Origin of the sequence: Bradyrhizobium liaoningense, from assembly GCF_018130955.1 — a bacterium.
Classification (GTDB): domain Bacteria; phylum Pseudomonadota; class Alphaproteobacteria; order Rhizobiales; family Xanthobacteraceae; genus Bradyrhizobium; species Bradyrhizobium liaoningense_C.
The window spans coordinates 1-86,859 of record NZ_JAFCJM010000034.1; the positions used below are offsets into that span (position 1 = coordinate 1).

Below are 86,859 nucleotides of genomic sequence, written 5' to 3' on the forward strand. Positions count from 1 at the left end.
CTCCAAGTCATCGACCGGACACCACTCCGGTCAAATCGCGCCAGTCATGGCGCTCCGCGCCATGCCTGGCGCACCACCACAAAAAAGGGCGCCTCGCGGCGCCCTTTTCGTTTCGTCCCGCCCCGCTCACCAATAGCGGTACGGATAGTGCCAGCGATGCCAATGGTGCCAGCGGCAGACGCGGCGCGGGCCGTAATAGGTCCAGATGATCCGGCAGCGGCGGGGATAGTGGTAGTAGGGATAGTAGCCGCCGTAATAGTAGCGTCGGTGAAAGTGGCGATAGCCGTAATGGGGCCGGTGGTAGTAGCCGCCATAGTGCCGGAAGCCACCGTAGCGATAGCCGCCGATGTGACTGCGATAGACCGGCGCGGCGCGAAAGCCGCCGATATGACCGCCACGGAAGCCGCCACCGTGAAAGCCGCCGCCGTGATGACCGCCACCGCGGAAGCCGCCGCCATGACCACCATGACCGCCGCCGCCGTGACGGACCTGCGTGATCGTGTCGTCGGTCGCGGCCTTCGTCGCCGGCGCCGTGGCCGGATTGATCAAGGTCACCGCTTCGGCGCGACGCATCGTGCCGGCCGACAACATCAGCGTCGCCATGGCCGCAAGCCCGAGGCCGCGCAGCAAGCGCGCTCCGGGATCGATAGTTCTCAGCATGAACGTCTCCCTGTCCCTGAACAGCGGAGCTCTCACAGACACGTCTCAGCCTGCGCCAGCCCTTTTCACTTGCGGTTGCTCCCAAGATTAAATTAGAGACAGCGAGGTGAATGCCTCATGAATAAACAAGTGTTACGGCCGATGCGCCGTGACGCGACAGGAGAGGCAAGCATGACCGTCTACGCGATCGCGCAATTGAAGATGACCGACCGCGCAGCCTATGACCGCTATCAGGCAAAATTCTTCGACGTCTTTCGCAAGTTCAACGGACGGCTGCTCGCCGCCGATGAAGGCCCGCTTGTGCTCGAAGGCACCTGGCCCTGCGACAAGCTGGTGATGATGTCGTTTCCCGACGAGGCATCGTTCCGCGCCTTCTCGGATGCGCCGGAATATCTGGAGATCTCAAGGGACCGCAAGGCGGGCGCAGAAGCCACCGTGCTGCTGGTGAAGGGATTTAATCCCGGCGGATAGAGCGTAACGCGCGTCACCACCAAAACGGCCCGAAGCCGAACACGAAGGGTGCCGGCACGCCGTAGGGATAGGGGCGATAATAATAGGGCCGCGCGTAGTAGCGCGGCTCGTAGGGCGGCGCGGCGCGATAGGCGCTTGGCTTGCGGTCATGTCGCCGCGCACCGATGTCAGTCGCCTGAGGCTTCGTTGCAGACTGCGTCGCGGCAATCGACGGCGCACAGGGCGTCAAGCCCACGATGCCGACAGCCACGACCATTCCGATCCATCTCGTCATGACACCCTCCGCAGCATTCAGCATGCGGGCTTCATGACGTCATCCGCAAGTGAAAACAGGTCCGTCATCCGGACCTGTTTCGCAGCGCATCACCAATGACGGTGATGCCAGCGGTGCCAACGCCAGTGGCGATGATGCCAGCGATGCCCGCGCCAATGCACTTCCGTTGCGGGCTGCGCGGCATCCTGCACCATTTGAGCAGCGCCCGGATTGATCAGCGATGCGGCCTGCGCCCGCTCGGCCGGCGCGGCCAGAGCAATCAACGCGCCAACCGCGGCAACGCCGAGCACATTTGCAAGGACCTGGGTAGACGACATCTCGTTTCTCCTCCGATCTAGTTCAAACGTCGAGTGGCGACGTGGGGAGAACGCTAGAGCGCGCGGCCTGAATCGTGTATGAATGCTTCAGCCGCAATGATGAATGCCGGGCAACGGCCGCATGTCTGCGACGTCAGCACAGGCGTTCGCCTGCGCACCACAGCCAGCCTGATCGAACGAACGCAGGAGATGGTCATGGTCCGATCTCGTGGTTTGCGAATATTCCGTTTCACTGTCGTGGCATGCGCGCTCCCTGGTGCGAGCGCAGCAGCAGTTGCCGCCCAAGGACCTGGCGTCGATGCGGGAACGGCTGGTACCTTCACGCAGGCGGTGATGGCGATCCTGGTCTATGGTGCGTCCGCGCTGATCGTCGGCGCCGGCTTGATCGGCGCGCTGCGCGGTCAATAGAGCGCGATACGATCTGACGATCGATATCGCTTGTTTCTGCTTGAGCATGATCTTTCGGAAAACCGGACCCCACTTTTCCGGATCATGCTCTGCGTCAGCCGCGGCGCCAGTAGCAGCTCATGCGCGGCACGATCACCGTGCCGCTCGGCCGATATTCCTGCACATAGGTGGCGTTGCACTCGCGCACCGCGTCGGGGCCGGGATTGTAGCGCGGGTACACCCGGATCTCGTCGTCATAGTAATAGGGGTTTACGCGGAGCCTGGTCGGCGGCCGCTTGCGCGGCGGCGGGCCGTCTGGTGGAACGGCCTGCGCCAGCCGGATCTCGCCGCCGGCCGTCTGGGCTTGGGCATCGGGGCAAAATGGCGAAAACAACCCCATGCAAAGTACCGCCACCGCCGCTATCCGCATCGTCCCGCTCACTGCAACGTCCCCCAGAAGTGCGACGTACGCTCCCCGTTTTCGTGAGCCACGTCAACCACGGCTGCGGTTATAAAGCCGGATGCATCGCCTTGGAACCCGCGCTATGGAGGGAGCATGTGGACGAACCTGAAAGCACCCTCGCTGGCCGAGATGGAGGTGATGGCGCACGACATTTTCGAGCGCCTGCCCAAGCGGTTTCGCAGTCTCTGCGAAGGCGTGATCATCCGGGTCGACGACTTTCCGACCGAGGAGGTGCTCGACGAGATGGAATGCGAGAGCGAGTTCGACCTGCTCGGCCTGTTCCAAGGCATTGGCCTGCCGCACCAGAGTGTCGGCGACATCCCGCGCCTGCCCAACATGGTCTGGCTGTACCGCCGGCCCATCCTCGACTACTGGGCCGAGCATGAGGAGACGATCGGCCATATCGTCCGCCACGTCCTGATCCACGAGATCGGCCACCATTTCGGCCTGTCGGACGCCGATATGGAGGCGATCGAGGCCCAGGCGGAGTAGTTCACCTCTCCCCAGCGGGGAGAGGTGGATTCCCGATGCCGCACCAGTTCGACCTCAGCCCCGGCAAGCAGACCAGAACTGCCGAATTCGGCCTAGGATTCGGCCCCTTTTCGGGATAAATAGCCGTCCCCTGACTTTAACCGGGAAGCCCAACCATGGACAAGTTCACCACGCTGGAAGGCGTCGCGGCGCCGCTGAAGATCATCAATGTCGACACCGACATGATCATTCCGAAGCAGTACCTCAAGACCATCAAGCGCACCGGACTTGGCAAGGGACTTTTCTCCGAGCAGCGCTACAAGGACGACGGCAGCGAGAACCCGGATTTCGTGCTCAACCAGCCGGCCTATCGCAGCGCCAAGGTGCTGGTCGCCGGCGACAATTTCGGCTGCGGCTCGAGCCGCGAGCATGCGCCCTGGGCGCTCCTGGACTTCGGCATCCGCTGCGTGATCTCGACCTCGTTCGGCGACATCTTCTACAACAACTGCTTCAAGAACGGCATTCTGCCGATCCGCGTCAGCCAGGAAGACCTCGACAAGCTCTTTGACGACGCCGAGCGCGGCGCCAATGCGACGCTGACAATCGACTTGCCGAACCAGGAGATCCGCGGTCCCGACGGCGGCAAGGTCAAGTTCGAGATCGATCCGTTCCGCAAGCACTGCCTGATCAACGGCCTCGACGACATCGGCCTGACGATGGAGAAGAAGGCTTCGATCGACACCTATGAGGAGAAGCTCAAGCGCGAGCGCGCCTGGGCCTGAAGTTCGCGTTTTGCTGGAGCCCCGGTGCTGACGGCGCCGGGGCTTTTTCTTTGCCTGCATTGTCCATTATAGCTTGCGCCCATGTTGCCTGACGTCGTCACCTTCTGGCATGGCCCGATGGACGCCCTGCGCCAGACCTGTCTGCGCTCGCAGATTGCGGCCGGCCACCGGGTGACCGTCTACAGTTTCGACACCATCCCCGGCCTGCCCGCAGGCGTCGACAATGCCGATGCCGAAGCGATCCTGCCGCATGCGTTCTCGGAAAGACTGCGGCCGCCGCAGCCGGACGGAAGCTGGCGCGACTGGACCACGCTGCAGTTCAGCGACTTCTTCCGCATGAAGCTGATGGCGAAGCGTGCAGGTCTCTGGCTCGATGCCGATGTGCTGCTGCTCAAGCCGGTCGACATCGATTCGGCAAAGCCCTATTTCGCCTGGGAGCGGCCGCGCCAGCTCGGCAACTCCGTGCTGTACCTGCCGCCCGATCACGGCATCGTCCGCGCGTTTGAAGCGCTGATGGCGCAGGACGAGCTGACGCCGGACTGGCTGTCGCTGCGCCATCGCATCACGTTTGCGATGCGCCGCCTGCGCGGCGGCTCCAACCGCCTCTCCGACATCCGCGTCGCGATCTTTGGCCCGGCCGCGCTGACCGCGCTGGCGCGCCGTTTCGATGCACTCGGCTACGCGCTGCCAAAGCAGTCGTTCTACGCAGTGCACGCCGAACCAAAATTGTTCTTCGAGCCGTCGAGCTACCTCAGCCTCATCAGCGCCCCCCAAATTATCGGCCTGCACATCTCGCCCAAGGGACGTGGTGGCCAGCCACCGATCCCGGGCAGCCTGTACGCCTGGGCGACGGAGCGGTTCGCGTAACGCCTCGCGCGTCCGGACGTGCGCGCCTGCGCAACCCTTGATCTACATCAATCCAATCCTGGTCCCGTCGCAGTCACTTCAATCGGCTTGAGCTGCCTTGAGCGGCGCCATCAACGCCGATGCGGAGTGCTTTGACAGTCACCGCAGACTGAAGGCGTTGGAGCGGGGGAGGCTATCAGCTTGGTGGCTTTGGGATTACAGGCTGAAGGGCCCCACCGAACGTCATACTTTCGCTTGCGAAGCGCGGCGCGTCATCTCTACAGCGGCCACGGCGTCCAGTCGCGTCGCTTCATGTACGCGCTTTTGGTCTTTGATCTGACCTCGCTCCTGTTCATCGTCGCCACGTCGTTCTTGCCGCGCAGCGGCCTGACCCGGGGCCTCGACATTGCGTTCGGGATTGCCTTCCTCATCGAGCTTCTGTTCCGCCTCGCAGCGAGTCGCCGCATCAGGCGCGAGCTGCTGAGGATCACCACATGGACCGATGTTGCCGTGATCATGTCCCTGCTGGTCGCGACGACGAGTGAAGCGGCCGGCTTTCTGCGCGTGCTGCGCACGTTCCGGCTGTTGCGGACCTTTCGGGTGGTTCGATTCCTGCGCGAAGACAGCGCCTTCTTTCGTCGCAATGAAGAGCTCGTGTTTGCCGTCACCAACCTGACCGTCTTCATCTTCATCATGACGGGGGTCGTCTATGAAACGCAGCGCAACGTGAATCCCGGCATCAAGAACTATGCCGATGCGCTCTACTTTACCATCACCGCGCTGACGACCACGGGCTTCGGCGACATCACCCTGCCTGGAACCGCGGGCCGCATGATCACGGTCGTCATCATGATTTTCGGCGTCACGCTGTTCCTGAATTTGGCAAAGGTGCTGTTCAGCCCGACGAAGGTCCGGCACGCCTGCCCGACCTGCGGCCTGCTGCGCCACGACGTCGATGCCGTGCACTGCAAGGCGTGCGGCACCGTGCTGAACATTCCTGACGAAGGTGCGGTCTAGGCAACATCACGGCGTCAGCCGTATGTCGCGGACGGGGGAACGGGCCCCTACCCGCTCCCGGCTTGGCCAGGTCACATTTGGCTCCTGCTTGCTATTTGATCCAGCGCAACGCGCTATTTTGCCGACATGCTCTACTTGGAACCAATCCCGGCAGCCGAATGGAGCTTCGTCATGAGCACCGAGACCAGACCTTATCCCGTGGTTCAGGACCTGATCGACTCGTTTGCCGGTTGGCTCAAGCATCGGCGCGAGCTGAAGGAAATGCGCGAGATGGACCGCTTCAACTTCGACCGCATCGCGAGCGATCTGCGGGTTTCGCCGAGCGAGCTGGAACAACTGGTTCGCCATGGGCCGCATGCTGCCGACGAGCTGCCGAAGATGCTCGAGCAGCTCGGCATCGACCAGGAGCGCCTGGGCCGCACCCAGCCGCTGCTGCTGCGCGACCTGGAGCGCGTCTGCGCGCTCTGTCCCGACAAGGTCAAATGTCACCGCGATCTGGCCGAACACTCGGCCGCGGAGCACTATCAGGAATACTGCCTCAACGCGCCCACCCTGGAGACGCTGGATCACACGGCTGCGACGACCCACTGAGCGGCGCCGTGCGCATCTCACTGGCTCACATTGCGCTGGTGCTCGTCCTCGCCGGCGCCGCGCCGCTCGTCATCCACCTGCACAACGCGGGCGGGATCGGCTGATCCGACACCGCCCTGTTACGGCTTCCCCATCGCTGCGATCGCGTCCGCGATCTCTATCGTGCGCCGCGCCATGTCGGCGTGCAGGCGCTCCACCATCGCGCCATCGAGCCTGATCGCACCGCGCGAGGCATTCTCCGGCAATTCGAACGCCGCGATGATCTTTCGTGCGCGCGCGACCTCGTCGGCGGGCGGCGTGAAGATCACATTGCAGGCGTCGATCTGGGAGGGATGGATCAGCGTCTTGCCGTCAAAGCCGAGATCGCGGCCCTGCGCGCATTCTTCCGCAAAGCCTCCACTGTTGTTGATGTCGCTATAGGGCCCGTCGAGGATTTCGAGGCCATGGGCGCGCGTCGCCAGGATGCAATGGGTGATCATCGGGATCATCGCCGCGCGTCCCGGCAGCATCTTGATCCGCGTCTCGCGCGAGATGTCGTTCGGCCCGAACACGAAACCGGCGAGCCGGGTCCCGGGCTCGCGCGCACAGGCTGCGAGCTCCTCGGCGTGCAGCACCGCACGCGCGGTTTCGATCATGGCCCAGACCTTGACCGACCGCGCCGCACCGCGATCGTCGAGGCAGCGCTCGATCATCTCGATGTCCTTGGGGCTCGAGACCTTTGGCACCAGGATGCCATCGGGCGAGGCCTTGGCAGCCATGCCGATGTCGTCCCCCCACCAGGACGTGTCGAGGCCGTTGGTCCGGATCAGGATCTCGCGCTTGCCAAAACCCTTCGCAGCAATGGCGGCTGCGATCTGATCCCGCGCCATCGCCTTGGCGTCGGGGGCAACCGAATCCTCCAGGTCCAGGATCAGGCCGTCGGCCGGCAGGTTGCGCGCCTTTTCCAGCGCGCGCGGGTTCGAGCCGGGCATGAACAAATGGCTGCGGCGCGGGCGGGTCATGAAATGATTTCCTCTGAGCGGGTTCCCTGAAAGGCTGTTTTGGCCGTTTTTCGATCGTGGCGATAGCACTTCACCTGCCTATTCGAAAGGCTTGTTCGGCCCGGCGGTATATGATTAGGCATGGGGCCATGACGACGTTCCCTCAGCATTTGCTCGACGGCTACAAGGCCTTCTCGACGCAGCGCCTGCCGACCGAGCAGACGCGCTATCGCGAGTTGTCGGTGAAGGGGCAGTCACCCGAGGTAATGGTGATCGGCTGCTGCGATTCCCGCGTCTCGCCGGAGGTGATTTTCGACGTCGGCCCGGGCGAGCTGTTCGTCGTCCGCAACATCGCCAATCTGGTGCCGGTGTATCAGCCCGACGGCAACGCGCACGGCGTCTCGGCGGCGCTGGAATATGCGGTGACGGTGCTGAAGGTGAAGCACATCGTGGTGCTCGGCCATGCGCAATGCGGCGGCATCCGCGCCTTCGTCGACAAGATCGAGCCGCTCACCCCCGGCGATTTCATCGGCAAATGGATGCAGATGTTCATCAAGCCCGGCGAGGTTGTCGAGCAGCGCGGCCACGAGACCATGGCGCAATTCGTCGAGCGCATCGAGAAGGCCGCGGTGTTCCGCAGCCTCGAAAATCTCATGACGTTCCCGTTCGTGCGCAAGGCCGTCGAGAGCGGCCAGATGCAGACCCACGGCGCCTATTTCGGCGTCGCGGAGGGATCGCTGTTCGTGCTGGACAAGGTGGCGAAGGAATTTCGCGGCATCAGGGACGCGGCGTAGGTCGTTCGGCTCGGCGTGAAATCGTCGGGTGGGCAAAGCCATCGAGACGCGCGAACGCGCGCTCCGATGGTGTGCCCACCACGTCTATTGCAATCGTGGAAAGATGGTGGGCACGGCGCGCGAAGAGCGCGCCTTTACCCACCCTACGAGATATCGCCTTACGCCGCCTTCTTCTTCGCAGTGATCAGCTTGCGGTTGATCAGGACTTCGGCGATCTGGATCGCGTTCAGCGCGGCGCCCTTGCGGAGGTTGTCCGACACGCACCACAACGCGAGACCGTTCTCCACCGTCGCATCCTCGCGGATGCGGCTGATATAGGTGGCATCCTCGCCGGCCGCCTCATAGGGCGTGGCGTAGCCGCCGGGCTCCTGCTTGTCGATGACGAGACAGCCGGGGGCTTTCCGCAAGATCTCGCGCGCTTCGTCCGCCGTGATCGGATTCTCGAACTCGATGTTGACGGCCTCGGAGTGACCGACGAACACGGGCACGCGCACGCAGGTCGCGGTGAGCTTGATCTTGGGATCAAGGATCTTCTTGGTCTCCGCCATCATCTTCCACTCTTCCTTGGTGAAGCCGTCCTCCATGAAGACGTCGATGTGGGGGATGACGTTGAAGGCGATACGCTTCGGAAACTTCTTCGCGACCAGCTCGTCATTGGTGTAGACGGCCTTGGTCTGCGAGAACAATTCGTCCATCGCATCCTTGCCGGCGCCCGACACCGATTGATAGGTCGAGACCACGACGCGCTTGATGGTCGCCTTGTCGTGCAGCGGCTTCAGCGCGACGACGAGTTGCGCGGTCGAGCAGTTCGGGTTGGCGATGATGTTCTTCTTGGCAAAGCCCTTGGTCGCGTCCGCGTTCACCTCGGGCACGATCAGCGGCACGTCCGGATCCATGCGCCAGGCCGAGGAATTGTCGATCACGACCGCGCCGGCGGCGCCGATCTTCGGCGACCATTCCTTCGACACCGAGCCCCCCGCCGACATCAGGCAGATGTCGATATCGGAGAAGTCGTAGTGCTCGAGCGCTTTGACCTTCAACGTCCGGTCGCCATAGGAGACCTCGACGCCGACGCTGCGGCGCGACGCCAGGGCCACGACTTCGTCCGCGGGGAATTTGCGCTCATCCAAAATGTTGAGCATTTCCCGTCCGACATTGCCGGTCGCGCCGACGACTGCGACTTTGTAACCCATCGTTCACTCTCCGATGAAAAATGCCTTGCCGTGCGCTGACGCTTACACGGGAAGCGCAGCGCTTCTATGCGAGAACCGGGCGCAAGACAACGTGTGACCGCGTCCCCCGGGCATTCGATGCAGCCGTTCCAGGCCGTTTCGGCCGTACCTCCCACCACGACCAGACTCCATCTGGCGATGGCCAGCTTCGCCGACGAGATCGTCGGCACGTTCGCACGCCTGTTCGCCTATGTGGGCACGCTGGCGCTGTTTGCCATCCTGGGCCTGGCGGCGCTCGGCCAGTTGCCGTCCCTGCGCGGCGACGAGGCCCCGACCCGGCAGGGCTGGAGCGTGGCCGACCGCTCGCATCCGGCCTTTGCCGTCAGCCAGATCGATTCGTCAGATAAAACAGAGTCTTACACCGTCCTGAGGCACCCCGAAGGGGGGCGCAGGGACGTCATTCGCTGGGTCGGCGGCGTGGCCGAGCTCGAAATCTACCGTGCGGGCGGCGAGTTCGACCCCGCGCGGTCGATCATGCCGGACATGGCCGCCCGCATTGGTCTCGGAGAGGTCGTCTCGCTCGAGGAGGCCGGCACGATCGACACCAAGTTTGGACCGATCGCCCTGTTCCGCCCCACCGGCACGGCCAAGCCGGCGCCGTCCTGCCTTGGCTATGTCAAACGGGTCGAGGAGCCGTCGCTGGTAATCTCGGGCTGGTCCTGCCAGGGCGACACGCTGCCCGCCCGGCGTGCGGCGATAGCCTGCACGCTGAACCGGCTGACGCTGCTCACCTCGGGCAATGAGCCCAAGCTGGCGGGACTGTTCGCCCAGGCCGAGCTCAAACGGCGCACCTGCGGCCCGCTCGGCCCCGTCGACTGGGTGACCGGCGCCGCCAACGCGCAATTGCGCGGATCGCTTTGAGACGCATCAAGCCAAGTGGCTGGATTACATGCAACTTTTGGCCGCGGGTCCGATTATTCCGGCTTGGTGTGACCCAATTGACCTAGTTGCGGCCATCGTTGGCGCGCTAGTATGGGGCGAAACTGACTGGCGGCTGGCCCGCCTGAAGGGGACCTGATGAGCTCGAAATTTTCTGCCGCGAACAAAATGGCACTCTGGCTGGCAGCGGGCGCCGTTATTGCCATCGGTTTTGCGGCCTCGGCCGAAGCCAAGACCAAGCGCACTTATGACGAGCGCGGCCGCGTCTATTACGGCCCGAACGGTCCCAACGTGGTCTATCAGCAGGGCCCGCGCACCCGCCTCTACGTGTCCAAGCGCTCCTGGCTCGACGGCGGCACCGAAGTCAATCCGGGCGACCGCAAGTTCATGGACTACGCGTATCCGCCTGCGATCGGATACCCAACGTTCGCACGCGAAAACAACAACCGCCCGATCGATCGCCAGCCGCTCTCGACGCCGGCTGATGTCGGCGGCTATCCGACCGCCTTCCCATTGCCGTTGTATTGAGCTGAACGAGACATCTGCATCGAAATGGCCGGGCTTGTCCCGGCCATTTGCTTTTCTTGGCTGCGTCATTCCGGGGCGATGCGCAGCATCGAACTATGGTGCGCAATTGCGCACCTGAGAATCTCGAGATTCCGGGTTCGGCTCTTCGAGCCGCCCCGGAATGACGGCGTGAGCCTTACGCGTGCAGCTTCTGCAATTCCTTCAGGATCGCTTCGCCCATCTGCGTGGTCGAGGCAGCCTTGGTGCCTTCCGACTTGATGTCGGCGGTGCGCAGGCCGCTGGCGAGCACCGCTGCGATCGCGGCGTCGAGCTTGTCGGCAAGAGCGCCCATGTCGAAGGAATAGCGCAGCGCCATGCCGAACGACGAGATCATTGCGATCGGATTGGCAAGGCCTTTGCCCGCGATGTCGGGCGCCGAGCCGTGCACGGGCTCATACAGCGCCTTGCGCTTCTTGCTCTTGACGTCGACCTCGCCGAGCGAAGCCGAGGGCAGCATGCCGAGCGATCCCGTGAGCATCGCGGCGATATCCGAGAGCATGTCGCCGAACAGGTTGTCGGTGACGATGACGTCGAATTGCTTCGGCCATTTCACCAGCATCATGCCGCCGGAATCGGCGAGCTGGTGCTCGAGCGTGACATCAGGATATTCCCGCTTGTGGACCTGGGTCATGACCTCGTTCCAGAGCACGCCCGACTTCATGACGTTGCGCTTCTCCATCGACGTCACCTTGTTCTTGCGCTTCTTCGCAAGCTCGAAGGCGACGCGGCCGATGCGCTCGATCTCATAGGTGTCGTAGACCTGGGTATCGACGGCGCGCTTCTGGCCGTTGCCGAGATCGGTGATGGTCTTGGGCTCGCCGAAATAGACGCCGCCGGTGAGCTCGCGCACGATGACGATGTCGAGGCCCTCGATCGCCTCGCGCTTCAGGCTGGAAGCGTCCGCCAGCGCCGGATAGCACACGGCGGGGCGGAGGTTGGCGAACAGCGCGAGATCCTTGCGCAGCCGCAGCAGGCCGGCTTCGGGGCGGACGTCATAGGGCACCGCATCCCATTTCGGGCCGCCCACCGCGCCAAAAATCACGGCGTCGGCGTCCTTCGCCTTGGCCATGTCGCCCTCGGAGATCGACACCTTGTGCGCGTCAAAGGCCGCGCCGCCGACGAGCCCGGTGTCGGTCTCGAATTTGGCAATGCCTGCCGCATTCAGCCAGTCGATCAGCCGCTTCACCTCGCCCATCACCTCGGGGCCGATGCCGTCACCGGGGAGCAGCAGCAATTTGTGGGTCGCCATGGTCCGTTCCTCTTTGATCTCACCTCGTCATTCCGGGGCGCGAGCAAAGCGAGCGAACCCGGAATCCATCGGGCCGCGGCACAAGCGGCGAAATGGATTCCGGGCTCGCGCCTAACGGCGCGCCCCGGAATGACGGTCGGCCGGAGTGCTAGTGCGGCATTGCAGGCTTGGCAAGACACCATTGCCGCCATGCGGGTGTGCAGGGAGGGCGGGGCCTGCCACAATCCTGTTGCCGGAGTACCCCTTGCACGCCCAAGACAGCTTTGCTCAAGACCGCCGCCCCCTGCCCAACGCGCATCCCGCGCGCCTGATCCTGACGCTGTCGCTGGGCGCCACCGTCGGGCTCGGCATCGGCCGCTTTGCCTATGCGCTGGTGCTGCCGGACATGCGGGATTCGCTGCACTGGTCCTATTCGGCCGCCGGTTTCATGAACACCATCAACGCGGTCGGCTATCTCGCGGGCGCGCTGCTGGCGTCCCGGCTGATCAAGCGGGTCGGCTGGTCGGCGGCGATCCGGGGCGGAACGCTGGTCTGCCTCGCCTCGCTCGCGCTGTGCGCGCTGACCGGTAACTTCCTCGCATTGAGCTTTGCCCGGCTGATCGCGGGGCTCGGCGCAGCGGCCGCCTTCGTGGCGGGCGGCGCGCTCGCCGCCGTGATCGCCCAGTCGCGGCCGGAGCGGGCCAATTTTCTGCTCAGCCTGTTCTATGCCGGCCCCGGAATCGGCATCCTCGCCTCCGGCCTGATTGCGCCGTTCACCCTGCAATGGTTCGGACCGGGCTCGTGGTGGATCGTGTGGTGGGTGCTGACGCTGCTCTCGGCCGTCATGACGGTGCCGCTGTTCCTAGTCCGCATCGAGAGCACTGCGAATTTTGCGGAAGCCGGCGGCGCCTCGTTCGCGCTTCCGCCGGTGCTGATCTATCTCGCGGCCTATTTCCTGTTCGGCGCGGGCTACATCGCCTACATGACCTTCATGATCGCCTATGTGCGCGATGCCGGCGGCGGCGCGCCGGCGCAGGCGGCATTCTGGGGCCTGATCGGCGTCAGCGCTTTCGTCACGCCCTGGTTCTGGCGCCGTGTGCTGGCGCTCGATCGCGGCGGGCTTGCGACCGCGATCATCCTCGGCACCAACGCGCTCGGCGCGGCGCTTCCTATTCTGGGAACGTCGACCGCCTGGCTTGCGACCTCGGCCGTCGTGTTCGGCGTCGCCTTCTTCGCGGTGGTCGGCTCGACCACTGCGTTCGTGCGCTTCAACTATCCGCCGGCGGCCTGGCCAACCGCGATCGCGGCGATGACGATCTCGTTCGGCGTCGGGCAGACGCTGGGGCCGATCGTGGTGGGCGCGATCACCGATGCGCTGGGGAGCCTGTCGTATGCGTTGAACGTGTCGGCGGCGCTGCTCGCGCTCGGCGCGGTCGCGGCGCTGTGTCAGCAGAAGGTGGGGCCGGTCTAGGCCGTCATTCCGGGGCTTGCGAAGCGCGAACCCGGAATCCATTCATCCACCAACATTGCGGCCCGATCGATTCCGGGCTCTCGCTTCGCAAGCCCCGGAATGACGAAGTCATCAGCTTCCGCTGAACGAATTATAGCCCTGGTCTTCCCAGTAGCCGCCCTTGTAGTCGTTGGTGACTTCCATCGAGATCACGTACTTTGGATTCTTGAAGCCGAGCTTTGTCGGCACGCGGATCTTCATCGGGAAACCATAGGCGACCGGCAGGGTCTCGCCGGCGAACTTGAACGTCATCTGGGTCTGCGGATGCAGCGCGCTGCGCATGTCGAGCGGCGAATTGTAGCCGTCCTTGTCGGCGCACTGGAACCAGACATATTTCGCGCGGGTATCCGCACCGATCAGCTTGAGGAAATCGCGCAGCGGCGTTCCGGTCCAGCTTCCGATCGCGCTCCAGCCCTCGACGCAGATGTGTCGCGTGATCTGCGTGACTTGCGGCAGTTGAGTGAGCTCGTCCAGCGTCCACGACTTCTTGTTGTCGACGAGGCCGCGCACCTCGAGCTTCCAGGCCTTGCCGTCGACCTCGGGCGCCTCGTCGAGACTGTAATAGGCGTTGAACGGGAACGGCTTTGGGATCGCGCTCTCCGGGAAGGTCGGCGCCAGCGCATCCGGATTGAAGATGAAGGCCTGCACGGCGTCGTTGAACTTTGACACCGTCTTCAGCATCTCCTCGGCGGACGAGGAGTCGATCACGTCGCAGCCGGTCAGCATGGTCAGCGCGCCGAAGCTGGCGCCGGCCGTGAGGAAGCGGCGGCGGGTGAGATCAGGCATCACTTTCAGCGAGTCCTTCACGAGGAGACGCTTGTCGACGCCGGGGATAAGGAATGGACGCTTGGCCATAACGGTTTCTCCTAAACTCTTCGTTTGAGCATGATCCGATCGGAAAACCGGTTCCCACTTTTCCGGATCATGCTCAGCGGCCAATAATCATCGCGCGCAGGCTCTTCGGAACGAGCAGCGCAAGCGCAACGTGAATGACGAGGAAGGCGCAGATCGCGGCCATGCAGAAGAAGTGCACGTAGCGCGCGGTCGGGTAGTCGCCGAACAGCGTTACCAGCCAATGCAGTTGCACCGGCTTCCAGATCGACAGGCCCGACAGCACCACGAGCACACCGACCACGATGATCCCGGCATAGAGCACGCGCTGCACGTAGTTGTAGACGGTGAGATCGTCATGGCTGAGCTTGAAGGTCAGCGCGGCCTTGATGTCCTGGATCACGCCCGCCGGCGTGATCGGCAGCAGCTTCTTGGCGAAGCGGCCTGTGGCAAAACCTGTAATGAGGTAGGCGAGGCCGTTGATCATCAAGAGCCACATCGCCGCAAAATGCCAGAGCAGCGCGCCGCCGAGCCAGCCGCCGAGCGTGATGTCGCGCGAAAAACTGAAGTCGAACAGCGGCGAGGCGTTGTAGATCTGCCAGCCCGACATGATCATCAGGATCATGGCGACGGCGTTGATCCAGTGCATGGTCCGCACCCAGGCCGGCTGGACGATTTTGGCCGGCGCAGCGGTCGCGGACGCCTCGGTTGCTGCAATGGTGGACATGACGGTTCCGTCCTCTGAGATCGCGTGACAGCAATTATACGCCGGTAGTGCCGGTTTCGTTACGCCAGCCGGCCTATCGAATCGATGCCGCCGGCGCATGGTAGTCACAAAAAAGCGAGCCGGAGGCACCCCCGGCTCGCGTTTCGCCGCACCCTGTCAGGGGATGAAACAGGGGCGTCTGGTGTTTAGCTCGCCGGCATCAGTACGGTGTCGACCACATGGATGACGCCATTCGATTGGTTGACATTGGAGATCGTCACCATCGAGGTGCCGCCCTTGGCATCGACGATCCAGGTCTTGCCGTCCATCTTCTTGACGGTGAGTTCCTCGCCCTCGGCGGTCTTCAGTTTCTTGCCTTCGGTCAGGTCGGAGGCCTCGAGCTTGCCGGGCACGACATGGTAGGTGAGGATCTTGGTCAGGGTCGCCTTGTTCTCAGGCTTGACCAGGGTGTCGACGGTGCCGGCCGGCAGCTTGCCGAAGGCGGCGTTGGTCGGCGCGAACACCGTGAACGGGCCCTTGCCTTCCAGCGTCTGGACCAGGCCGGCCGCCTTCACCGCCGCGACCAGCGTGGTGTGGTCCTTTGAATTGACGGCGTTCTGGATGATGTTCTTGGAGGGGAACATCGCGGCGCCGCCGACCATCACGGTCTTTTCCTCGGCGGACGCGGGGGCGACGACGATCGCGGTGAGAGCCAGTGCGCTGAAGGCTGCGGCAGCGAGATAGGCGATACGCTTCGACATGGAGAGTCTCCCGATAGTTGGTAGCCGGCGGGGCCGGCCATTGGGTTGAGGCAACAACGGCGCCTGCGTTGCGTCGTCGTTGGCCGAACTACGGGAGGGTTCGCGAGGCGGTTTCGGACAAAAATTCTTTGTGATGCGTGAAACTTTGCGGCGGGCTGGCCGTGGGGTGGGAGGCCGCGCCACTTGCTCAGCGTCGTAGGGGCAAAGGAGCGTAGCGACGTGCCCACCGCTTGTGCTGAGAGAGAGAATTGGTGGGCACGCTTCGCTTTGCCCACCTTACCGCATCGAGCGCTATGTCAATCCCTGTTCAACGGCGCCTGGATAAACCCGCGATTATGCGTCGGGCTGATCAGGACTTCGTTGATGCAGACCCGCGCCGGCATGCTGGCGATGAAGGCGATGGTGCGGCCGAGATCTTCGGACTGCAGCATTTTTGCCTGCTCCGCCTCGCTCGGCACGACCGGGCGCAGCTTCAGGATCGGCGTAGCGACCTCGCCCGGCATCAGGCAGCAGGCGCGCAGGCCGTTGACGCATTCGTCCATGTTGAAGGAATGGGTCAGCGCCAGCACCGCATGCTTGGTCGTGGTGTAGGCCGGGCCCGGCATCTTCGAGACATGGCGGCCGGCCCAGGACGAGACGTTGATGATCGAGCCGTCCTGCTGCTTGCGCATCGTCGGCAGCACCGCGCACATGCAATAGAGCACGCCGTTGAGATTGACCTGGACGAGCTGGTCCCAGCCCTCCAGTTCCATGTCCTTCCAGCTCCGCTTGGGAACGTTGATGCCGGCATTGTTGACCAGCAGGTCGATGCGGCCATGCTTGGCCACGATGGCGCCGGCGGCCTTCTGGGCGGCAGTAGCATTGGACACGTCAAGCGCGATCGCTTCCGCCGAGCCGCCCGCCTTGGTGATCTTCGCAACCACGGAATTGAGCTGCTCCTTGCGCCGGCCCGAGACCACCACCGTCCAGCCGTCGGCCGCGAGCGCCTCTGCGGCGGCCTCCCCGATCCCGCTGCCGCCGCCCGTGACCCAGGCCACGCGTTTCCTGTCGTTTGTCATGCAAACTGTCTCCGTTGCCCGATCGGGGCTGTTTTTGCTAATCCAGCCCTCGCTTTTGGCCGGCCAGTGCCGGTGAGGGACTGTCGCATGAACCAAGCTGCCAACGCCAATTTGTTTTCCCGCCTGTTCGACGGCCTCGACGATCCGACGCGCCTTGCGATCGAGACGCAGGACGGCGGCCATATCAGCTATGGCGATCTGATCGCGCGTGCCGGGCAAATGGCGAATGTGCTGGTCGAGCGTGGGGTGAAGGTGGGCGACCGGGTCGCCGTGCAGGTCGAAAAATCCGTCGCCAACATCGTGCTCTATCTCGCGACCGTGCGCGCCGGCGCGGTCTATCTGCCGCTGAATACCGCCTATACGCTGAACGAGCTCGACTACTTCATCACCGACGCCGAACCGTCGCTGGTGGTGTGCGATCCCTCCAAGGCCGAGGGACTTGCCGCGATCGCGGCCAAAGTGAAGGCCAAGGTCGAGACGCTCGGGCCGGATGGCAAGGGTTCGCTGACGGACGCAGCGGCGACGGCGAAGAGCGATTTCGCAACCGTGCCGCGCGCTGGCGACGATCTCGCTGCGATCCTCTACACGTCGGGCACCACCGGCCGCTCCAAGGGCGCGATGCTCACGCACGACAATCTCGCGTCGAATTCGCGCTCGCTCGTCGGCTACTGGCGCTTCACCGACAAGGACGTGCTGATCCACGCGCTGCCGATCTACCACACGCACGGCCTGTTCGTGGCGACCAACGTGACGCTGTTCTCGCGCGCGTCGATGATCTTCCTGCCAAAACTCGATCCGGACCTGATCATCAAGCTGATGGCGCGCGCGACCGTGCTGATGGGCGTGCCGACATTCTATACCCGCCTGCTCCAGAACCCCGCGCTGTCGCACGAGACGACAAAGCACATGCGTCTCTTCATCTCGGGCTCGGCGCCGCTGCTCGCCGAGACCCATCGCGAATGGTCGGCGCGCACCGGACACGCCGTGCTCGAGCGCTACGGCATGACCGAGACCAACATGAACACGTCGAACCCCTATGACGGCGAGCGCGTACCCGGCGCGGTTGGCTTCCCCCTCCCCGGCGTCTCCGTGCGCGTCACCGACCCCGAGACGGGTAAGGAGCTCGCCCGCGACGAGATCGGCATGATCGAGGTGAAGGGCCCGAACGTCTTCAAGGGCTATTGGCGCATGCCGGAGAAGACCAAGTCCGAATTCCGTCCCGACGGTTTCTTCATCACCGGCGACCTCGGCAAGATCGACGCCAAAGGCTACGTCCACATCCTCGGCCGCGGCAAGGACCTCGTGATCTCGGGCGGATTCAACGTCTACCCGAAGGAAATCGAGAGCGAGATCGACGCCATGCCCGGCGTGATCGAGTCAGCCGTGATCGGCGTTCCGCATGCCGATTTCGGCGAGGGCGTCACGGCGGTTCTCGTTTGCAACAAGGGCGCTGAGGTGAGCGAAGCCTCGGTGCTGAAGGCGCTCGACGGGCGGCTGGCAAAATTCAAGATGCCCAAGCGCGTCTTCGTCGTCGATGAACTCCCGCGCAACACCATGGGCAAGGTGCAAAAGAACGTGCTGCGGGATACGTATAAGGATATTTATTCGAAGAAGTAGGGGCGCGCACCTGAGAGAGCGCACGCCCGCGCGACGTCCTCGGTGTCGTCCCGGCGAAGGCCGGGACCCATAACCACAGGGAGAAGTTGTGGCGCGACGGCGGTAACCACGGGTCTTCGCCAAACTTCTCCCTGTGGTTATGGGTCCCGGATCGGCGCGCGCTTGAGGCGCGCTTGTCCGGGACGACGGCGGAGGTCGTCGATGACGCCGGAGTACCGCGAGTTAAATCGCCAGCCCGTTTTCCTGCGCGAGATGCTTCAGCGACACGAGCGGACGTGCACCGATGTGCTGGATCACTTCGGCTGCCGCCAGCGCACCGAGTTGGCCCGCGGTCTTGTACGGCAAGTCGCGCGCTAGGCCGAACAGGAAGCCGGCGGCGAAGAGATCGCCGGCGCCGGTGGTATCGACGAGCTTTGCGATCGGAGACGCCGCGACCTCGACGGCGTCTTGAGGCGAGATGGCGACGCAGCCCTTCTCGCTGCGGGTGATCACGCCGAGATTGACGTCGTTGCGCAATTGCTTGAGCGCGGTGGCGAAGTCCGAGGTCGTGTAGAGCGAGTGCAACTCGGACTCGTTGGCGAATACGATGTCGACCGTGCCGTTGCGCATCAACGACAGAAATTCGTCGCGATAGCGGTCGACGCAGAAGGAATCCGACAGCGTCAGCGCCACCTTGCGCTTTGCATCATGCGCGATCTTGGCCGCCTTGACGAAGGCTTCCTTGGCGTTCTTGGGGTCCCAGAGATAACCCTCGAGATAGACGATGCGCGCGGCCGCGATCTCGTCCGCGTTGATGTCGGCGGGCGAGAGATCCTGCGCGGCACCGAGATAGGTATTCATGGTGCGCTCGCCGTCCGGCGTCACCAGAATGTAGGAGCAGCCGGTGGCGGGACCATCCTTGGCGGCCGGCGTGTCGAAGGCGACACCGGCGGCACGGATGTCGTGCACATAGAGCTTGCCGATCTGGTCGTCCTTGACCTTGCCGACATAGGCTGCGCGGGCACCCAGGCTCGCGACGCCGACGATGGTGTTGGCGGCCGAGCCGCCAGACACTTCGGTGGCCGGGCCCATATCCTTGTAGATGGCCGCTGCGCGGGCCTCGTCGATCAGGGACATGCTGCCCTTGGTCATGCCATGCTTGGCCAGAAAGGCCTCGTCGGTCGTAACAAGCACGTCGAACAGCGCGTTGCCGATGCCCAGAACGTCATATTTCGCGTCAGCCATTCACCTTGATCCCGTTGCCCGATTGCGGTTGTGCGGAGAATCCGCTTCATCTGCCTCAAAACTACGGCTCGCGGCCTATCACGTCAGCCCCCGCGCGGGCAAGCAACGGTATTGAGCATGATCCGCTCCTTCCTGACGGTCTCGACGGGAACGCTGGCCTCGCGGCTGCTGGGCTTTGCGCGCGATTCCCTGATCGCGACCCTGCTCGGCACGGGCGCGGTGGCGGATGCGTTTTTGGCGGCGTTTCAGCTCGTCAACGTGGTGCGGCGGCTGCTCAGCGAAGGCGCGCTGAATGCAGCGCTGGTTCCGGCCTGGCTGGGCTTGCGCGCGCGCGACGGCGACGAGGCTGCGTCTGCCTTCGCAGGCCGCGTGCTTGGCACGGTCAGCGCCGCACTTATCGCCGCATCGATCGTCATCGCGCTCTTGATGCCGTTCATCATCAAGGTGATTGCGCCCGGCTTCATCGGAAGCGACACGCTCGATCTCGCCGTGACGAATGCGCGGCTGATGCTGCCCTATCTCGCCTTCGCCGGCCCTGTCACCGTGCTGATGGGACTCCTCAACGCGCAAGGCCGCTTTGCGCTGACCGCGTTCTCGCCGCTCCTGTTCAACATCGCGCTGATCGCGACCATCGCTGCATTGTTGCTGTGGCACACGGATGCCACGTCCGCGGCCTGGGCGCTGGCGGCGACCGTCGGCATCGCCGGACTGCTGCAACTGCTGATGCTGGTGTCGCAGCGCAGCGCGCGCCTCGCGACGCCATTGCGCGTGACCTTCGACCGGGAGATGCGCGGCTTCTTCGCCAAGGCGATCCCCGGCATGATCGCAAGCTCGGGGCCGCAATGGCTGATGGTGGCCGGTGCGATCATCGCCTCGGCAACGCCCTCGGCCGTGTCCTGGCTCTATTTCGCCAATCGCCTGATCGAACTGCCGCTCGGCATCGTCGGCGTCGCCATGGGCACCGTGCTGGTGCCCGAGCTGACGCGCGCGAGCGCGGCCGGCGATCGCGATGCGACGGTCCACGCCGAGTCGCGCGCGCTGGAGCTCGCGGCCGGGCTTGCGCTGCCCGCAACGCTCGGCCTGATCGTGCTGGCCGAACCGATCGTGCGGCTGCTGTTCGAGCATGGTGCGTTCTCCGCAAGCGACAGCGCGGCGACCGCGCAGGCGCTGATGTGCCTGGCGCTCGGCCTGCCCGCCCATGTGCTGATCAAGGCTCTGTCGCCGGCCTTTTACGCGCGCAGCGACACGGTGACGCCGCTGTTGGCGACCCTGAAAGGTTTTGTGGTCGCCGTGGCGCTCGCGTTCCTGCTCGGTCATTGGTTTGGCGCGACCGGGATCGCGGCCGGCATCGCCGCCGGCGCCTGGAGCAGCGCGGCTTCCCTGCTGCGCAAGGGCGCCACCGAATTCGGCTTCTCGGTCGACGAAGCCGCGCGGCGACGCCTGCCGCGGATCGTGCTCGCGGCGCTCGCGATGGGCGCCCTGCTCTGGCTGACCTCAGGGCTGGCGCCGGTCGACAGCCACGGCTTCGTCCACCTCCTCGCCCTCGCCATCCAGATTGCGGCCGGGATCGCGGTCTATGGGCTGCTGGTCCAGACCCTGGGCGTCGCCTCCTGGCGCGAGGCGGTGAATGCCCTGAAACGGCCGGCGGGCTAGCCGCGACTCCTCGAGGGGGCTCTTCACCTCTCCCGCAGGGAGAGGTCGATTTGCGCAGCAAATCGGGTGAGGGGACCTGGTCCCTCGATAAAGCCTAACCCCTCACCCGCGCCTTCGGCGCGACCTCTCCCTATGGGAGAGGTGCAAAGACACTTGACGGCGCACCGCTGCTGTTGGAAACGACGGCCCGTCGACCTCAGGAAGGCTTCCAGGAACGCTTGCCATGCCATTCGTTGAACGGGTTTTTTCGGGCGTCCAGCCGACGGGCAATCTGCACCTCGGCAATTATCTCGGCGCCATCGTCAACTTCGTGAAGATGCAGGAAACCCATAACTGCATCTATTGCGTCGTCGACATGCACGCGATCACGCAAAGCCTGGACGTCTGGGGCGGACCGGCCGAGCTCGCGCGCAACACCCGCGAGGTGACCGCGGCGTTCATCGCGGCCGGCATCGACCCGAAGAAGCACATCGTGTTCAACCAGAGCCAGGTCTCCGGCCATGCCGAGCTCGCCTGGGTCTTCAACTGCGTCGCGCGCCTGGGCTGGCTGAACCGCATGACTCAGTTCAAGGAGAAGGCGGGCAAGGATCGTGAGAATGCCTCGGTCGGTCTCTACGACTATCCGGTGCTGATGGCGGCCGATATTCTCTTGTATCGCGCAACGCATGTTCCGGTCGGCGAAGACCAGAAGCAGCACCTCGAACTTTCGCGCGACATCGCGCAAAAGTTCAACAACGACTTTGGCGACTCGATCCGCAGCCACGGCGCCAATGACGGCCTGTTCTTCCCGCTGCCGGAGCCGTTCATCACGGGCCCGGCGACGCGCGTGATGTCTTTGCGTGACGGCACCAAGAAGATGTCGAAGTCGGATGCATCGGACAATTCGCGCATCAATCTGACCGACGACGCCGACACCATCGCGCAGAAGATCCGCAAGGCAAAGACCGATCCGGAACCGCTGCCGACGGAAGAGAAGGGTCTTGAGGCGCGGCCCGAGGCCGACAATCTCGTCGGCATTTTTGCCGCGCTCGCGGATCGCACCAAGGCCGACGTCCTCAAGGATTTTGGCGGCGGCCAGTTCTCCAGCTTCAAGAACGCGCTGGCGGAGCTGTGCGTAACCAAGCTGGCGCCGATCGCGAGCGAGATGAAGCGCCTCGTTGCCGATCCCGGCCATATCGACGCCATCCTGATCGACGGCTCCGACCGGGCGCGCGCGATCGCCGACGAGACAATGAAGCTCTCGAAGGACATCGTCGGCTTCATCCGCAAGAAGTAGTTGCTGCGTTGCGGCCGGCGATATTTCGCCGGCCGTCCCTCTCCCAAAGGATCAGGGAGTATGGCAGCATAAGGCGTGGACACGCCGGGACATGCATGACCAGCAAGCGCCGCTGCTTCGAGCCGGGGCACAAGCCCAAATGCCTTGTCATCGTTGACGACACCGCGGAGTGGGACCGCGCGGTGTATTACGCCAGCCGCTGGGCGATCCGCGCCGGCGGCGGCGTGGTGATGCTGCGCATCATCGAGACCGAGGAGCAGAACCAGCAATGGCTCGGCGTCGCCGAGATCATGCGCGCCGAGGCGCATGAAGCGGCCAATGCCGCGCTCGACCGCGCCGCCGGCCGCGCCAACGGCATCGCCGCGATCACGCCGGAACGCGTGATCCGCGAGGGCGATCCGATGGAACAACTGCTCGACGTGATCGACGCCGACCCCGACATCGCGATGCTGGTGCTGGCCGCCAATCCCGGCGCCGAGGGGCCCGGCCCGCTGGTCGCGCTGCTGGCGAACGCGGTCGGCACCTTCCCGATCCCGCTGACGGTCATTTCAGGCGAGCTGAGCGACCCCGAGGTGGACGCGCTGTCGTAGGATTCTTCACCTCGCCCCGCTTGCGGGGAGAGGTCGGCGCGAAGCGCCGGGTGAGGGGGAGCCTCCACGGGTCTAACTCTCACCGTCCCCGTGGAGACTCCCCCTCACCCCAACCCTCTCCCCGCAAGCGGGGCGAGGGAGAAGACAGCTCCTCTAACCCTCTGATACCGCTACGAAACCACCCTCCCCGCCCTTGACCGTGCGTTTGCCGTCGCCATCTGGTAGTGAGGAGCCACGCGCCGGCCTTGAACCGGCGACGTCCGGAGAAAACCATGTTCATTCAAACCGAAGCCACCCCCAATCCCGCCACGCTCAAATTCATCCCCGGCCGCGTCGTGCTCAACGGCGGCCCGATGGAATTTGCCAACCGCGAATCCGCGGCACGCTCACCGCTCGCCGAAAAGCTGTTCGAGGTGCCGGGCGTGACCAGCGTGTTCTACGGCAGCGATTTCATCACCGTGACCAAAGCAGGCGGTGGTGAATGGCAGCAGCTCAAGCCCGCGATCCTCGGCGCGATCATGGAGCACTACATGTCCGGCGCGCCGATGCTCGCCGACGGCAGCGCGACCGACGACGTCGATACCGATGAGGAGGACGAGTTCTTCGACGAGGCTGATGCCGAGACGGTAGACATGATCAAGGACCTGATCGAGACCCGCGTGCGGCCCGCGGTCGCCAATGACGGCGGCGACATCACCTTCCGCGGCTTCAAGGACGGCATCGTCTATCTCAACATGAAGGGCGCCTGCTCGGGCTGCCCGTCATCGACGGCGACGCTCCAGCACGGCATCCAGAACCTCTTGAAGCACTTTGTGCCCGACGTGGTCGAAGTCCGGCCGATGTAACTTGCGCGATCGGCGATCCGATTGAACTCAGTCATGCCCGGGCAAGAGCACGAAGCGCGTCTTCGCGCCAAGTGTTCCGGGCATTCACGTTTCACGTGGCCTTATTTGCACGGCGGAACGCTCATGACTTTTGCAACCTGATCCGGAGTTGCAACGGCGATGGACTGTTTTTCCTGCCCGATGAACATCACCAATTCCGTGGCCGTTTTTTTGTATGTGAATGTGACGCCGTCGCTTTCATCTTCATTGAGGACTCCGGCACATTTCACCACGTCCCTGAGTGCGGAAATACGTGCCTGCCCTCCAGAGTCTTGAAAGGCTCCCTGCCTTACCTCTCTCAGGCCCTTATGCACCGTGTGCGTTTCAAACGTGCCATTGGGCTTAACTATGGTCAAAGTCTCCGGTTGGAATTGACCCTTCCCAAGATCGAGAAAGGGCACGTAGTACTGCCCGACCAGCTCAGAAGCGAACGCACCGGGCGAAAAAAACAGGGCCATGAGGCAAACGAGTTTCCGCAATTTCATAATCATCTTCCCTTCGCCCGGAAAGTCTGGCGGCCACTGATCGACGGCCCTCCCGCCCGGGACAAAATTGACCCGCTTTGGACCGTCCAAATACTATCCTGGCTGAACGGCATTACAACGCGGAGATCCGCGGGCCCTCGCGATTGCGGCACGACTTCGCTATAAGAGGAGCATGTGGTCTTTTTTGTCGTTTTGACGTCTGTGTTCGCGATGGGGCGCCGAGTTCTTTGCACGCATCCAGCAACTTCTGACGACCCTCAAGGCCCTTGCCAGCGGCCAAGCCCGGCCACGAATGTCAACAATGCCATGAACGTTCCATGCTGATCCTCGCCATCGATACCGCGCTGGACGCCTGCGCCGCGGCCGTGCTCGACACGAACGCCGGCCAACTGATCGCGCAGGAATCGCTGCCGATGAAGCGCGGGCACGCTGAAGCGCTGATGCCGCTGATCGCGCGGGTGATGCAGTCGGCGAACCTCGCCTTCACGTCGCTCGACCGCATCGCGGTCACCACCGGCCCCGGAAGCTTTACCGGATTGCGCGTCGGCATCTCGGCCGCGCGCGGGCTTGCGCTCGCCGCGGACAAGCCGGCCGTGGGACTGACGACGCTGTCGGCCTATGCGGCTGCGGTCGTCAGCCAGAACCGGCAAGCGCCCGTGATCTCCGCGATCGATGCGCGGCATGATCACGTCTACTTCCAGATCGTTGCCGGCGACGGCAGCCAACTCGTGCGGCCGAAGGTCGCCAGCATCGATGACGCGATTGCAGCGTCGCAATTCGGCGCGCCGCATCTGGTCGGCAATGCCGCCAGGATCCTCTCCGACCGCTGGCCCAAGGATGCGCCGCAGCCGATTGCGGTCGATGCGCAGGCCGCACCCGACATCAATTGGGTCGCGTGGCTGGGCGCGGCGGCCGATCCGCAAGGCACGCCGGCACGTCCCTTCTATCTGCGTGCGCCCGATGCCAAGCCGGCGGCACAGCCACCGCTCGCCGTCGCCACCTCATGATGAACTGGCTGTCGGCATGGTGGCGCGGCGGCACGCCCGTCGTCGAGCCCGCGAGCGGGCGCGATACGGCGCGGCTCGCGCAGCTCCACGGCGCGTCTTTCGCGCGCGGCTGGGGTGAGGGCGAATTCGAGAGCATGATGAGCGAGCGCAACACGCTCGTGCATCGCTTCCGATTGGGCCGCAAGACGATCGGCTTTGCGGTGTCGCGGATCGGCGCGGACGAGGCCGAAATCCTCTCCATTGCCATCGATGCGGCCCGGCGCGGCCGCGGGCTCTCCCGCGCGCTGCTCTTGACCCATCTCGGCCACCTCGCCGGCCGCGGCGTTCGCACTATATTTCTGGAGGTCGAGGAGAACAACCAGCCGGCCCGGCGGCTCTATGAACGCGCCGGATTCGTGGTGGTCGGGCGCCGCGAACGCTACTATAAGCAGCCGGACGGGGAACAGTTGAACGCGCTTCTGATGCGACGTGACTTGTCGTAACATTGGTGGCAGAAGGTGCCCCCGCAAGGCAGACCAACCATGACCGTTTTGAAACCGTCCTCCGCGTCCAAGGCAACCACCATCGAGTCCCGCTGTGCCGCGACCGGCATGCGCATGACCGAGCAACGCCGCGTCATCGCCCGCGTGCTCGCGGAGGCGGCAGACCATCCCGACGTCGAGGAACTGTACCGGCGTTGCGTCGCGGTCGATGACAAGATCTCGATCTCGACCGTCTATCGCACGGTCAAGCTGTTCGAGGACGCCGGCATCATCGAGCGTCACGATTTTCGCGAGGGCCGCGCGCGCTACGAGCAGATGCGCGACAGCCATCACGATCACCTGATCAATCTGCGCGACGGCAAGGTGATCGAGTTCACCTCGGAAGAGATCGAGAAGCTGCAGGCCGAGATCGCCCGCAAGCTCGGCTACAAGTTGGTCGATCACCGCCTCGAGCTCTATTGCGTCCCGCTCGACGACGACAAATCCACTTCTTGAGCATGATCTCCGCGCAAACGCGTTCCACGTTTGTCGCGCGGGAAAACCGCTGCGCACTTTTTCGGATCATGCGTTAGTGGCAGTTGACCTCATCATCTTCGATTGCGACGGCGTGCTCGTCGACAGCGAGGTCATCTCCTGTCGCGCGCATGCCGACGTGCTCAGCCGGCACGGCTATCCGATCACGCCGGAGCAGGTGCTCGTCCGTTTCCTCGGCGTATCCGAGAAAGACGCGCGGCTGATGGTCGAGCAGGAAATCGGCCGCAACCTCCCGGACGATCTGGAACATCAGGTCAATGCGGCCACGCTGCAGTTCTATGCCAGCGACCTGCAGGCGATCACGCACGTGGCCGCAGCGATTCGCGCAATCGATTTGCCCAGATGCGTCGCATCGAGCGGCACGCCGGAGAAGATCCGTCACGGTCTGACATGCGCCGGGCTCTACAACCTGCTCGCGCCGCACATCTTCTCCGCGAGCCAGGTGGCGCGCGGCAAGCCGGCACCCGACCTGTTCCTGTTCGCCGCGCAGCAAATGAAGACGGCGCCGGAAAGCTGCCTCGTCATCGAGGACAGCGTCCCCGGTGTCACCGGTGCCCGGGCCGCCGGAATGGCGGTGCTGGGCTTTCACGGCGGCAGCCACTGCCCGCCCGGCCATGGCGAAATCCTGCGCCGAGCCGGCGCCGGCCTGATCTTCGACGACATGCGGCAACTGCCGGACCTGGTCCGCCGGGTCGAAACGGACGCCGTTGCCGGCTGATTCTGCCGAACATCGTCATTCCGGGGCATCGCGGAGCGATGAACCCGGAATCTCGCCCTCCAGATTCCGGGTTCGCGCTATCGCGCGCCCCGGAATGACTGCGACAGGCGCTGCAATCACTGGATTTTCGCCCCCTCAGCCTATATTTGAGGGCCGTTCCACCACAAATCCGGGTTCCATGACGCCGCCGCGCAAGCTGCACATCAAATCATATGGCTGCCAGATGAACGTCTACGATGCCCAGCGCATGGTGGACACGCTGGCGCCCGAGGGATTCGTGGAGACAGCGAGCGCCGAGGACGCCGACCTCGTCATCCTCAACACCTGCCACATCCGCGAAAAGGCCTCCGAGAAAGTCTATTCCGAGCTCGGCCGCCTGCGCACGGCCAAGGACGAGGCGGCGCGCGGCGGACGCACGATGCAGATCGCAGTCGCCGGCTGCGTGGCGCAAGCCGAGGGCGAGGAGATCGTGCGGCGCGCGCCTGTCGACGTCGTGGTCGGCCCGCAGAGCTACCACCATCTGCCCGAGCTTCTGAAGCGCGCGAGCCACGACGGCCGCGCCATCGAGACCGAATTTCCCGCCGCGGACAAATTTGGCTTCCTCGCGCAGCCAAAACCCGAGGCGATCCGCGCCCGCGGCATTTCGGCCTTCGTCACGGTGCAGGAAGGCTGCGACAAGTTTTGTACGTTCTGCGTCGTGCCGTACACGCGTGGCGCCGAGGTGTCGCGGCCGGTGGCAAAAATCCTCGACGACGTGAAGCGGCTTGCCGACAATGGCGTGCGCGAGCTCACGTTGATCGGCCAGAACGTCAACGCCTATCACGGCGAAGGTCCGGACGGGCAAAGCTGGCCCCTCGGCAAACTGCTCGAGCACCTCTCACAGGTCCCCGGTATTGCGCGGCTGCGCTACTCGACCAGCCATCCCCGCGACGTCGATGACAGCCTGATCGCCGCCCATCGCGATCTCGATGCCCTGATGCCCTTCGTGCATCTGCCGGTACAATCGGGCTCGGACCGGATCCTTTCGGCCATGAATCGCAAGCATACCGCCGACGACTACCGCCGCGTCATCGATCGTTTCCGGGCGGCGCGCCAAGACATTGCTTTTTCATCGGATTTTATCGTGGGTTTCCCCGGCGAAACCGAGGAAGATTTTCGTGCCACCCTCGCGCTGGTCACACAAATCGGTTACGCTGCGGCTTACTCGTTCAAATATTCCGCCCGGCCGGGAACGCCGGCCGCGGATCTGCAGGAGACGGTGTCCTTAGCCGAGATGGACCAGCGATTGGAGCGGCTCCAGGGGTTGATCGACAGCCAGCAATCGGCCTTCAACAAGGCCGCGATTGGCACAACCGTCGACGTGCTGTTCGAGCGCGAGGCGCGCAAGGAAGGCCAGATCGTCGGCCGCACCGCCTATCTCCAGCCGGCGCATGTGATGGCCTCGCCGGACATCATCGGAAAAACCCTGCCGGTTCGCATCGACAGCCTCGAACGCTACAGCCTGCTCGGTGAGCTCGCGACGAAGCCGGTCGCGCGCGAAGCTGCCTTATCATCCATGGCTACTGGAGCCTGAACCCTTGCCCAAAAGCGCATCGGATTCGCCTTCACTCGCTCCCAGCCGCAAATTTGACCGCGACATGCAAGTTCCGCCCGAAACCCAGGTCGTCATCGACTTCGACGACAACCGCGCCGCTTCCGCGCTGGTCGGCCCTTATGGCCAGAACCTGGCGCAGATCGAGCGCCGGCTCGGCGTTATTGTCGATTCCAAGGGCAATCACATCACCATCGGCGGCACGCGCGACGGCTGCGACGCCGCGCGGCGCGTGCTGGAGGCGCTCTACGCCCAGGCGCTGAAGGGCCACGATCTGGACCAGGGCGAGGTCGAAGGCGCGATCCGCGCCGTGATCGCCCAGGGCTCGCTGTTCGAGTTCGACGCCAAGTCGGCCAAGACGGCCTTCGACAGCATCAATCTGCGCAAGCGTCCGGTGCGCGCCCGCACCGCGGCACAGGACTCCTATATCCGTGCGCTGAAGCGTCACGAGCTGGTGTTCGGCATCGGCCCCGCCGGCACCGGCAAGACCTGGCTCGCGGTGGCGCATGCCGCGCAATTGTTCGAGCGCAAGGAAGTCGACCGCATCATCCTGTCGCGTCCCGCCGTGGAAGCGGGCGAACGGCTCGGCTTCCTGCCCGGCGATCTCCGCGAAAAGGTCGATCCCTATCTGCGTCCGATCTACGACGCGCTCTACGATCTGATGGATGCGCGCATCGTCGAGCGCGCGCTGCAGAGCGGCGAGATCGAGATCGCGCCACTCGCCTTCATGCGCGGCCGCACGCTGACTAACGCCGTCATCATCCTGGACGAGGCGCAGAACACCACGTCGATGCAGATGAAGATGTTTTTGACGCGCCTCGGCGAGAACAGCCGCATGATCGTGACCGGCGACCCCTCGCAGATCGACCTGCCGAACGGCGCGACGTCGGGGCTTGCGGAGGCGACCCGCCTGCTCGGCGGCGTCGAAGGCATTGCGCAAGTTCATTTCACCGCCGAGGACGTGATCCGCCACGAGCTCGTGGCGCGCATCGTTGCCGCCTATGAGGGCTCGCCGCAGCGGCCGGCCGCCGGCAAGCCATAACGGGAAAACAGCCGGACCACGGGCGCGAGACCAGCGCCTTCCGTTCCGAACAAAACCATGTCGCATCCCAACCTTCCCATGACCGAGGTCCTCGTCGTCGCCGATTGCTGGCAGAGCGAGCCCGATGCCGAGGCCGTGATCCAGCGCGCCATCGCGGCTGCCGCAGGCTCGGTCGAGGACGACGTCACCGATGCCGAAGTGGCCGTGATGCTGACCGATGACACGGGCATCCGCACCCTCAACAGCAATTGGCGCGGCATCGACAAGGCGACCAACGTGCTGTCGTTTCCTGCGCTGCAGCCGGAAGGCGCGCGCAAGCCGGGCGATGCGCCGCGCATGCTCGGCGACATCGCGATCGCCTATGAGACCATGCGGCGCGAAGCGGACGAGGAGCAAAAGCCCTTCGACCATCACCTGAGCCATCTCGCCGTGCACGGCTTTCTGCATCTGATCGGCTACGATCACGAGAACGACGCCGACGCGGAGGAAATGGAAGCGCTGGAACAGGAGATCCTGGCCGAGCTCGGCATTCCCGATCCCTATGCCGACCGGCCACGGATGGATTGAGATGCCGGATTCCGAGCCGACCCACGACAATCCGCGCAACACGCCCAACCTGCCGGCGGTGGTGCAGCCGGGCGAAGTGTTGCGCCCGACGGCCGAGGGCTGGCTGCTGCGCGCCATCCGCACGCTGTTCGGCTGGAAGGCGGGCTCGGTCCGCGACGATCTCCAGGTCGTGCTCGACGCCACGACGCCTGATGATGCCGGCTTCTCCGCCGTCGAGCGCACCATGCTGCGCAACATCCTCAATCTGCACGAGCGCCGCATTGCCGACGTCATGGTGCATCGCGCCGACATCATCGCGGTGAAGCGCGACATTCCGCTCGGCGAATTGATGGACCGGTTCGAGAATGCCGGCCATTCGCGTTTCGTCGTCTACAACGAGACGCTCGACGATCCCGAAGGCATCGTGCACATCCGTGACCTCCTCACCTTCATGACGGCCAAGGCGCGGGTGTCGGAGACGGCAAAGGCCAAGCGCAAGAAGCCGCTGCCCGCGGGTCTCGATTTGCGCGCAGTCGATCTCTCGCTGCCGCTTTCCGAAGCCAATATCATCCGCAAGCTGCTCTACGTGCCGCCCTCGATGCGGGCGATCGACCTCCTGGCGCAGATGCAGGCTTCGCGCATCCATCTCGCGCTCGTGGTCGACGAATATGGCGGCAGCGACGGCCTGGTCTCGCTCGAGGACATCGTCGAGCAGATCGTCGGCGAGATCGACGATGAGCACGACAGCGACGACGCGCCGTCGATCGTGCGCCTGCCCGACAACGCATTCATCGCCGACGCCCGCGCGAGCCTCGACGACGTCCGCACCGTGATCGGCGAGGATTTCGTCACCGGCGAAGCCGGCGAGGAGGTCGAGACGCTCGGCGGCTATCTCGTCAGCTTCGTCGGCCGCCTGCCGGTGCGCGGCGAGGTGATCTCCGGTCCCGGCAATTACGAGGTCGAGGTGCTCGACGCCGACCCGCGCCGCGTCAAGCGCCTGCGGATCGCACCACGAAAGGAACGCCCCGTTCCGCGCACCCAGCGCGAGAGCCGCCGCCGCGAGGCGCCGCCCGACACCGGCCAGCCGCCCTCGGGCGACACGCCTGCTCCGCCGCCCGGCGACGGGGCCGGCCCGCAGTGACGATTCCCGCCAAACTCCGCACCGTCGCGCTCGCCATCATCCTGACCTGGGGATGGAAGCGCGCGCTCGTCGCGATGGGAGCCGGCGCCCTGTCCGTGCTGGCGCTGGCGCCATTCAATGCCTGGCCGGTGCTGTTTTTGACCTTCCCGGTCCTGGTATGGCTGATCGACGGCGCCGGCGGCGGGAAGCTCGGCGGTATCCCGGCAGCGGCACTGACCGGTTACTGCTTCGGGCTCGGCTATTTCGTCCCCGGCCTCTACTGGATCGGTTACGCCTTCTTCGTCGATGCCCAGACCTTTGCCTGGCTGACGCCCTTCGCCGTGCTCGGCCTGCCCGCCTATCTCGCGATATTCCCGGCGATGGGCTTTGCGCTGGCGCGGCTGCTCTGGACCAAGGACGCAACACGCATCCTGGCATTGGCGGCGAGCCTCACCATCAGCGAGTGGTTGCGCGGCCATGCGCTGACCGGCTTTCCGTGGAACGCCTACGGCTACGCGCTGTCTGAACCCTTGCCGCTCGCACAGGCGGCCTCGCTGATCGGGCTGTGGGGCATGACCTTCCTCACCGTTGCGATCTTCGCCAGCCCCGCGGTGCTGATCGATCGCACGTCGGATCGAAAGCTGCCGTGGCGCGTGCCGGCGGCAGCGGTCGCGCTGCTGGTCTTGATGGGAATTTTTGGCGCAATCCGCCTGTCGCTGCATCCGACAGCGATGGTGGCGGGCACAAAACTGCGGCTGATGCAACCGAACCTGCAGCAGGACGCCAAGTTCAACTACTCTGCGAAAGCGGAGGTGATGAAGAAATATCTGGCGCTGTCCGATCGCGCCGCAGGGCCGCAATCGACCGGCGTCAGCGATGCCACCATCCTGATCTGGCCGGAATCCGCGTTTCCGTTCTTCCTGACCCGCGAAGCCGACGCGATGGCGCAAATTGCGGATTTGCTGCCCAAAGGAACGGTGCTGATCACGGGATCGGTGCGTGCGCCCGACCTGCCGCCGGGCAAGCCGATCACGCGCGCCTACAACTCGATCTATGTCATCGATCATGACGGTAGTGTGCTCGCGGTCTACGACAAGCTGCATTTGGTGCCGTTCGGGGAATTCCTGCCCTTCCAGGACCTGATGGAAAAGCTCGGCTTCGAGCAACTCACGCGCGTGCAGGGCGGATTTATTCCGGGAAGCGTGCGCCACGCACTGCCCGTGCCGCGTGCGCCGCGCGCACTCCCGCTGATCTGCTACGAGGCGATCTTTCCCGGCGACGTTGCCGGCCGCGACGAGCGCCCGGGCTGGATCGTCAATCTGACCAATGACGGCTGGTTCGGAATCTCCACCGGCCCCTACCAGCACATGGAGCAGGCGCGGATGCGCGCCATCGAGCTCGGCCTGCCGCTGGTCCGCTCTGCCAACACCGGCATCTCGGCGGTGATCGACCCCGTGGGCCGGACCGTTGCCAGCCTTGGGCTTGGTGTCGAAGGCATTCTGGATGCAAGCCTTCCGGCCGCCATTTCTCCGACCGTCTATGCGCGCGTCGGCGACATTCCGGCGGCCATCATCGTCGCGCTCGCCATCGTCTTCGCGGTGCGACGCCGCGCTGCCAAACGGAAGCCTTGATTGCCGATTTCCGGGACCGGAAGTCTTTGACAACCGTAATCCCACGGTTGACAGAACGACGGCGCGCTCCACATTCTGAGCCCGGCTGCAAAAGATAACCGTGCATTGCTAAATTTCTCCGCAATGTTTGCCATAAATCGCAGATGAGGTTTGGACGTCGTGGTCGCCTTAGGCATCCGCTCTGTTGCCCCTAAGGTGGTGTGAGGAGGGCTGAGGAGATGTCGAAAGCGCCCAACCCTGTTGACAAATATGTCGGCAGCCGCGTGCGTATGCGCCGCATCATGTTGGGCATGAGCCAGGAGAAGCTCGGCGAAGCGCTTGGCCTGACCTTCCAGCAAATCCAGAAATACGAAAAGGGCACCAATCGCGTGGGCGCGAGTCGCATCCAGCAGATTGCCGAAATCTTGCAGGTGCCGGTGTCGTTCCTGTTCGAGGGCGGACCGAGCGGCACGCCGGGGCCGGATGGTTTTGCCGAAGGCGCCTCGCCCGCTTACGTCTCCGATTTCCTTGCGACCTCCGAAGGCCTCGCGCTGACCAGGGCGTTCACCCGAATCACCGACTCCAAATTGCGCCGCTCGATCGTCGATCTCGTCGAGCAGATCGCGGCCCGCGAAGGTCCCGACAAACGGTGATGTACCAAATCTGGCCTATGCCGACATCGCGAGCGCGCGTATAAGGCGCGCTTCCCGATGATCGACCTAACTTCCGAGGCGTAGGCGCCGCATGCCGACCAACAAGAATCCGTTCGACACCGCGACCATGCTCGAAGGTATCCGCCGCTGGGTGGAGATCGAGACGCCGACCGACACACCGGACCAGGTCAACAAGCTGGCCTCGCTAGTTGCGAATCACTACCGCGACCTGCCGGTGACGCTCGAACGCGTCGCCGGCGTCAATGGCTGCGGCGATCATCTCGTGGCGCGCTCGGCTTGGGGCCAGGACAAGCCCGGCATCCTCGTGCTCAGCCATCTCGACACCGTGCATCCGATGGGCTTCATCGAGCGCCTGCCGTTCCGGATCGACGGGGACAGCGCGTTCGGTCCCGGCATCTACGACATGAAGGGCGGCGCCTACATCGCCCATCACGCCTTCCGTCGTCTGTGCGAAACCGCCGAGCGCTCGCCGCTCGGCATCACCCATATGTTCACCTCCGACGAGGAGATCGGCAGCCCCACCTCGCGCGAACTGATCGAGGCCGAGGGACGCAAAGCAAAGTATGTGCTGGTGACGGAGCCCGCGCGCGACGGCGGCAAGATCGTCACGGGCCGCAAGGGCGTCGGCCGCTTCGAAGTCTTCATCAAGGGCGTGCCCGCGCATGCCGGCACGCGGCCCGAGGATGGACGCAGCGCGATCCGCGAGCTTGCCAACGTCATCCACGCGCTGGAGGCGATGAACGACCTGAAGCGCGGCGTCTCCGTCAATGTCGGCGTCGTGCGCGGCGGCACGCGGCCCAACGTCACGCCGGAAGAAGCCTATGCCGAAGTCGATCTGCGCGTGCCGAGCATTGCCGATTCCGACGAGTTCGTCGCAAAGATTCTCGGACTGACGTCGAAGACCGAGGGCGTGACGGTCAAAGTCACCGGCGAGCTCAATCGTCCGCCCTACGAGAAGAGCAATTCCGGCGCCTCGCTCTATGAGCACGCAAAAGGCCTTGCGGCAGAGCTCGGCTTCGAGCTGATCGATACCCACACCGGCGGCGGCTCCGACGGCAATTTCACCGCCGCCCACACCGGCACGCTCGACGGCCTCGGCGTCGACGGCAAGGGCGCGCACACCCACACCGAGCAGCTCTACATTTCCTCGCTGGAGCCGCGCGCGCGGCTGCTCTACCGGCTCTACCAGACGCTGCGATGAGCGAACGCAAATCAGATCCGCAGCGCGCCGACGACGAGCGCGCCTTCTTCGGCCGCCGCAAGGGGCACAAGCTCAGGCAGCACCAGGCCGACCTGGTCGAAAATCTCCTGCCGCATCTTGCGCTCGACATCTCCGGCGAGGCGCCGGCTGACGTACGCGAGATCTTCGATCCCGCGGCGGACGAGCTGCGGCTCGAGATCGGTTTTGGCGGCGGCGAGCATCTCGCAGCCGAGGCGCAGCACTTTCCCAACACCGGCTTCATCGGCTGCGAGCCCTATATCAACGGCATGGCAAAGGTCCTCGCGCAGATCGAGGCGAACAACATCGGCAACATCCGCCTGTTCGCAGGCGATGCCGCCGAGCTGCTGGCCTGGCTGCCGAAGGATTCGCTGTCGCGACTTGATTTGATCCATCCCGATCCCTGGCCGAAGCGACGCCACTGGAAGCGGCGCTTTGTCCAGGACAAAACTATCGCCGCGATGTCGCGCGTGATCAAACGCGGCGGCGAGTTCCGCTTCGTCTGCGACATCGACGACTACTGCGCCTGGACGCTGTCGCACATGACGCGTTCGCCGGATTTCGTCTGGCTCGCGGAGCGCGCCGACGATTTTCGTCTGCCCTGGGATGGCTACACCATGACGCGCTACGGCAGGAAAGCCGCGCGCGAGGGCCGCAAGGCGGCTTACTTGCGGTTTCGCAGGGTGTAGGCCGGGACTGGCGCTCAAGCGGCTCGGCCCAGGGGCGGTTGCGACCGTCCGACAAAAATGTCGAAAACAACCCCATGCAAAGTATCGGCGCGGGCAAGCGCGCCGCACTGCGGATTTTACGAAATCAACTTGACGCGTCGGGCAAATCGATGGCATAATGCCATCATTGGACGATCAAGCCGAAGCTGATCCCATCACGCTCTCGCGCCTTCTTCCCGCCGGTCGCTTCCCACACCACGCGCTTGCTGTTGCCGCGCCATTGAACGGGAGGATAGCGTGCGGAGAAGCGTCTTGGAAAGCAGGTCAGATGGTCTGGCGGGTGCGCCAGAAATTCACGACGCGCTCGGCCGTCGCCGGCATCAGCTTCGTGAAGTTCACGCGGGCGGCCTCGATATCGGCATCAGCCGGCGTGCGTTGCGGTCCGTACCACAGGAGGATCAGGGCGCGCACCGTCGGCCAACCCAGATTCTTCACGCGGCCCAGGATCAGGATCGGATCGTAGCGGTCGCCAGCGATCAGCCGATCGAGCACCGACAGCTTGACGCCTGATATCGCTGACAGCGCCGCGATGGCTTCCTCGTATTTGTGCGCCTTGGCGAAACCGAGCAGCGCGCTTTCGCCGAGATGCCCCTCACGATGCAGGTTGAGCACCGTGCGCTGGGCGTCCGCATAATCGCGCCGCGGCCCCGGCGGCAGCGAGGCTTCCTCGATCTCGGTCATGGCGCGCCGGATTTCCATCTGGCGTGCCGGCTTGACGACTTCGGTCAGGCGGCGCCGGATGACGTCGAGCGTACCGCCCAGGAGATCCCTGAGCTGATCGTCGGAGAGATCGTCGCGCTGGCCGATCTTGAGCGTCAGCACACCATCCTTGGAGGCGCGCCTGATCAGCTCGGAATAGCCGCCGGCTGAGAATTTCGCGCCGGCATTGCCGGCGGCGCGCCGCACCACGTCGCGATCGCCGCGCTCGACCAGCACGTCCGTGAGATTTGCCGACAGCACGGGACGCTCGGTCATCGCCAGCAGATGGCCCTGCCCCTTGAAGCGTGCGATCTCGAGCAGGGCTGCTTCATCGAGCACGGGCGAGCGGCGCAGCACGGGGGCGGCGACCTGGATTTCATTCTCGCGGGCGAGCTGGCCGACGAGATGGCGGGGCGCGTTGCTGATCTTGGAAAAGCGTTCGGCGAGGTCGATGCGCGCGGCAAGCTCGGCATGCGGCACGAGGTCGACCAGGAGATTGTCGAAGAGATCGACAAGGTCGGGACGAAGTCGCGCGGAGTCGGCGAAAAACAGGTCGGCGATGGCGCATGCGACATCGCTGCGCTTGCGCAGATCGCCACGCCTGACGATCTCGTCCAGTCCGGGAATGAGCGACGTGGCAGCAGTCATGGAACGCAAACTCGAAATCGGGCACGCCGCGGGTACACAAGCAGGCTAAGGTGCCCCGCCAACAGGCAATTTAGGCCTGCTTGATGAAAGAAGGGTTAGGCCGGGACCGGCATAAAAAGGCGCCCTTCGCTCCGGCCGGGCCTTGTCGGCGAGAGCGAAAAGCGCTATATCCGCGCCAACTTATCTTCTCATACGATCGGTATGGAGAGTGGGCCCGGAAGGACCCGCTCTTTTTTATTACCTGCGTCCAGACGCGCTCGGGCGGCCACGGGAACCGATCCGTGAGTTCCGAAGCCGAGCCGTCAACCAAGCGTTAACCATCGAGCGTCTTTGACCCTGGATATGACCGAACCGAACCCTGGTTCCACCGATGCCGATCTGCTGGCCGAGCCCCGGCTCGTGGTCGAGCCCGGCGTCGCGGCGCGGGTGTCCGCGATCGCGGCCCCCGTGCTCCAGGGCATGGGCTACCGGCTGGTGCGGATCCGCGTCTCCGGGGAAGCCGGCTGCACGGTCCAGATCATGGCGGAGCGCCCGGACGGCTCGATGCAGCTCGAGGACTGCGAGGCCATCTCGCGGGCGCTGTCGCCGGTCCTCGACGTCGCCGACCCCATCGACCGTGCCTATCGGCTGGAAATATCCTCACCCGGAATCGACAGGCCGCTGGTACGCCGTTCCGATTTCGAGCGTCATCAGGGCCATCTCGTGAAGGTCGAAATGGCGGTCGCCCATGAAGGGCGGAAGCGCTTTCGTGGTACGATCGGCAGGGTCGAAGGCGACCGCGTGCGGATCGCGCGCGACGACGTCAAGGCCGGCGACGCGGCCGACGTTCTCTTGACGATGGAAGACATCGCCGAGGCCCGGCTGGTGCTGACCGATGAGTTGATCGCGGCCTCCATGCGTCGCGGCAAGGCCGAGGCGCGCGAGCTGCGCAGGGATCTCGGACTGGAGCCTCCGGCTCCGCCGCATGCCAAGATCAGCGAGAAGACGACCAAGAACACCAAGCCGAAAAAGAAGCCGGCACCGACCAATACAAAGAAACATCGCCTTGCCGCCGAACGCGCGCGGCGCGGCGAGATCGAGCCTGACGAAGGAGACTAGCCATGGCAGTCAGCGCCAATCGACTTGAACTGCTGCAGATCGCCGACGCCGTCGCACGCGAGAAATCGATCGACCGCGGCATCGTCATCGCCGCGATGGAGGACGCGATCGCCAAGGCGGCGCGGGCCCGTTACGGCAGCGAGACTGACGTTCATGCCGAGATCGACCCGAAGAAGGGCGAGCTGCGGCTGTCGCGCCACATGCTCGTCGTCGAGAAGGTCGAAAATCATTCCAACCAGATTTCGCTGGTCGATGCGCAGCGCGCCAATCCCGGCGCCCAGGTCGGCGACACCATCGCCGACACGCTGCCGCCGCTGGAATATGGCCGCATCGCCGCGCAGTCGGCCAAGCAGGTGATCGTGCAGAAGGTGCGCGAGGCCGAGCGTGACAGGCAGTACCAGGAATTCAAGGATCGCATCGGCGATATCGTCAACGGCGTCGTCAAGCGCGTCGAATATGGCAGCGTGATCGTCGATCTCGGCCGCGGCGAAGCCATCATCCGCCGCGACGAGATGCTGCCGCGCGAGGTGTTCCGCAACGGCGACCGCGTCCGCGCCTACATCTTCGACGTCCGCCGCGAGACCCGCGGTCCGCAGATCTTCCTGTCGCGCACCCATCCGCAATTCATGGCTAAGCTGTTCGCGCAGGAAGTGCCGGAGATCTATGACGGCATCGTCGAGATCAAGGCCGTCGCCCGCGATCCCGGCTCGCGCGCGAAAATCGGCGTGATTTCCCGCGATTCCTCGGTGGATCCGGTCGGCGCCTGCGTCGGTATGCGCGGCTCGCGCGTGCAGGCCGTGGTGAACGAATTGCAGGGCGAGAAGATCGACATCATTCCCTGGTCGCCCGATATCGCGACCTTCGTGGTCAACGCGCTGGCGCCCGCCGAAGTCTCCAAGGTCGTCATCGACGAGGACCGCGAGCGTATCGAGGTCGTGGTGCCCGATACCAACAACCAGCTCTCGCTGGCGATCGGCCGCCGCGGCCAGAACGTCCGCCTCGCCTCGCAGCTCACCGGCTGGGACATCGACATCCTGACCGAGCAGGAGGAATCGGAGCGCCGCCAGGCCGGCTTCGAGAACGCCACCCGCGTGTTCATGGAATCGCTCAATGTCGACGAAGTGGTCGGCCAGTTGCTGGCGTCCGAAGGCTTCACCATGGTCGAGGAGCTCGCGATGGTGGATGCGAAGGAGCTCGCCGGCATCGAGGGGTTTGACGAGGAGACGGCGCAGGAGCTGCAGAATCGCGCCCGCGAATATCTGGAGCAGCAGGAGGCCGAGCTCGAGGCCCGCCGCAAGGAGCTGGGCGTCGAGGACGCGCTCAAGGACGTGCCGGGCGTGACCTCGAAGATGCTGGTCAAGTTCGGCGAGAACGACATCAAGTCGGTCGACGACCTCGCCGGCTGCGCCACCGACGACCTGGTCGGCTGGACCGAGCGCAAGGAAGGCGGCGAGGCCACCAAATTCGCGGGTGCGCTCGACGGTATCGACATCACCCGTGACGATGCCGAAGCGATGATCATGCAGGCCCGCGTCAAGGCCGGCTGGATCACCGAGGCCGACCTCGCCAAGCCCGGCGAAGAGGCAGAGGCTGACGAACAGCAGCCGGCTTAAGGGCTGCAGGAGATGTCGCCCGGATGCTCGCCAGCGCTGACAGCGAACTCGACCATGGACCGCGGACCGGAAAGTCCGCGACCATGCGCATGTGCGCCGTCAGCCGCGAGGTGCGCCCGGTCGACGAGCTGATCCGCTTCGTCGTTTCGCCGGCAGGCGACATTGTTCCCGACCTGAAACGCAAGCTGCCCGGCCGGGGAATGTGGATATCCGCCTCGCGGAAAGTGGTTGCGGAAGCCGTGCGCCGTCACCACTTCAGCAAGGCCTTCAAGCGCGACCTTCGCACCCCGCCCACGCTCCCCTCTGATATCGAAGCGCTCCTGGTCCGGAGCGTGACTGAGGCGCTCGCCATTGCCGCCAAGGCCGGCCAGGTCGTGGCCGGTTTTGGCAAGGTCGAAGGCGCCCTGAAGGACGGAACGGCCGAGGTCCTGATCCACGCCAGTGACGGGGCCGAAGACGGAATCCGTAAATTGGACGCAACTGCGCGGCAAAATGACGGGAATCGCGGCCGCAAGGCGCAAATTCCCGTCGTTACCGCATTGAAATCGGCAGAATTGGATTTGGCACTCACCCGGTCAAATGTGATACATGCTGCGCTGCTCGCGGGCCCGGCGAGCAGGACATTCCTGTCACGTAGCCAGATGCTGGTCCGATACCGGCTGGCGGACGATGACAAGACTGCCGAAACACACGGCCAGGATTTCTGAAGACCAGCTCTTCTTGAGAGCGACGACCGACATGACGGTGCGGCAACGCACCCCACTAACGAGATCAGGATTAGGACTGCTGAATGGTTGATACCAAGACCCCTGGCGACAAGAAGCTGAGCGTCCCGAGCAAGACGCTGACGCTCAAGCCGCGCGTCGAAACGGGCACCGTGCGCCAGAGCTTCAGCCATGGCCGCAGCAAGCAGGTCGTGGTCGAGAAGCGCGGCAAGCGCCGGATCGAGGGCGGCGGACCCGAGCCGCAGGCGCCGGAAGTCGCCAAGGCTCCCGCCAGGCCGGCGCCGCCGCCGGCTGCTGCTCCGCGTCCCGCGGCGCCGCCCCGCAATACCAATACCGGCGTCGTGCTGCGCACGCTGACCGAGGATGAACGCTCGGCACGCGCCAGCGCGCTGGCCGATGAACGGGTGCGCGAGGTCGAAGAGCGCCGGCAGGCCGAAGAGGAAGCTCAGCGCCGCGCCGTCCGCGAAGCCGCCGAGCGCGCCGAGCGCGAGGCGGCCGAGGCCCGCCGCAAGGCCGAGGATGAGCGTCATCGCCACGAGGACGAGGCCAAGCGCAAGGCCGAGATCGAGGCCAAGAGGCGCTTCGGCGACGGCGAGCAGCCGCAACAGGCCGCCCGCGCGCCCGCGGCGCGTGCGCCCGGCGCCGGTCCGGCAACGACGACTTCACGGCCGGCAACCACGACGGCCCGGCCCGCAGCGGCAACCACCACGCGTGCGCCAGCGGTTGCTGCCGAGCCCGAGGACGACGAGGGTCCGCGCCAGATCCGCCGCGGTCCGGGCGGGGCCATGCGTCCCGTCGCCGCCCCGAAGACCACGCACAAGCCCGGCCCGCAGAAGCAGCGCGGCCGCCTCACCGTGGTGACGGCGCTCAACGCCGACGACGTCCGCGAGCGCTCGATTGCCTCGTTCCGCCGCCGCACCCAGCGCCTGAAGGGCCACGCCTCCAACGAGCCGAAGGAAAAACTCATCCGCGAAGTGACGATCCCGGAAGCGATCACCATCCAGGAACTCGCCAACCGCATGTCCGAGCGCGCGGTCGACGTCATCCGCATGCTGATGAAGCAGGGCGCGATGCACAAGATCACCGACGTGATCGACGCCGACACCGCGCAGCTCATCGCCGAAGAGCTCGGCCACACTGTCAAGCGCGTCGCCGCGTCGGACGTCGAAGAGGGTCTGTTCGACCAGGTCGACGATTCCACCGACACCGAGCCGCGTTCGCCTGTCGTGACCGTGATGGGCCACGTCGACCACGGCAAGACCTCGCTGCTCGACGCGCTCCGTCACGCCAACGTCGTCTCGGGCGAAGCCGGTGGCATCACCCAGCATATCGGCGCCTATCAGGTGCTGTCGCCGGAAAGCGGCAAGAAGATCACCTTCATCGATACGCCCGGCCACGCCGCGTTCACCGCGATGCGCGCCCGCGGCGCCAAGGTCACCGACATCGTCGTGCTGGTGGTCGCGGCCGACGACGGCGTGATGCCGCAGACGGTCGAAGCCATCAACCACGCCAAGGCGGCACGGGTGCCGATCATCGTTGCCATCAACAAGATCGACAAGCCCGACGCCAAGCCGGAGCGCGTGCGCACCGAGCTGCTGCAGCACGAGGTTCAGGTCGAATCCTTTGGCGGTGAAGTCGTCGACGTCGAAGTCTCCGCCAAGAACAAGACCAATCTCGACAAGTTGCTCGAGATGATCGCGCTGCAGGCCGAAATCCTCGACCTGAAGACCAATTCGGAGCGTCCGGCCGAAGGTACCGTCATCGAAGCCAAGCTCGATCGCGGCCGTGGCCCGGTCGCGACCGTGCTGGTCCAGCGCGGCACGCTGCGGGTCGGCGACATCATCGTCGCCGGCGCCGAAATGGGCCGCGTCCGCGCGCTGATCTCGGATCAGGGCGAGACGGTGCAGGAGGCTGGTCCCTCGGTGCCTGTCGAGGTGCTCGGCTTCAACGGTCCGCCGGAAGCCGGCGATCGTCTCGCGGTCGTCGAGAACGAAGCCCGCGCCCGTCAGGTCACGAGCTACCGCGCGCACCAGAAGCGCGAGAACGCGGCAGCCTCGATCTCCGGCATGCGCGGCTCGCTCGAGCAGATGATGTCGCAGTTGAAGACGGCGGGCCGCAAGGAGTTCCCGCTGATCGTCAAGGCCGACGTGCAGGGCTCGCTGGAAGCGATCCTCGGCTCGCTGGAGAAGCTCGGCACCGACGAGGTCGCAGCCCGCATTCTGCATGCAGGCGTCGGCGGCATCTCGGAATCCGACGTGACGCTCGCGGAAGGCTTTAACGCCGCGATCATCGGCTTCAGCGTTCGCGCGAACAAGGAAGCCGCCGCGGCCGCCAAGCGCAACGGCATCGAGATCCGCTACTACAACATCATCTACGACCTCGTGGACGACGTGAAGAAGGCGATGAGCGGCCTGCTCGCGCCGACCTTGCGCGAAACCATGCTGGGCAATGCCGAGATTTTGGAGATCTTCAACATCTCCAAGGTCGGCAAGGTCGCCGGTTGCCGCGTCACCGACGGAACCGTGGAACGCGGCGCCAATGTGCGCCTGATCCGCGACAACGTCGTCGTGCACGAAGGCAAGCTGTCGACGCTGAAGCGCTTCAAGGACGAAGTGAAGGAAGTGCAGTCCGGCCAGGAATGCGGCATGGCCTTCGAGAACTATCACGACATGCGTGCCGGTGACGTCATCGAGTGTTATCGCGTGGAGACGATCCAGCGCTCCCTGTAAGTCCAAGCCTTACCGAAGCGCACGGATCTTTTTGAACTGAAATTGCGAGATCGCGATGGCCGGAATTATTCCGGCCATCGACGTCTCATTCGTTTCAACAGGACAAATGACAATGCTCGTGTCCCAACGCGGGCACGACGAGGTGATTTCCAGGACAATGCCCCGCCACCATCAGAAAAAGGGTTCCGCGCCCGGCGGCTCGCAACGTCAGTTGCGCGTCGGCGAGCAGGTTCGCCACGCGATAGCCGATATTCTGGCGCAAGGCAGTGTGCATGATGCGGACCTTGAAGGTCACATCATCACCGTGCCGGAGGTACGGATGTCGCCGGACCTGAAGCTCGCCACCATCTACGTGATGCCACTCGGCGGCCGCGACACCGAGCGTGTGATTGCCGCGCTCGAGCGCAACAAGAAGTTCCTGCGCGGCGAAGTCGCGCGGCGCGTTAACCTGAAATTTGCACCTGACATTCGCTTCCGCGTCGACGAGCGATTCGACGAAGCGGAACGGATCGAGAAATTATTGCGAACGCCTGCGGTGCAGAGAGACCTGGATAGAGACCTGGATAGAGATCTGGATTCAGATCGGGAAGAAGAACAATGATCATGGACCCGGCCCACGGCACGATCGGCGCCGAAGAACCCGATTCGCGCGATGTGCAGCAAAATAATTTTGGCGAGATGCGCAGCGACAATGCGCCTCAGCAGGACCGCCGCGTCAACAACGATCCGCGCGCCAAGCAGCAGAAGAACAATCAGCAGCCGCGCCGCGACCGCCGCGACGTCCACGGCTGGGTCATCCTCGACAAGCCGATCGGCATGACCTCGACGCAGGCCGTCGCGGTCGCCAAGCGCCTGTTCCAGGCCAAGCGCGCGGGACACGCCGGCACGCTCGATCCGCTCGCCTCCGGCGGCCTGCCCATTGCACTTGGAGAAGCCACCAAGACGGTTCCCTTCGTGATGGACGGCCGCAAGCGCTACCGCTTCACGGTGTGCTGGGGCGAGGAACGCGATACCGACGACATCGAGGGCCGCCCGGTCGCGACCTCCGACCAGCGCCCGACCAAAGAGGCGATCGAGGCGCTGCTGCCCCGCTTCACCGGGGTGATCGAGCAGGTGCCGCCGCGCTATTCGGCGATCAAGGTCCAGGGCGAGCGGGCCTATGATCTGGCGCGCGACGGCGAGGTCGTGGAACTGGCCCCGCGCCCGGTCGAGATTCACCATTTGTCCCTTGTAGATCAACCGGATAATGATCGAGCCGTATTCGAGGCCGAATGCGGCAAGGGAACCTATGTCCGGGCCATCGCCCGCGATATGGGCCGGATTCTGGGCTGCTACGGCCATATCTGCGCGCTGCGCCGGACTTTGGTCGGCCCATTCGGCGAAAACGACATGATTCCGCTGGATCAGTTGGAGGCTTTGTGCCATAGAGCCGCGTCCGGCGAGGGCAGCCTCGCCGACGCGCTTTTGCCCGTTGAGACCGCGCTGGACGACATCCCGGCACTGGCCGTCACTCGGGCAGATGCGGCAAGGCTCCACAGGGGCCAAGCCGTTTTGTTGCGCGGACGGGATGCGCCCAATTGTAGCGGCACAGTCTATGTCACGGTGGCAGGCCGACTTCTCGCGCTTGCTGAAGTTGGCAATGGCGAAATCATCCCCAAGCGTGTGTTCAACCTGACCGGCCTGACTGCCAGCCCCGGTCGCAACGAGAGAAATTGACGATGTCGATTGCCGCCGAACGCAAAGCGGAAGTCATCAAGACGAATGCCACCAAAGCCGGTGACACCGGTTCGCCCGAGGTCCAGGTCGCGATCCTTTCGGAACGCATCAACAACCTCACGAACCATTTCAAGACCCACGTGAAGGATAACCATTCGCGTCGCGGCCTCCTGAAGCTGGTGTCGACGCGCCGCTCGCTCCTCGACTACCTGAAGAAGAAGGACGAGGCGCGGTACAAGGCTCTGCTCGAGAAGCACAACATTCGTCGCTAAGTTGCTTGCGCGCGCCGGTGGCGCGCGTTTTTGCACGTGGTTTCGAACGAAAGCACTTTTTTTGAAGGTTTTTGATCGAGGCTGTGCGCAATTCGTGTGCGGGCCACTAATGACCCGCACCCGGGGCATGAACCGGAAGGCCGCAGTATGGCCCTCGCAAACAAGGTTCATGCCGACTGACAGTCCAGCAGCAATCCGGCCGCTGGGCGCAACGGGCAAGGTGCCCGTATGACCCGAAAGGATGGACGCCATCCGAAATCCGAAAACCATGGCAGGATCGCCGGACGCTGATCATTCGCTCCGATCAGCGTCCCGCAATCTTGCGCATGGTTTTTGTTTTTCGAGCCGTCCTTCTTTCGAGAACCCATGAAAGAAGACATCTATGTTCAATAAGCATTCAGTCGAGATCGACTGGGGCGGACGCCCTCTCAAGCTTGAAACTGGCAAGATCGCCCGCCAGGCCGACGGCGCCGTCGTCGCGACCTACGGCGAGACCGTGGTGCTCGCCACCGTGGTGGCCGCGAAGGCGCCGCGCGAAGGCGTGGACTTCCTGCCGCTGACCGTCGACTACCAGGAAAAGACCTACGCCGCGGGCCGCATTCCCGGCGGCTATTTCAAGCGCGAGGGCCGTCCGACCGAGAAGGAGACGCTGGTCTCCCGCCTGATCGACCGCCCGATCCGTCCGCTGTTCGTCGACGGCTGGCGCAACGAGACCCAGGTCATTGTCACCGTGCTCTCGCACGACATGGAGAACGATCCCGATATCGTGGCGCTGGTGGCCTCGTCGGCTGCGCTGACGCTGTCGGGCGCTCCGTTCAAAGGCCCGATCGGCGCAGCGCGCGTCGGCTTCGCCAATGACGAGTTCATCCTCAACCCGACGCTCGACGAGATGGTCGACACCCAGCTCGACCTCGTCGTCGCCGGCACCGCCGACGCCGTGCTGATGGTGGAATCGGAAGCCAAGGAGCTGAACGAAGACATCATGCTCGGCGCGGTGATGTTCGGTCACCGCCACTTCCAGCCGGTCATCAACGCGATCATCGAGCTCGCCGAGAAGGCCGCCAAGGAGCCGCGCGAAGTCACCGTGATCGACAACGCCGCGCTCGAGAAGGAAATGCTCGGCCTCGTCGAGCAGGAGCTGCGCTCCGCCTACGCCATTCCGGTCAAGCAGGATCGCTACGCTGCGGTCGGCAAGGTCAAGGAAAAGGTGATCGCCCACTACTTCCCCGAAGGGCAGGAGCCGAAATACGACAAGCTGCGCATCGGCGCCGTGTTCAAGGAGCTCGAAGCGAAGATCGTTCGCTGGAACATCCTCGACACCGGCAAGCGCATCGACGGCCGTGACGTCAAGACCGTGCGCAACATCCTCGCCGAAGTCGGCATCCTGCCGCGCGCCCACGGCTCGGCGCTGTTCACCCGCGGCGAGACCCAGGCGATGGTCGTGACCACGCTCGGCACCGGCGAGGACGAGCAGTATATCGACGCGCTGTCGGGAACGTACAAGGAGACGTTCCTGCTGCACTACAACTTCCCGCCCTACTCGGTCGGTGAGACCGGCCGCCTCGGCGGCACCAAGCGCCGCGAGACCGGCCACGGCAAGCTCGCCTGGCGCGCGATCCACCCGGTGCTGCCGCCGCATCACGAGTTCCCGTACACGATCCGCGTGGTCTCCGAGATCACCGAGTCCAACGGCTCCTCGTCGATGGCGTCGGTCTGCGGCGCCTCGCTCGCGCTGATGGACGCCGGCGTGCCGTTGAAGCGGCCGACCGCGGGTATCGCGATGGGCCTGATCCTCGAGGACAAGCGCTACGCGGTGCTGTCGGACATCCTGGGTGATGAAGATCATCTCGGCGACATGGACTTCAAGGTCGCCGGCACCGATCAGGGCATCACCTCGCTCCAGATGGACATCAAGATCGAGGGCATCACCGAGGAGATCATGCGGGTTGCCCTTGGCCAGGCCAAGGAAGGTCGCATCCACATCCTCGGCGAGATGTCGAAGGCGCTGACCGTTGCGCGCGCCGAGCTCGGCGAATACGCGCCGCGCATCGAGACCTTCAAGATCCCGACCGACAAGATCCGCGAAGTGATCGGCACCGGCGGCAAGGTGATCCGCGAGATCGTCGAGAAGACCGGCGCCAAGGTCAACATCGAGGACGACGGCACCGTGAAGGTCGCCTCCAGCGACGGCGAGGCGATGAAGGCCGCGATCAAGTGGATCAAGTCGATCGCGTCCGAGCCGGAAGTCGGCCAGATCTACGACGGCACCGTCGTCAAGGTGATGGAGTTCGGCGCGTTCGTGAACTTCTTCGGCTCCAAGGACGGCCTCGTCCACATCAGCCAGCTCGCGGCCAACCGCGTGCAGAAGACCTCCGACGTCGTCAAGGAAGGCGACAAGGTCAAGGTCAAGCTGCTCGGCTTCGACGACCGCGGCAAGACGCGGCTGTCGATGAAGGTGGTCGACCAGACCACCGGCGAGGACCTCGAGGCCAAGGACAAGGCCGGCGAACAGGCGCCGCGCGAAGCGGCCGGCGAGTAAGCCTCTCCGCAATACCGAAACACGAAGGGCGGCCTCTCGGCCGCCCTTTTTGTTTGTGTCTGCTCCGGGGGAGCTCTGCTCCCTCTCCCGCTTGCGGGAGAGAGTTGGGGAGAGGGTTTCTCCTCTGGGCGAGAACCCCGATGAGGAGAGAGCCCTCACCCGGTGCTTCGCACCGACCTCTCCCGCAAGCGGGAGAGGTGAAGAAAGACCTCAGGCGATGTCGAAGCGGTCGAGGTTCATCACCTTGGTCCAGGCCTTGGCAAAGTCCTTGGCGAACTTTTCCTTCGCATCCGACGAGGCATAGACCTCGGCGAAGGCGCGGAGCTGCGAGTGCGAGCCGAAGATCAGGTCGGCACGCGTGGCGGTCCACTTCACCGCGTTGGTCTTGCGGTCACGGCCCTCGTACACGCCGTCGGCACCGGCCGGCGCCCATGCCGTACCCATGTCGAGCAGGTTGACGAAGTAGTCGTTGCTCAGCGTTCCCACCTTCGCGGTGAAGACGCCAGCCTTCGAGCCGCCCGCGTTGGCACCGAGCACGCGCAGGCCGCCGACCAGGACGGTCAGCTCGGGTCCGGTGAGCCGCAGCAATTGCGCACGGTCCACGAGGGCCTCTTCGACCTGCATGAACTGCTGCTTCTTGCTGACATAGTTGCGGAAGCCATCGGCGCGCGGCTCCAGCGGCGCAAAGGAGGCGACATCCGTCTGCTCCTGCGACGCATCCATGCGACCCGGCGTGAAGGAGACCTTCACGTCGACACCGGCGTCCTTGGCGGCCTTCTCGACCGCGGCGGTGCCGCCGAGAACGATCAGGTCGGCGAGCGAGACTTTCTTGCCGCCGGACTGATAGTCCTTCTGGATGGCTTCGAGCTTGCCGAGCACCTTCGACAACTGGGCCGGCTGGTTCACCTCCCAGTCCTTCTGCGGAGCCAGGCGAATGCGCGCGCCATTGGCGCCGCCGCGCTTGTCGGAGCCGCGGAAGGTCGAGGCCGATGCCCAGGCGGCGGAGACCAGCTCGGAGACCGAGAGGCCCGACGCCAGGATCTTCGTCTTCAGCGACGCGATATCCTGCTCGCTCGCCACCTCATGATTGACGGCGGGAATCGGATCCTGCCAGATCAGCGTCTCCTTCGGCACCAGCGGGCCGAGATAGCGCTGAATCGGGCCCATGTCGCGATGGGTGAGCTTGAACCAGGCGCGGGCAAACGCGTCCGCGAACTGATCCGGATGCTCATAGAAGCGCCGCGAGATCTTCTCGTAGGCGGGATCGAAGCGCAGCGAGAGGTCGGTCGTCAGCATCGTCGGCCGATGCTTCTTAGATTTGTCGAAGGCATCGGGGATGACCGCGTCGGCACCCTTCGCCGTCCATTGCTGCGCACCACCCGGGCTCTTCGTCAGCTCCCATTCGTACTTGAACAGGTTCTCGAAGAAGTTGTTGCTCCACTTCGTCGGTGTCGTGGTCCATGTCACCTCGAGGCCGCTGGTGATGGAATCACCCGCCAGGCCCGAAGCATGCGCGCTCTTCCAGCCCAGACCCTGGTCCTCGAGCGCGCCGGCTTCCGGCTCCGGTCCGACCAGCGACGGATCGCCAGCACCGTGCGTCTTGCCAAAGGAGTGACCGCCGGCGATCAGCGCGACGGTCTCTTCGTCGTTCATCGCCATGCGGAAGAAGGTTTCGCGGATGTCCTTGGCGGCGGCGAGAGGATCGGGCTTGCCGTTCGGGCCTTCCGGGTTGACGTAGATGAGGCCCATCTGCACGGCGCCGAGCGGTTCTGCGAGCTGGCGCTCGCCGCTGTAGCGCTCGTCGCCGAGCCAGGTGCCTTCGGGACCCCAGTACAGTTCTTCCGGCTCCCACACATCGGCACGGCCGCCGGCAAAGCCGAACGTCTTGAAGCCCATCGACTCCAGCGCGACGTTGCCGGCGAGCACCATCAGATCGGCCCAGGACAGCTTGCGGCCGTACTTCTGCTTGATCGGCCAGAGCAGGCGGCGGGCCTTGTCGAGATTGGCGTTGTCGGGCCAGCTATTGAGCGGCGCGAAACGCTGCTGGCCGGCACCGGCACCACCGCGACCGTCGGTGATGCGGTAAGTGCCCGCGCTGTGCCAGGCCATGCGGATCATGAGGCCGCCATAGTGACCGAAGTCGGCGGGCCACCATTCCTGCGAATCCGTCATCAGCGCCGTCAAATCCTTGACCACCGCGTTCAGGTCGAGGGCCTTGAACTCCTTGGCATAGTCAAAGTCCTTGCCCATCGGATCGGACAGACCGGAGTTCTTATGCAGCATCTCGATGCTGAGCTGGGTCGGCCACCACTCTCGGTTCGAGGGCGCGGGTTTTCCGCCCGAAAACGGGCATTTCGTCTTGTCGTCCATGAATACCTCCTCTGGTGGCGTGAGTACTCCGCCCTGCACCAGGTAGAACCACTCTAAGCATCGCCTGTCTATCAGGTAAAGTTGACTTTAGTGATCGCTGCGATAGGATTTTCTGATGATAAACCTGACGCTGCGCCAGCTCCGCTATTTCGATGCGCTGGCGCGTCACGGCCATTTCGGCCGCGCGGCGGAGGCCTGCTCGATCTCGCAGCCGGCGATGTCGATGCAGATCAAGGAAATGGAAGAAACCCTCGGCGGGTTGCTGCTGGAGCGCAGCGCGCGACAGGTGACGCTGACCCGGTTCGGCGAGGAACTCGCCCAGCGCGTCCGAGACATTTTGCGCTCGGTCGACGAGCTCGGCGATTTCGCGCGTGCCTCGCGCGACCGGTTCACGGGGCGCCTGCGCATCGGCATGATCCCGACGATCGCACCCTATCTGCTGCCCAAGATCACCAAGAATCTCACGCGCCTGCATCCCGAGCTCGACATTCGCGTGCGCGAGACGATGACGCCAAAACTGATCCAGGAGCTTGCCGAAGGCCGGCTCGACACCGCGATCCTCGCGCTGCCGGTGTCCGAGGCATCGCTGACCGAGGTCGCCCTGTTCGAGGAGAATTTTCTGCTGGTGCGGCCGGGCACGGACGAGGGAACGCCGGTGCCATCCAGGGAAATGCTGCGCGAGATGCGGCTGCTGCTCCTGGAGGAAGGGCACTGCTTCCGCGACCAGGCGCTGTCGTTCTGCAACATGCAGACCTCGCCGCCACGGGAGATGCTCGACGCGAACTCGCTGTCGACCCTGGTCCAGATGGTCAGCGCCGGCATCGGCGTGACCCTGATTCCGGAAATGGCTGTGCCGGTGGAGACGCGCTCGGCCACGGTGTCGGTTGCGCGCTTCAGAGATCCTCAGCCTTCGCGAACCATCGGCATGGTCTGGCGCAAGACCAGCCCGCTGGCTCGGCAACTCCTGCAGATCTCCGAGGTGGTGTGCCTGTCGGCTGGCAAGGTGCGCGCGCGACACGCGCCCCTTTCACCTGCGCGCAAGCAGCGCGCCTAGGCTTCAGGAGCCATCATGTCGTCTGCCCTGATCCGTCCCGCGCGCCCGGACGAATATGACGAGATCGCGCGCGTGTGGATGGAGAGCTGGGTCTCGACCGGACTTGCCGAGGCCAGCAATTTCCTGCTCGCCAATCTTCGCGCGCGTATCAGGCGCGAGATCGAGGACGGCTGGAGCCTGTTCGTCGCCGACGACGATGGCACGATCGCGGCCATGCTGGCGCTGCATCTGCCACAACGTTATCTCGACCAGCTCTTCGTCGCCCCCGCCTGTCAGGGCCGCTCGCTCGGCCGGCAATTGCTGGCGTTCACCCGAACCCAACTGCCCGACGAAATCTATCTGCGCTGCGTGCGTGAGAACGAAAAAGCCTGGCGCTGGTACGAGCGCGAGGGTTTTGTGTTCGAGAAGGAGGAGGTCGCGACGGCGACCGGCTTCATGATGAAGTGCTATCGGTGGAAGAAGGCATCGTAAATCCTCCGCTTGCGGAGACTGCCTGCACGCTCTAGTTTGCAGCTCCCGCCTCGTCAACTTTCACTCCCGAGCCATGCTGCGCAGTTTCGCCGTCACCGCCGTCCTCGCATCATGTCTTGCGACGGCGGGCTGGGCTCAGTCACCCTCCACACCATCGGCATCCACGGCCACAGAGCCGGCCAAGCCTGCTGCGAAGAAGCAGGCGCCCAAGGCCAAACCTGCGGCGAACAAGCCTGCGGCAAGCAAACCGGCGGCGGCCGAAAGCGGCCCTTGCAGACTCGGCGTGATCTCGGTGATCGGCGAGCGCTATTCCGTCCAGAAGTTCGGGGTCACGATCTTCGAGAACGAAGCGACCGAGGTCCCCATCGACTGGGGTCTCGACGATCTCGTGTTCGCGCGGGTGCGCGCGGCAGCGGGTGGCGACCCCGGTGTCCGCAGGATCGCTTATCCCAAAGGAGCCTTCGCGCCCTTCTACAATCCGAAATCTCTGTTCATTCCCGATCCCAGCGAGCGCCTGCCAACAATCGTCAAAAGCATCACACCAACTGCGAATTGCGAACGCTACCTCGTCGCGACCACTTTCAAGGGGGAGTTGCCGGGATCCAAAATGGTGCTGAACGGCATCGGCGCGTACAATCAGGGCGTCGGATCGATCCTCCGTCATTCGCATTTGTTCGCCAATATCTCGATCACCCTGATCGACGGCCAAACCTATGAGCAGATCAAGCGCCCGTTCGTGAACTTCGGCATGAACCTGGCCGCAAGCATGCGATTGACCGAGGATCCGCTCAACAAGCTCGACAATTCGCAGTTCCCCGACCCGCCTGCGGCCGCCTCGAGTAGCGCGGTCTTGCGGGAAAAGACGCGGGCGCTCGTGACCGACAGGCTCGACCGCGGGCTGCCCGGTTATCTCAAGGGAGAGTGACGAACTCGATTCGCAAGACTGTTCGAGTTGACCAAGATGTCGCTCGCGGAACACGCCGTTCGCCTAGGCGTAGTGCGTTGCGAATTCGAAGCAGACACGCAATGAATGGCACCCTGCTCGTCTCACGCCGATGAAAGGTCCCGCCCCATGATCAAGCTCTACTGGTCGCCACGCTCGCGTTCGTTCTCGACGATCTGGCTGATGGAGGAGAGCGGGCTGCCCTATGAGCGCGTGCTGACTGATATCTCGACCGGCGCGCAGAAGGCGCCTGACTATCTCAAGATCAATCCGATGGGCAAGGTGCCGGCGCTCTCCGACGGCGACGCCGCGCTCGGCGAAGCGGCTGCGATCTGCGCCTATATCGCCGACCGCTATCCGGAGACAAAGCTTGCGCCAGATCTGACCGATCCGCGCCGCGCGCGCTATCTGCAATGGCTGTTCTTCTCGCCGACTTGCATCGAGCCCGCCATCATCCAGATCTTCACCAAGATCGAGGTGCCGACCTCGACGGCTGCATGGGGCAGCGCCACGCAGGTCTTCGACGTACTCGACGCGGCCCTCGCCAAGGGACCATGGATTCTGGGCGAGGAATTTTCCGCCGCCGACATCACGATCGGCTCAGGGCTGAATTTTGCCGTGCGGCTGTTCAAGATGGTGCCGTCGCGTCCAAGCTTTGACGCCTATATCGCGCGCTGCATGGCGCGGCCCGCGTTCCAGCGCGCGGAGAAGATCGCCGCGGGCTAATGCATGATCCTCGATTCGAGCCTGGCAAATTTAGGCTAGGCCCTTGAACCGCGCTGAATGACGGCTGCAAACTCTGCGACTCGTTTGCCGAGAGCACGGGCGGCCTCTAGTTTCTTGTCATCGATTCCAGGGGAATCAGGTCCGGTTGTTGCACTTGCGCCGTATGCGCCGAATGCGCCTCCGGCGCTAACTATCACCATTTGATTCATCAGCAGCGCAGCATGAATGGCCTGCATGGCCGTTTCTTTACCGTTAGAGATGGCTGCGCCCGTTACAAATGCGCCAGCCACCTTGTTCCGCATCTTGGCATCTCGGAACACGCCGAACTTCAGAAACCAATTGTCAAGAAACGCCTTGACCTCGCCTGACACGTTTCCAAAGTAGACTGGGGAGCCAACGATTACGGCGTCGGCTGACAGCAAGTCCTCTGTCGCCACATCGTTCACTCGTTTCAAGTCAACGGTCGTGTCCGCAACCGACTTGGCACCGTCTGAAACACCTTGGGCCATCTTTTCGGTGTTCCCAGTTACCGAGTGGTATGCGATCAACACCTTCACTTGACTGGCAGGCGCTTGCGCCTGACTCGATTTGCTGGCGAGAAGAACACTGGCGGCCAACGATGCCGCTCCCGCTTCCTTAAGGAAACTTCGCTTATCCATGACTTCCCTCCCGTCGGCTGGCGCCACGACTTTCCACGGCACAAAAAACTACGCCTGTTTCACGAACCTGAGGAGAGCGCTTTGCACTGAACGTCTCAATGGAACATCGCGTCGGTGCCGACATGCCGGCAAGTTGCGGCATTGCTGCGAGGCAGCATGCTTAGAGCCGGCGAGCCCAGGCAGAGCCGAAATAGTCTTAACCTAGGATGTTGCTGTTTCAATTGGGTCACAAGCCGTCGATGACGGCTGAGCGTGGCGACTTCCGCTTTACCCTGGGAAGGCGACGTTGAAGCGCCGCCGGCTGGCCGGCTCTCAGAGCTTCACCTTGAAGACGGCAAAGCCGGATTGCTGCAGGAGACCGGAGGATGTCGCCTGCACGCCATATCTGACGCCGACATCGACCTTGTCGCTGGCGGCTGCGACAAGGCCGAGATTGGCCGAGTAGATCCACGGCGACAGGCCAAGCCCGCTGGTGACAAAGCTGCTGCCGCCACCTGAAAACGCCGAATTGATCTGCAATCCCTGATTCAGCGTGTTGTATCCGACGCCGGCGTCCGCCGTGAGATAGACCTGCTTGGCGAGCCGATAGAGGCTTTTCACTCCCGCCGTCACCGTCAGTTCGCGATAGACCTGCGAATCGACGTTGAGGCTGAACCCGCCGGCGCCGCTTTCCTGATAGGCGGCGGAGCGCACCTCGCCATAGTCCAGCCGCAGCGATGGCGTGAGTGTGAGATTGGCCGTAACCGGAATCTGCTTCCTGATCGCCGCGCCGGCGTGGCCGGTGTAGGAGCGATAGCGTGCCGTGGCGGTGTTGCCGATGAAGGTCAACGAGCGGCTTTCGCCATTGTCATTAAGTGCACCGTCGAGCTGGCCATCGAGCAGAAGGTCACGAGCGAGCGCGTAGGTGCCATAGAGTCCGATCTGGTAGGAATCGATCGCCAGGCGCTGGGGAATGGCATCGTCGCTGCCCGTGATGCTTTGATGCGAATAGGCAAACATGCCGCCAAGCATTGCGCGCGGCGATACCGTCGCGTCGACGCCGGCGGCAATGCCACCGCCGGAGGCGTTGTAGCCGGGCACGCCGTCGAGACCGCTTTGACTGACGACCCCGCCGAGGGGCTTCATCCAAAAGTGTCGCTCCGGCGCGACGCCGGGATTTAGGCCGCTGATGTCGTCGATGCGACCGGCCACGGCCTCTCGCAGCACGCGCTGGGTCGCATAGGTCGCCTGGGATGCGGCGCCGGTGAAAACCGGCAGGGTCTGATTGATCGCGGTCGAGAGGTTTTGGCCGGCGAGATTGTCGAGGGCCAGGAATCCCGAAGCCATCGAGCCGCTCCACCCGAGCGACGTCGTCGACATCAGATAAAGCTCAGCCGCGGCGCCGAGACCGACCCTGTTGTTCTGGGCGAGCAGCGTCTGCGCATAGGGCTGGATCAGCGACATGGTCGCCAATCCGCCCGTCGGATTGCCCGTCAGGTCGTAGGTCGAGACCAGCATCTGCGAACCGGATGCATCGCCGCTCGCCGCGCCATAGAGGCTCGTCAGCGTACCACGCGACAGCGTGTTGAAGAGAACGTTGCCTTCTGGCGTCACCGAGCCGAGCAAGGTGAAGGTGCCGCCGCCGCTTCCCGCGGGCGCGATGCCGGCGCCCCAGAAGTAGCCGTTCTGGTAGTTCGTGATGACGAAGCGTCCGGGCGTCGACGTGCCGAACATGGCGGGGCTGACGATCCGCCACGGCGTGCCCGAGGTCCACGCCCATTGCGGCACCGAATTGGCCGGGACCGGTTGCGCGGCCGGCGGCGTGAAGGTGGCGGGATCGTAGGGCAGCATGTAGGCCCAATGCGTCACCAGGAGGCTGTCGCCGGTGATCATCTGCATTTCCATCTCGGTGACGCCGTTGATGGATCGCATGTGGCCGAGGCCGACGGTCACGGCGCCGCCCGATGTCGGCGTGAACAGCATGGTGATCTGTCCGGCCGTCGTCACAAAACCCTGGAACGTCGACGTGTCGGTCAGAAGTGCCGGCCCCAACTTGAGCTGCGCCACGCTCGTCCCGGTGAATGATCCATTCGTCGCCGTGCCGATCGACCACAAGGTCTGATCGCCGATCGGAATTGGGTTTGAAAAGCCGCTCTTCGGCGACGCATAGGCCAGCAATTGCGCGGTCGGCACGTACCAGTGGGTATTTGAAAGCGTCGGGTCCCAGATCGCCGATTGAGCCAGGACAGGCGAAGTGCCGCCGACCGCGACGGCGCAGGCCGCACAGGCCAGGGCCCCGGCACGAAGCGTCGCATGTCCCATCGGCAAGATCGCCCCCAAAGCTCCGATCGCATAGCGCAGACGCCACGCCATGGAAGCCATCGCGCGCAGCCTGGGTCAGGAAGCAGAAAATCGTACCGGAGTCCGCCCCATATTTGTGGGAGGCGGCGAGGTCGGGACGCAGGAGGCCTCAATCCGCCTTCAGATTTTCCGGCTTCGGCTGCAGCACGATGTTGTAGCCGGAATCGACATAGTGGATCTCACCGGTCACGCCGCCCGAAAGATCAGACAACAGATACAGCGCCGAGCCGCCGAGCTCATCGAGCGTGACGCCGCGGCCGAGCGGCGAATGCTTCTGCTGGAAGGCGAACATCGCGCGCGCCTCGCCGATGCCGGAGCCGGCGAGCGTCCGCACCGGACCCGCCGAGATCGCATTCACACGGATGCCTTTCGGTCCGAAATCGGTGGCGAGATAGCGCACAGATGCCTCCAGCGCCGCCTTGGCGACGCCCATCACGTTGTAGTTCGGCATCGAGCGCTGAGAGGCACCATAGGTCAGCGTGATCATGGCGCCGCCGGCCGGCATCATCTCGGCCGCGCGCTTGGCGACCTCCGTGAAGGAGAAGCAGGAAATGACCATCGTGCGCGAAAAGTTCTCGCGGCTGGTGTCGGCGTAGCGGCCCTTCAGCTCGTTCTTGTCGGCAAAACCGATCGCATGGATCACGAAATCGAGCTGGCCCCATTTCGCGCGCAGCGCCGCGAAGGTGGCATCGACGCTGGCGATGTCCTCGACGTCGCAGGGCAGCACCAGCTCCACGCCGAGCTGCTCCGCCAGCGGCTTGACGCGCTTGCCCTGGGCGTCGCCCTGGAAGGTGAAGGCGAGCTCGGCGCCGTGGGCGTGCAACGTCTTCGCCATGCCCCAGGCAATCGAATGATCATTGGCGATGCCCATGATCAGACCGCGCTTGCCCTTCATCAAACCTTGCATCGTGGTTCCTATTATTCCGAGGTCATCGCCCGACCTGATCGGGCGATCCAGTATTGCAGAGACGGTGACGGATACGGAGAAGCCGCGGCGTACTGGATGCCCGGCTTTCGCGGGGCATGACAGAATCTGAGATCACGCATCCAGCCGGCTGAACACCAGCGTGGCATTGGTGCCGCCGAAGCCGAAGGAGTTCGACAGCACGGTGCCGATTTTGACGTTGTCGATCCGCTTGCGCACGATCGGCATGTCGGCGAACACGGGGTCGAGCTCCTGGATGTGCGCGCTCTCGCAGATGAAGCCGTTGTTCATCATCAGGAGCGAATAGATCGCCTCCTGCACGCCGGTCGCGCCCAGCGAATGTCCCGTGAGCGCCTTGGTCGCCGAAATCGGCGGGCACTTTTCGCCGGTGCCGAACACCTTGCGCAGCGCCTCGATCTCCGGCGGATCGCCGGCCGGCGTCGAGGTGGCGTGCGGATTGATGTAGTCGACCTTTGTCTTCACGGTCGACAGCGCCATGCGCATGCAGCGCTCGGCGCCCTCGCCCGAAGGGGCGACCATGTCGTAGCCGTCAGACGTCGCGCCATAGCCGACGATCTCGCCGTAGATGCGCGCGCCGCGCGCCTTGGCATGCTCGAGCTCTTCCAGCACCAGCACGCCAGCACCGCCGGCAATGACAAAACCGTCGCGGTTGACGTCGTAAGGCCGCGACGCGGTCGCGGGCGTATCGTTGTATTTCGAGGACATCGCGCCCATGGCGTCGAACAGCACCGACAGCGACCAATCGAGCTCCTCGCAACCGCCGGCGAAGATCACGTCCTGCTTGCCGATCTGGATGGTCTCGTACGCGTTGCCGACGCAATGGTTCGACGTGGCGCAAGCCGACGAGATCGAATAGTTGACGCCCTTGATCTTGAACCAGGTCGCCAGCGTCGCCGACGCCGTGGACGACATCGCCTTCGGCACCGCGAACGGTCCGACGCGCTTCGGTCCCTTGGTGCGGGTGATATCGGCGGATTCCACGATGGTCCGCGCCGACGGTCCGCCCGAGCCCATGATGATGCCGGTGCGGATGTTGGAGACTTCGTCGGGTCCGAGACCGGAATCCTGGATCGCCTGCTCCATCGCGATGTGATTCCACGCCGCGCCTTGTCCGAGGAAGCGCATCGCGCGCCGGTCGACAACCGTCGCCGGATCGATCGACGGCGCACCCTGCACCTGCGACCGGAAGCCGAGCTCGGCATATTTCTCCGCCCGCGAGATGCCTGACTTCGCCTCGTGAAGGCTCGCAAGCACTTCCTGGGTGTTGTTTCCGATGGACGAGACGATGCCCATTCCGGTGACCACAACCCGCCTCATGACCGCCTCGCCCTAATCGTTGTCTTCTTCACGTGATCGCGCTTGTCGTTAGCCCAGCGACGTACCCTGCTTGAACAGGCCGACCTTCAGGTCCTTGGCGCGATAGATAATAGCGTCATCAACCGAAAGCCACCCGTCGGCGATACCCAACACCAGCTTCGAGCGCATCACGCGCTTGATGTCGACGTTGTACACAACCTTGCGGGCCTCGGGCAGCACCTGGCCGCCGAACTTCAATTCGCTCAACCCCAGCGCGCGGCCGCGGCCCTCGCCGCCGATCCAGCCGAGGTAGAATCCAACCATCTGCCACAGCGCGTCCAGGCCGAGACAGCCGGGCATGACGGGGTCGTTCTTGAAATGGCAGCCGAAGAACCAGAGGTCCGGCTTCACATCGAGCTCGGCGCGCACCAGGCCCTTGCCGTATTCGCCGCCGGTCTCGGAAATTTCCGTGATGCGATCGAACATCAGCATCGGCGGCAACGGCAACTGGGCATTGCCCGGGCCGAACATCTCGCCGCGGGCACAAGCCAGCAAATCCTCGTATTCGTAACCGTTACGCCGGTTGAGCATCAGTAGCCTCTATTCAAATCCCGATCGGGCGTATTTTGGCGAAATTGGCCCCCGTTTGGTAAGGGATTGCGCGCCACTCGCCGCTAACGGGCGCCAAGGCGGCCGTCAGGCCTGATTGCGCCAAAATCGGTTAAGCGGGACCGCGCGCTCTCTAACACAGGCCTTTCCGGCGTCAAAGCGCCCGCATAGGGTAAAATCACCGCATCCGGCCCAATGTTCCCAATGAATTAGAACCACTCTAGTTGCGAGAAACTTGCATCTGCATCTTTCTCTTCTTATATTGCAAGGCGATAATGTCTCTCCACGCGTGCCCGAATTGTTGGAAATGAGCGAGAACAACGCGCCCCATAACGACGAAACCGCCCTTTCCGCGTCCCTCCACCCGGGACGCCAGCCGGCATTGACCGGTTGCCCATGGCACGACGTCAACGAAATGCTCCAGGCTGCCGGCCTTCGTCCGACGCGCCAGAGGATGGCGCTTGGCTGGCTGCTGTTCGGCAAGGGCGCCCGCCACCTCACGGCCGAAATGCTGTACGAGGAGGCCACCCTCGCCAAGGTTCCGGTGTCGCTCGCCACGGTCTACAACACGCTCAACCAGCTCACCGATGCGGGTCTGCTGCGCCAGGTCAGCGTCGACGGCACCAAGACCTATTTCGACACCAACGTCACGACGCATCACCACTATTATCTCGAGAACAGCCACGAGCTGGTCGACATCCCCGACCCCCATCTGGCGCTGTCGAAGATGCCGGACGTGCCGGAAGGTTACGAGATCGCACGCATCGACATGGTCGTGCGCCTGCGCAAGAAGCGCTGAAGTTTTCAAACTGTTGAGTTTGTCGTCATGGCCGGGCTTGTCCCGGTCATTGTCGTTTCACGCCGTCATTCCGGGGCGGAGCGCAGCACCGAACCCGGAATCTCGAGATCCCGGGTTCGATGCTAACGCATCGCCCCGGGATGACCCTTCGGGTCAATTCACCTGCTCGTGGGCGTAGACGCCCCACAGCCGTTCCTGCTGGATCCAGCCGTCAAAGCCGGTGCCCATGACGCGGCACCAGCCGGTGACGCACTTCTTGACCTGGGCGACGACGCCGGCCTGAAGCCGTGCCGCAATCGCACTGTCCGGATCGGCGCGATCATAGATCGGGGCGAGGTCGTCCTTGTGCTTCATGGTAACGACGGCGGTGCGGCGGCCCGACAGCAGCGAGTGATAGACCCAGCCTTCGGCCCCTTCCGAATCGCGAACCCGGCGCCAGTTCTCGAACTCTGCGGTGATTTCGACCGGCAGCCCGGAGCGGGTGTAGACCCAGGCCACGTCATTGTCCTTGGTCGGGCCGGCACGGACGTTCACGTGATCGGATTTGAGGCTGACATAACGCGGCACCGGCAAGCCTGAGGTTGTCTGCACGGTGTCCTTGGCCGAATGACTTGTGCTGACCGAGGCACCCAGCCAGACACACACGAGCGCAACCACTGAACCCAAACGCCCCAACGCCATCACAACCCGTCTCCTGCCGGAAACCCGGCACAAAGCGAGCCGAATTCCCCTACGCCACTTCCAAAACCCGCACCGCTCGTCCGGTCAGCCCGCCCCACGCGGGTGTTCCCCGGCTCCGCCGTGGTTCTTGTCTTGGCCCGGCCTTCTGCTAGAGAGGATGGGCGCTTAAGAACCAGTTTGCCCCGATTTTCCGCCGGAATCTCGGGAGAGCTTGAAGGAAACGCCGGGGACGACGCGGCAAGGGCAGTGTCGAACAACCGGGTTAATGAGACCTGAACGGTAAGCCTTTCATCGCGGAGGCGGGCCCGATGGGCTCATGAGAGCAGGACATGTCGGTTAAGAAAAAGCCCCTCGTCGTCGTCACCCGCAAGCTGCCGGACTCGATCGAGACGCGCATGCGCGAATTGTTCGACGCACGGATCAATCTCGACGACACGCCGATGTCTCCGGAGCAGATCGCGGAAGCCGCTCGCACCGCCGACGTGCTGGTTCCGACCGTCACCGACCAGATCACCGCCGACATCATCAACCAGCCCGACTGCAAGCTCCGCCTGATCGCGAATTTCGGCAATGGCGTCGACAATATCGACGTCGAGGCTGCGCATGCCAAAGGCATCACCGTCACCAACACGCCAAAAGTCCTCACCGAGGACACCGCCGACATGACCATGGCGCTGATCCTCGCCGTGCCGCGCCGGCTGATCGAGGGCGCCTCCATCCTGACCGAGGGCAAGCCCTGGGCGGGCTGGTCGCCGACCTGGATGCTCGGCCACCGCATCGGGGGAAAGCGCCTCGGCATCGTTGGCATGGGCCGCATCGGCCAGGCGGTTGCGCGCCGCGCCCGCGCCTTCGGCCTCCAGATCCACTATCACAACCGCCGTCCCGTCGCGCCGAAGATCGCCGAAGAACTTGGCGCGACCTATTGGGAAAGCCTCGACCAGATGCTGGCGCGGATGGACATCATCTCGGTGAACTGTCCGCACACGCCGGCGACCTACCATCTGCTATCGGCGCGGCGCCTGAAGCTGATCCGCAAAGAGGCCTATGTCGTCAACACCGCGCGCGGCGAGGTGACCGACGAGGATACCCTGATCAAGCTGATCGAAGCCGGCGAGATCGGCGGCGCCGCCCTCGACGTCTACGAGCACGAGCCCGCGGTCAATCCAAAACTGGTGCGGCTCGCCAAGGCCGGCAAGGTGACGCTGCTGCCGCATATGGGCTCGGCGACGATCGAAGGCCGCGTCGAGATGGGCGAGAAGGTGATCATCAATATCAGAACCTTCCTGGACGCGCACAAGCCGCCGGATCGCGTGCTGCCGAGCATGCTCTGAGGCTTCAAGTAGGCTGAGCCGATCGTTTATTCGCGGTGGACGCTTAAGTCGTCGAACACGGGCCCGTCGCCATTGAGCGGATTGGCCGGATCGCGCGTATAGCGCAGCGTCTCGAAGCGCATCGCACGCGCATCCAGCATCAACAGGCGGCCGACCAGGCCTTCGCCGAAGCCGACGATCTCGCGAATGGCCTCCAGCGCCATCATCGAGCCGAGCACACCGGCGAGCGCGCCCATGACGCCGGCCTCCGAGCAGGCCGGCACCGTGCCGGGCGGCGGCGCTTCCGGGAACAGGCAGCGATAGGTCGGATTGTACGCGCCGTCCTCGTTCTTCTCATGGGCGCGGATGGTGGTGAGCGAGCCGTCGAACGTGCCGAGCGCCGCCGTGATCAAGGGCTTTTTGGCAAAGAAGCAGGCGTCGGAGACCAGATACCGCGTCGAGAAATTGTCGGAGCCGTCGAGCACGAGGTCGTAGTCGCCGATCAGCGCCAGCGCATTGTCGGCATTGAGCCAGGTGGCGTGGCCGACGAATCGGACATGCGGATTGAGCGCGGCGATCCGCTCGGCGGCGCTTTCGACCTTGTGCCGGCCGATATCCGGCGTCGTGTGGATGACCTGGCGCTGCAGGTTGGAGAGCGACACGACGTCGTCATCGACGACGCCGAGCGTGCCGATGCCGGCGGCAGCCAGGTACATCAAGGCGGGCGCGCCGAGACCGCCGGCGCCGATCACCAGCACGGAGGCCTGTTTCAGCGCCGCCTGGCCGGGACCGCCGACGTCGCGCAGCACGATATGACGGGCATAGCGTTCGAGTTCGTCCGCGCTGAGCACCTCAAGTTACTCCTGAACCAGCCCGAGATTGTTCGCGACCAACGAGATGTGCTTCAATGGCAGCACGTTCAATGGTCTGGCTGGATTTGTCATGAGATCGATGCTCGCGGCAACATTGATATTCGTGACTGCGACGGGCGCGCACGCCCAGATAACGCCGCCCTCGACCGCGGGCAGCAAGCCCAAGACGGTCCAGACCGTCCCGGTCCGCCCCGCATTGCAAACACCGTCCGCGACCGCCGCCGCGATGGCGCAGGCCGAGCGGCTGTCGCTGCAATCCGACCTCGCCTGGGTCGGGCAGTACAACGGCGCGATTACCGGCGACGCCAGCGAGCGCATGGTCAACGCGATCAAGGAGTATCAGAAGGCCAAGGGCGGCAAGCCGACCGGCGTGCTCAATCCGCAGGAGCGGGCCGCGCTTGCCGAGACCGCGCGGAAGAAGCAGGAGAGCGTCGGCTGGAAGATCACGCTAGAGCCGACCAGCGGTGCGCGGCTCGGTATCCCCGGTAAACTGGTGCCGCAGCAATCCTCCGACGCCAACGGCTCGAAATGGACCTCGCCGACCGGAACCGTGCAGGTGATCCTGAGCCGGCGCAAGGAAGCTGGTCCAACCACGGCCAAGCTCGCCGAGCAGGAGAAGAAGGAGCCGGCCGGCCGCAAAGTCGACTACACCGTGGTGAAGCCCGACTTCTTCGTGCTGTCGGGCTTGCAGGGGCTCAAGAAATTTTACGTGCGCGGCACCTTCAAGGGCGACGAAGTCCGCATCATGACGATCCTGTACGACCAGGCCACCGAGAACACGGTCGAGCCGGTCGTGATCGCGATGTCGAGCGCGTTCGCCGCATTTCCGGCTGGGTCACAGGCCGGTCCGCCGCCGCGCAAGACCGTCGAATACGGCACCGGCGTCGTCGTCACCGATGACGGCGTGATCGTCAGCGACCGCGCCGTGACGGATGGCTGCCTCGCGCTCACGATTGCCGGATTTGGCAGTGCCGACCGCATCGCCGAGGACAGGGATCACGACCTCGCGCTGCTGCACATCTACGGCGCGCGCGGCCTGAAGCCACTCAGCCTCGCGGGCGGCGCCGCAAAGACCAATGTCGACATCGTCGGCATCGCCGATCCGCAGAGCCAGGGCGGCGGCAGCGCCGTGTCGGGCGTCAAGGGCGTGGTGGCATCGGCCAATGGCGGCGATTCCGCGCTGTCGCCCGCGCCAGCGGTCGGATTCTCCGGCAGCCCCGCGATCGACGATGCAGGAAAGTTCGCCGGCATTGCGCTGTTGAAGCCGGTGATCGTCGCCGGCCCCGCCGCGCCTTCCGTCCAGGCTGTGATGGTTTCCGCCAGCGCCGTGCGCGATTTCCTCAAAGCGAACAACGTCACCGCCAACGGCAGCGCGACGGATGCGAAAGCCGCCGTCGTGCGCGTGATCTGCGTGCGAAAATAGCGCTCAGGCAAGCCTGAACCGAATCCCGCCGCGCGCGAGGCCGCCGGAGATGCCGATCGGCGTGCCGTCGGCGCGCCAGCAGGCGGCGCCGGTCATCGTGCCGTCCTCGTCAAACGCGATCGCGTTCATGCCGCCGGCAACCGTCGGCATGACTTCGACCTTGTGGCCCATGCTTGCGAGTTTTGCGCGCACACTCTCCGGCACGGCCTGCTCGACCTCCAGCGCATTGCCTTCGGTCCAGACGCGCGGCGCCTCGACTGCCTCCTGCAGGCTCATGCCATGATCGATCAAATTGACCAGCGCCTGCATGGCGCTCGGGAAGATGCGTTTTCCGCCGGGCAGGCCCAGCGCGAATTTCAGCTTGCCGTCGCGCAACGCGATCATCGGCGACATCGAGGTGGTGACGCGCTTGCCCGGCGCGAGCGACAGTGCGTGACCCGGACGCGGATCGAACAGGTTCATGTAATTGTTCGGAATCGTGCCGAGACCCGGGATCAATATCTTTGCGCCGAACAGATTGTTGATGGTCTGCGTGGTCGCGACCACGTTGCCCGCAGCGTCCGCAACCGTCATGTGCGTGGTGTGGGCGCTCTCGAGCTGTGTGACGCCCGCGCTCCACGCCTGCGCCCTGGCGGGATCGATGGCGCGGCGGCGCTCCTCGGCATAGGCTTTTGACGTCAGCCGCTCGACGGGAACGCCGACATAATCAGGGTCGCCGCTGGCGGCCGCGCGATCGGCAAAGGCGATCTTCAGGACTTCGGCGAGATAGTGGATGGTCTCTGCCGCGCCGAAGCCGAGGCTCGCGATGTCATAGCCTTCCAGAATGTTCAGCATCTGCGCGATGTGCACGCCGGACACAGCCGGCGGCGGCGGACCCAAAATCGTCCAGCCGCGATAGTCGGCGCGGATCGGTTGCCGCTCCACCGTCGTGTAGTTCGTCAGATCGGCGCGGCGGATGAAGCCGCCATTCTTCTCCATGTAGTCCACCAAGATGCCGCCCAGCGGCCCTTCGTAAAGCGCCTTCTCGCCGTGCGCGGCAATGTAGGACAGCGTTTCCGCATACTCGGCCTGCACCACGCGCTCGCCGACCTTCAGCGGTACGCCATCAGGCAAATAGATCGCCGCGATCGGCTTGTCCCTGCGCATCTCGACGGCGCTCTCGGTGATGCATTCGTGCAGATAAGGCGTGGTCGCATAGCCGCGCGCGGCGTGCTTGATCGCGGGCTGCATGACGTCGGCCAGACTCATGGTGCCGAACCGCCGCAGCGTCTCGCACCACGCCTTCAGCGAACCCGGGACGGCGACTGCTTTCGGGCCGTTGAGATTCTCGTCGTCGACGGTGTCGAACACGTCATGCCGCGAGCCCGGCTTGGAGGTGTAGGTGGTGTCGCGCACGGCCTGCGGCACCGTGCTCTGGCCGTCGATGAAGCGGTGGCTGCCGTCGGCGAGCCTGATATGCGCCATGCCGCCGCCGATGATGCCGACCATCATCGGCTCGACCACGGTCAGCGTGAACAGCGTCGCGATCGCTGCATCGATGGCGTTGCCGCCGGCGGCCAGCATCTCGGCGCCGGCGCTGGAGGCGAGCGGATGGTTGCTGACCACCATGCCGCGGCTCGAGACCGCAGGCATCTTCTGGCATTCGAAGGTCGAAACCGTGCGATCGCGCCAGTTGCCGCTCATGGTCTTAAGCCCCCATTTTTCAGGATAACGAGCACATCATACGTACGACTACTGATCCAGTAATCGTACGGATTAGCTGGTATTCCCGATTCCGCCATCATTGTTGCCGTTGATTCGGACATCCGCGATCCCTTTGGATCGGGCCGGGCACGTCCTGAGCGAGAAGAGCTCAGCATCGAACCGATGCACGTTCGCGTGGCGCGACCCCAGACCCAAGCACTCCAGAGGATTTTTGACATATGCATACGATCGTACTCGCCACCCAAAAGGGCGGCAGCGGCAAGAGCACGCTCGCCATCGGCCTTGCGCTGGCTGCACGGCAGGCCGGCTTTTCCGTCCGTCTGATCGAGACCGACCCGCAGGGCACGTTGTCGAACTGGCAGCGCCGCCGCAACGATTCCGAGCCCGTCGTTGAGCCCATCTACAACGCCGCAGATATCGAGCCGCGCCTCAGGATGCTGGCGGAAAGCGGGCTTCAGCTCGCGATTGTGGACACCGCGGCCGGCCTTTCCGCCGCGACCACGGCCGCGATCCGCCATTCCGATCTGTGCCTGATTCCGTCCCGGCCGAGCGTCGTCGACATCGAGGCCACCACCTCGACGCTGAGCGTCGCGCGCGCCTGGAAGCGTCCCTTCAGCTTCGTGCTCAACCAGACCCCGATCCGCGGCCAGCGCATCGACAATGCGGCGGACACGCTCGCGGAGGAAGCCGCGCTCGATCTCGCCGAGGTGGTCGCCCGTCCCCTGATCGTGATGCGCAACGACCATCAAGACGCGCTTGCGGCAGGCCTTGGCGTCGGCGAGTTCGCGCCCAACGGCAAGTCGACCGAGGAGATCCGCGGCCTCTGGCGCTGGATCGCGAACCGGCTCGATCTGTCGACTGCTGCGACCAACGCGCTGATCGACGAGGTGATCTCGGCCGCGGACGGGATGTTGCACGCAGCCGCCGAGCCTGCACAGGACGAAGCGGCTTCGCTGGCCTCCTGAGCGCTGCCGCGCACAGGCGACCGTCCAGCTCCTCGCGTTCACGCTCGCGAGGCGTTTTGGCGACGAAGCAATCCGGCCACCAGCCCGGCCGGATTGCTTTGCATCGCATTGATCGCAATTGGTGAGGTTGCCATCACTTCACCTCTCCCGCTTGCGGGAGAGGTCGGCGCGCTCTTAGCGCGCCGGGTGAGGGCTCTCTCCCCACGGGAGTCTCTTTGCGGAAACACCCTCACCCCAACCCTCTCCCGCAAGCGGGAGAGGGAGCGCACCGTCATCTTGGCTTCCATCAGGTGCGCGGCGCAGCCGCTCTCGCGCGCAGCCAGGATTCCCGCCGCACAATCCATTTCTCGGACTTCGACTGTCCGTCGTGATGGGCGAGCTCGATGAACCCGACGAACTCTGCGCCGGTCTTCTGCTTGACCCGGCGTGAAGCTTCGTTGGTTACGGCGTTGCAGACGTAGAAGTGATCAAGAGCGAGCTTGAGGAATGCAAAATCGTTCACGGCGGTGATGGCTTCCGTCATCAATCCGCGCCGCCATTACGGTTCGGCGAGCCAGAAGCCGCGATTACCCTTCAGGCCTTCGGCAGAGGGCCTGAGATGAATGTTTCCGATCGCCTCGCCATCGCCGTCCTTCATCACCAGCACCCAGAGGTGGATATCCTCATCGGCTGAGACCTTGTCGAGTTGCATCCTGACAAAGGTCTCCGCGCCGTCCGCCGGATAGGGCCAGGGCACGACAGTGGCGAGATGCCGGATGATGTTCCAATTGTCGAAATGGCGCTGAATCGCCGGCGCATCTGACAATGCCAGCGGACGCAGGATCAGCCGTTTGGTTTCAAGCCGCGGCGTCTGCATAGCTGGCTACTTCTGACATTTCGGGCACCAGAAGGTGGACCGCCCGTTCTGGGTGAAGCGTTTCACGGTGCCGCCGCAGCCGGGCGTTTTGCACGTCTCGCCCTCGCGGTCGTAGACCTTGAACGAGTGCTGGAAATAACCGAGCTCGCCCGAGGTCTGGCGATGATCGCGCAAGCTCGAGCCGCCGGCCTTGATGGCGTCGTTGAGCACCGCGTGGATCGAGGTGACCAGCCGATTGGCATGATCGGTCGGCTCGCCCTTTCGCGTGGCAAGCGTCGCGGCAATCCGGCGCGGTGACAGCTGCGAACGATGCAGCGCCTCGCAGACATAGATATTGCCAAGCCCTGCCACCACGCGCTGGTCGAGCAGCGCGGCCTTCAGGCTGGTCTTTTTGCCGGAACAGGATTCCGCCAGCATCGCGGCATCGAACTCGTTGCCCAGCGGCTCCGGGCCGAGCCCGCGCAAGAGCGGCTCCTGGTCGAGCGCGTTGCGCGCGATCACTTTCATGTAACCGAAGCGGCGCGGATCGTTGAAGACGATGTCGGCCCCGGACGACATCCGGAACAGGACGTGATCATGGGTCGAATCCTTAGCCCGCGGATAATGGAATTCGCCGGGCGATTTTTCGTCCTCGGGCTTGATGACGCGGAACGAGCCGGACATCCCGAGATGCATCAGCAGCACGTCGCCGGAGCCGAGGTCGGCCATGAGATATTTTGCGCGGCGGCCGAGCCCCGTGACGATCTGCCCCTGGAGCCGCTTCACGAAATCCGGCTGAAAGGGAAAGCGCAGATCGGCCCTGCGGGCCTCCGCCTTGATGATCTTGGCGCCCTCCATGACGGGCTGCAGGCCGCGCCGGACGGTCTCGACTTCGGGCAATTCAGGCATGGTCAGGCATTCACCTTATGAGGGTGGTGTGATAGCGCCATTGCGGCGGCCGCGCTATGGTCGGCATCGTGGAGTAGAGTGATGGATCGGCCGGGCGAAACCACCCATTTTGGCTACAGGGACGTGCCCTTAGGGGACAAGCAGACGCTGGTGAACGAGGTGTTTCACAGCGTCGCCTCGCGCTACGACCTGATGAACGATCTGATGTCGGGCGGCCTGCACCGGGTCTGGAAGGACATCATGATCACCACGCTGGATCCTCCGAGAAGCGACCACCCCTTTGCGCTGCTCGACGTCGCCGGCGGCACCGGCGATATCTCCTTCCGCGCGGCGAAGGCCGCGGGGGCGGGCTTCCATGCCACCGTCTGCGACATCAATTCGGACATGCTGGCGGTGGGCCGCGAGCGCGCTTTGAAGCGGCATCTCGACACCCAAGTGGATTTCGTCGAGGGCAATGCCGAATCGCTCGGCTTTGCCGACCGCAGCTTTGACGCCTACACGATCGCGTTCGGCATCCGCAACGTGCCGCGCATCGACCTCGCCTTGCGCGAGGCCTATCGCGTGCTGAAGCCGGGCAGCCGCTTTCTGTGCCTGGAGTTCTCGACCGTCGAGATGCCCGGGCTCGATCGTCTCTACGATCTGTTTTCCTTCAAGGTGATTCCGCCGCTCGGCCGCATGGTGACGGGTGATGCCGAGTCCTATCAATATCTCGTCGAGTCGATCCGCAAATTCCCAAAACCCAACGCCTTCGCCGACATGATCCGCGAGGCCGGCTTCTCCCGCGTCACCTGGCAAACCCTGTCCGGCGGCATCGTGGCACTGCATTCGGGCTGGCGTTTGTGATCTCCGCAATTACCCACATTGCGCGCCTGGCCCGCGCCGCGCTGGTGTTTGCGCGCGAGGGCGTGTTCGGCTCGATCGATCCGAGCCTGGTGCCGCCGCCCGGCCAGCTTGCGCTCAAGCTGGCGCGCCTGGTCGAACGGCGCAGCGCCAAGCCCGGCCCCCGCCTGTCGCGCGCGCTGACGCGCCTCGGCCCGGCCTATCTGAAACTTGGCCAGTTCCTGGCCACGCGCCCCGACGTCGTCGGCGTCAACATCGCGCGCGATCTCGAAAGCCTGCAGGACCGCCTGCCGCCATTTCCGCAGGAAGAAGCGGAAGCCGCGATCGCGACCTCGCTCGAGCGGCCGCTGACGGACGTGTTCGTCAGCTTCGGCCCCGCAGTCGCAGCCGCTTCGATCGCGCAGGTCCATCGCGGCGAAGTGCTGCGCGGTGGCATCCGCCAGCCGGTCGCGATCAAGGTGCTGCGGCCCAACGTGTCCTCGCGCTTCCGCCGCGACCTCGCCGATTTCTTCTTCGTCGCGGACAAGGCCGAAACCTATTCGGCCGAGGCGCGCCGGCTGCGCCTGATCGAAGTCATCAACACCATGTCGCGCTCGGTCGCGATGGAGATGGACCTGCGGCTGGAAGCGGCTGCGCTGTCCGAGATGGCGGAGAACACGCGCGATGACCCGGATTTCCGCGTGCCGGCCGTGGATTGGGATCGCACCACGCATAACGTGCTGACGCTGGAGTGGATCGACGGCATTGCGCTGAACGACCGCAAGCGCCTGGAAGAGGCGAGGGTCGACCTGCCCGATCTCGGGCGCAAGGTGATCCAGAGTTTTCTGCGGCACGCGCTGCGCGACGGCTATTTCCACGCCGACATGCATCCGGGTAATCTGTTCCTCGATGAGGCCGGGCGCCTGGTCGCGGTCGATTTCGGCATCATGGGCCGGCTCGGCATGAAGGAGCGCCGCTTCCTCGCCGAAATCCTGCTCGGCTTCATCACCCGCGACTATCGCCGCGTGGCGGAGGTGCACTTCGAGGCGGGCTACGTGCCTTCGCACCACTCCGTCGAAAATTTTGCGCAGGCGATCCGCGCGATCGGCGAGCCGATCCATAACCGCACGGCGGAAGAGATCTCGATGGCGCGGCTGCTGACGCTGCTGCTCGAGGTCACCGGCCTGTTCGACATGACCACAAGGCCGGAGCTGATCCTGCTGCAAAAGACCATGGTGGTGGTCGAGGGCGTGGCGCGCGGGTTCGACCCGAAACTCGACATCTGGACGATCGCCGACCCCGTGGTGCGCGAATGGATCGAGCGCAATCTCGGTCCGATCGGCCGGGTGCAAGGGGCGCTCGCCGGCACCGGCGATCTCGCCAAGGTGCTGATGCGGTTGCCCGACATTGTGGCGCGTTCGGTCGTAGTGCTGGAGCAGCTGGAGGCCATGACGCGGGAGGGCCTGCGGCTGTCGCCGGAGACCATCGCCGCGATGGGCCGCAGCGAGGGCCGCAAGAACCGCTGGCGCACCGTGGCGCTCTGGATCATCGCCGCCACCTTCATCGGAATCCTGATCGCCGTTCGGAATCTTTGATTGCGGAATCTATGATTGCGATGCAATCACGCATGTGATAGCATTGCTATCATTCCGTGCTGGAGGGCGTCATGGCGAGCCTGACCATCCGCAAACTCGACGAAGGCGTCAAAACCTACCTTCGGCTCCGTTCGGCCATGAACCGCCGCTCGGTCGAGGAGGAGGTCCGGGTCATCCTGCGCGAGCTCATCGAGGGCCGCGAGGAGCCGCTGACGCCGTTCGAGCCATCGGCGCCGACCCCTTCGCCCCAACGCACCAGCGCCCTTGCTGAGGCCAGCGTCACCCTGATCATCGGCGGCGGGATTGCCGCCTACAAATCGCTGGACCTGATCCGGCGGCTCAAGGAGCGCCGCATCGAGGTGCGCTGCGTGCTGACCAAGGCAGCGCAGCAATTCGTCACGCCGCTCGCCGTCAGCGCGCTGTCGCATGAGCGCGTCTATACCGACCTGTTTGACCCCCAGAGCGAGTTCGACGCCGGGCATATCCGGCTGGCGCGCGACTGCGATCTCATCATCGTGGCGCCCGCCACCGCCGACCTCATGGCAAAGATGGCGAACGGCCATGCCGACGACCTCGCCAGCGCCATCCTGCTCGCCGCCAACCGAAAAATCCTGCTCGCGCCGGCAATGAACCCGCTGATGTGGGGCAATGCCGCGACGCGCCGCAACGTGGCGCAGCTGACGCGCGACGGCGTCACCTTCATCGGCCCCAACAGCGGCGAGATGGCGGAAGCGGGCGAAGCCGGCACCGGCCGGATGTCGGAGGCGATCGAGATTGCGGCCGCCGCCGAACGCCTGCTGCGGCCACCGGTGCCGCGACCGCTCGTCGGCAAGCGCGTGCTGATCACGGCGGGGCCCACCCATGAGCCGATCGATCCCGTCCGCTACATCGCCAACCGCTCCTCCGGCAAGCAGGGGTTTGCCATTGCTGCCGCAGCACAAGCCGCCGGCGCCGAGGTGATCCTGGTGAGTGGCCCCGTCGATCTCGACGATCCCGCCGGCGTCACCGTCAGGCACGTGGAATCGGCGCGCCACATGCTGGAGCAGGTCGAGGCCGCGCTTCCCGTCGATATCGCGATCTTCGCTGCCGCTGTCGCCGACTGGCGCGTCGCCAATGCAGGCGAGCAGAAGCTGAAAAAAACCTCGGCCGGCATGCCGCCGCTGCAGCTCGTGGAGAATCCGGACATCCTCACCACCATCTCCAAGATGAAGGACAAGCGTCCGCCGCTGGTGATCGGCTTTGCCGCCGAGACCGAGCACCTCATCGACAACGCGAAGGCAAAGCTGAAGCGCAAGGGCTGCGACTGGATCGTCGCCAACGACGTCTCGCCCGCCACCGGCGTGATGGGCGGCGACCGCAACACCGTGCACCTGCTCAGCAAGAACAGCGGGAAGGACGGCGACATCGCGGTTGATTCCTGGCCGGTCATGACCAAGGAACAGGTCGCCACCGAACTGATCGCCCACGTCGCCAGAAGTCTCGCCGACAAACCGCTGGAGCCGGCCACTTGAGTACGAAAGTCACCGTCGAGGTCCAACGTCTGCCGCACGCCGACGGCCTGCCGCTACCGGCCTACCAGACCACCGAGGCTGCCGGCCTCGATCTCCTCGCGGCCGTTCCGGAAGGCCAACCGCTGACGCTTGCGGCCGGCAAGACCGCAATGGTGCCGACCGGACTCGCCATCGCGCTGCCGCCGGGGTTCGAGGCGCAGGTGCGACCGCGTTCCGGGCTCGCGGCCAAGCACGGCGTCACCGTGCTCAACTCGCCCGGCACGATCGACGCGGACTATCGCGGCGAGATCAAGGTCATCCTGATCAACCACGGCGAGGCCGCCTTCGTGATCCGTCGCGGCGAACGCATTGCGCAGATGGTGGTCGCGCCCGTGGTGCAGGCCGCGCTGGTTCCCGTCGCTTCGCTCTCGGAGACCGATCGCGGCGCCGGCGGGTTTGGTTCGACCGGCCGCTGACGCTGCCTCAAATTCGCAGGATTGACCGCAAGACTAGGCGCCAGGATTCCGTGGCCGGCACTTTTTGTGCGCCTGCCTTTACGTTCACGATCTGGACTCTTACCGGTGGAGTCACGAAGCGGATATTGTCGCTTGATTCGCGCGCGGCGGGGGAAGTCGTCGCGCGTAGATTCGTGCGGTCTTGGGGCAATTATGTCAGGCGTGATCGTGTCGATGCGTCGGACGCTGCTGTCGTGCACATCACTGGCGCGCAACAGCCTGATCGGGAGCGCTCTCGCAGCGCTGCTTCCGGCTGGGCCCGCAAAGGCCGCTGATTTCGTCGACACCCTATCGACACTACTGGACTTCAACCGGCAGGAAGTCGCTGTCCTGACGACCGCGCTGGCCCTGCTCGGCTTCTCGGTCATGGCCGCGATCCTGCTGATGCGCACGCGCGTGCGCACGGCCAAGAACGAGGCGCGGCTGCGCGCGCGGATCGGGGAACTGCAATTGCAGGCCGACCGCTTTGGCGCGTTGCTGTTTGCGGAACCGCAGATCCTGATCTCGTGGCCGGCCGGCGACAATCGCGCACAGATCTCCGGCGACATCTCCATGGTGCTGCCGCGGGACTCCTCCCCGCAGCGCGTGCTCGCCTTCGGAACCTGGCTGCCGCCGGAACCGGCGCTGCAGATGGACCACGCCGTCAATGGCTTGCGCGAGCGCGGCGACGGATTCCAGCTCAATGTGACCACGTCCAACGGCCACACGCTCGAAGCGATCGGGCGCGCCATCGGCGGCCAAGCCATTGTCAGGATTCGCGAACTTTCGGGCCTGCGGCGCGAGCTCGCCGAAACCAGCCTGCGCCACAAGGCGCTCTTGGACGAGACCGAGTTGCTGCGCGGCTTTGCCGCTGCCGCGCCCTGGCCGATCTGGGCCAAGGGCGCCAACGGCGCGCTGGCCTACGCCAACCCGGCCTATGTGCTTGCAACCGAAGCGCACAGCGTCCTCGATGCCCAGGAACGCAAGCTCGAACTGCTCGACAGCGCCGACCGCACCGACATGGAGCGCGGCCTGAAGGAGGCCGCCCACTTCACCTCGCGCCTGCCGATCGTGATCGGCGGCGAGCGCCGCATCTACGACGTGCGCGCCGTCAATGTCGGCGCAGGCAGTGTCGGCGTCGCGATCGACGCCAGCGAAGCCGACGCGCTCAGCTCAGCGCTGGTCCGGATGGCGGAGGCGCATCGCCGCACCCTCGACCAGCTCTCCTCCGGCGTGGCAGTCTTCGACGGCCAGCGGCGGCTCGCCTTCTACAACGATTCCTACCGCCGGCTGTGGGACCTCGACCGCAATTTCCTGGATTCCAATCCGGACGATTCCAGCGTGCTCGATCAGCTCCGCGCCGCGCGAAAGCTGCCGGAGCAGCCGGACTTCCGCGCCTGGAAGGCCAAGCTGCACGAAGCCTATCGCGCGGTCGAGACCGCCAAGGACACCTGGTTCCTGCCCGACGGGCGCGCGCTGTCCGTCGTCACCACGCCGAATCCGGAAGGCGGCGTCACCTATCTGTTCGACGACGTCACCGAGAGCCTCGACCTCGCCCGGCGCTTCGACGGGCTGATCCGCGTGCAGCGCGAGACGCTCGACAGCCTCGCCGAGGGCGTCGCGGTGTTCGGCAGCAATGGCCGGGCGCAGCTCTTCAATCCGACCTTCGCGCGGATGTGGAAGCTGTCCGGCGAGGCGCTGAGCGAGCAGCCCCATATCCAGACCGTCGAAGGCTGGTGCCATCAGCTGTTCGACGACGCGACCGTCTGGCGTCAGATCCGGGAAGCCATCACCTCGATCGAGAACCGCGTCGACGTGCTCTTGAAGCTGGAGCGCAAGGACGGCAGCGTGCTCGACTGCATGATCCGCCCGTTGCCCGACGGCGCGACCATGCTGACCTTCCAGGACATCACCGACACCGAGAATGTCGAGCGCGCGCTGCGCGAGCGCAACGAGGCGCTGGAGGCCGCCGACCAGATGAAGGTGGACTTCGTCCACCACGTCTCCTACGAGCTGCGCTCGCCGCTGACCACCATCATCGGCTTCGCCCATTTCCTCAGCGATCCCTCGACCGGCCCGCTGACGCCGAAGCAGGCCGAATATCTCGACTACGTCACCAAGTCGACCAACGCGCTCTTGGCGCTGACCAACAACATCCTCGATCTCGCGACCATCGACGCCGGCGCGATGAAGCTCGAGCTCGGCCCCGTCGACGTCTCCAAGGCGATCGAGCTTGCTGCCGAAGGCATCCAGGACCGGCTCGCTACCGACCGCATCCGCCTCAAGGTCGACATCGCATCCGATGTCGGCAGCTTCACCGGCGACGAGAAGCGCGTGGTGCAGGTGCTGTATAATCTGCTCGCCAACGCCGTCGGCTTCTCGCCGCCGGACTCCGTGGTCGGCCTCAGCGCGCGCCGCTCCGAGCGCAACGTCATCTTCACCGTGACGGATTCCGGGCCCGGAATCCCCGCCGACATGAAGGACAAGGTGTTCAACTGGTTCGAAAGCCGCTCGCAGGGCTCGCGCCATCGCGGCGCCGGCCTCGGCCTGTCGCTGGTGCGCTCCTTCGTCGAGCTGCATGGCGGCAAGGTGCGGGTGGATTCGCTCGTCGGCAAAGGCACCACCGTGACCTGCGATTTCCCGACCGACCAGGCGGCGCATCGCGACGCCGCCGAATGAGCGCGCCCACCACATTCTCCGTCGCGCTTGTCAACGAGACGGCTACTGCGCAACTGATGGCCGACCTTGCGCTGCTCACAGGCGCCGGTGACGTCATCACGCTGTCAGGCGATCTCGGCGCCGGCAAGACGGCGGCCGCGCGCGCCATGATCCGCTATCTCGCCGGCGACGAGTTTCTGGAGGTGCCGAGCCCGACCTTCACGCTGGTGCAGGGCTACGAGCAACTGCCCGTCCCGGTGCTGCATGCCGACCTCTACCGCGTCGAGGACGCGAGCGAGCTCGAGGAGATCGGGCTGTCACCGCTGCCGGACGGAACGCTGGCGCTGATCGAATGGCCTGAGCGCGCGCCGTCGGCGCTGCCTGCGGATCGCATCGACATCGCGCTCACGCATCGGCCGGCACTCGGCTCGACGGCACGCGCGGCCGATATCACCGGCCACGGCAAGGCGGCCACAACGGTCGCGCGGCTGCAGGCGCTGCGCGAGTTTCTCGATGCGGCCGGCTACATGGAGGCCACGCGCCGCCGGATGGCCGGCGATGCCTCGACCCGCTCCTATGCGCGGCTGGTTCGCGACGACGGTGTCGTTATCCTCATGAACTTTCCGCAGCGTCCGGATGGCGCCGCGATCTACAATGGAAAGTCCTACAGCGCCGCCGTGCATCTCGCCGAGAACGTCAATCCCTTCGTCGCGATCGACGAGGGCTTGCGCGCGCAGGGCATTTCGGCACCCGCGATCCATCATTCGGACCTCGACCACGGCTTCCTCATCACCGAGGATTTTGGCGGCGAGGGCGTGATCGAAGGCGAGCCGCCGCGCCCGATCGCCGAGCGCTACGAGGCCGCAACCGATCTGCTGGCCGCGCTGCATGGCGAGACCTTGCCGGACACGCTGCCGCTGACTGCGACGAGCGACTACGCCATTCCGGTGTTCGATATCGAGGCGCTGCTGATCGAGATCGGACTGATGCCGGAGTGGTACCTGCCCGACCGCGGCGCCGAACTCTCCGACGAGAAGCGCGCCGAATTTTTCGCGATGTGGCGCGAACTGTTGCAAAAGCCCATGGCCGCGCCAAAGACCTGGGTGCTGCGCGACTACCATTCGCCGAACCTGATCTGGCTTGGCGAGCGCGCCGGCATCGAACGCGTCGGCGTGATCGATTTCCAGGACACCGTGCTCGGGCCTAAATCCTACGACGTGGTGTCGCTGCTCCAGGATGCCCGCATCGACGTGCCCGAGAGCCTCGAGCTGACGCTGCTCTCCCGCTACATCAAGGCGCGCCGCGCCGCAGATGCGAGCTTCGATCCGGCAAGCTTTGCCGAGCTCTACGCCATCATGTCGGCACAGCGGAATACGCGTCTGCTCGGCACCTTCGCCCGCCTCAATCGCCGCGACGGCAAGCCGCATTATCTGCGCCACCAGCCGCGGATCTGGACCTATCTCAACCGCTCGCTGGCCCATCCCTCGCTCTCCCATTTGCGCGACTGGTACCTCGCCAACGTCCCGCCGCCAAAAGCCTGATTCGGGCCCTGATTTACCGGGTGTTAGCCGCCGCGCCGCTAATCTGCGCCGCAGGAGGCCGGAAGTTACGGGGCTGGAGCGAGCAGTATGGGGGCGAATACCGATCAGCGCGGCAGCGGTAACCGCGTCGTCTTCGAGCGGGGGATTCCCGCCCAGATGATGGGGATCGACGGCACCTGGCGGCGGGATTGCGTGATGGAGGACGTCTCCGAGACGGGTGCCAAGCTGACCGTCGATGGCTCGGTCGAGGGCCTCCATTTGAAGGAATTTTTTCTCCTGCTGTCGTCGACGGGCCTCGCCTACCGGCGTTGCGAGCTTGCCTGGGTCAATGGCGACCAGATCGGGGTCAATTTCCTCAAGCAGGGCGACAAGAAGAAAAAGGCGCGTTCCACAGCCGGCGCCTGAGTGCAACACCCGTCGTACAAACGTCACCTCGGGTGACTATGGCGGTTAGCGTTCGATGCGGTCGGCCGATCCCCATGCTAGGATTGCTGCGGCCGCGAAACCCAAGGGTGTGAGAAAGCCGACCGATGTCCGTCAAACCGACCAAAGCCATGGTGCTCGCCGCAGGGCTGGGCCTGCGCATGCGCCCCCTGACGGAGAAGATGCCAAAGCCTCTGGTTCCGGTGGCCGGTCAGCCGCTGCTCGACCATGTGCTGGACAAGCTCGGCCAGGCCGGCGTCACCGAAGCGGTCGTGAACGTGCACTATCTGGGCGACCAGATCATCGATCATGTCGCCGCCCGCAAGCTGCCGCACGTGACCATTTCCGACGAGCGCAACCAGGTGCTCGGCACCGGCGGCGGCGTGGTCAAGGCGCTGCCGCTGCTTGGCGATGCGCCGTTCTACCACGTCAATTCCGATACGCTGTGGATCGATGGCGTCCGCTCCAATCTGGCGCGGCTCGCCGAGAATTTCGATCCGGCCCGGATGGACATCATGCTCTTGATGGCCCCGACCGCGAGCAGCATCGGCTACAGCGGCCGCGGCGACTACTCCATGCTGCCGGACGGCACCCTGCGCGCCCGACGGGAGAAGGAGGTGGTGCCGTTCGTCTATGCCGGCGCCGCCATCATGTCGCCGTCGATCTTCACCGACGCGCCCAAGGGCGAGTTCTCGCTGACAAAAATGTTCGACCGCGCCAATGAGCAGGACCGGCTGTTCGGCCTGCGGCTCGACGGCCTCTGGATGCATGTCGGCACCCCCGACGCCGTGCACGCGGCAGAAGAGGCGTATCTGGAGAGCGTGGCGTAAGGGCAGCCACAAACGCCAACGCCGTAGGGTGGGCAAAGCGAAGCGTGCCCACCACTCAATACGGACGCAAGATGAGGTGGGCACGGCGCTAATGCGTCTTTGCCCACCCTACGCAGCCTCGAGATTCCGGGTTCGATGCTTCGCATCGCCCCGGAATGACAGCCGCCCCTTCAGCGCATGACCATTTGAGCATAGCTCCCTATATTGGCGCCTGTTTCCGCGAATCAGGCAGCCATGCGCGTCTTCAGTGTTCCCGTCTCAGTTCCGTTCCTGCGCACGGTCGTGGCCGCGCTCCTCGACGGCCGGCTCGTCGACGCTTTTGAGGCGCGCAAGGAGCCGGCGCGGCTTGCGGACGCGACGCTCTATCTGCCGACGCGGCGCGCGATGCGGGTGGTGCGCGAGATTTTTCTCGACGAGATGAAATCGGATGCGGTCGTGCTGCCGCGCATCGTCGCGCTCGGCGACATCGACGAGGACGAACTCGCCTTCGCCGGCGAAGCCGAACAGTTCTCGGGGGCCGAGCCACTCGATATTCCGCCACGGCTTGGCGAGCTCGAACGGCGGCTGACGCTGGCACGGCTGGTTGCGGCCTGGGCCAAGGGTCCTGTGCTGGCGCCGCTCGTGGTCGGCGGGCCCGCCTCGACGCTGGCGCTCGCTTCAGACCTTGCACGGCTGATCGACGACATGGTGACGCGCGGCGTCGACTGGGGCGCGCTCGATGGCCTCGTGCCTGATAATCTCGATCAATACTGGCAGCACTCGCTCGAATTCTTGCGCATCGCGAAAATCGCCTGGCCCGCTCATCTCGCCGAGATCGGCCGGATCGAGCCGGCCGCACGGCGCGACCAGTTGATCGCGGCCGAAGCGAAGCGCCTGACCGCGCATCCCGCAGGCCCCGTGATCGCCGCCGGCTCGACCGGTTCGATGCCGGCCACCGCAAAATTTTTGCAGGCCGTCGCCTCGCTGCCAAACGGCGCGGTGGTGTTGCCGGGGCTCGACACCGATCTCGACGAGGACGCCTGGCGGGTCATCGGCGGCAGCAGGGACCTGCTTGATATCACCGAGCATCCAGCCTCGAACCATCCGCAATATGCGATGCACGGCCTGCTGCAGCGTTTTGGCATCAAGCGCGGCGACGTCGAGATCTTGGAGCCGCCTGCACCGCATGGACGCGATCTCCTCGCCTCCGAATCGATGCGGCCGTCTAGTGCGACCGAGAAGTGGCACGACCGGTTGAAGCAGCCTGACGTGGCCGCAAAGGTTGCCGGCGGCATGACCGGCCTCTCCGTCGTCGAGGCGCCCAACCCGGAAATGGAAGCGCTCGCGATCGCGATCGCGATGCGCGAGGCGCGGCATCTCGACAAATCGGCCGCGCTGGTGACGCCGGATCGCGCGCTGGCGCGGCGCGTGATGGCGGCGCTGGCGCGCTGGAATCTCTCGTTCGACGATTCCGGCGGCGACGTGCTGATGGAAACGCCTGCCGGCGTCTTTGCGCGCCTTGCGGCGGAAGCAGCAACCAAGGGATTGGAGCCGCCGACGCTGCTGGCGCTGTTGAAGCATCCGCTGTGCCGGCTGGGTAGCACGCCGGGTGCATGGAAGAACGCGATCGAAGGGCTGGAACTCGCGGTGTTGCGCGGGACCCGGCCGCCCGCCGGCACCGCCGGCCTGTTGCGCGAATTCACGCGCTTCCGCGAAGAGCTGGGCAAATTGTGGCGCGAGGAAGCTTCCGCGCTGCATCGGACCGAGCCCCGCGCGCGCCTGAAGGCCGAAGACCTCGATCGCATCCAGGCGCTGATCGCGGCCCTGCAAACGGCGCTGGCGCCGATCGAAAATCTCGCATCGTCAAAGCCGTATGATTTCGCCGAGCTTGCGCATCGTCATCGCGAAATCCTGATCGCATTGTCGCGCGACGAGCACGGCATCCCGCTCGCCTTCGAGGAGCGCGAGGGGTTGGCGCTCGCGGCCGCCTTCGACGATCTCTTGCGCGGCGAGGTCAGGAGCGGGCTGATGGTCCCGCTCTCGGACTATCCGGACGTGTTCCAGACCGCGTTCGGCGATCGCGCGGTGCGCCGGGGCGACAAGCCGGGAGCGCGACTGCACATCTACGGCCCGCTGGAATCGCGTTTGATGCAGGCCGACCGCATCATCGTCGGTGGCCTGATCGAAGGTGTGTGGCCGCCCGCGCCGCGCATCGATCCCTGGCTCAGCCGTCCCATGCGGCATGAGCTTGGCCTCGACCTGCCGGAGCGGCGCATCGGCCTCTCCGCCCACGACTTTGCACAACTGCTCGGTGCCGATGAAGTGATCCTCACCCATTCCGCCAAGGCCGGCGGCGCGCCGGCGGTGGCCTCACGCTTCCTGCATCGGCTCGAGGCAGTGGCAGGCGATGCGCGCTGGAAAGAGGCTGTGCGCACGGGCGAGAAATATGTCGCCTACGCGCACGAGCTTGACCGGCCACACGAGACGACGCCGATCAAGCAGCCGGAGCCGCGGCCGCCGCGCGCGACGCGGCCACTCAAAATGTCGGTCACCGCGATCGAGGACTGGCTGCGCGATCCCTACACGATCTACGCAAAGTATATTTTACGGCTGGATGCGCTCGATCCCGTCGACATGCCGCTCTCGGCCGCCGACCGCGGCTCGGCCATTCACGAAGCCCTTGGTGAGTTCACCGAGAAGTTTGCCGACCGCCTGCCGCCCGATCCCGCGCGCGCGTTGCGCGAGATCGGCGAAAAACACTTTGCGCCGCTGATGGAGCGGCCGGAAGCCCGCGCCCTGTGGTGGCCGCGATTCCAGCGCATCGCGCGCTGGTTCGGCGAATGGGAGACCGCGCGGCGCGACGCGATCGAGACGATCAACGCGGAAACCCGCGGCGAGATATCGATCCAGCTCGACAATGAGCGCGCCTTCCGTCTCTCCGCGCGCGCCGACCGCATCGAGCGGCGGCAGGGCGGAGGCTATGCCATTCTCGACTACAAGACGGGCCAGCCACCGACCGGCAAGCAGGTCCGTATGGGCCTGTCGCCACAGCTCACGCTGGAAGCCGCGATTTTGCGCGAGGGCGGCTTTCCCGACATCGATGCGGGTTCGTCCGTCAGCCAGCTCGTCTATGTCCGTCTCAGCGGCAACAACCCGCCGGGCGAGGAGCGCATCCTCGAATTGAAGATCAAGCCGGGCGACACGCCGCAGCCGCCGGACACGGCCGCCGCCGAGGCGCGCTGCAAGCTGGAGGCGCTCATCCGCGCCTTCGAGGACGAGAACCAGGCCTACACCTCCCTGAACCTGCCGATGTGGACCAACCGCTACGGCGCCTACGACGATCTCGCCCGCATCAAGGAATGGTCCGCGGCCGGCGGGTTGGGGATCGAGGAATGGTGAAAGCGCCCCGCCCCATCCCCGATGCCGTGCGCGCGACGCAGGCGCGCGCCTCGGACCCGACCGCATCGGCCTTCGTGTCGGCCAATGCCGGCTCGGGCAAGACCCATGTGCTGGTGCAGCGGGTGATCCGCCTGCTGCTCGCAGGCGTGCCGCCGGAAAAGATTCTTTGCATCACCTTCACCAAGGCGGCGGCGGCCAACATGGCCGAGCGCGTGTTCACCACGCTCGGCCACTGGGTGACGCTGGATGACACCGCGCTCGACGGCGCGATCCGCGCGGCCGGGGTTCCGCATCCGAATGCAAAGATGCGGCGCGAGGCGCGAAAGCTGTTCGCCTGCGCGCTGGAGACGCCGGGCGGCTTGAAGGTGCAGACCATCCACGCGCTCTGCACCCGCCTGCTCCAGCAGTTTCCGTTCGAGGCCAACGTGCCGGCGCGCTTTGCCGTCATCGACGAGCGCGACCAGACCGACATGATGGAGCGCGCCAATTTGAAGGTGCTGCTGGAGGCCGCGCGCGCCCCCGAGAGCGTCACCGGCCGCGCGCTGCTGACCGCGATGGCGAGCGCCGCCGACGTGACGTTCAAGGAGGTCGTGCGCGAGGCCTGTCTCAGCCGCGACCATTTCATGGCCTGGACGGACCAGGCCGGCAGCGCGGAAGCGGCCGCAGCGCAGATGTCATCCGTGCTTGGCGTTGATGCCAACGACCGCATCGAGGACATCGAGACCGAGATCTTGGATGGGCCGTTCCTGCCGCGCGCCCGCTGGGACGATATCGCCTTCGCGCTGGACGATGGTGCCGCATCCGACAAGACCCAGGCGGACCGGCTCCGCGAAGCAAAAATCTTCTCCGGCGCCGCGCAGGTCGACGCTTATCTCAGCGTCTTCCTCACTGACGAGAAGCAGCCGCGCAAGGCGGTAGTCACCAAGAGGTTCGGCGACCACAATCCATCCGTGGCGCGCCTGTTCGAGGCAGAGGCGCAGCGCCTCACGGCCCTGATCGAACAGCGCCGCGCGGTCACGGTCCGCGACCGCACCGCGGCGCTGCTGCATATCGCAACGGCCGCGGCCGCAAACTACCGGCGCGAGAAGCAGGAGCGCGGGCTGCTCGACTATGACGACCTGATCGACAAGACGTTGTCGATGCTGGACCGCATCTCGTCGGGCTGGGTGCATTACAAGCTCGACCGCGGCGTCGATCACGTCTTGATCGACGAGGCTCAGGACACCAGCCCGCGACAATGGGACATCGTCGCGCATATCATCTCCGAATTCACCGCCGGTGCCGGGGCGCGCGAGGGGCTGAACCGGACGGTCTTCGCCGTCGGCGACGAAAAACAGTCGATCTTCTCGTTCCAGGGCGCTGCACCCCACGAGTTCGACCAGAGGCGGCGCGAGCTGCATCGCAAGTTCACCGCCGCCGGACTGAAATTCGATCCTGTTGCCTTCACCTATTCGTTCCGCTCAGGCGCGACGATTTTGCATTCGGTCGATCACGTGTTCCGTGAGCCGGAGATCTACAAGAGCATCCACTCGATCGATATCGGCCATCCCCTGCACAATGCGCTCGCCGATGCCGGGCCGAGCCTGATCGAGCTCTGGGATCTCGCTGTCGCCGACGACAGGCAGGACATCGAGGGCTGGCGCGCGCCGTTCGATGGCGTCTCCGTCACCAGTCCGGAAGTGAAACTCGCCCGCCGCATCCAGGCCGAGATCAGGCGGCTGGTCGAGAGCGGCACGCTGACGGGGCACGACGGCGAACGCCGGCCGCTCCGCTATGGCGATATGCTGATCCTGGTACGGCGGCGCGGCAACGCATTCGACGCGGTCATCCAGGCGCTGAAGCACGCCGGCATCCCGGTCGCCGGCGCCGACCGGCTAAAGCTCACCGAGCACATCGGAATCATCGATTTGATGAATCTGGCCGATGCGCTGCTGCTGCCGCAGGACGACCTCGCGCTCGCGGTGGCGCTGAAGAGCCCGCTGTTCGGCCTCGACGACGACGACCTGTTTGCGATCGGCTGGGGCCGCAAGGGCTCGCTGCGCCGCGCGCTCGGCGATCATGCCGCGACGCACGAAAAATTCGCGGCCGCGTTGCGCCGTCTCGAAGCCTGCGAGGCGCGCGCCCGCGCCGAGACGCCGTTCGCGTTCTATGCCTGGCTGCTCGGCGGCGATGGCGGGCGGGCTCGCATCCTGCGCCGGCTCGGCCACGAAGCCAACGACGCGCTCGACGAGTTCCTTGAACTCGCGCTGAACTACGAGCGCAAGGCGCCGGCCTCGCTGCAGGGTTTCATGGCCTGGCTGCGCTCGGCCGACACCGAAGTGAAGCGCGACATGGAGATCTCGCGCGACGAGGTCCGCGTGATGACCGTGCACGGCGCCAAGGGCCTGGAGGCCTCCGTCGTGTTCATGGTCGACACCACGTCGTCGCCCTCGGACACACAGCGGCTGCGGCTGATCCAGGTGCCGCGCGGCAATGGCGGCGAGGTCGTGGTCTGGGCCGGCCGCAAGGCGGACGATCCAAAACCCGTGATCGACGCGCGAACCGCAATGCTGGCCGAGACCGAGGACGAATATCGCCGCCTGCTCTATGTCGCGATGACGCGCGCCGCCGACCGGCTGATCGTCGGCGGCTGCATGCCCGGCAACATGAAAACAGTCCGCAAGCTCAGCTGGTACGATCTGATCGACACCGGGCTCACCGGCTCGGGCCTCGACAAGCAGACGATCGAGACGCCGCTCGGCAAGGTGACGCGATTCGCGCGGCCGGAGGACGTCGCCGCCCTCGGCGTGCCGACGGCCGCGGCCGACGAACACATTGAGCTGCCGTCATGGCTGCGGACATCAGCGCCACGCGAATCGTTGGATGACGATCTGGTCCGCCCCTCCGGCCAAAGCGCCGAGGAGGGCCGCACGGTCCGCAGCGGCGAATCGGTCCAGTCCCGCACGCTGGCGCTGCAGCGCGGCACGCTGGTGCACCGCCTGCTGCAGTCGCTGCCCGATGTCGCCTCCGAACGGCGGCGCGAGGCGGCGCGCAGCTTCCTCTTGCGCAACGCAGCAGACTGGCCGGAGCCCGAGCGGCAGGCGCTGGCCGAAAAAGTGCTCGCCCTGATCTCCGACCCCCGCTTTGCGGCGGTGTTCGCCGCGGGTAGCCGCGCCGAGGTCGCAATCGTCGGCCGGCTGGAACGCCCCAGCCGCCCGCCCGCGCTGGTGTCCGGCCAGATCGACCGGCTGGTGGTGACTGCCAACGAGGTCCTGATCGTCGATTTCAAGACCAACCAGACCGTACCCAAAACGCCCGTCGAGGCGCCGGCCGTCTATGTCCGGCAGCTGGCGCTCTACCGTGCCGTGCTTGCCAGGCTTTATCCCCAGACGCCGATCCGGGCCGCCCTGCTCTGGACCGAGGCCCTTGAATATATGGAGATTTCAGCCTCCGCGCTGAACGCGGCACTGGCATCCCTTCATCTCGGCGTGAGCGTCCTTGACCCGGCAAGGACCCGTTCATAGGTTGGCTGCATGATCCCGGGCGCGATTCCACGTCGCGCCTTTTCCTTCAACCGAACGAGGTAACTCCAATGGCCGTTAGCAAGGTCTCTGACGCCGATTTCGAAGCCCAGGTGCTCAAGGCGGACGGCCCGGTCGTCGTCGATTTCTGGGCCGAGTGGTGCGGCCCCTGCCGCATGATCGCACCCGCCCTCGACGAGATCGCCGGCGCGATGGGCGACAAGGTCAAGATCGTGAAGCTCAACGTCGACGAGAGCCCGAAGACCGCCTCGAAGTATGGCGTGATGTCGATCCCGACACTGATGATCTTCAAGGGCGGCGAGATGGCCTCCCGCCAGGTCGGCGCTGCGCCGAAGGCAAAACTCCAGCAGTGGATCACCGCCTCGGTCTGATCCGAACTGCAACGACGAGAATGTTTGGAACGGCCGGCATCACGCCGGCCGTTTTGTTTTCAGGGTTTAATCCAGCCCGTCGCCAGCGCGTTGGCGAGCTCAGGTTGATTATTGCGGCGGGCGAGCGCGGCCATCGTCTCGTGATCATAGGCGATGTGGCGGAACGTCACCTGCCAGCCGCCATTGGCAAATTCGAGGATCGCATAGCGCGCATGCGGCGTGCCGGCTTCGACGACGTGCGGATAGGGATGGATGTCGCGATAGCCGGGACTGCCGACGCTGCCGGGATTGACGATCAGCCTTTTATCGCGAAGCCGGACCGCGCGCGCCAGATGGGTGTGTGCGCAGAGGATCAGGGATTGCGTGATGCCTTTTGCGAATTGCTCGATCCGGTCGAGCGGCGATAGCGCGACGGTGCCGTCCGGATGCACGGTGTCGAGCCAGTAGACCTCGTCATTCTCCGGCGTCGCGTGGCACAGGAAGACCTGGTCACGAAAGACGCGCGTCATCGGCTGTGCACGCAGCCAGTCGAGATGCGGGCTTTCCAGCTGCGCGTGCGCCGGACGATCCCACGAGCCCATCTTCTCGGGCGGACGGTCGAGCAGATAGCGATCATGGTTGCCGAGCACATGCACGGCGTCGAGCGCCATCAGGCTGTCGATCGTGCGCCGCGCATCGAGCGGGCCGCTCAGCATATCGCCGAGATTGACGATGTCCTTGACGCCGTGGGCGCGGATGTCGGCGATCACAGCCTCCAGCGCCAGATAGTTTCCGTGCACGTCGGCAATCGCGGCAAAACGCATGGTCATTTCCTGTAGCCCGGATGGAGCGAAGCGTAATCCGGGGCCCTATCACTTGTGGCACGATCCCGGATTGCGCTTCGCTCCATCCGGGCTTCTGTAACGGGCCTTGGTTAGTCAATCCCTTTTTGCGTCATCCTCTCGCCGGGTACTTGCTTCTGTA

At 64.8% G+C, this 86,859-nt stretch carries 80 protein-coding genes and 1 pseudogene; 54 read left to right on the forward strand and 27 right to left on the reverse strand.

Going from position 1 to position 86,859, the window contains the following annotated elements:
• Window positions 1–126: 126 nt before the first annotated feature.
• Window positions 127–660 (reverse strand): hypothetical protein, encoded by a 534-nt coding sequence (locus tag JQ632_RS24845; RefSeq protein ID WP_212405220.1) that lies wholly within the window; start codon window positions 658–660, stop codon window positions 127–129.
• A 171-nt stretch (window positions 661–831) separates the two neighbouring features.
• Between JQ632_RS24845 and JQ632_RS24850 the strand changes: the two genes are divergently transcribed.
• Window positions 832–1,131, forward strand: a complete 300-nt coding sequence (locus tag JQ632_RS24850) for a DUF1330 domain-containing protein (RefSeq protein WP_212405221.1) — start codon at window positions 832–834, stop codon at window positions 1,129–1,131.
• Between the two features lie 13 nt (window positions 1,132–1,144).
• On the opposite strand, the gene JQ632_RS24855 is transcribed toward JQ632_RS24850, so the two are convergent.
• The 4 genes from JQ632_RS24855 to JQ632_RS24870 form a co-directional block, all read right to left on the reverse strand.
• On the reverse strand, window positions 1,145–1,405 hold the full coding sequence (locus tag JQ632_RS24855; protein WP_212405222.1) for a hypothetical protein: 261 nt from the start codon (window positions 1,403–1,405) through the stop codon (window positions 1,145–1,147).
• 89 nt (window positions 1,406–1,494) lie between these two features.
• Window positions 1,495–1,722, reverse strand: a complete 228-nt coding sequence (locus JQ632_RS24860; protein WP_212405223.1) for a hypothetical protein — start codon at window positions 1,720–1,722, stop codon at window positions 1,495–1,497.
• An 87-nt stretch (window positions 1,723–1,809) separates the two neighbouring features.
• Window positions 1,810–2,178, reverse strand: a complete 369-nt coding sequence (locus tag JQ632_RS24865) for a hypothetical protein (protein WP_212405224.1) — start codon at window positions 2,176–2,178, stop codon at window positions 1,810–1,812.
• Window positions 2,179–2,224: 46 nt separating this feature from the next.
• The gene (locus JQ632_RS24870) at window positions 2,225–2,509 is read right to left on the reverse strand and encodes a hypothetical protein (protein ID WP_212405225.1); all 285 of its coding nucleotides are present in this window, start codon (window positions 2,507–2,509) and stop codon (window positions 2,225–2,227) included.
• Window positions 2,510–2,665: 156 nt separating this feature from the next.
• Between JQ632_RS24870 and JQ632_RS24875 the strand changes: the two genes are divergently transcribed.
• From JQ632_RS24875 to JQ632_RS24895, 5 genes are all read left to right on the forward strand, one after another.
• Entirely contained in the window at window positions 2,666–3,064 is a 399-nt protein-coding gene (locus tag JQ632_RS24875; protein ID WP_212405226.1) for a metallopeptidase family protein, read from the forward strand.
• 155 nt (window positions 3,065–3,219) lie between these two features.
• Complete coding sequence (gene leuD, locus JQ632_RS24880; RefSeq protein WP_212405227.1) at window positions 3,220–3,825, forward strand: 3-isopropylmalate dehydratase small subunit; 606 nt, start codon at window positions 3,220–3,222, stop codon at window positions 3,823–3,825.
• A gap of 81 nt (window positions 3,826–3,906) precedes the next feature.
• Entirely contained in the window at window positions 3,907–4,692 is a 786-nt protein-coding gene (locus JQ632_RS24885; RefSeq protein ID WP_212405228.1) for a hypothetical protein, read from the forward strand.
• A gap of 291 nt (window positions 4,693–4,983) precedes the next feature.
• Complete coding sequence (locus JQ632_RS24890) at window positions 4,984–5,688, forward strand: ion transporter (protein ID WP_212405229.1); 705 nt, start codon at window positions 4,984–4,986, stop codon at window positions 5,686–5,688.
• A gap of 171 nt (window positions 5,689–5,859) precedes the next feature.
• Window positions 5,860–6,279, forward strand: a complete 420-nt coding sequence (locus JQ632_RS24895) for a helix-turn-helix transcriptional regulator (RefSeq protein ID WP_212405230.1) — start codon at window positions 5,860–5,862, stop codon at window positions 6,277–6,279.
• A 119-nt stretch (window positions 6,280–6,398) separates the two neighbouring features.
• Here JQ632_RS24895 and JQ632_RS24900 read toward each other — a convergent pair whose 3' ends face one another.
• Window positions 6,399–7,280 carry a CoA ester lyase gene (locus JQ632_RS24900; RefSeq protein ID WP_212405231.1) on the reverse strand — a complete coding sequence of 294 codons (882 nt, stop codon included), beginning with the start codon at window positions 7,278–7,280 and terminating at the stop codon, window positions 6,399–6,401.
• A gap of 128 nt (window positions 7,281–7,408) precedes the next feature.
• Between JQ632_RS24900 and JQ632_RS24905 the strand changes: the two genes are divergently transcribed.
• Window positions 7,409–8,053: a carbonic anhydrase gene (locus JQ632_RS24905; RefSeq protein WP_212405232.1), complete on the forward strand. Its 645-nt coding sequence runs from the start codon at window positions 7,409–7,411 to the stop codon at window positions 8,051–8,053.
• A 158-nt stretch (window positions 8,054–8,211) separates the two neighbouring features.
• Here the strand turns inward: JQ632_RS24905 and JQ632_RS24910 are convergent, their stop codons facing one another.
• Entirely contained in the window at window positions 8,212–9,246 is a 1,035-nt protein-coding gene (locus JQ632_RS24910; protein ID WP_212405233.1) for an aspartate-semialdehyde dehydrogenase, read from the reverse strand.
• Window positions 9,247–9,363: 117 nt separating this feature from the next.
• On the opposite strand from JQ632_RS24910, the gene JQ632_RS24915 reads away from it, so the two are divergent.
• The gene (locus tag JQ632_RS24915) at window positions 9,364–10,146 is read left to right on the forward strand and encodes a hypothetical protein (RefSeq protein WP_212405234.1); all 783 of its coding nucleotides are present in this window, start codon (window positions 9,364–9,366) and stop codon (window positions 10,144–10,146) included.
• Between the two features lie 156 nt (window positions 10,147–10,302).
• Window positions 10,303–10,692 (forward strand): hypothetical protein, encoded by a 390-nt coding sequence (locus JQ632_RS24920; RefSeq protein ID WP_212405235.1) that lies wholly within the window; start codon window positions 10,303–10,305, stop codon window positions 10,690–10,692.
• A gap of 175 nt (window positions 10,693–10,867) precedes the next feature.
• Here JQ632_RS24920 and leuB read toward each other — a convergent pair whose 3' ends face one another.
• Window positions 10,868–11,980, reverse strand: coding sequence for a 3-isopropylmalate dehydrogenase (leuB, locus tag JQ632_RS24925; protein WP_212405236.1), 1,113 nt, complete (start codon window positions 11,978–11,980; stop codon window positions 10,868–10,870).
• Between the two features lie 244 nt (window positions 11,981–12,224).
• Here leuB and JQ632_RS24930 point away from each other — a divergent pair, with 244 nt between their 5' ends.
• The gene (locus JQ632_RS24930; protein ID WP_212405237.1) at window positions 12,225–13,430 is read left to right on the forward strand and encodes a YbfB/YjiJ family MFS transporter; all 1,206 of its coding nucleotides are present in this window, start codon (window positions 12,225–12,227) and stop codon (window positions 13,428–13,430) included.
• A gap of 111 nt (window positions 13,431–13,541) precedes the next feature.
• On the opposite strand, the gene JQ632_RS24935 is transcribed toward JQ632_RS24930, so the two are convergent.
• The 4 genes from JQ632_RS24935 to JQ632_RS24950 form a co-directional block, all read right to left on the reverse strand.
• The gene (locus JQ632_RS24935) at window positions 13,542–14,324 is read right to left on the reverse strand and encodes a molybdopterin-binding protein (RefSeq protein ID WP_212405238.1); all 783 of its coding nucleotides are present in this window, start codon (window positions 14,322–14,324) and stop codon (window positions 13,542–13,544) included.
• Between the two features lie 73 nt (window positions 14,325–14,397).
• Window positions 14,398–15,027, reverse strand: a complete 630-nt coding sequence (locus JQ632_RS24940) for a cytochrome b/b6 domain-containing protein (protein WP_212405239.1) — start codon at window positions 15,025–15,027, stop codon at window positions 14,398–14,400.
• 185 nt (window positions 15,028–15,212) lie between these two features.
• Window positions 15,213–15,767, reverse strand: coding sequence for a fasciclin domain-containing protein (locus JQ632_RS24945; RefSeq protein WP_212405240.1), 555 nt, complete (start codon window positions 15,765–15,767; stop codon window positions 15,213–15,215).
• 296 nt (window positions 15,768–16,063) lie between these two features.
• A complete protein-coding gene (locus JQ632_RS24950; RefSeq protein ID WP_212405241.1) occupies window positions 16,064–16,825 on the reverse strand; it encodes an SDR family oxidoreductase in 762 nt (253 codons plus the stop codon).
• An 87-nt stretch (window positions 16,826–16,912) separates the two neighbouring features.
• On the opposite strand from JQ632_RS24950, the gene JQ632_RS24955 reads away from it, so the two are divergent.
• Window positions 16,913–18,442 (forward strand): malonyl-CoA synthase, encoded by a 1,530-nt coding sequence (locus JQ632_RS24955; protein WP_212405242.1) that lies wholly within the window; start codon window positions 16,913–16,915, stop codon window positions 18,440–18,442.
• 222 nt (window positions 18,443–18,664) lie between these two features.
• Here the strand turns inward: JQ632_RS24955 and JQ632_RS24960 are convergent, their stop codons facing one another.
• Entirely contained in the window at window positions 18,665–19,666 is a 1,002-nt protein-coding gene (locus tag JQ632_RS24960) for an adenosine kinase (protein ID WP_212405243.1), read from the reverse strand.
• Window positions 19,667–19,783: 117 nt separating this feature from the next.
• On the opposite strand from JQ632_RS24960, the gene murJ reads away from it, so the two are divergent.
• The 4 genes from murJ to JQ632_RS24980 all read left to right on the forward strand — a co-directional run bounded on the left by murJ (window position 19,784) and on the right by JQ632_RS24980 (window position 24,030).
• Complete coding sequence (gene murJ / locus JQ632_RS24965; RefSeq protein ID WP_212405244.1) at window positions 19,784–21,319, forward strand: murein biosynthesis integral membrane protein MurJ; 1,536 nt, start codon at window positions 19,784–19,786, stop codon at window positions 21,317–21,319.
• A 223-nt stretch (window positions 21,320–21,542) separates the two neighbouring features.
• Complete coding sequence (gene trpS, locus JQ632_RS24970) at window positions 21,543–22,595, forward strand: tryptophan--tRNA ligase (protein WP_212405245.1); 1,053 nt, start codon at window positions 21,543–21,545, stop codon at window positions 22,593–22,595.
• 95 nt (window positions 22,596–22,690) lie between these two features.
• Entirely contained in the window at window positions 22,691–23,185 is a 495-nt protein-coding gene (locus JQ632_RS24975; RefSeq protein WP_212405246.1) for a universal stress protein, read from the forward strand.
• 272 nt (window positions 23,186–23,457) lie between these two features.
• Window positions 23,458–24,030 (forward strand): NifU family protein, encoded by a 573-nt coding sequence (locus JQ632_RS24980; protein WP_212405247.1) that lies wholly within the window; start codon window positions 23,458–23,460, stop codon window positions 24,028–24,030.
• Between the two features lie 101 nt (window positions 24,031–24,131).
• Here the strand turns inward: JQ632_RS24980 and JQ632_RS24985 are convergent, their stop codons facing one another.
• Window positions 24,132–24,644 (reverse strand): hypothetical protein, encoded by a 513-nt coding sequence (locus tag JQ632_RS24985; RefSeq protein ID WP_212405248.1) that lies wholly within the window; start codon window positions 24,642–24,644, stop codon window positions 24,132–24,134.
• Between the two features lie 227 nt (window positions 24,645–24,871).
• On the opposite strand from JQ632_RS24985, the gene tsaB reads away from it, so the two are divergent.
• The 12 genes from tsaB (at window position 24,872) to trmB (ending at window position 35,786) form a co-directional block, all read left to right on the forward strand.
• Complete coding sequence (tsaB, locus tag JQ632_RS24990; RefSeq protein ID WP_212405249.1) at window positions 24,872–25,561, forward strand: tRNA (adenosine(37)-N6)-threonylcarbamoyltransferase complex dimerization subunit type 1 TsaB; 690 nt, start codon at window positions 24,872–24,874, stop codon at window positions 25,559–25,561.
• Window positions 25,558–26,043 carry a ribosomal protein S18-alanine N-acetyltransferase gene (gene rimI / locus JQ632_RS24995; RefSeq protein ID WP_212405250.1) on the forward strand — a complete coding sequence of 162 codons (486 nt, stop codon included), beginning with the start codon at window positions 25,558–25,560 and terminating at the stop codon, window positions 26,041–26,043. Before tsaB ends, rimI begins: the two co-directional genes overlap by 4 nt.
• Before the next feature lie 39 nt (window positions 26,044–26,082).
• Complete coding sequence (locus tag JQ632_RS25000; protein ID WP_212405251.1) at window positions 26,083–26,538, forward strand: Fur family transcriptional regulator; 456 nt, start codon at window positions 26,083–26,085, stop codon at window positions 26,536–26,538.
• A gap of 76 nt (window positions 26,539–26,614) precedes the next feature.
• The gene (locus JQ632_RS25005; protein ID WP_212405252.1) at window positions 26,615–27,295 is read left to right on the forward strand and encodes an HAD family hydrolase; all 681 of its coding nucleotides are present in this window, start codon (window positions 26,615–26,617) and stop codon (window positions 27,293–27,295) included.
• Window positions 27,296–27,473: 178 nt separating this feature from the next.
• The gene (gene miaB, locus JQ632_RS25010; protein WP_212405253.1) at window positions 27,474–28,868 is read left to right on the forward strand and encodes a tRNA (N6-isopentenyl adenosine(37)-C2)-methylthiotransferase MiaB; all 1,395 of its coding nucleotides are present in this window, start codon (window positions 27,474–27,476) and stop codon (window positions 28,866–28,868) included.
• A gap of 64 nt (window positions 28,869–28,932) precedes the next feature.
• A complete protein-coding gene (locus tag JQ632_RS25015) occupies window positions 28,933–29,928 on the forward strand; it encodes a PhoH family protein (RefSeq protein ID WP_212405254.1) in 996 nt (331 codons plus the stop codon).
• Window positions 29,929–29,985: 57 nt separating this feature from the next.
• On the forward strand, window positions 29,986–30,495 hold the full coding sequence (ybeY, locus tag JQ632_RS25020) for an rRNA maturation RNase YbeY (RefSeq protein WP_212405255.1): 510 nt from the start codon (window positions 29,986–29,988) through the stop codon (window positions 30,493–30,495).
• 1 nt (window position 30,496) lies between these two features.
• Window positions 30,497–31,615 carry a hemolysin family protein gene (locus JQ632_RS25025; RefSeq protein ID WP_212405256.1) on the forward strand — a complete coding sequence of 373 codons (1,119 nt, stop codon included), beginning with the start codon at window positions 30,497–30,499 and terminating at the stop codon, window positions 31,613–31,615.
• Entirely contained in the window at window positions 31,612–33,225 is a 1,614-nt protein-coding gene (gene lnt / locus JQ632_RS25030; RefSeq protein ID WP_212405257.1) for an apolipoprotein N-acyltransferase, read from the forward strand. The genes JQ632_RS25025 and lnt overlap by 4 nt, the downstream gene beginning before the upstream one ends.
• A 218-nt stretch (window positions 33,226–33,443) precedes the next feature.
• Complete coding sequence (locus tag JQ632_RS25035; protein ID WP_212405258.1) at window positions 33,444–33,857, forward strand: helix-turn-helix domain-containing protein; 414 nt, start codon at window positions 33,444–33,446, stop codon at window positions 33,855–33,857.
• A 91-nt stretch (window positions 33,858–33,948) separates the two neighbouring features.
• On the forward strand, window positions 33,949–35,079 hold the full coding sequence (locus JQ632_RS25040) for a M20 family metallopeptidase (protein WP_212405259.1): 1,131 nt from the start codon (window positions 33,949–33,951) through the stop codon (window positions 35,077–35,079).
• Window positions 35,076–35,786, forward strand: a complete 711-nt coding sequence (gene trmB / locus JQ632_RS25045; RefSeq protein WP_212405260.1) for a tRNA (guanosine(46)-N7)-methyltransferase TrmB — start codon at window positions 35,076–35,078, stop codon at window positions 35,784–35,786. Before JQ632_RS25040 ends, trmB begins: the two co-directional genes overlap by 4 nt.
• Window positions 35,787–36,089: 303 nt before the next feature.
• Here trmB and JQ632_RS25050 read toward each other — a convergent pair whose 3' ends face one another.
• Window positions 36,090–37,172 (reverse strand): DUF2336 domain-containing protein, encoded by a 1,083-nt coding sequence (locus JQ632_RS25050; RefSeq protein ID WP_212405261.1) that lies wholly within the window; start codon window positions 37,170–37,172, stop codon window positions 36,090–36,092.
• Between the two features lie 342 nt (window positions 37,173–37,514).
• Here JQ632_RS25050 and rimP point away from each other — a divergent pair, with 342 nt between their 5' ends.
• The 8 genes from rimP to pnp all read left to right on the forward strand — a co-directional run bounded on the left by rimP (window position 37,515) and on the right by pnp (window position 47,864).
• Window positions 37,515–38,270: a ribosome maturation factor RimP gene (gene rimP / locus JQ632_RS25055; RefSeq protein ID WP_212405262.1), complete on the forward strand. Its 756-nt coding sequence runs from the start codon at window positions 37,515–37,517 to the stop codon at window positions 38,268–38,270.
• Window positions 38,271–38,272: 2 nt separating this feature from the next.
• Window positions 38,273–39,883, forward strand: coding sequence for a transcription termination factor NusA (gene nusA / locus JQ632_RS25060; RefSeq protein WP_212405263.1), 1,611 nt, complete (start codon window positions 38,273–38,275; stop codon window positions 39,881–39,883).
• Window positions 39,884–39,906: 23 nt separating this feature from the next.
• Window positions 39,907–40,590 carry an RNA-binding protein gene (locus JQ632_RS25065; protein ID WP_212405264.1) on the forward strand — a complete coding sequence of 228 codons (684 nt, stop codon included), beginning with the start codon at window positions 39,907–39,909 and terminating at the stop codon, window positions 40,588–40,590.
• Window positions 40,591–40,673: 83 nt separating this feature from the next.
• Window positions 40,674–43,337, forward strand: a complete 2,664-nt coding sequence (gene infB, locus JQ632_RS25070) for a translation initiation factor IF-2 (protein ID WP_212405265.1) — start codon at window positions 40,674–40,676, stop codon at window positions 43,335–43,337.
• A 157-nt stretch (window positions 43,338–43,494) separates the two neighbouring features.
• Entirely contained in the window at window positions 43,495–43,938 is a 444-nt protein-coding gene (rbfA, locus tag JQ632_RS25075) for a 30S ribosome-binding factor RbfA (protein WP_212405296.1), read from the forward strand.
• Complete coding sequence (truB, locus tag JQ632_RS25080; protein WP_212405266.1) at window positions 43,935–45,053, forward strand: tRNA pseudouridine(55) synthase TruB; 1,119 nt, start codon at window positions 43,935–43,937, stop codon at window positions 45,051–45,053. Before rbfA ends, truB begins: the two co-directional genes overlap by 4 nt.
• Before the next feature lie 2 nt (window positions 45,054–45,055).
• On the forward strand, window positions 45,056–45,325 hold the full coding sequence (gene rpsO / locus JQ632_RS25085; RefSeq protein ID WP_008540131.1) for a 30S ribosomal protein S15: 270 nt from the start codon (window positions 45,056–45,058) through the stop codon (window positions 45,323–45,325).
• A gap of 382 nt (window positions 45,326–45,707) precedes the next feature.
• Window positions 45,708–47,864, forward strand: coding sequence for a polyribonucleotide nucleotidyltransferase (pnp, locus tag JQ632_RS25090; RefSeq protein WP_212405267.1), 2,157 nt, complete (start codon window positions 45,708–45,710; stop codon window positions 47,862–47,864).
• 210 nt (window positions 47,865–48,074) lie between these two features.
• Here the strand turns inward: pnp and katG are convergent, their stop codons facing one another.
• The gene (katG, locus tag JQ632_RS25095; protein ID WP_212405268.1) at window positions 48,075–50,234 is read right to left on the reverse strand and encodes a catalase/peroxidase HPI; all 2,160 of its coding nucleotides are present in this window, start codon (window positions 50,232–50,234) and stop codon (window positions 48,075–48,077) included.
• A 115-nt stretch (window positions 50,235–50,349) separates the two neighbouring features.
• On the opposite strand from katG, the gene JQ632_RS25100 reads away from it, so the two are divergent.
• The 4 genes from JQ632_RS25100 (at window position 50,350) to JQ632_RS25115 (ending at window position 53,428) form a co-directional block, all read left to right on the forward strand.
• A complete protein-coding gene (locus JQ632_RS25100) occupies window positions 50,350–51,288 on the forward strand; it encodes a LysR substrate-binding domain-containing protein (RefSeq protein ID WP_212405269.1) in 939 nt (312 codons plus the stop codon).
• 15 nt (window positions 51,289–51,303) lie between these two features.
• Window positions 51,304–51,759, forward strand: coding sequence for a GNAT family N-acetyltransferase (locus tag JQ632_RS25105; protein WP_212405270.1), 456 nt, complete (start codon window positions 51,304–51,306; stop codon window positions 51,757–51,759).
• A 73-nt stretch (window positions 51,760–51,832) separates the two neighbouring features.
• Entirely contained in the window at window positions 51,833–52,684 is an 852-nt protein-coding gene (locus tag JQ632_RS25110; protein WP_249152512.1) for a hypothetical protein, read from the forward strand.
• A 147-nt stretch (window positions 52,685–52,831) separates the two neighbouring features.
• The gene (locus tag JQ632_RS25115) at window positions 52,832–53,428 is read left to right on the forward strand and encodes a glutathione S-transferase family protein (protein WP_212405271.1); all 597 of its coding nucleotides are present in this window, start codon (window positions 52,832–52,834) and stop codon (window positions 53,426–53,428) included.
• 35 nt (window positions 53,429–53,463) lie between these two features.
• On the opposite strand, the gene JQ632_RS25120 is transcribed toward JQ632_RS25115, so the two are convergent.
• The 5 genes from JQ632_RS25120 to fabA form a co-directional block, all read right to left on the reverse strand.
• The gene (locus tag JQ632_RS25120) at window positions 53,464–54,087 is read right to left on the reverse strand and encodes a flavodoxin family protein (protein ID WP_212405272.1); all 624 of its coding nucleotides are present in this window, start codon (window positions 54,085–54,087) and stop codon (window positions 53,464–53,466) included.
• Between the two features lie 312 nt (window positions 54,088–54,399).
• Window positions 54,400–56,439: an autotransporter outer membrane beta-barrel domain-containing protein gene (locus JQ632_RS25125; protein WP_212405273.1), complete on the reverse strand. Its 2,040-nt coding sequence runs from the start codon at window positions 56,437–56,439 to the stop codon at window positions 54,400–54,402.
• A gap of 97 nt (window positions 56,440–56,536) precedes the next feature.
• Window positions 56,537–57,334, reverse strand: coding sequence for an enoyl-ACP reductase FabI (fabI, locus tag JQ632_RS25130; protein ID WP_212405274.1), 798 nt, complete (start codon window positions 57,332–57,334; stop codon window positions 56,537–56,539).
• A gap of 132 nt (window positions 57,335–57,466) precedes the next feature.
• On the reverse strand, window positions 57,467–58,690 hold the full coding sequence (gene fabB, locus JQ632_RS25135) for a beta-ketoacyl-ACP synthase I (RefSeq protein WP_212405275.1): 1,224 nt from the start codon (window positions 58,688–58,690) through the stop codon (window positions 57,467–57,469).
• Window positions 58,691–58,738: 48 nt separating this feature from the next.
• Window positions 58,739–59,260, reverse strand: coding sequence for a bifunctional 3-hydroxydecanoyl-ACP dehydratase/trans-2-decenoyl-ACP isomerase (gene fabA / locus JQ632_RS25140; protein ID WP_212405276.1), 522 nt, complete (start codon window positions 59,258–59,260; stop codon window positions 58,739–58,741).
• Window positions 59,261–59,585: 325 nt separating this feature from the next.
• Here fabA and irrA point away from each other — a divergent pair, with 325 nt between their 5' ends.
• Window positions 59,586–60,077 carry an iron response transcriptional regulator IrrA gene (gene irrA / locus JQ632_RS25145; RefSeq protein WP_212405277.1) on the forward strand — a complete coding sequence of 164 codons (492 nt, stop codon included), beginning with the start codon at window positions 59,586–59,588 and terminating at the stop codon, window positions 60,075–60,077.
• A gap of 153 nt (window positions 60,078–60,230) precedes the next feature.
• Here irrA and JQ632_RS25150 read toward each other — a convergent pair whose 3' ends face one another.
• The gene (locus JQ632_RS25150) at window positions 60,231–60,758 is read right to left on the reverse strand and encodes an SH3 domain-containing protein (RefSeq protein WP_212405278.1); all 528 of its coding nucleotides are present in this window, start codon (window positions 60,756–60,758) and stop codon (window positions 60,231–60,233) included.
• A gap of 329 nt (window positions 60,759–61,087) precedes the next feature.
• Between JQ632_RS25150 and JQ632_RS25155 the strand changes: the two genes are divergently transcribed.
• Window positions 61,088–62,089, forward strand: coding sequence for a D-glycerate dehydrogenase (locus JQ632_RS25155; RefSeq protein ID WP_212405279.1), 1,002 nt, complete (start codon window positions 61,088–61,090; stop codon window positions 62,087–62,089).
• A gap of 26 nt (window positions 62,090–62,115) precedes the next feature.
• On the opposite strand, the gene JQ632_RS25160 is transcribed toward JQ632_RS25155, so the two are convergent.
• The gene (locus JQ632_RS25160; RefSeq protein WP_212405280.1) at window positions 62,116–62,919 is read right to left on the reverse strand and encodes a molybdopterin-synthase adenylyltransferase MoeB; all 804 of its coding nucleotides are present in this window, start codon (window positions 62,917–62,919) and stop codon (window positions 62,116–62,118) included.
• A 91-nt stretch (window positions 62,920–63,010) separates the two neighbouring features.
• Here JQ632_RS25160 and JQ632_RS25165 point away from each other — a divergent pair, with 91 nt between their 5' ends.
• Window positions 63,011–64,363, forward strand: coding sequence for a serine protease (locus tag JQ632_RS25165; RefSeq protein WP_212405281.1), 1,353 nt, complete (start codon window positions 63,011–63,013; stop codon window positions 64,361–64,363).
• Window positions 64,364–64,366: 3 nt separating this feature from the next.
• On the opposite strand, the gene ggt is transcribed toward JQ632_RS25165, so the two are convergent.
• Window positions 64,367–66,046 (reverse strand): gamma-glutamyltransferase, encoded by a 1,680-nt coding sequence (ggt, locus tag JQ632_RS25170; RefSeq protein ID WP_212405282.1) that lies wholly within the window; start codon window positions 66,044–66,046, stop codon window positions 64,367–64,369.
• A 239-nt stretch (window positions 66,047–66,285) separates the two neighbouring features.
• Here ggt and JQ632_RS25175 point away from each other — a divergent pair, with 239 nt between their 5' ends.
• The gene (locus JQ632_RS25175) at window positions 66,286–67,032 is read left to right on the forward strand and encodes a ParA family protein (RefSeq protein WP_212405283.1); all 747 of its coding nucleotides are present in this window, start codon (window positions 66,286–66,288) and stop codon (window positions 67,030–67,032) included.
• A gap of 286 nt (window positions 67,033–67,318) precedes the next feature.
• Here JQ632_RS25175 and JQ632_RS25180 read toward each other — a convergent pair.
• Together JQ632_RS25180 and mutM are read right to left on the reverse strand one after the other, a co-directional pair.
• A pseudogene (locus JQ632_RS25180) lies at window positions 67,319–67,888 on the reverse strand (GNAT family N-acetyltransferase).
• Between the two features lie 6 nt (window positions 67,889–67,894).
• Window positions 67,895–68,776, reverse strand: a complete 882-nt coding sequence (gene mutM, locus JQ632_RS25185; RefSeq protein ID WP_212405284.1) for a bifunctional DNA-formamidopyrimidine glycosylase/DNA-(apurinic or apyrimidinic site) lyase — start codon at window positions 68,774–68,776, stop codon at window positions 67,895–67,897.
• A gap of 81 nt (window positions 68,777–68,857) precedes the next feature.
• On the opposite strand from mutM, the gene ubiE reads away from it, so the two are divergent.
• The 11 genes from ubiE (at window position 68,858) to trxA (ending at window position 85,896) form a co-directional block, all read left to right on the forward strand.
• Window positions 68,858–69,619 carry a bifunctional demethylmenaquinone methyltransferase/2-methoxy-6-polyprenyl-1,4-benzoquinol methylase UbiE gene (ubiE, locus tag JQ632_RS25190; protein WP_212405285.1) on the forward strand — a complete coding sequence of 254 codons (762 nt, stop codon included), beginning with the start codon at window positions 68,858–68,860 and terminating at the stop codon, window positions 69,617–69,619.
• Complete coding sequence (gene ubiB, locus JQ632_RS25195) at window positions 69,616–71,190, forward strand: 2-polyprenylphenol 6-hydroxylase (RefSeq protein ID WP_212405286.1); 1,575 nt, start codon at window positions 69,616–69,618, stop codon at window positions 71,188–71,190. The genes ubiE and ubiB overlap by 4 nt, the downstream gene beginning before the upstream one ends.
• Window positions 71,191–71,261: 71 nt before the next feature.
• On the forward strand, window positions 71,262–72,701 hold the full coding sequence (gene coaBC / locus JQ632_RS25200; RefSeq protein WP_212405287.1) for a bifunctional phosphopantothenoylcysteine decarboxylase/phosphopantothenate--cysteine ligase CoaBC: 1,440 nt from the start codon (window positions 71,262–71,264) through the stop codon (window positions 72,699–72,701).
• Window positions 72,698–73,156: a dUTP diphosphatase gene (gene dut, locus JQ632_RS25205; protein ID WP_212405288.1), complete on the forward strand. Its 459-nt coding sequence runs from the start codon at window positions 72,698–72,700 to the stop codon at window positions 73,154–73,156. The genes coaBC and dut overlap by 4 nt, the downstream gene beginning before the upstream one ends.
• Window positions 73,157–73,348: 192 nt before the next feature.
• Complete coding sequence (locus JQ632_RS25210; RefSeq protein WP_212405289.1) at window positions 73,349–75,853, forward strand: PAS domain-containing sensor histidine kinase; 2,505 nt, start codon at window positions 73,349–73,351, stop codon at window positions 75,851–75,853.
• Window positions 75,850–77,373 (forward strand): tRNA (adenosine(37)-N6)-threonylcarbamoyltransferase complex ATPase subunit type 1 TsaE, encoded by a 1,524-nt coding sequence (gene tsaE / locus JQ632_RS25215; protein ID WP_212405290.1) that lies wholly within the window; start codon window positions 75,850–75,852, stop codon window positions 77,371–77,373. The genes JQ632_RS25210 and tsaE overlap by 4 nt, the downstream gene beginning before the upstream one ends.
• Window positions 77,374–77,460: 87 nt before the next feature.
• Window positions 77,461–77,778, forward strand: a complete 318-nt coding sequence (locus JQ632_RS25220; RefSeq protein WP_212405291.1) for a PilZ domain-containing protein — start codon at window positions 77,461–77,463, stop codon at window positions 77,776–77,778.
• Between the two features lie 125 nt (window positions 77,779–77,903).
• On the forward strand, window positions 77,904–78,626 hold the full coding sequence (locus tag JQ632_RS25225) for a nucleotidyltransferase family protein (protein ID WP_212405292.1): 723 nt from the start codon (window positions 77,904–77,906) through the stop codon (window positions 78,624–78,626).
• A 234-nt stretch (window positions 78,627–78,860) separates the two neighbouring features.
• Window positions 78,861–82,004: a double-strand break repair protein AddB gene (gene addB / locus JQ632_RS25230; RefSeq protein ID WP_212405293.1), complete on the forward strand. Its 3,144-nt coding sequence runs from the start codon at window positions 78,861–78,863 to the stop codon at window positions 82,002–82,004.
• Window positions 81,998–85,507, forward strand: a complete 3,510-nt coding sequence (gene addA, locus JQ632_RS25235) for a double-strand break repair helicase AddA (protein ID WP_212405294.1) — start codon at window positions 81,998–82,000, stop codon at window positions 85,505–85,507. Before addB ends, addA begins: the two co-directional genes overlap by 7 nt.
• Before the next feature lie 68 nt (window positions 85,508–85,575).
• On the forward strand, window positions 85,576–85,896 hold the full coding sequence (gene trxA / locus JQ632_RS25240; protein WP_140980672.1) for a thioredoxin: 321 nt from the start codon (window positions 85,576–85,578) through the stop codon (window positions 85,894–85,896).
• A gap of 59 nt (window positions 85,897–85,955) precedes the next feature.
• On the opposite strand, the gene JQ632_RS25245 is transcribed toward trxA, so the two are convergent.
• Complete coding sequence (locus JQ632_RS25245; RefSeq protein WP_212405295.1) at window positions 85,956–86,699, reverse strand: metallophosphoesterase; 744 nt, start codon at window positions 86,697–86,699, stop codon at window positions 85,956–85,958.
• Window positions 86,700–86,859 lie beyond the last annotated feature (160 nt).

Excerpts from the sequence above, each read along its gene's own strand:
- JQ632_RS24845 (WP_212405220.1), bottom strand. The coding sequence starts at position 660 with ATGCTGAGAACTATCGATCCCGGAGCGCGCTTGCTGCGCGGCCTCGGG.
- JQ632_RS24850 (WP_212405221.1), top strand. The coding sequence starts at position 832 with ATGACCGTCTACGCGATCGCGCAATTGAAGATGACCGACCGCGCAGCC.
- JQ632_RS24855 (WP_212405222.1), bottom strand. The coding sequence starts at position 1,405 with ATGACGAGATGGATCGGAATGGTCGTGGCTGTCGGCATCGTGGGCTTG.
- JQ632_RS24860 (WP_212405223.1), bottom strand. The coding sequence starts at position 1,722 with ATGTCGTCTACCCAGGTCCTTGCAAATGTGCTCGGCGTTGCCGCGGTT.
- JQ632_RS24865 (WP_212405224.1), bottom strand. The coding sequence starts at position 2,178 with ATGCTCAAGCAGAAACAAGCGATATCGATCGTCAGATCGTATCGCGCT.
- JQ632_RS24870 (WP_212405225.1), bottom strand. The coding sequence starts at position 2,509 with ATGGGGTTGTTTTCGCCATTTTGCCCCGATGCCCAAGCCCAGACGGCC.
- JQ632_RS24875 (WP_212405226.1), top strand. The coding sequence starts at position 2,666 with ATGTGGACGAACCTGAAAGCACCCTCGCTGGCCGAGATGGAGGTGATG.
- leuD (WP_212405227.1), top strand. The coding sequence starts at position 3,220 with ATGGACAAGTTCACCACGCTGGAAGGCGTCGCGGCGCCGCTGAAGATC.
- JQ632_RS24885 (WP_212405228.1), top strand. The coding sequence starts at position 3,907 with ATGTTGCCTGACGTCGTCACCTTCTGGCATGGCCCGATGGACGCCCTG.
- JQ632_RS24890 (WP_212405229.1), top strand. The coding sequence starts at position 4,984 with ATGTACGCGCTTTTGGTCTTTGATCTGACCTCGCTCCTGTTCATCGTC.
- JQ632_RS24895 (WP_212405230.1), top strand. The coding sequence starts at position 5,860 with ATGAGCACCGAGACCAGACCTTATCCCGTGGTTCAGGACCTGATCGAC.
- JQ632_RS24900 (WP_212405231.1), bottom strand. The coding sequence starts at position 7,280 with ATGACCCGCCCGCGCCGCAGCCATTTGTTCATGCCCGGCTCGAACCCG.
- JQ632_RS24905 (WP_212405232.1), top strand. The coding sequence starts at position 7,409 with ATGACGACGTTCCCTCAGCATTTGCTCGACGGCTACAAGGCCTTCTCG.
- JQ632_RS24910 (WP_212405233.1), bottom strand. The coding sequence starts at position 9,246 with ATGGGTTACAAAGTCGCAGTCGTCGGCGCGACCGGCAATGTCGGACGG.
- JQ632_RS24915 (WP_212405234.1), top strand. The coding sequence starts at position 9,364 with ATGCAGCCGTTCCAGGCCGTTTCGGCCGTACCTCCCACCACGACCAGA.
- JQ632_RS24920 (WP_212405235.1), top strand. The coding sequence starts at position 10,303 with ATGAGCTCGAAATTTTCTGCCGCGAACAAAATGGCACTCTGGCTGGCA.
- leuB (WP_212405236.1), bottom strand. The coding sequence starts at position 11,980 with ATGGCGACCCACAAATTGCTGCTGCTCCCCGGTGACGGCATCGGCCCC.
- JQ632_RS24935 (WP_212405238.1), bottom strand. The coding sequence starts at position 14,324 with ATGGCCAAGCGTCCATTCCTTATCCCCGGCGTCGACAAGCGTCTCCTC.
- JQ632_RS24940 (WP_212405239.1), bottom strand. The coding sequence starts at position 15,027 with ATGTCCACCATTGCAGCAACCGAGGCGTCCGCGACCGCTGCGCCGGCC.
- JQ632_RS24945 (WP_212405240.1), bottom strand. The coding sequence starts at position 15,767 with ATGTCGAAGCGTATCGCCTATCTCGCTGCCGCAGCCTTCAGCGCACTG.
- JQ632_RS24950 (WP_212405241.1), bottom strand. The coding sequence starts at position 16,825 with ATGACAAACGACAGGAAACGCGTGGCCTGGGTCACGGGCGGCGGCAGC.
- JQ632_RS24955 (WP_212405242.1), top strand. The coding sequence starts at position 16,913 with ATGAACCAAGCTGCCAACGCCAATTTGTTTTCCCGCCTGTTCGACGGC.
- JQ632_RS24960 (WP_212405243.1), bottom strand. The coding sequence starts at position 19,666 with ATGGCTGACGCGAAATATGACGTTCTGGGCATCGGCAACGCGCTGTTC.
- murJ (WP_212405244.1), top strand. The coding sequence starts at position 19,784 with ATGATCCGCTCCTTCCTGACGGTCTCGACGGGAACGCTGGCCTCGCGG.
- trpS (WP_212405245.1), top strand. The coding sequence starts at position 21,543 with ATGCCATTCGTTGAACGGGTTTTTTCGGGCGTCCAGCCGACGGGCAAT.
- JQ632_RS24975 (WP_212405246.1), top strand. The coding sequence starts at position 22,691 with ATGACCAGCAAGCGCCGCTGCTTCGAGCCGGGGCACAAGCCCAAATGC.
- JQ632_RS24980 (WP_212405247.1), top strand. The coding sequence starts at position 23,458 with ATGTTCATTCAAACCGAAGCCACCCCCAATCCCGCCACGCTCAAATTC.
- tsaB (WP_212405249.1), top strand. The coding sequence starts at position 24,872 with ATGCTGATCCTCGCCATCGATACCGCGCTGGACGCCTGCGCCGCGGCC.
- rimI (WP_212405250.1), top strand. The coding sequence starts at position 25,558 with ATGATGAACTGGCTGTCGGCATGGTGGCGCGGCGGCACGCCCGTCGTC.
- JQ632_RS25000 (WP_212405251.1), top strand. The coding sequence starts at position 26,083 with ATGACCGTTTTGAAACCGTCCTCCGCGTCCAAGGCAACCACCATCGAG.
- miaB (WP_212405253.1), top strand. The coding sequence starts at position 27,474 with ATGACGCCGCCGCGCAAGCTGCACATCAAATCATATGGCTGCCAGATG.
- JQ632_RS25015 (WP_212405254.1), top strand. The coding sequence starts at position 28,933 with ATGCAAGTTCCGCCCGAAACCCAGGTCGTCATCGACTTCGACGACAAC.
- ybeY (WP_212405255.1), top strand. The coding sequence starts at position 29,986 with ATGTCGCATCCCAACCTTCCCATGACCGAGGTCCTCGTCGTCGCCGAT.
- JQ632_RS25025 (WP_212405256.1), top strand. The coding sequence starts at position 30,497 with ATGCCGGATTCCGAGCCGACCCACGACAATCCGCGCAACACGCCCAAC.
- JQ632_RS25035 (WP_212405258.1), top strand. The coding sequence starts at position 33,444 with ATGTCGAAAGCGCCCAACCCTGTTGACAAATATGTCGGCAGCCGCGTG.
- JQ632_RS25040 (WP_212405259.1), top strand. The coding sequence starts at position 33,949 with ATGCCGACCAACAAGAATCCGTTCGACACCGCGACCATGCTCGAAGGT.
- trmB (WP_212405260.1), top strand. The coding sequence starts at position 35,076 with ATGAGCGAACGCAAATCAGATCCGCAGCGCGCCGACGACGAGCGCGCC.
- JQ632_RS25050 (WP_212405261.1), bottom strand. The coding sequence starts at position 37,172 with ATGACTGCTGCCACGTCGCTCATTCCCGGACTGGACGAGATCGTCAGG.
- rimP (WP_212405262.1), top strand. The coding sequence starts at position 37,515 with ATGACCGAACCGAACCCTGGTTCCACCGATGCCGATCTGCTGGCCGAG.
- nusA (WP_212405263.1), top strand. The coding sequence starts at position 38,273 with ATGGCAGTCAGCGCCAATCGACTTGAACTGCTGCAGATCGCCGACGCC.
- JQ632_RS25065 (WP_212405264.1), top strand. The coding sequence starts at position 39,907 with ATGCTCGCCAGCGCTGACAGCGAACTCGACCATGGACCGCGGACCGGA.
- infB (WP_212405265.1), top strand. The coding sequence starts at position 40,674 with ATGGTTGATACCAAGACCCCTGGCGACAAGAAGCTGAGCGTCCCGAGC.
- rbfA (WP_212405296.1), top strand. The coding sequence starts at position 43,495 with ATGCCCCGCCACCATCAGAAAAAGGGTTCCGCGCCCGGCGGCTCGCAA.
- truB (WP_212405266.1), top strand. The coding sequence starts at position 43,935 with ATGATCATGGACCCGGCCCACGGCACGATCGGCGCCGAAGAACCCGAT.
- rpsO (WP_008540131.1), top strand. The coding sequence starts at position 45,056 with ATGTCGATTGCCGCCGAACGCAAAGCGGAAGTCATCAAGACGAATGCC.
- pnp (WP_212405267.1), top strand. The coding sequence starts at position 45,708 with ATGTTCAATAAGCATTCAGTCGAGATCGACTGGGGCGGACGCCCTCTC.
- katG (WP_212405268.1), bottom strand. The coding sequence starts at position 50,234 with ATGGACGACAAGACGAAATGCCCGTTTTCGGGCGGAAAACCCGCGCCC.
- JQ632_RS25100 (WP_212405269.1), top strand. The coding sequence starts at position 50,350 with ATGATAAACCTGACGCTGCGCCAGCTCCGCTATTTCGATGCGCTGGCG.
- JQ632_RS25105 (WP_212405270.1), top strand. The coding sequence starts at position 51,304 with ATGTCGTCTGCCCTGATCCGTCCCGCGCGCCCGGACGAATATGACGAG.
- JQ632_RS25110 (WP_249152512.1), top strand. The coding sequence starts at position 51,833 with ATGCTGCGCAGTTTCGCCGTCACCGCCGTCCTCGCATCATGTCTTGCG.
- JQ632_RS25115 (WP_212405271.1), top strand. The coding sequence starts at position 52,832 with ATGATCAAGCTCTACTGGTCGCCACGCTCGCGTTCGTTCTCGACGATC.
- JQ632_RS25120 (WP_212405272.1), bottom strand. The coding sequence starts at position 54,087 with ATGGATAAGCGAAGTTTCCTTAAGGAAGCGGGAGCGGCATCGTTGGCC.
- JQ632_RS25125 (WP_212405273.1), bottom strand. The coding sequence starts at position 56,439 with ATGGCGTGGCGTCTGCGCTATGCGATCGGAGCTTTGGGGGCGATCTTG.
- fabI (WP_212405274.1), bottom strand. The coding sequence starts at position 57,334 with ATGCAAGGTTTGATGAAGGGCAAGCGCGGTCTGATCATGGGCATCGCC.
- fabB (WP_212405275.1), bottom strand. The coding sequence starts at position 58,690 with ATGAGGCGGGTTGTGGTCACCGGAATGGGCATCGTCTCGTCCATCGGA.
- fabA (WP_212405276.1), bottom strand. The coding sequence starts at position 59,260 with ATGCTCAACCGGCGTAACGGTTACGAATACGAGGATTTGCTGGCTTGT.
- irrA (WP_212405277.1), top strand. The coding sequence starts at position 59,586 with ATGAGCGAGAACAACGCGCCCCATAACGACGAAACCGCCCTTTCCGCG.
- JQ632_RS25150 (WP_212405278.1), bottom strand. The coding sequence starts at position 60,758 with ATGGCGTTGGGGCGTTTGGGTTCAGTGGTTGCGCTCGTGTGTGTCTGG.
- JQ632_RS25155 (WP_212405279.1), top strand. The coding sequence starts at position 61,088 with ATGTCGGTTAAGAAAAAGCCCCTCGTCGTCGTCACCCGCAAGCTGCCG.
- JQ632_RS25165 (WP_212405281.1), top strand. The coding sequence starts at position 63,011 with ATGAGATCGATGCTCGCGGCAACATTGATATTCGTGACTGCGACGGGC.
- ggt (WP_212405282.1), bottom strand. The coding sequence starts at position 66,046 with ATGAGCGGCAACTGGCGCGATCGCACGGTTTCGACCTTCGAATGCCAG.
- JQ632_RS25175 (WP_212405283.1), top strand. The coding sequence starts at position 66,286 with ATGCATACGATCGTACTCGCCACCCAAAAGGGCGGCAGCGGCAAGAGC.
- mutM (WP_212405284.1), bottom strand. The coding sequence starts at position 68,776 with ATGCCTGAATTGCCCGAAGTCGAGACCGTCCGGCGCGGCCTGCAGCCC.
- ubiE (WP_212405285.1), top strand. The coding sequence starts at position 68,858 with ATGGATCGGCCGGGCGAAACCACCCATTTTGGCTACAGGGACGTGCCC.
- coaBC (WP_212405287.1), top strand. The coding sequence starts at position 71,262 with ATGGCGAGCCTGACCATCCGCAAACTCGACGAAGGCGTCAAAACCTAC.
- JQ632_RS25210 (WP_212405289.1), top strand. The coding sequence starts at position 73,349 with ATGTCAGGCGTGATCGTGTCGATGCGTCGGACGCTGCTGTCGTGCACA.
- tsaE (WP_212405290.1), top strand. The coding sequence starts at position 75,850 with ATGAGCGCGCCCACCACATTCTCCGTCGCGCTTGTCAACGAGACGGCT.
- JQ632_RS25220 (WP_212405291.1), top strand. The coding sequence starts at position 77,461 with ATGGGGGCGAATACCGATCAGCGCGGCAGCGGTAACCGCGTCGTCTTC.
- JQ632_RS25225 (WP_212405292.1), top strand. The coding sequence starts at position 77,904 with ATGTCCGTCAAACCGACCAAAGCCATGGTGCTCGCCGCAGGGCTGGGC.
- addB (WP_212405293.1), top strand. The coding sequence starts at position 78,861 with ATGCGCGTCTTCAGTGTTCCCGTCTCAGTTCCGTTCCTGCGCACGGTC.
- addA (WP_212405294.1), top strand. The coding sequence starts at position 81,998 with ATGGTGAAAGCGCCCCGCCCCATCCCCGATGCCGTGCGCGCGACGCAG.
- trxA (WP_140980672.1), top strand. The coding sequence starts at position 85,576 with ATGGCCGTTAGCAAGGTCTCTGACGCCGATTTCGAAGCCCAGGTGCTC.
- JQ632_RS25245 (WP_212405295.1), bottom strand. The coding sequence starts at position 86,699 with ATGCGTTTTGCCGCGATTGCCGACGTGCACGGAAACTATCTGGCGCTG.